Raw genomic sequence first — 111,623 nt, forward strand, 5'->3', positions numbered from 1 at the left:
CCGTATTAGAAGCGTAATTTTTCTATCGCTTGGCTTTGATCGATTATTAAGCGGATAAATATCCGATTAATATTGGGTTAGTCCGCCTTCGGGGTCGGGCGTTTGGGTAGGAAGGGCGGCAGGTAGAGGCCGAGGTAGGCATCGAACACCCGCATGCCCTCCTCGGCCAGGCGCGGGGTGATTTCGCCGTGTAGCTGCACCGAGCGGGCATAGACACGGTCGCCCAGTTCCATGGCCAGGGCGAAGACGTCGATATCGTCGGGCAGGGTCGGCAGTTCGAAATGGCGCTCGAAGAGGATGTGCATCAGCCGGCCGAGTTCGATGTCGTGTTGGCGGTCGGCCTGGGTCACCTCGGTGAGGCCGTGTTGGGCGAGGATCAGTTGGCGCGCCGCGGCATCGGCAGCATAGATAGATAGCATGCGCTCCTCCACCAGCCGTGATAGATCGCGCCAGTGGCGCAGGCCGTCATGGGCGATGGGTTGCTGCAGGCAGGCGCGGAAGGCGGCATGCACGTCTGTGGTAAGGGCCTCGAGGATGGCCGGCACGCTGGAGAAGAAATGGTAGACGGAGGAGGGAGGCATCTCCGCGCGCTCAGCGACGGTGTAGATCGACAGGTTGGCAACGCCTTGCTCGGCGAGCAGGGTGCGGGCGGCGTCGAGTATCCCGGTGATACGCAGTTGGCTGCTGGCGCGAGGCTTGCGGGTAGTGGCGTGGCGCGACATGGGAGGCTCCTCTCCTTAGAGCCGCTATTGGACGTCAGGCCGCGGGGCGGCGGCAAGTGCGGGGAAGGGGCAGGGCGCTGCGCTGGCTGTTTGTCGTAGGAGCGAATTCATTCGCCTGGTAATCAAAATGGCGGCGGTGCAGCCCTTTGCGAATGAGTTCACACGCACAGGAGCGGGGCCGCCACCTTGGGCGCTATTTCCCTGCGCGAAACGCGGCCCAGACCTGGTCGCGGGTGACGCCGAGCTTTTCCGGCAGGGCCTCCAGTGGGAACAAGCGGCGCTTGGTGTCCTTGTCCGGGTAGAGGCCTGGCTGGTTGCGCAGGGCCTCGTCCAAGTACTGACGAGCATCCGCATTGCCACTGGGGTAGAGGGTTTCGCTGGTGATCCTGGCCGCGATCTGAGGCTGAAGCAGGTAGTCGATGAATCGGTGCGCCAGGTCGGCGCGGTGGGCGCTGGCAGGAATCACCAAGTTGTCGATGAACAGCACCGAGCCTTCCTGCGGGACCATGAAGTTCACCGGCTGGCCGGCTGCTGCGGCATTCAGGGCATCGCCGACCCAGGCCATGGCGACGCAGAGTTTTCCGGCATTGAGATCGGCAATGTAGCGCTGGCTATCGATGTAGCGCAGGTTCGGACGCAGCGCTGCGAGCAGGTCGCCGCTGCGTTTCAGTCGGCTCGGGGCACTGCGTGCGAGGCTGCGCCCCTGATAGTTGAGCAGGACCGCCAGGGTTTCATCCGGGGCGTCCAGCAGGCTGACCCCGCATTGGCTCAGGCGAGCACTTTGCTCTGGATCGAAGAGCAGGCTCCAGCTCTGGGGAAGTGGGCCGCCAAAGGCCTTTTCCGCTTGTGGAGTGTTCACGGCCAGGCCAACGGCACCCCAGAGGTAGGGCACCGCGTGCCGATTATTGGGGTCGGAGGCGGCTACCTTGCTCAGCAGTTGTTTATCGAGGTGCTTGCGATTGGGTAGCAGCTTGAAGTCCAGCGGCTGCAAGCGCCCGCTGCTGATCAGTCGAGGCAGCGCGTTATGCGAGGGAACCGCGACATCGATCGGCTCGCCACCGGCCAGGGCCTGTTCCAGTTCCTCGGCGCTGCTGAAGGTGCGGTAATCGACACGAATGCCGGTGTGTTGCTCGAAGTCCTTGAGCACCTGGGGGGCGATGTAATCGTTCCAGTTGTAGACGCGAATCAGATCTTCGGCCTGAGCCAGCGTGGGGAGCAGTGCGAGCAACAGCGGGGCGAGCAAGCGGGGCATGACTTCCTCCCTGATGTGAACATGCAATCTCGGTCTTTTGGGGGTTTTGCCGGTCGGAGAAGCCGAGCGAGCAATTGCCAATGGGCAGATAAAACAACGCCGGCCCTGGGGCCGGCGTTGGGGACTCGCTTACACGGTATGCAGATACCAGTTGTATTCGAGGTCGGAGATGGAGTGTTCGAACTCCTCCAGCTCGCTTTCCTTACAGGCGACAAAGATGTCGATGTAATCCGGGCTGATGTACTTGGCCAGAACTTCGCTGTCGTCCAGTTCGCGCAGTGCATCGCGCAGGTTGTTCGGCAGGCTCTGCTCCAGTTGCTCGTACGAGTTGCCTTCGATGGGGGCGCCGGGCTCGATCTTGTTGGTCAGGCCGTGGTGGATACCCGCGAGGATCGCCGACATCATCAGGTAAGGGTTGGCATCGGCACCGGCAACGCGGTGTTCGAGGCGCACCGAGTCCGGGCTGCCGGTGGGCACGCGCAGCGCGACGGTACGGTTGTCCAGGCCCCAGCTCGGTGCGTTCGGCACGTAGAACTGTGCGCCGAAACGGCGGTAGGAGTTCACGTTCGGGCACAGGAAGGCCATCGACGCTGCCATGGTCTCGAGCACACCGCCGACCGCATGACGCAAAGCGGCGTTCTGCTCGGGATCATCGGCGGTGAAGATGTTCTTGCCAGTCTTCTTGTCGATGAGTGAAATGTGCACGTGCAGACCGTTGCCCGCCTGGCCCGGATAGGGTTTGGCCATGAAGGTGGTGTCCATCTCATGGTCGTAGGCGATGTTTTTGATCAGGCGCTTGAGCAGCACCGCGTAGTCGCAGGCCTTGATCGCATCGGTGACGTGGTGGAGGTTGACCTCGAACTGCGCCGGGGCGCTTTCCTTGACGATAGCGTCGGCCGGAATGCCCTGGACCTTCGCCGCTTCGAGGATGTCCTGGAGGCAGTCGGCATATTCATCCAGGTCGTCGATCAGGTAAACCTGGGTCGACTGCGGACGCTTGCCGGAGATCGGCGAGCGAGGCGGCTGCGGACGGCCGTTCAGGTTCTCCTGGTCGATCAGATAGAACTCTAGTTCGAAAGCCGCGCAAATAGTAAGGCCCAGCTCGTCAAACTTCTCCACGACCTGACGCAGCACTTCACGTGGGTCAGCAAAGAAGGGCTGGCCTTCCAGTTCGTGCATGGTCATCAGCAGCTGCGCGGTAGGACGCTTTTGCCAAGGCTCGTCACTGAGGGTTCCCGGGATCGGATAGCAGATGCGGTCAGCATCGCCGATGTCCAGGCCGAGGCCTGTACTTTCGACGGTGGATCCATTGATGTCGAGAGCGAAGAGTGAAGCAGGGAGGTTGATGCCCTTTTCGTAGACTTTGTGGAGGCTGGCGCGTTCGATTCGCTTGCCTCGTACCACTCCATTCATATCTGCAATTAGTAGGTCGACGAACTGGACCTCAGGATGTTCCTTAAGGAATTCGTTCGCTTCTTGAAGCTGAACGGCACTCGGGGGTACCGACATGATGCAACACCTTTTTTGTTAAAAATATCAATCACGCAGAATCTAAGGTGAGAGTCAATCCGAATCACCCCAGGTTGTCAAGCTGACCCTATTTTGCCCTAAAAGTGGGCTCGATGGCCAGTTTTGGGGCGTTTCAGGGCATTCATACTTCTCTCGGAGCCATGCCCGGCGCGGTGCTCAGTGGAGTGTGTTCAATTTTTTACGGCCCTATTGTGTAAAAAAATGAACAACGCTAAGCTCGGTCGAAACCCATAACAGCAATAAAACGGGTGTCTCATGGCTCGCCTGCCGTTGATCGGCGTAACCGCTTGTACCAGGCAGTTAGGATCTCAGTCCTACCACACTGCGGGTGACAAATACGTTCGTGCGGTGGCGGTCGGAGCCGGGGGGCTTCCCCTGGTGATTCCGGCCCTCGCGGAACTCATTGATCAGCCAACTCTCCTGGCCAGCCTGGATGGACTGCTTTTCACCGGCTCTCCTTCCAATATAGAACCTCATCATTATCAAGGCTCGGCCAGTGAGCCGGGCACGCCGCATGACCCTGAGCGCGATGGCACGACTTTGCCTCTTATTAGCGCAGCAGTAGCGGCAGGTATTCCGGTGCTGGGGATCTGTCGCGGCTTCCAGGAGATGAATGTGGCATTCGGCGGCACCCTGCATCAGAAGGTGCATGAAGTAGAAGGATTCATGGATCACCGCGAGCCGGACGATCAGCCGCTCGAGGTCCAGTACGCCCCCCGTCATCCGCTGCATGTGCAGCCGGGGGGCATTCTCGACGGCATCGGCTTGCCGTCCGAGATCCAGGTCAACTCCATTCATGGCCAGGGCGTTGAACGTCTGGCGCCGGGCCTGCGTGTAGAGGCTCTGGCGCCAGATGGGTTGGTCGAGGCCTTTTCGGTCGAAGGCGCCAGCAGCTTTGCCCTCGGAGTGCAGTGGCACCCCGAATGGCAAGTTCGATCCAACCCAAACTATCTCGCCATCTTCCAGGCCTTTGGTGAGGCTTGCAGGAAGAGGGCGGGGAAACGCTGAACGGGGAGATCGCCTGCAGTAAGCCGATGAGTTTGCCGGGTCATGGAGTTCGGACTGTACTGTCCGTGGCTGGAAGCTCCTGTGTGGACGATCGGTAGCAAACCTGCAGATGCCTTCTTGTGAAGCTCTCAATCCTGAGGTCTTTATGACTACCAAGCTCGACCAGCTCACAAGCTGGCTGAAAGAACGCAAAATCACCGAAGTTGAATGCATGATCAGTGATCTTACTGGTATTGCACGAGGTAAGATCTCGCCGACGAACAAGTTTCTGGACGAGAAGGGCATGCGCCTCCCGGAGAGCGTGCTGCTGCAGACCGTAACCGGCGACTACGTCGAAGACGACATTTACTACGAGCTGCTCGACCCGGCGGACATCGATATGTTCTGCCGTCCTGACGAGCATGCCGTCTATCTGGTGCCTTGGGCTATTGAACCCACCGCGATGGTGATTCACGACACCTTCGACAAGCAGGGCAACCCGATCGAGCTGTCCCCGCGCAACCTGCTCAAGCGCGTGCTCAAGCTCTATGCCGACAAGGGCTGGAAGCCCATCGTTGCGCCAGAGATGGAGTTCTACCTGACCAAGCGCTGCGATGACCCGGACTTCCCACTGCAGGCACCGTTGGGCCGCTCGGGCCGCCCGGAGACTGGTCGCCAGTCCTTCTCTATCGATGCGGCGAACGAATTCGACCCGCTGTTCGAGGACATGTACGACTGGTGCGAAATGCAGGACCTGGATCTGGACACCCTGATCCACGAGGAAGGTCCGGCGCAGATGGAGATCAACTTCCGTCACGGTGATGCCCTGGAACTGGCCGACCAGATCCTGGTGTTCAAGCGCACCATGCGTGAGGCCGCGCTCAAGCACAACGTGGCAGCCACTTTCATGGCCAAGCCAATCACCGACGAGCCGGGCAGTGCCATGCACCTGCACCAGAGCGTGATCGACATCAAGACCGGGAAGAACATCTTCTCAAATGAAGATGGCTCCATGAGCGAGTTGTTGCTGCACCACATCGGTGGTCTGCAGAAGTACATCCCCGAGGTGTTACCCCTGTTCGCGCCCAACGTGAACTCGTTCCGCCGTTTCCTGCCGGATACCTCGGCGCCGGTGAACGTGGAGTGGGGCGAGGAAAACCGTACCGTGGGTCTGCGCGTACCGGATGCCGGTCCGCAGAATCGGCGTGTGGAAAACCGCCTGGCCGGTGCCGACGCCAACCCTTACCTGGCCATCGCCGCCAGCCTGCTGTGCGGCTACATCGGCATGGTGTCGGGCGTGGCGCCGAGCGCGCCGGTGAAGGGCCGTGGCTACGAGCGCCGCAACCTGCGCCTGCCGCTGACCATCGAGGCGGCGCTGGAGCGGATGGAAGGCTGCCGGGATATCGAGGAATACCTGGGCAGCAAGTTCGTGAAGGCCTATGTCGCGGTCAAGCGCGCCGAACATGAAAACTTCAAACGGGTGATCAGCTCTTGGGAACGTGAGTTCCTGCTGCTCTCCGTCTGATCCGGAACGGGGTGTCGGCCACGCCGGCCGGCACTCCAGATGTGTGTATATCGAGGTATGGATATGAACAGCCAAGTGACCAACCCCCAGACCCGTGAGTGGCAAGCGCTCGGTCGCGACCACCACCTGCCACCGTTCACCGACTACAAGGCACTGAACGCCAAGGGTGCGCGGATCATCACCAAGGCCGAGGGCGTCTACATCTGGGATAGCGAGGGCAACAAGATCCTCGACGGCATGGCGGGCCTGTGGTGCGTCAACGTCGGCTACGGCCGTGAGGAGCTGGTGCAGGCTGCGGCTCGCCAGATGCGCGAGCTGCCCTTCTACAACCTGTTCTTCCAGACCGCGCATCCGCCGGCACTGGAACTGTCCAAAGCCATCGCCGACATCGCCCCGGAAGGCATGAATCATGTGTTCTTCACCGGTTCCGGCTCCGAGGCCAACGACACCGTGCTGCGCATGGTTCGCCATTACTGGGCCATCAAGGGCCAGCCGCAGAAGAAAGTCATCATCGGCCGCTGGAACGGCTATCACGGCTCCACAGTTGCCGGCGTCAGCCTGGGCGGCATGAAAGCGCTGCACGGACAGGGTGACCTGCCGATCCCCGGGATCGAGCACATCGCGCAGCCCTACTGGTTCGGCGAAGGCGGTGACATGGCGCCGGAAGAGTTCGGCGTATGGGCGGCCGAGCAGCTGGAGAAGAAGATTCTCGAAGTGGGCGAGGAGAAGATCGCGGCCTTCATCGCCGAGCCTATCCAGGGCGCAGGTGGTGTGATCGTTCCGCCGGAAACCTACTGGCCGAAGATCCGCGAGATCCTCGCCAAGTACGACATCCTCTTCGTCGCCGACGAAGTGATCTGTGGCTTCGGTCGCACCGGCGAGTGGTTCGGCAGCCAGTACTACGGCCTTGCCCCGGACCTGATGCCGATCGCCAAGGGCCTGACCTCCGGCTACATCCCCATGGGCGGCGTAATCGTGCGTGACGAGATCGTCGATACCCTGAATGAGGGTGGAGAGTTCTACCACGGCTTCACCTACTCTGGTCACCCGGTTGCGGCTGCGGTAGCGCTGGAGAACATCCGCATCCTGCGCGAAGAGAAGATCGTCGAGAAGGTCAAGGCGGAAACGGCACCGTATTTGCAAAAACGCTGGCAGGAGCTGGCTGACCACCCGTTGGTTGGCGAGGCGCGTGGGGTCGGGATGGTTGCGGCCCTGGAGCTGGTCAAGAACAAGAAGACCCGCGAGCGTTTCGCCGACGGCATCGGGATGCTGTGCCGTGAGCACTGCTTCCAGAATGGTCTGATCATGCGCGCGGTAGGCGACACGATGATCATTTCGCCGCCGCTGGTGATCAACAAAGATGAGATCGACGAACTGGTGAACAAGGCACGCAAGTGCCTGGACCTCACCGCGAGTGCAGTCAAGGGCTGAGAAAAAGGGCTGGCTTACGGCATTTCGCGATTGCGGCTGTTGTAAGCAAGCCCTCGACCTTGCCAGACTTCGCCGGTGCGTTGGCCAGGCTCACCGAGTGGTGGCGTATTCGGTACGACGCCGCTCGGACACTTCAACAAAAAATGGAGCTACCCGCATGATAAAAAACTTCGGCAAAACCCTGCTCGCCCTGACCCTGGCTGGTGCCGTGGCCGGCATGGCCCAGGCTGACGACAAGGTACTGCACGTTTACAACTGGTCGGACTACATCGCCCCGGATACCGTTGAGAAATTCACCAAGGAAACCGGCATCAAGGTCGTCTACGACGTATTCGACTCCAACGAGACCCTTGAGGCCAAGCTCTTGGCCGGCAAGTCGGGTTACGACATCGTGGTGCCGTCCAACAACTTCCTGGCCAAGCAGATCAAGGCCAAGGTTTACCAGCCGCTGGACAAGTCCAAGCTGCCGAACTGGAAGAACCTGGACACGAACCTGCTGAAGACCGTCGAAGTGTCCGATCCGGGCAACCAGTACGCCTTCCCCTACATGTGGGGTTCCATCGGCATCGGTTACAACCCGGACAAGGTCAAGGCCGTACTGGGCGACAACGCCCCGGTGGACTCCTGGGACCTGCTGTTCAAGCCGGAAAACATCGAGAAGCTGAAGGCCTGCGGCGTTTCCTTCCTCGACTCGCCCACCGAGATCCTGCCGATCGCCCTGAAGTACCTGGGCCACGATCCGCTGAGCCAGGACCCCAAGCAGCTGAAGGAAGCCGAGGCGCTGTTCCTCAAGATCCGTCCGCACATCACCTACTTCCACTCTTCCAAGTACATCTCCGACCTGGCCAACGGCAACCTCTGCGTGGCCGTGGGTTACTCGGGTGACGTGTACCAGGCCAAGTCCCGCGCCGAAGAGGCCAAGGCCGGTGTGAACGTCGCCTACAACATTCCGAAAGAAGGTGCTGGTACCTTCTTCGACATGATCGCCATGCCGGCAGACGCGGCCAACCCCGAAGCTGCCTACGCCTTCATGAACTTCCTGATGAAGCCGGAAATCATGGCGGAGATCACCAACGAGGTGCAGTTCCCCAACGGGAACGCCGCCGCCACCGATCTGGTCGACGAGGCGATCCGCAAGGACCCGGGTATCTACCCGACCCAGGAGACCATGGCCAAGCTCTACGCCTTCCCGGACCTGCCGGCCAAGGTGCAGCGCGCCATGACCCGCAGCTGGACCACCATCAAGTCGGGCAAGTAAGCATGGTTGCCGGGCCCGGCGGGGTTGCCCGCCGGTGCCTGGGCCGCGTTGCAGCGAACCGCAAGTTCACTGGCCTGGGTTGCCGGATAGACCCGGGCTCATTCCGGCCACGCCCAGACACCACACGAGGACGAACCTGTGCACTCCCCCATCCGCAAGTTGATGATCACTGCCGTCACCACCTTGAGCCTGGTTGCCCAGGCCCAGGCGGATCAGTCGGTGCATATCTATAACTGGTCGGACTACATCGGCGAGACCACCCTGGCGGATTTCCAGAAGGAAACCGGTATCAAGCCGGTGTATGACGTCTTCGACTCCAACGAGACCCTGGAAGGCAAATTGCTGGCGGGCCACACCGGCTATGACGTCGTGGTGCCGTCCAACCACTTCCTCGGCAAGCAGATCAAGGCGGGCGCGTTCCAGAAGATCGACCGCAGCCAGCTCACCAACTGGCAGAACCTCGATCCCAAGCTGCTGAAGCAGCTTGAGGTGAACGACCCCGGCAACCTATATGCGGTGCCTTACCTCTGGGGTACCAACGGCATCGGCTACAACGTCGAGAAGGTCAAGGCCGTGCTCGGTGTCGACAGCATCGTCTCCTGGGCGGTGATCTTCGAGCCGGAGAACATCAAGAGGCTCAGCCAGTGCGGTGTGGCGTTCCTCGACTCGGCCGATGAGATGATTCCGGCCATGCTCAACTACCTGGGCCTGGACCCCAACAGCAAGAACCCGGACGACTACAAGAAAGCCGAGGCCAAGCTGATGGAGATCCGTCCCTATGTGACCTACTTCCACTCCTCCAAGTACATTGGCGACCTGGCCAATGGCGACATCTGCGTCGCTGCCGGTTTCTCCGGCGACATCTTCCAGGCCGCGGAGCGTGCCGAGGAAGCGGGCAAGGGTGTGGACATCGCCTATTCGATTCCGAAAGAGGGCGGCAACCTTTGGTTCGACATGCTGGCCATTCCGGCCGGGGCGACGAACGCCAAAGAGGCCCATGCCTTCATCAATTACCTGCTCAGGCCCGAGGTGATCGCTAAGGTCAGCGACTACGTTGGCTACGCGAACCCAAACCTCAAGGCCGGTGAGCTAATGGATCAGGAAGTACGTACCGACGAGTCCGTCTACCCGCCACAAGCGGTGCTGGACAAGCTCTATGTTTCGGCGGAGCTGCCGCCGAAAGTCCAGCGGCTGATGACCCGCAGCTGGACCAAGGTCAAGTCGGGCAAATGACGCACGGCCGGGAAGCCCGCCATCCGCGGCGGGTCCACCGCGCCACCAAGGCGTAGCCATGCAGGATGCTTGGCTCTCGCCCATGCTGTAAAAACGCGCCCGGCCGCGGTGGTCGGGTAGTAAATTCTGGGAGTGTGGTAATGGCAATAGCCTCCGGTGCCTACAAGAAAGCCCTCGAGGGCAACCAGCAACCTAAAGAGGTGCTGGTGAAAATCGACCGGGTGACCAAGAAGTTCGACGAGACGGTGGCTGTGGACAGCGTGTCCCTGGACATCAAGAAGGGTGAAATCTTCGCCCTGCTCGGCGGTTCCGGTTCGGGTAAATCAACGCTGCTGCGCATGCTCGCAGGCTTCGAGCGGCCGACTGATGGGCGCATCCTCCTCGACGGCGTCGACATCACCGATATGCCGCCCTACGAGCGCCCGATCAACATGATGTTCCAGTCCTATGCGCTCTTCCCGCATATGACTGTTGCGCAGAACATCGCCTTCGGACTTAAACAGGACCGTCTGCCTGCCGCCGAGATCGACCAGCGCGTCAACGAGATGCTCAAGCTCGTACAGATGACCCAGTTCGCCAAGCGCAAGCCGCATCAGCTTTCCGGCGGTCAGCGTCAGCGCGTGGCTCTGGCTCGCTCGCTGGCCAAGCGTCCGAAGTTGTTGCTGCTCGACGAGCCGATGGGCGCCCTGGACAAGAAACTGCGTTCGCAGATGCAGCTGGAACTGGTGGAGATCATTGAGCGCGTGGGCGTGACCTGCGTGATGGTGACCCACGACCAGGAAGAGGCCATGACCATGGCCCAGCGCATCGCCATCATGCACCTGGGTTGCATCGAACAGATCGGTAGCCCGGTGGATATCTACGAGACTCCGATCAGCCGCCTGGTCTGCGAATTCATCGGCAACGTCAATCTGTTCGACGGCGAAGTGGTGGAGGACGCCGAGGCCCATGCGTTGATCGCCTGCCCACAACTGGAGCGACCGATCTTCGTCGGCCACGGCGTGACCACCTCGGTGCAGGACAAGCGCATCACCTACGCCCTGCGTCCGGAGAAGCTGCTGGTCACCACCGAACAGCCCACCTGCGAGTACAACTGGTCGCGCGGCAAGGTCCACGACATCGCCTACCTGGGCGGCCACTCAGTGTTTTACGTCAAGCTGCCAAACGGCTCCATCGTCCAGTCCTTCGTCGCCAACGCCGAGCGCCGCGGCACTCGTCCGACCTGGGATGACGAAGTGTTCGTCTGGTGGGAAGACGACAGCGGAGTGGTGCTGCGGTCATGAGAATTCCCAAACTGAAAAATGTGCTGCCGACCGGCCGGCACCTCGTCATCGGGGTACCGTTCTTCTGGCTGTTCCTGTTCTTCCTGCTGCCCTTCGTCATCGTGCTGAAGATCAGCTTCGCCGAAGCGGACGTGGCGATTCCCCCCTACACGGACATCTACACCTGGGCCGACAACCAGCTGCAGGTCATCCTCAACCTGGGTAACTACCTGATACTCAACGAGGACGAACTGTATTTGGCGGCCTATCTGGGTTCGCTGAAGATCGCCTTCTTCAGCACCCTGCTCTGCCTGCTGATCGGCTACCCGATGGCCTACGCCATCGCCCGCGCCGGCAAGGAAGCGCAGACTGTGCTGCTGCTGCTGATCATGATGCCGACCTGGACGGCGATCCTGATCCGCGTCTACGCGTGGATGGGCATCCTCAGTAACAACGGGCTACTGAACAGCTTCCTGATGGGCCTGGGCTTGATCAGCGAGCCGCTGCAGATCCTCAACACCAACACCGCGGTGTACATAGGCGTCGTCTACTCGTACCTGCCGTTCATGATCCTGCCGCTCTACGCCAACCTGGTGAAGCACGACCCAAGCCTGCTCGAAGCGGCCTCGGACCTCGGTTCGAGCACCTTCAACAGCTTCTGGAAGATCACTGTGCCGCTGTCGAAGAACGGCATCATCGCCGGCAGCATGCTGGTGTTCATCCCGGTGGTAGGCGAGTTCGTGATCCCGGAACTGCTCGGCGGCCCCGAGACCCTGATGATCGGCAAGGTGCTCTGGCAGGAGTTCTTCAACAACCGCGACTGGCCGGTGGCATCCGCGCTGGCAGTGGTGATGCTGGCGATCCTGATCGTCCCGATCATTCTCTTCAACCGTAACCAGGCGAAAGAACTGGAGGGCAAGGTATGAAGCGCTTCGGTTTCTCCACCTTGATGCTGTGGGCGGGTCTGCTGTTCATCTATCTGCCGATGCTGATCCTGGTCATCTACTCCTTCAACGGTTCCAAGCTGGTAACCGTCTGGGGCGGCTGGTCGGTGAAGTGGTACGTTGGCCTGCTGGACAACACCCAGCTGATGAGCTCGGTCGGCCGTTCCCTGGAGATCGCCCTCTACACTGCGGTGGCCGCGGTGGCACTGGGAACCCTGGCGGCCTTCGTGCTAACCCGGATCCCGCGCTTCAAGGGGCGTACGGTGTTTGGCGGCATGGTCACTGCGCCGCTGGTGATGCCGGAGGTGATCACCGGTCTGTCGCTGCTGCTGCTGTTCGTGGCCATGGCGCAATTGATTGGTTGGCCCCAGGAGCGTGGCATCGTCACCATCTGGATCGCCCACACCACGTTCTGCTCGGCCTACGTGGCGATCGTGGTATCGGCGCGCCTGCGTGAGCTGGACCTTTCCATCGAAGAGGCGGCCATGGACCTGGGCGCTCGACCCTGGAAAGTGTTCCTGCTGATCACCATCCCGATGATCGCGCCTTCGCTGGCGGCGGGCGGCATGATGTCATTCGCCTTGTCGCTGGACGACCTGGTCCTGGCCAGCTTCGTCTCCGGTCCCGGCTCCACCACCCTGCCGATGGAGGTTTTCTCCGCCGTGCGCCTGGGCGTGAAGCCGGAAATCAACGCCGTGGCCAGCCTGATCCTGCTGACCGTCTCGCTGTTCACCTTTTTCGCCTGGTTCTTCACTCGCCAAGCCGAGGAGCGTCGCAAGCGGGCCGTCCAGCAGGCGATGGATACCATGGCCGAGGAAGCCGCTGGCTCCAGTTGGAAACCGGCTCAGGCTGCCTGATCGCTTAAGCCGATACGACAATGGCCACCTTTGGGTGGCCATTGTCGTTTTCAGTGGGGGGCTTGGCAGGCCGCTGGCCTGCTTGGCGAATGATTTCACCCCTACAGAACTGCGCCGCTCGCTTCTCCCTTTGGGAGAGGGGCCGGTGGTGAGGGATGCCTCGCCCCGCGCCAGAGCTGTTGGGCTTCAGATGCACTTGCCCAACTCGCAGTTCTCAGTTCGCCGGCTTTAGCACCAGCGTTTCCCGGCTGTTGGCTTTCACGTCTTCCTCGCTGAAGTGCATCTGCAGGTATTCGCCTTTGATGTACGCCTCGGCCTGGTCGGCGTAGTGGCGGTCGAAGGGCACCCCGCTCTGGCCAACCGGGTTGATGCCCAGGCCGTGGGCGCCGTCGGCGAGGTCGATCAGGCGACGCGTCGAGGGGCCGTAGATCACCTGCCAGGGCGCCGGGCCAACCCGGTGCGAGAGATTGTTCGGCGTTTCGTGGCCACCCGGTGCGGCAAAGGCTCCGACATTGAACAACCTATCCAGCGGCTGCTGCTGACCCAGCGGGTGGTTGTGCGTCAGGGGGTGCGCCGATCCCCAGTTCCATTTGGCGCTGTCATCGCCAAAAGCCTTCTGCAGATGGGCGAGGCTCGCCTGCCAGGCCGCCTTGACGATGTCGGCGCGTTTTTCGACAGGCTCGGTGCCGCGCTTGTCCCACCAGGGCGAACCGGCATCCGCGGTCAGGCGTGGCAGGGCCACGTCGAGCGCGCGGGTCTGTAGCAGGCTGTCGAAGAATGCATCGCCCAGTTCGTCGCGCATCGCGGCGTTGGTCAGCTCGTAGGTCAATTGGTTGAACAGGGTCGCTGGCACGGAGTCCAGTTCGTGATCGCCATTCCAGCTCGCCAGCTGTTCGACCAGCTGCTGTTCGCGTTCGCCGGCAGCTGCCGTGCGCAGCTCATCGAGGATGGGGGCGAGCAGGCGCGGGGCATAGCCGGTGGCAGGATCCAGCTGCAGCGCCTGGCTGTTGTTCAGGTCCCACTTCACATCGGCCTGGGCCAGCTTCTGGTTCAGGCGCTGGCCCCGGTCCGGCAGGTTGTAATAGCCGGGGATCGCGACGCCGGTGGGCGATTGCGGCTGGTAGTTGGCGGAGACGATGTAGCCGCGCTCGGGGTTCTCCTCTTGCGGGTTGGCGCTGAAGGGTAGGAAGCCGGGTTTGTCCGCCGCTGCAGAGCTTCCATCGAGGATGAAATAGGGGTTTACGCCATCGGGACGCTGCGGAAGCTTGGCGGCAGCCCACCAGCCGATGTCCCCGTCGGCATTGGCCCAGATCACGTTCAGCCCGGGCGCGTGGATCTTTTCGGCAGCAGCGCGGGCCTTGTCCAGGGTGTTGGCGCGGTTGAGCTGATAGAAGGCGTCGAGGATAGGGTTCTCGGTTTCGAGGAAGGCCCACCACATGGCGATCGGCGTCTTTCCGGCGGCGGCGCCGAGGGCGTCGTTGATGATCGGACCGTGGGCAGAGCGGCGCAGGGTCAGCGTGATCGGCTCGCCATCCTTGACCCGGATGGTCTCCTCACGTTGTTCGAGGTCGACCCAGCGGCCCTGGTACCAGACTTGCTGCGGGTTGTCCGGGTTGCTCTTCTCGGCAATCAGGTCGAGGTCGTCGTTCTGGAACATCGTCAGGCTCCAGGCGAACCGCTCGTTATGCCCCAGCGATGCCGTGGGATTGAGTGCCTGGTGATGGCCGTAGAGGTTGAAACCGGGGTAGCTCAGTTGTGCTTCGTACCAGACGGCGGGCACCGCGAAGCGGATGTGCGGGTCGCCAGCCAGCAGCGGCTTGCCACTGGCGGTACGACGGCCGGAGACGGCCCAGGCGTTACTGCCTTCGAACTGTGGCAGGCCAGCTTCTACCAGGGCTTGCTGGCTGAGGCGAGCGAGACGGTTGAGGTCGTTCCAGTCATTGGTGGCCAGCGTTTGGCCGACCACGCCCTTGGGGTGCCATTCGAGGTCGAAAGCTTTCAGGTAGTCGGCGCCCAGCTCATCGCGCACATAGGTCAGCACCGGCTCGGTGCGGAAGGCAGCGGCAAAGCTGTAGGCCATGTAGCCGGCCACGGAAAGGGTGTCTTCGACGGTGAATGGGCGCTTCTCGATGCCCAGCAGGTCGAATTCCACTGGCGCCGGGCGGCTTTCCTGGAACTGGTTGATGCCGTCGAGATAGGCCAGCAGCGCCTTGGCTGCCGGGCTGTTCATGTCCATCTTGCGCGCGTAGTCGTCGGCATGGGCCCGAATGCCGAGGGTGCGGAACAGACGGTCGGTATCGACCAGCCTGGCACCCAAGGCTTCGGCCAACTCGCCCCGGGCCAGGCGGCGCAGCATTTCCATCTGGAACAACCGGTCCTGGGCATGGACGAAGCCAAGGGCGCGGTACAGGTCGGCCTCGTTGGCGGCCTGGATATGCGGGACGCCGCGCTCGTCGTAGCGCACCGTGACCGGCGCATCGAGATGGGCGAGGGCCAGTTCGCCGCTGCGCTGCGGCTTGCTGCTTTCGCTGTACCAAGCGGCGCCAGCGGCCGTGGCGGCGATGATGACAGCCAGGGTGGTCAACGTACGTTTCATGAACGGTTCTCCTTGTTCTGGTGTCAGCATTGTCCTTGGCTGGCAGTACCATGGCATTGACCGGAGACTCGCGGGCTGGAAGTCTTTGGTCAATCCAAGGAGTGCCCATGTCCCACGACGATGCTGATGCCTGGCCCATTTCGCCCTTGACCCATTCCGCCACCCTCAGGCGCCTGCTCTACGAGGCGCTGACCGAGCTCGGCCTGGACCCGACTCGCGTCTACCAGGGCATCAACCAGCATCGGCGCCTGCGGCCTCCGCCAACGGACGGGCGTCTGCGCCATGACGAGGCGCCGTTGTTCTGGATGGCCGCTGATGCGCTGACTGGCGATCCCGACATCGGCCTGCACCTTGGCGAAGTGATGAAGCCGCGCCTGCTGGATGTGGTCGGTTATCTGTTGCTGGCCAGTCGGGACCTGGAGGAGGCGTTGGAAAGCTTCCTGCGCTTTCAGCACATCCTTTCCGGCGGCTTCGTCGCACATCTCCAGGTGGACGGCCGGCACGCACGCCTGGTGCTCGACCTCAACTATTTCGGCTTTCCTTCGCTGCGCCAGCAGATGGAGTGTCTGGCCGTGCTGTTCACCAAGCTGCTCAAGTTCATCACGGACGATGAGTTCTGCCTCGACGGCGTGGAGTTTCGCCACCCCATGCCGCGGCGCGTCGGCGAACATTTCCGCCTGTTCGGTGTGTCGCCGAGCTTTGCCGGCGAGCACGATGCCCTGGTATTTCCTGCTGCGCTGCTCAAGCGGCCATCGCGCACCGCCAATCCGACCTTGCACCGCCTGCTCTGGCAACATGCCGAAGGACAGTTGGCTGCGCTGGCGGAGAACGACCTGCTCAATCGTCTGTGTTATCTGTTGGGAGTGCGTCTGGGGAGGGCAGATTGTTCGATGGCGGCGTGCGCAACCGAGTTGGGGCTATCCGCGGGTTCCCTGCAGCGAGCCCTGGCCGGCCAGGGTAGCAACCTGCGGCGGGTGCGCGAATCAGTGCAGCAGGCCCGGGCTCAGGCCCTGCTACGGGAAGGGCAAGCCATCCGTGAAGTGGCTCGCGCTTGTGGTTTCGCCGAGCTGTCGCCTTTCTACCGGGCGTTCCGTCGCTGGTACGGCATGCCGCCGGAAGCCTATCGGGAGTGGCTTTTGGTCAAGGCTCCGTAGTTGTCCGCCAGCTGCAGAAACAGCCTGAGGCCAGGGTCCCTGCGGCGGCGACGGGGCGGTTGGCGATCAGGGCTTCGAGGACGGGCTCGATGAAACTGTTGGCGGAATTGCATACAGCACCTTCGCTGTAGGGGCCGAAGTAAGCCAGATGACCGTCCTTGTCCCAGATGCCCACGGCCGGCACTGCGGGTAATTGGTCGGCCCCCGGCACGTCTTTCAGCGGCTGCAAGTCTTGCAGGGTGGGCGGCAGGTGGCCCGAGCTGCCGGGCTTCTGCACGGCATAGAACTCGACGCCTTGGGCCACGAAGCGCTCGATCAGTTCAGCCAGGTGTTGCTGGTTGCCGGCATTGCATGGGCAAGCCGGATCCCAGAAGTGCACCAGACGGATCGGTCCCGACCCGGCCAGGTTCACCGGAAGCTGCAGGTTCTCCCCGGAGAACACCGTCGCCTGGGGATTGAAGGGGCGGATATAGCGTGTCTCGTACCAGCGATAGGCGGCGAAGGTTGCGGCGATACAGGCGACTACGAGCAGACAGCTGAGCAGGGTCTTGGGGCTGGACGAACGCATGCGGAGTTGGCCATACAAAGGGCGTGTAGCTTGCCACGTCGCGATGCGCAGCAGAATATCGTCAGCCAATCAGGGCGCCAGGATGCCCTGTGGATATCGTTACTTAGCCGATGGAACCCCCAATGCTCGAAAGCTTCCAACCCGACCTGCTGCGTTCGATGCTGCGCCCATTGGCCGCAGGGCCTGCCAACTTGCGGCAGGCCGAGGTCTACCGGGCCTACTACGGGTTGGATTTCGCCCAGAAGCATCTGGGGCTGCGGACGAGTCTCGGCTGCCTCCAGGTCGGCGGCTACTCGGTGGTCACCCAGTTGTGGTGGCCGGCCGGGGCCCACGCCAGCTTGGTGCTGCTGCACGGCTATTACGACCACATGGGCCTCTACCGCCACCTGATCGACTGGGCCTTGGGCATGGGTTTCGCAGTGCTGTCCTGCGATCTGCCCGGGCACGGGTTGTCCAGCGGCGCGCGGGCCAGCATCGGAGACTTCGCCGAGTATCAGGCCACTTTGGCGGCCCTGCTGGGCGAAGCCGAGGCGCTGCAGCTGCCGCAGCCCTGGCACCTGGCCGGACAGAGCACGGGCGGCGCTATCCTGCTCGATTACCTGCTGACCGGCTCGCCGCGCGAGGAGCTCGGCGAGACCCTGCTATTCGCTCCCCTGGTGCGGCCACGGGCCTGGGGCTGGTCAAAGCTCAGCTATCACCTGATGCGTCCCTTCGTCGAGGGCATTCCCCGGCGTTTCAGCGTCAACTCCAGCGACCCCGAGTTCATCGACTTCGTCCATCACCGCGACCCGCTACAGCCGCAAACGCTGCCTACCGCCTGGGTCGGCGCGCTGGCCCGTTGGGTCCCGCGTATCGAGGCGGCGTCCCGTTCGAGTCGGCGCCCCTTGGTGGTCCAGGGGGAAGGTGACATGACGGTGGACTGGCAGCACAACCTTGAGGTGCTGGAAGACAAGTTCGATCGTCCTGAAGTGCTGATGCTGCCGGGGGCAGGTCACCATCTGGTGAACGAGTCTCCTGCCTATCGCCAGCGCTACTTCCAGTTCCTCCGGGAACGGCTGGGCCGATAGCGGGGCCGCTCGGGCACTGCGGCGATTACGCGACCCCGCGCTGCTCAGTAGCCTTGCTGCACCGGCGTCAGGCTGGATGCGTCCTGGCCGACCGCCAAGCCTGCGCGGACTGCGGCCAGGGCGGCCTGATAATAGGCCTTGCCATCGGGCGACTCGGCGAAGGTGACGAATTCCTCCAGCTCCGGGTCGGACAGGTCGCGGTAAACGTAGAGCAGTGTGTTATCCAGATCGTTGCCGATCTGCTCCATCAGCCGCTGGCGCTGACCATCGATCATGCCTTGGGTCTGGTCGCCACCGAGCAGGCCGGGGAGCATCTGGCTCAGACTGTCGGCGGCGACGCCGGCGAGGGCCAGGCTGACCTCGGCCCCAGCCTCGCGGGCGGGCAAGGCCTGGGCCAGGTGGCGGACCAGCAAGCGCCGGGTGGCGCTGGCCTCGATGCGCGGCAGGCCGCCGGTATGCATGGCTAGCTGGTCGCGACGCGTGGCCAGGACCTCGGCGGCAATGATCTTGCGTCCCAGAGGTGACTGGAAGAACGTCAGGGCCGGACGTGGATCGTTCAACTGGTTGCGCAGGGCTGTCTGCGCGCGCTGGTCGATGGCCTGGGGTTGGAAGCGGCGATTGCTGTTGTCCACCAGCGCCTGGTAAACGGCCGGCGGCAGCGTCTGCTGATAGCGCTGCTGGGCCGCTGCCAGGGCATCGTTGAAATGCGCGCGTTGGTCTGCCCAACCGGCGGCCTGGTAGAGGCTGGCATGATCGTCAGCCAAGGCGGGAAGGCCGAGCAGCAGCAGGGCAACAGCGAAAAGCAGGCGCATGGAGTCTCCTTGATGGCGCGATCCACAATACCTATCGGACTCGGGCAGGATAGCCTCGGTTCGGTAGAGGGCGGGTTTATCGGACGGACGATAAGCGGCTGTCAGGCCCAGGCGGAACGAGCGGCTATTTTCAGCGGACTCGAGCCTTATTGTCGATACGACAGAACGCTCCTCGAGCTATGTCGGACAAGTCCTACGCGCTGGTAGAATGACGCCACCATGACGCCCCCCTTCGACACTTCGATCTTCACCCACATCAGCGGTGATCTGGCCCGATGTGGCTGGTCGCACCACGCGGCTGTGTTGCCTGCCGAGCTGGTCGTCGCCCTGGCTGCCGAATGCCGCACTCGGGCAGCCGAAGGCGGCCTCACGCCCGCAGCGGTTGGGCGCGCCAATGGTCAGCAGGTACGCGAAGGCATCCGTGGCGACCGGATTGACTGGCTCGACGCCGGGCAGTCCACGGCGAGCGACGCCTACCTGAGTCTGATGGACGAACTGCGGCGGGCGCTCAACCGCGAGCTGTTCCTTGGCCTGGAGGATTTCGAGTGCCATTTCGCCCTCTATCCGCCAGGCGCGTATTACCAGAAGCACCTGGACCGTTTCCGCGACGACGATCGCCGCGCGGTTTCTGTGGTGGCCTACCTGAATGCGGACTGGCACGTGGAGCACGGCGGAGCCCTGCGCCTGCACCTGGACGAGGGTGAGCATGATGTGCCTCCGTTGGGTGGCAGCCTGGTGGTGTTTCTGTCCGCAGAACTGCCACATGAGGTGTTGCCGGCCACGCGCGATCGACTCTCGTTGACCGGCTGGTTCCGCCGACGCGGCGACGGGCCGTTCTGATGGCGGCCTGTGCCCTCGGTCCCGGAAGGTACCGTACAGGTCGGTGATGTGTTATCCGGCCGGCTCGTCCCTTGAGGAGTTGAGAATGCAGAAGATTCTGGTCAGCCGTTGCCTGCTCGGGCAGCGGGTGCGTTATGACGGCGGCACCCACGGCCCGTTCGGCCCGCTGGAGCGCTGGCAAGTCGAGGGGCGCATCGTGCCGCTTTGCCCCGAAGTCGCGGGCGGCTTGCCGACGCCGCGTGCGCCGGCAGAGATCCCCAGCGGCCAGGGTGCTCGTGTGCTTGAGGGCGAGCTACCGGTCATGACCGATGACGGCCAGGATGTCACCGCCGAGTTCGTCGCCGGGGCGCGGATCGCCCTTGATCTGGTGGCCACCCACGGCATTCGCATGGCGGTGCTCAAGGCGCGGAGCCCGTCGTGCGGTAATCGTGAGAATTATGACGGCAGCTTCAGCGGGACCCGAGTGGCGGGCGAAGGCGTTACCGCAGCCGCCTTGCGCCGCGCCGGAGTCGAAGTATTCAGCGAGGAAGAGCTGGACGAGGCGGTGGCCCGCCTCGCGGAGCTGGACAAGTCTTGATACCGCTGCACGGCATCGGGGCTGAACCATGCAGGGAGAGAACGGTCTGCAATGGGGCTCATACAACATGGAGAACGTTATGAGAACTTTGCCTTACCTGAGCCTTGCGACTCTGCTGGTCGGGACTTCAGCGACTGTCCTTGCGGCCATTCCGCGGACACCTGCACCCGAAGGTGCGCAGGTGTACTTCATCGAGACGGAAGATGGTGCGACCGTGGGCCAGACCTTCACCGTCAAGTTCGGCCTCAAAGGCATGGGCGTGGCGCCTGCTGGCGTCGATGCGCCCGCTACGGGCCACCATCACCTGCTGATCGATCTGAATGATGAGCCCGCGATGGATATGCCACTGCCGATGACCGACAACATCCGTCATTTCGGCAAGGGTCAGACGGAAACCCAGTTGACGCTGCCGCCCGGCAAGCACAGCCTGCAACTGCTGGTCGGCGACAAGAACCACGTCCCGCTGGATCCGCCGGTGATCTCCGAGAAGATCACCGTGATCGTGCAATAAAGACCCTCATCACTGGCAAGTCCGGAAACGGGTTGTCGCGTGAATTCATTCGCAATGAACTGCTCGGCGGTTCTGGGCCGGCCTTCGGCCAGCTTCGCGAATGAATTCGCACCAGCGAGGCGACAAAGCAAAGAAAAAGGGAGGCCCAGGCCTCCCTTCTTCAATCACGAAGGGTGCTTAGAACAGCACGCGGCTGCGGATGGTGCCGTTGACGTGTTGCAGCTTCTCCAGCGCGAGGTCGGAGTACTCGGCGTCGACGTCGATCACCACGTAGCCCACTTTCTCGTCGGTCTGCAGGTACTGGCCGGAGATGTTGATGCCGTTGTCGGCGAACACCTTGTTGATCTCGCTCATCACGCCCGGCACGTTCTGGTGGATGTGCAACAGGCGATGCTTGCCCGGGTGCGACGGCAGCGCCACTTCCGGGAAGTTGACCGAGGACACCGAGGTGCCGTTGTCGCTGTACTTGACCAGTTTCTCGGCCACTTCCAGCCCGATGTTGGCCTGGGCTTCGGCGGTGGAACCACCGATGTGCGGAGTCAGGATCACGCGGTCCAGGCCGCGCAGCGGGCTCTCGAACTCTTCATCGTTGGACTTGGGCTCGACCGGGAACACGTCGATGGCGGCGCCGATCAGGTGTTCGTCCTTGATGGCCTCGGCCAGGGCGTCCAGCTTCACCACGGTGCCGCGGGCGGCGTTGATCAGGATGCCGCCCTTCTTGATCGCGCGGATTTCCTTCTCGCCGATCATCCACTGGGTGGACGGCAGCTCAGGCACATGGAGCGAGACGATGTCGGACATGCCGAGCAGCTCGTGCAGGTTGCCCACCTGGGTGGCGTTGCCCAGCGGCAGCTTGGTTACGGTGTCGTAGAAGAACACCTGCATGCCCAGCGCTTCGGCCAGGACGGACAGCTGGGTACCGATGGAGCCGTAGCCAACGATGCCGAGCTTCTTGCCGCGGATCTCGAAGGAGTTGGCAGCAGACTTGATCCAGCCGCCGCGGTGGCAGGAGGCGTTCTTCTCCGGAATACCGCGCAGCAGCAGGATGGCCTCGGCCAGCACCAGTTCGGCAACGGAACGGGTATTGGAGTACGGGGCGTTGAACACCGCGATGCCGCGTTCGCGGGCGGCAGAAAGGTTGACCTGGTTGGTGCCGATGCAGAAGCAGCCCACCGCGATGAGCTTCTTGGCGCAGTCGAACACCTCGTCGGTGAGTTGGGTGCGCGAGCGGATGCCGATGAAGTGTGCGTCGGCGATCTTTTCCTTCAGTTCTTCACCCGAGAGGGCGCCCTTCAGGTACTCGATGTTGGTGTAGCCGGCGGCCTTCAGGGTGTCCACGGCGTTCTGGTGGACGCCTTCGAGGAGAAGGAACTTGATCTTGCTCTTTTCGAGAGAGGTCTTGCTCATCTGCGTACCTATGTATCCCGGTAAAAATGACGAAGCGGGCCGTGGGGCGGCTACCCGGAAAATCGGCTGAAGCGCACGATTCGCGGGGTGCGTATGCTAGCATGAACTCCTTTTTCCTTGCTCGGTTGCGACCTGAATCGTTCTCAGGGCGACCATGAATGATTTGAGAGTTCCGCTGATGACCAACACTGCCCTGATCGAAGAGCTGAAGACCCTGGTTGAACCCGGAAAGGTCCTGACCGACGCCCAATCCCTGGATGCCTACGGCAAGGACTGGACCAAGCATTTCGCCCCAGCGCCGCTGGCTATTGCCTTCCCCAAGACCGTCGAGCAGGTGCAGGCCATCGTGCGCTGGGCCAACCAGCACAAGGTCGCGCTGGTGCCTTCGGGTGGTCGTACCGGCCTCTCCGCGGCTGCGGTTGCGGCCAATGGCGAGGTGGTCGTGGCGTTCGACTACATGAACCAGATCCTCGGCTTCAATGAGTTCGACCGCACTGTGGTCTGCCAGCCGGGCGTGGTGACCGAGCAGTTGCAGAACTTCGCCGAAGACAAGGGCCTCTACTATCCGGTGGACTTCGCCTCCGCCGGTTCCAGTCAGATTGGTGGCAACATCGGCACCAACGCCGGCGGGATCAAGGTGATCCGTTACGGCATGACCCGTAACTGGGTGGCTGGCATGAAGGTCGTCACCGGTGCTGGCGAACTGCTGGAGCTGAATCGCGACCTGATCAAGAACGCTACCGGATATGACCTGCGCCAGCTGTTCATCGGTGCTGAGGGCACGCTGGGCTTCGTGGTTGAAGCGACCATGCGTCTGGACCGTGCGCCGAAGAATCTCACCGCCATGGTGCTGGGTTCGCCCGACCTTGACTCGATCATGCCGGTGCTGCACGCCTTCCAGAGCAAGCTGGACCTGACTGCCTTCGAGTTCTTCTCCGACAAGGCCATGGCCAAGGTGCTGGCCCGCGGTGACGTGCCGGCCCCATTCGAGACCGAATGCCCCTTCTATGCGCTGCTGGAGTTCGAGGCAGCTTCCGAGGAGATCGCCAACGACGCCCTGGCCACTTTCGAGCACTGCGTGGAGCAGGGCTGGGTGCTGGACGGCGTGATGAGCCAGAGCGAGCAGCAGCTGCAGAACCTGTGGAAGCTGCGCGAGTACATCTCCGAGACGATCTCGCACTGGACGCCATACAAGAACGACATCTCGGTGACCGTTTCCAAGGTCCCGGCCTTCCTGCATGACATCGACGCCATCGTCGAAGCCAACTACCCAGACTTCGAAGTGGTCTGGTTCGGCCACATCGGCGACGGCAACCTGCACCTGAACATCCTCAAACCGGACAATCTCACCAAAGACGAGTTCTTCGCCAAGTGCGCGACCGTCAACCAGTGGGTATTCGAGACCGTGCAGAAGTACAACGGGTCGATCTCCGCCGAGCATGGTGTGGGCATGACCAAGCGCGACTACCTCGGCTACAGCCGCTCGGAGGCCGAGATCGCGGTGATGAAGGCGATCAAGGCGGTGTTCGATCCCAACGGCATCATGAACCCCGGCAAGATTTTCAACTGAAAGCTACTGCGCTCGGCCAGGTGTTGTTGAAAACAGGCTCTGACAGCAGGCTCGCCTGCTGAAGCCCGAAAGGGCGGCCCGAACGAACGGAGTGAGCACTGCTCATACAGCTCGTAAACGCCGCTTACTCGCCAGCTTTACTCGCTGGCGCTCGTCCATCGGGCCCGCTTACGGCTGTTACTTCCGATGGTCGTTTCGCCTAGCCTGGCCTTCGCTCGTCACGCTTTCAGATTTGCGTCCAACAGGAGTCGGTCAATGAGCTACCAGCATCACTACGTCGATGGCACCCCGATCCACTACTCCCTGGGCAAGGTGGTGTGCGTCGGCCGCAATTACGCGGAGCACGCCAAGGAGCTGAACAACCCGGTACCCACCGAGCCGCTGCTGTTCATCAAGCCGGGCTCCTGCGTGGTGCCGCTGGCCGGTGGCTTCAGCATCCCTGAAGACCGCGGTGCCGTGCACTATGAGGCGGAAATCGCCGTACTGATCGGCAAGCCGCTGTCGCGCCGCCCGGATGCCGAGGAAGTGCGCGATGCCATCTCCGGTTTCGCTCCGGCACTGGACCTGACACTGCGTGACGTCCAGGCCAAGCTGAAGGAAAGGGGCCTGCCCTGGGAAATCTCCAAGTCCTTCGATGGTGCGTGTGTGCTTGCGCCCTTCATCCCGGGTGACGCCATGGAGGATCTCGGTGACATCGGCATTCGCCTCAGCATCAATGGCCAAGTGCGCCAGGACGGCAACAGCCGCGACATGCTCAACCCCATTCTGCCGCTGATCCAGCACATGGCCGGGCATTTCAGCCTGCAGCCGGGCGATGTGATCCTGACGGGCACGCCGGTCGGTGTCGGGCCACTGGAAAAAGGCGACACGCTGGTGCTGGAGCTGGTCGGCCACACTGCCTTTGAAAGCCAGGTCATCTGAAGCAGATTCGGACCGGTGGGAAGAGCCTTCACGGAACTTTCACAAGGCTCGGGTTATCTCTTGCCGACTTATTGATCGAGTAATAGCCGATGGCCCTCACTCTCCCGCAGTTCAATCGCCGTAGTCGACTGCTTCTCGCGCTGGCGGGCGCTTTCATCGGCTGCGTCGCCCTGACGCGCTACATGCATTGGGATGACCGTGCGCTGGTCTGGCTCGGCGAACAGCAGCTGACGCCGCAGCAGAGGGCCGCCAGCATCTGGCTGCCGGGCTACAAGGCGGTGTTGCAGGGCAAGCCGCTGGCAGGCCTGGAAGAGGACGAGACCTCCGACCTGGCCTACAACCCTGTCACCGGCACTCTGTTCACCGTGACGGGCAAATCGCCAACGCTGGTGGAAATCAGTCGTGAGGGCGAGGTACTGCGGCGCATTCCACTCAAGGGCTTCTCCAACCCCGAGGGGGTGGCGGTGCTGGAGGGCGGCCATGTGGCGGTGACCGACGAGCGTCGGCGCACCCTGACCATTTTTGAGCTGGACCCGCAAACCCGTGAGCTGGCTGTCGGACAGGCACCGGATTTTGACCTGGGCTTCCCTGATTCGGGCAACAAGGGTTTCGAAGGCATTGCCTGGGACCCGGCCCAAGGTCGGCTGCTGCTGGGTAAGGAGCGTGGCCCTACGGCGATGTTCAGCCTGGGCAGCGACGGTAGTCGGGCCTTGGGCGAAGAGCTGCGCCCGCTGCCCAGTTACGGGTTGGGGATGCGCAACCTCTCGGCCCTGAGCATCGATCCGCGTACCGGCCACATCCTGGTGCTCTCCGCGCAATCCAACCTGCTGCTGGAACTGGATGAACAAGGTCAGCCTGTCAGCTTCATCAGCCTGCTGGGTGGTTTCAACGGCCTCGACAAAGGCATTCCGCGTGCGGAAGGCGTGGCCATGGACGAAAGTGGCGACATCTACGTCGTCAGCGAGCCGAACCTGTTCTACGTCTTCCGCAAGCAGCTGGTGGCGAGTGTCGATTCGCATCTTGCGCCCAATTAAGGTTGGGTTAAGGCGCCTTTAAGCCTGAATTCAGTGAGGCGCCATAGCCTGATCCCGTCTTCCAAACGAAACGGGATCAATCCTATGAAAGCTCGATACCTTGCTCTGTTGACCGCTCCGCTGTTCTCCACTGCCGTCCTGGCGTCCAGCTATACCGGGCCGGGCGCCGCCGCCCAGATTTCCACTGTAGCCGCAGCCCTGGAGGCTGCCGACGATGCGCCTGTGGTGCTGCAGGGCCAGATCGTCCGCCGCGTGAAAGGCGATATCTACGAATTCAAGGATGTCAGCGGCACCATCAAGGTCGAGATCGATGACGAGGATTGGCCGCCGCAGGCCATCGACGACAAGGCTACCGTCAAGCTGACCGGTGAAGTGGACCGCGATCTGATGGGGCGCGAGGTGGATGTCGAGTTCGTCGAACGGGTGAACTGAGCCGCGCCGTCGTTACCAGGAATGGTGGAGGAGCGAGCTTCGCTCGCGAATGACCCTGGCAGAGGGCTTCGCGAGCAGAACTCGCTCCTACAATGGCTGTTCCGAAGAAGGATGCAGCGCCGCTGCCCCCTCGGGTGCCTTTCTCAAGCCACGCTCTCGAACCCCTGCAGCACATTGATCGCGTTGATGCCGATTTCCTCCACCGCATATCCCCCTTCCATCACGAAGAGCGTCTGCAGGCCCAGCTTGCCGATGATCTCGCCCATGCGCAGGTAATCCGGGCTGTCCAGCTTGAACTGCGAAATCGGGTCTTCCTTGAACGTATCCACGCCCAGCGACACCACCAGCGCGTCCGGGCCGTACTCGGCGATGCGCCGGCAGGCGTCGTGCAATGCCAGGCTCCAGACTGACCAGTCGCTGCCTTCGGCCAGCGGGTAGTTGGTGTTGAAGCCTTCGCCTGCGCCCAAGCCTTTTTCGTCGGCGAAACCGAGGAAGTAGGGGTACTCGAAGCGCGGGTCGCCGTGGATCGAAGTAAAGAGCACGTCGGCGCGGTCGTAGAAGATGTCCTGGGTGCCATTGCCGTGGTGGTAATCCACGTCCAGCACTGCGATTCGCTTGGCGCCGGCGTCCAGCATGGCCTGGACGGCGATGGCGGCGTTGTTCAGGTAGCAGTAGCCGCCCATGTAGTCGGCGGCGGCATGGTGGCCCGGAGGGCGGCACAGCGAGAAGACCCCGCGTACGCCCTTGCGCAGCTCGACCTGGCCGCTGAGGGCCACATTCGCCGAGCTGGTGATGGCCTGCCAGGTACCGGCAGTGATGGGGGCGCCGGCATCGAAGGAGTAGTAGCCCAGGCGCCCGTCGATGTCGGTGGGCTCCAGCTGGCGCAGACGCCGGGTCGGCCAGGCGATGGGCAGCATGTCGTGGCTACGGCCCTTGGCCTGCCAGTCGCGCCAGGCGTGCTGCAGGAAGTTGACGAACCCTTCGCTGTGCACCCGCAGGATCGGTGACAGACCGAAGTCTTGCGGCGCCTGGATGGCGCCCAGATTCACCGCGCGGGCCCGGTCCAGCACCATGTCGGCGCGGCTGGGCTTTTCGAAGCAGGGGGTGAACTGGCCGCCGATCAGCTCATGTTTGCCGTGGTGCAGGTGGTGGTCGTCGGAATAGATCGTCAGCATCGGCATCTCCTCGGGGTGTGTAGGGACTCAATCGATTTCGGAGAACTGCACTTCAGGGGCCTTGCGCCGAAAGCCGCGGGTCTGGATCGCCAGGTAGGCGAAGCCTAGAGCAAACCAGGCGAGGCCAATGACCAGGGTCAGGCCGGCCAGGCTGGTCCAGAGCCAGGCGATCAGGCTGAAGCCGACCAGCGGCAGCAGGCCGTAGCGCAGCAGGTCGCCGGGCTGACGCTGGCGGTCACTGAAAAGGTAGCTGCGAATCACCGCCAGGTTGACCGCCGAGAAGGCGACCAGGGCGCCGAAGCTGATCATCGAGGCGAGGGTCGTGAGGTCGGTGACGATGGCCAGCAGCGAGATGGCCGAGACGATCAGGATGGCCGTGGTCGGCGTGTGGAAGCGCTGCGACAGGCGGCCAAAGACACGCTCGGGCAGGATGCCGTCGCGACCCATACTGAACAGGATGCGTGATACCGAGGCCTGCGAGGCCAAAGCAGAGCCCGCAGCACCGGCCACGTAGATCGCGGTGAAGAAGGCCTCGAGGAACTGGCCGCCGGTCGTCAGCATTACTTCGGTGGCTGCGGCGTCGGCGTCCTTGAAGGTGCTACCCGGGAAAACCAGCTGGCTGACCATGGCCAGGATGACGAACAGCGCACCGGCGCCGACCGTGGTGATGACGATGGCCCGGGGAATGTCGCGCTTCGGGTCGCGAGCTTCCTCCGCCAGGGTGGATACCGCATCGAAGCCCAGGAACGACAGGCACAGCACCGCAGCGCCAGCCATCAGTGGCGCGAGCCCTGGCTGGCTGCCGTCGCCCAGGAAGGGCGTCATCAGGTCGATTGGCTGGCCGGCCAGGGTCTTGCCGGCCAGCGCCAGGAATACCACCACGAACACCGCCTGGGCGGCGACGATCAGGTTGCTCATGCTGGACACCGAGCTGATGCCTAGAACGTTCAATGCGGTCACCAGGCCGATGGCGCTGAGTACGAACACCCAGGCCGGTACCTCGGGGAAGGCAATGTTGAGGAACAGGCCGATCACCAGGTAATTGATCATCGGCAGGAACAGGTAATCCAGCAGCAGTGACCAGCCGGCGAGAAATCCGACGGCAGGGCCGAAGCTTTTGCTGGTATAGGAGTAGGCCGAGCCGGCAATGGGGTAGCGGCGGACCATGAAGCCATAGGACAAGGCGGTGAAGATCATCGCCAGCAGCGTCACTACGTAGGCTGCTGCAGTGCGCCCCCCAGTCATCTCGGTGACTACGCCGTAGGTGGTGAAGAGGGTCAGCGGCACCATGTAGACGAGGCCGAAGAACACCAGGGCGGACAGCCCGAGTACGCGGCGCAGGGCTGTACCCTGGGCGCTGTGGGTAAGGGGGGCGGGTTGGCTGAAATCAGTGCTGAGACGGGCAGATTGGGTCGCCATGGTTCTCTCTCCGAAGCTGAACTGCGCGCCATGGTTGGGCGCCTGGGTCGCGGTACGCGCGATCCCTGCGGGGTGCGGTGGTGCCGGTTCCGAGCGCATCCGGCAGTGCGCGGGCAGTCAGTAAGGGGGTGGCGTCTCGTGGGCGACGGAGGAGAAGGGCTGGAGCTGGGTGGGGCGGGGATGCGCTTGGGACATCGTTATCTCTTCTCTAGCGATTGTTCTTGTTTGAAAGGCATCGTTCGAGCGGTGCCTGCTAGTCGCTTGCGATTCGATTCTGTCAGCGCAGCCCTGGGTGCAGAACCCCGCAAAGGGTCAAAAAGGGATTGATGTGGCCAATCTTGATGGCCGGCTGTTTCTATTCACTCCAGGCTGCCGCCAATTGCCCCTCTCCCTTTTGGAGAGAGGCAGGTCGGGATCGCACGGAGTCATTTGCAGGTCAGGAAGGGGGAGGCTGTGTCGCTTACTTCTTCAGCTTGGTCCACACCTTGCTGCGCAGGGACAGGGCCTTGGGCGAGCAGAGCTTGAAGGTCTTCAGGCGGTCCAACTTGTCCTGCGGGGTGTTGATGGCCGGGTCGTCGAACAGTTCCTTCTCCATGAACTTGTCCGAGCCTTCGATGGCGTTGTTGTACTTGGCGAAGTTGGAGGCGGCGGCGATGTTCTCCGGCAGCATCATCCAGTTGATGAAGGTGTGGGCCTCTTCGACGTTCACTGCATCCTTGGGGATGACCAGGTTGTCGATGAAGACATGGATGCCTTCCTTCGGATAGACATAGACCAGGCTGTCGCGCTGGGTGTGGGCGCGATGGAAGGCGCCGTTCCACTGCTGGTGCATGGCCACTTCACCGGCTGCCATGCGCTCGATGGTGCCGTCGCTGTTGTACATGGCCAGCAGCGGTTTCTGCGCCAGCAGCAGGTCCTGGATCTTCTTCGCTTCCTTCGGGTCTTCGGTGCACTGGTCGATGGACAGGTAGTGCGAAGCAGCGATGTACAGGTCCTCGATAGAGTTCAGCGCGACCACCTTGCCTTTCAGCTCGGCTGGCGGTTCGAAGAAGGGTTTCCAGCTTTCATCCAGTTTGCCGCCGGGCACCTGCTTGCTGTCGTAGCTGTAGCCGGTGGTGCCCCAGAGGTAAGGCACGCTGTAGTCGTGGCCGGGGTCGAAGCCGAGGGTCTGGAAGTTGGGTTTGAGGTTCTTCAGGTTGGGCAGCTTGCTCTTGTCCAGTTTTTGCAGCAGGCCGTCGCTGGCCATGATCTGGATGAAGCTGTCCGATGGCACCACCACGTCGTAGGCACCACCGCCGGCCTTGAGTTTGGCCAGCAGGGTCTCGTTGCTATCGTAGGCATCCAGGGTGGCCTTGATGCCGGTGTCCTTCTCGAACTTCTTCAGCAACTCCGGCGGGTAATAGTCCGACCAGTTGGCGAAGTGCAGGGTCCCGGCGGCCTGGGCGGAACCGGCCAGGCCGGTGGCGAGCAGAACGGCGAGCGCGAGCGGGGTACGACGGGTCATGGTCAAGCTCCTTGCTGGTCGGAAGCGGGTCAGCGCTTGCGCTGCCCGACGTAGTAGGACAATGCAACGAACGCGATGGAAATGACGAGGATGATCGAGGAGATGGCGTTGATCTTCGGGGATATGCCCATCCTGATGGAGCTGAAGATGTACACCGGCAGCGTGGTGGCGCCGGCCCCGGCGACGAAGTAGGTGATGACGAAGTCGTCCATGGAAATGATGAACGCCAGCATGGCCCCGGAGAGGATGCCGGGCATCAGCAGAGGGAAGGTCACCTTCCAGAAGGCCTTCCAGGGCGAGGCATAGAGGTCGGCAGCGGCCTCGGCCAGGCGCGGGTCCATGCCTTCCAGGCGGGCGCGGATAGGCAGGTAGGCGAAGGGAATGCAGAACACCACGTGGGCGATGAGGATGGTGAAGAGCGACAGCTTCAGCCCGATGAAAGCGAAGAACATCAGGGTGGCGACGGCCGTGACGATCTCCGGCACGAGCAGCGGCAGGCCCAGCACTCCGCTCATCAGCGTCTGTCCACGGAAGGCGTTGCCGCGCATGCCGAGGGCCGCGAGCGTGGCCAGGGTGGTGGCGATGAGGGTGGCGAACGTGGCGACGATCAGCGAGTTCTTCGCCGCACGGACGATTTCAGGGTCGTTGGCCACCACCGAATACCACTTGAGGCTGAAGCCTTCCCAAATGGTCGCCGACTGGCCGCCGTTGAAGCTCAGCACCACCAGCACGATGATCGGCACGTAAAGGAAGGCGAAGAACAGCCAGGCGGTCGGCCGGACGCCCGTGAAGCGCCAGAGCGGATTCTGCATGGTCATGGGTGTCCTCCGGCGGTGGGCTGCTTGAAGCGCAGGTTGTACAGCAGCATTGCCAGCAGGACGAAACCGAGCAGGGCGAAGGACAGCGCTGCACCCAGCGGCCAGTTGTGCGAGGCACCGAACTGCAGCTGGATCAGGTTGCCGATCATCAACGACTTACCGCCCCCCAGCAGCTCCGGGATGATGTAGTTGCCCAGCGACGGGATGAACACCAGGATCGCGCCGGCGACGATGCCCGGCATGGCCAGCGGCACGATGACCCGTTTCAGCGCCTGGAAGCGGTTGGCGCCAAGGTCGAAGGCAGCTTCTACCAGGCGCCAGTCGAGCTTTTCCAGGCTGGTGTAGATCGGCAGTACCATAAACGGCAAGAAGGTGTAGAGCAGGCCGATGACTACGGCCACGTCGGTATAGAGCAGGCCCAGCGCGCCGTCGGATAGCCCGAATACGCCCAGGCCGCTGTCGATCAGGCCGCCGTTGCGCAACAGCAGGATCCAGGCATAGACGCGTACCAACAGGTTGGTCCAGAACGGCACCGTGACCAGGAACAGCAGCAGGTTGCGCCGGCGCTCGCTCTGCAGTGCCAGGTAAAGGGCGGTGGGGAAGCCGATCAGCAGGCAGCCGACGGTGGTCAGCACCGAGAGCCAGAACGAGCGCTGGAAGATCTGCAGGTAGTCGGTGTTGAACACCAGGCTGTCGTCCAGGTCGCGCTCGTAGAGGAAGTTGACGTAGGCCTCCAGGGAATACTGGTCCCACTTCACGCCGCCGTAATCACCGGGTGCGAGCACCGAAACCAGGAACATGATGCCTAGCGGCACTACCAGGAAAACCAGCAGGGCCAGCATCGCCGGGCTGGTCAACAACAGGCGCCGGTGCAGCTGGCGGACTGCGGCCTGTTCGCGCAGCGTGCTCATTCGGGCAATACCCGAATGGCTTCGCTGGGTACTCGCACCCGCACTTGTTCGCCAGCGGCGTAAACGTTCAGTGCACCGTTGCGGTTCTGGTGGCGCACGCGAAAGCCGCTCTGCCCGGCCACTTTGAGGTGATAGACCGTGTCGGTGCCAACGTAGACAACGTTCTCCACCTCGCCCTGCAGGTTGCCCTGCTCGTCGAGGCTGGTGCGTTCGGGACGGATGGCCAGGGTCACGGTGCCGCGCGTTGGGCTGAAGGCGCTGAGCAATTGCCCGTCAGCCAGCATCACGCCGCGCTCCAGGGCCTCGCCTTCGAGAAAATTGGTCTCGCCGATGAAGTCGGCCACCGTTCGGTTGAGTGGCGCTTCGTAGATTTCCGTCGGGGTGCCCACCTGGAGAATGCGGCCTTTGCTCATGACCGCAATGCGGTCGGACATGGTCAGGGCTTCTTCCTGGTCGTGGGTGACGAATATGAAGGTAATGCCGGTCTCGTGCTGCAAGCGCTTGAGCTCGATCTGCATCTCCTTGCGCAGCTTCTGGTCCAGCGCCGAGAGGGACTCGTCGAGCAGCAGCACCTTGGGCTGGTTCGCCAGGGCGCGGGCCAGGGCGATACGCTGCTGCTGGCCGCCGGAAAGCTGGTCGGCGCGGCGCCGGCCGACGTCCGGCAGCTTCACCAGGTCCAGCATGCGCTGCACGGTCTGGTCGATCTCACTGCGCGAAAGGCCGCGCATCTCCAAGCCGAAGGCGATGTTCTGCGCCACGGTCATGTGCGGGAACAGCGCATAGCTCTGGAACACGGTGTTGACCGGTCGGCGGAAGGGCGGCAGGCCTTGCATGGGCTCGTCGTAGAGGCGGATTTCACCTGAGCTCGGTTGCTCGAAGCCGGCGATCAATCGCAGAAGGGTGGTCTTGCCGCAGCCGGAAGGGCCGAGGAGGGTGAAGAACTCGTTGGCGCGGATATCCAGGGAAACATCGTCGAGGGCGCGCACGCCCTGGCCAGGATCACCGAACTCCATGTATACACGGTCGATGCTGATCGCGCTGGTCATGCTGATCACAAGCTCTGAGGTTTGTTCTTATTGGGCACTTTGGATGGTGATGAAACGGCCCTTGTTTCGTCCGATTCTGTCAGCAGGTTAGATGGCAAAAAACGATGGTTCAGGTCAAAAGGGGATAAATTCGGCCAAATTGCGAACTTTGATGGCGGCGCAATAGAGGCCGTTCTCCCGGGCAGGACCTGTATTGTGGGGGCGCATTCAATCGCTAAGGGCGAAGCCGCCGCTTGGGCTACCGCAGGCCAGACCTGTGGCCTGCAAAGCGATTGAAATCGCCCCACAGTCTTGTTCCCACCCTCAGAAGAGCGCTTGGCTACCGGCGATAAAGACTAGGCGACTGGCCGCTCCAGCGCTGGAAGGCATGACGGAAGCTGGCCGTCTCGCTATAGCCGAGCTGCTCGGCAATCAGGTAGATCGGCAGGTCGGTCTGAATCAGCAGCTGGCGCGCCTTGTCATAGCGCACCTCATCCAGCAGGCGCTGGAAGCTGGTGTTCAGCCGCTGCAGGTGGCGTCGCAGGGTCCGCTCGGAGCGGTGCATCTGCCGCGCCACACTATCCAGGTCGCAGGCGTCGCGGAGGTTGCCGGCCAGGTGTTGGCGAATCTGCTCAAGCACGTCCTGCCGGCTGTTCAGCTGGGCGTCCAGTTTCAAGCATTGCTGCAGGCCGTAATGGCTGGTGACCGGGTCGGCAAGGGGCAACGGCCGCGCCAACAGGGTCGCATCGAAGCAGAGCGCGGTGTGCGAGGCGCCGAACTCGACCGGACAGCCAAGCTTCTCTGCATAGCTCGCAGCATGCAGCGGTGGGCGATACGACAGGCAAACCCGCCGTGGCTGGACCACCTTGCCGAGCAGGTCCTGCAGCACGGTGAGCAGCGAAGTCAGGCACAGTTCGCTGTTGAACACAGTCAGCTCTGGGGCGTAGCGGTACCCGCTGGCGACCAGGCGTGCTTCATCGCCGTCCGCTTCCAGGCTGAGTTTGAAATAGGTGCCGAGCAATGCGGAGTGGTCAAGTGCGAGGTTCAGGGCATCGCGCAGGGTGCGGCTGGCGAGCATGGTGTAGCCCAGCATGCCGTAAGCGGAAACATGCATGCGCAGACCCAGGAACAGACCGAGCGCCGGGTCGCGGGTGCAGGCCAGGGCATTGGCGAACACCCGCAGCTCCTGGGCGTGGCTGATCAGCTTGTCCGGGGTGTCGAGGTCGCAGCTTGCCACTCCGCTGCCTTCCAGGAGGCGCGGTGGAGAGATGCCATTATTGGCGAGGGTGTCGATTGCCAGTGCGATGGTGTGCAGGGTGGTCAGTGCGCGCTCTTCCGGTAGCAATGAAACAACCATCGATCGTCCCCTTTGATAACGCATTTCTCACGCTGCACTGATGCAGGGCGTTAAGCTTTGGTTCAGGTATAGCCTCAGCGCAGTCTGTATCCTCGTCGCGCTCTGAATAGCCGAGTCTCAAGCTGATGCGCTCATTTCTGACCCCCAAGCAGCTGGCAGCTGCGTTCTCGCTTCTCATCCTCGGGCTGCTGGTCACCGCCGCCCAGCAGTTCCGCCTGTTCGAGCGGGGCTGGTTCGTACTGCAAGAATGGCGCCATGCTGCCGAGTGGCGGGACCGCTCGATCTGGCTGCCGGATTACCGCGTGGCGATCGAGGCGCGCCCGATCGAAGGACTCGACGAGGTTTCCGCTCTGACCTACGATCCCGATCGCCACAGCCTGTTCACCGTGACCAACCAGCATTCTGAGCTCATCGAACTGTCGCTCGATGGCCATATCATTCGCCGCATCGCGCTGGTCGGCTTCGGCGATCCGGAGGCCATCGAATACATCAGCCCCGGCATGTACGTGATCACCGACGAGCGTCTGCAGCGCCTGATCAAGGTGAAGCTGGACGAGAACACCCGCTCCATCGATGCCAGCCAGGCGCAGCAGCTTTCCCTGGGAATTGGTCTTTCCGGCAACAAGGGCTTCGAGGGTCTGGCCTACGACACCGCCGGGCAGCGCCTGTTCGTGGCCAAGGAGCGCGATCCGATGCGCATCTATGAGATTCACGGCTTCCCCCACACCAACCCGGAAAAGCCCATTGCCGTGCATGTGGTGGATGATCCCAAGCGCGATGCGCGGCTTTTCCTCCGCGACCTGTCCAGCCTGCAATATGACGATCGCAGTGGGCATTTGTTGGCGCTTTCTGACGAATCGCGTCTGGTGCTGGAGCTGAACGCTGAAGGCCGGCCGATCAGTAGCCTGTCGCTGTTGCGTGGCATGCAGGGCTTGCGCAAGTCCGTGCCGCAGGCGGAAGGGGTTGCCATGGACAACGACGGCAACCTCTACCTGGTCAGCGAGCCGAACCTGTTCTACGTGTTCCGTAAACAGACAGACTAACTTTCGTCGGTCAGAGTAGCGCCCGGCGCACTGCTGATCACCGATTGGATGCCTTGGTTGGCACTGGCTTCGCTGGTGTACTGCTGACTCTGGCCGATCACCTGGCCGTTGGTGGCCTTGAGCACGAAGTAGTGTTTGCCATTGCTGGCTGCCTTGGTTTCGAAGGCGCCTTCGCGGAGTGCGTTCTTGCGCACCGACTCGATGCCGTTGAGGGCGGAGTCCTTGGCCTTGTACAGCTCGCTGGTGAGGACGATTTCGCCGTTTCCGGCCTTCAGGTTGAAGTGAAACTGGCCATCGCTGGCTTTTTTCAGGTGGAATTTTCCGGCCATCGGGCACCTCCAGATTGTGTGGCAGGCAAACGGCGCGAAGAGGCGCCGTAGCCTGTAAATCTAGACGGTTTCCGGAAAGCCGGAATCAGCGGGTGAGGGTCTTCACGCCGTCCTTGGTGCCGAGCAGCAGCAGGTCGGCCGAACGCGCGGCGAACAGGCCGTTGGTGACCACGCCGACAATGTTGTTGATCTGTTCTTCCAGTTGGCTGGGGCTGTCGATGCGCAGGTTGTACACATCGAGGATGATGTTGCCGTTGTCGGTCAGCACGCCTTCGCGGTAGACCGGGTCGCCGCCCAGCTTCACCAGTTGACGGGCCACATGGCTGCGGGCCATCGGGATTACCTCGACAGGCAGCGGGAAGCTGCCGAGCAGCGGTACCAGCTTGCTCTCGTCGGCGATGCAGATGAAGGTCTTGGCCACGGCCGCGACGATCTTCTCACGGGTCAGCGCAGCGCCGCCGCCCTTGATCAGCTCCAGGCGCTCATTGCTTTCGTCGGCGCCGTCCACGTAGAACTCCAGATCGCTCACACTGTTCAGGTCATACACCGGGATGCCGTGGCCTTTCAAGCGCTGGGCGGTCGCTTCGGAGCTGGCCACCGCGCCGTCGAATTCCATCTTGTGCTTGGCCAGCAGGTCGATGAAGAAGTTCGCGGTGGAGCCGGTGCCAACGCCGATGACGCTCTTCTCATCGAGCTTGGGGCGGATATGGTCGATGGCGGCCTGGGCAACGGCTTGCTTGAGCTGGTCCTGGGTCATTCTGGGGTCCAAGTGAAAAAGGGGGAGTCGAGAGGACCGATTATACCCGCTAAACCCCGCATTCCATGTGGTCGGCCGACGAATCCCTGCGGTAGACTCGCCCATCCCCGTAGTGCCCGCCCAGTGAAGCCACGATGCTTGAAGAATACGTCAAGAAGATCCTCACCTCGCGCGTCTACGACGTTGCGGTGGAAACCCCATTGCAGAAGGCCCGTCAGCTGACCGAGCGTCTGGGTAACCAGATCCTGCTCAAGCGGGAGGACCTGCAGCCGGTCTATTCCTTCAAGATTCGCGGCGCCTACAACAAGCTCGCCCAGCTTTCCAAGGAAGAGCTGGCGCGCGGCGTGGTCACCGCTTCCGCTGGTAACCATGCCCAGGGCGTCGCCCTGGCGGCCAAGGAACTGGGCATCAAGGCGACTATCGTGATGCCGCGCACCACGCCGGAATTGAAAGTCCAGGGCGTGCGCGCCCGTGGCGGCAAGGTCGTGCTGCACGGCGACGCCTTCCCTGAGGCCCTGGCCTATTCCCTGAAACTGGTGGACGAGAAGGGTTACGTCTACATCCACCCGTACGATGATCCCGAAGTAATCGCCGGCCAGGGCACGGTCGCCATGGAAATCCTGCGCCAACACCCGGGGCGCCTGGACGCCATTTTCGTGCCGGTAGGCGGTGGCGGCCTGGTCGCCGGGATCGCCGCCTATGTGAAGTACCTGCGTCCGGAAACCAAGGTGATCGGCGTCGAGCCGGACGACTCCAACTGTCTGCAGGCCGCCATGGCCGCTGGTGAGCGCGTGGTGCTTGGCCAGGTCGGTCTGTTCGCCGACGGCGTGGCGGTGGCGCAAATCGGTCAGCACACCTTCGACGTCTGCAAGCAGCATGTCGATGAGGTGATCACCGTCAGCACCGACGAAATCTGCGCAGCCATCAAGGATATCTACGACGATACCCGCTCGATCACCGAACCTGCCGGTGCTCTCGCCGTAGCGGGCATCAAGAAGTACGTCGAGCGCGACGGTGTGCGCGGCCAGACCCTGGTGGCCATCGACTCGGGCGCCAACATCAATTTCGACCGCTTGCGCCACGTGGCCGAACGCGCCGAGTTGGGTGAGAAACGCGAAGCCATCATCGCCGTCACCATTCCGGAGCGGCCGGGCAGCTTCAAGGCGTTCTGCGAGGCTATCGGCAAGCGCCAGATCACCGAATTCAATTATCGTTATCACACCGACAAAGAAGCGCATATCTTCGTCGGCGTGCAGACCCACCCGGAAAACGACCCGCGCGCAGCATTGGTAGAAAACCTGCGCGGCCAGGGCTTCCCGGTGCTGGACCTGACCGATAACGAATTGGCCAAGCTACACATCCGCCACATGGTCGGTGGCCACACCACGCGGATCAGTGACGAGCTGGTGTTCCGTTTCGAGTTCCCCGAGCGGCCCGGTGCGTTGTTCAACTTCCTCAACAAGCTCGGCGGGCGCTGGAATATCACCCTGTTCCACTACCGCAACCACGGAGCTGCTGACGGTCGTGTGGTGGCGGGCCTGCAAGTGCCAACGGAAGAGCGCCATCTGGTGCATGCGGCGCTGGACGAGATCGGCTATCCCTATTGGGACGAAAGCGACAACCCGGCCTATAAGCTGTTCCTCGGCTGAAAGGCGGGTTCAGCAGCCGCTCTCCTGGCTGCCGGTCAATCGGTTTGCCGCCAGCTGCTAGGCTTTCGGCATGCCGACAGCGGCGCATACAAGGATGCAATCGATGGATAACTACCTGCTGCTGAAGATCATCCACGGCGCTTCTACCCTGGTCTTTTTTGCCGGTCTCGGAGGCTCTGCCTGGTATGGCTGGCGCGCCTGGCGTGGAGGAAGCGCCGAGCAGGTCAGCAGCAGCCTGCGGCGAATTCTGCTGCTGGGCGTGCCCCTGCTGATTCTCAGCGCCGTGGCCCTGCCCGTGAGCGGTTGGTGGCTGGTCGACCTGGTCGGTTGGCCCCTGGGCCAGATGTGGTTGCTGGGTAGCGCCGTGCTTTACCTGTTCGGCTGCATTGCCTGGCTATTGTTGTTCGGGCGCCTGTCGCGTCTGCGGGAGCAGGCGCTGGCCGAAGGTGGGCCGGCTTCTGCGCAGGCCCGGCGTAGCCTGAAGTTCGGTGCGGCCTATGCCACGGTGGGCCTCGTGCTGTTCGGCGCAGTGCTGGCGTTGATGATTGCCAAACCGCTATGAGGCGCCTGCTCCCTCGCCAATGAAATGACCCTTTATCTGCTCCTCAAGACTCTGCACACCCTGCTTGCCGCCGTGCTCTTCGGCGTGGCTCTGGCTGGCGCCTGCCTCGCCTGGCGGGCATCGCACAGCCGTGAACCGCAGGTGGTCGAGGTGCTGTTCAGCAATCTGATCCGTCTGGAGGTGTGGTTGATCGCCCCGGCTGCCTTGCTGCTGCCGCTGGGCGGCCTGGTCTTGGCAAAGGTCGCCGGCTGGCCTCTGGACCAGCGCTGGCTGTTATGGAGTGTTGGCCTGTACGTGCTGGCTGGGCTGTGTTGGCTGCCCTTGCTTTGGCTGCAGGTGCGCATCCGCAACCAGGCACGCCGGGCCTTCCACGACGGGGCGCTGCTGGCGCCAGAGACCGTCGGTCAGCTGGCGCTGAGGCTGAAACTCTCGGGCCTGGCGCTGGTCATCCTGCTCGCCATCTTCGCCCTGATGGTGGTGAAACCGCTCTGACTCAGCGCAGCGAAATCACTGGCCAGCCGCGTTTCTCGGCTTCGGCACGCAGCTTGGTGTCGGGGTCGACAGCGACCGGGCGAGCGACACATTCCAGCAGCGGCAGATCGTTCAGGGAGTCGCTGTAGAAACTGCTGCCATCCAGCGTCAGGCCGTTCTCGCTGAGCCAGCGATTAAGTCGGGTCACCTTGCCTTCGCGGAAGCAGGGGACGTCGGTGGAACGGCCGGTATAGCGGCCATCCTGCATTTCGCATTCGGTGGCGAGCAGGTCATCGACCCCAAGGCGCTCGGCGATCGGGCCGGTGATGAAGCGGTTGGTGGCGGTGATGATCACCAGCTTGTCGCCTGCGGCGCGGTGCTCGGCGAGCAAGTCTTCGCCCTTGGTCAGGAGAATCGGCTCGATACGGTCGCGCATGAACTCCTGGTGCCATTGCTGGAGCTGCTCCATCTCGCAGCGGCCAAGGATCTCCTGACAGAAATCCTGGTAGGCCTGGACGTCCAGCGTGCCTGCCAGGTAGTCCCGGTAGAAGGCATCGTTGCGTGCCCGATAGACGGAACTGTCGACAATGCCGCGCTCGCACAAGTAGTCGCCCCAGGCATGGTCGCTGTCGCCGGCCAGCAGGGTATTATCCAGATCGAAGAGAGCCAAACGCACGTCGCACACCTTGCATCAAAACTTCGGAAGGCCGCCAGAATAACGGCTTTTGCCGGGTCTGCCCATTGTGCGAGATGCCCGCATTGCCGCATTTATGGCCTTTATGGAACAATGCCAAAACATGCGTTTGCGAGGTTGTGTGCCGTGATCGATTCCGATGGTTTCCGCCCGAATGTCGGCATCATTCTCGCCAATGATGTCGGGCAGGTGCTTTGGGCTCGGCGTATCAACCAGGACGCCTGGCAGTTTCCGCAAGGTGGCATCAATCTGCGGGAGACGCCGGAAGAAGCGTTATTCCGAGAATTGAATGAAGAAGTCGGTCTCGAAGAGCAGGACGTGAAGATTCTTGCCTGCACCCGGGGCTGGTTGCGCTATCGTCTGCCGCAGCGTCTGGTGCGTACGAACAGCCAGCCTTTGTGCATCGGCCAGAAACAGAAGTGGTTCCTGCTGCGCTTGCAGTCGGATGAGAACAAGGTACGGATGGACCTGACCGGCAAGCCTGAATTCGACGGGTGGCGCTGGGTCAGCTATTGGTACCCGCTGGGCCAGGTGGTGACTTTCAAACGCGAAGTCTACCGTCGGGCCCTAAAGGAACTAGCCCCGCGCCTGTTGGCGCAAGACTGACCCGGAGAAAGGCTCCCTAGCCATGCTCAACACCCTGCGCAAGATCGTCCAGGAAGTGAATGCCGCCAAGGATTTGAAGGCGGCGTTGGCGATCATCGTGCAGCGGGTCAAGGAGGCCATGGGCAGCCAGGTCTGCTCGGTCTACCTGCTGGACCCTGAGTCCAATCGCTTCGTGCTGATGGCCACCGAAGGCCTGAACAAACGCTCCATCGGCAAAGTCAGCATGGCGCCTAACGAGGGCCTGGTGGGCCTCGTAGGCACCCGCGAGGAACCGCTCAACCTCGAACACGCCGCTGATCACCCCCGGTACCGCTACTTTGCCGAGACTGGCGAGGAGCGTTTCGCATCATTCCTTGGTGCGCCGATCATCCACCACCGGCGGGTGATGGGCGTTCTGGTGGTGCAGCAAAAGGAGCGTCGCCAGTTCGATGAGGGTGAGGAGGCTTTCCTCGTCACCATGAGCGCCCAACTCGCCGGCGTTATCGCCCACGCCGAGGCCACCGGCTCGATCCGGGGGCTGGGACGCCAGGGCAAGGGTACCCAGGAGGCCAAATTCGTCGGCGTACCGGGAGCGCCAGGGGCGGCCGTTGGCACCGCAGTCGTGGTGCTGCCTCCCGCGGATCTCGATGTGGTGCCCGACCGCACGGTGGATGACATCGAGGCCGAGGTCGAGCGCTTCAAGCAGGCGCTGGAATCCGTCCGCGCGGATATGCGCCGGCTGTCGAGCAAGCTCGAGACCCAACTCCGCCCAGAAGAGCGGGCCCTGTTCGACGTTTACCTGATGATGCTCGACGATGCGTCGATCGGCATGGAGGTCAAACGGGTCATCCGCACCGGCCAGTGGGCCCAGGGGGCCCTGCGCCAGATCGTGTTGGAGCACGTCACCCGCTTCGAGCTGATGGATGATGCCTACCTGCGCGAGCGCGCCTCCGACGTCAAGGACTTGGGGCGCCGCCTGCTCGCCTACCTGCAGGAAGAGCGCAAGCAGAACCTGGTCTACCAGGAAAACACCATCCTCGTGAGCGAGGAGCTGTCCCCGGCCATGCTCGGCGAGGTGCCGGAGGGCAAGCTGGTCGGCCTGGTCTCGGTATTGGGTTCCGGCAACTCGCACGTGGCCATCCTGGCTCGCGCCATGGGCATCCCCACGGTGATGGGCGTGGTCGACCTGCCGTACTCCAAGGTCGACGGCATCGAGTTGATCGTCGATGGCTACCACGGCGAAGTTTTCACCAACCCGTCGGCCGAGCTGCGCAAGCAGTACCGTGAAGTGGTCGAGGAGGAGCGCCAGCTGGTCAAGGGCCTCGACGCCCTGCGCAGCCTGCCTTGCGAGACGCTCGACGGCCACCGCATGCCGCTGTGGGTCAATACTGGCCTGCTGGCCGACGTGACCCGTGCCCAGGAACGTGGCGCCGAGGGTGTTGGCCTGTACCGCACCGAAGTGCCGTTCATGATCAACGAGCGCTTCCCCAGCGAAAAGGAGCAACTCGCCATTTACCGCGAGCAGCTCGCGGCGTTCCATCCGCTGCCCGTGACCATGCGTACCCTGGACATTGGCGGCGACAAGGAGCTGTCCTATTTCCCTATCAAGGAAAGCAACCCGTTCCTTGGTTGGCGTGGTATCCGCGTCACCCTCGACCACCCGGAAATCTTCCTGGTGCAGGTCCGCGCCATGCTCAAGGCCAGCGAAGGCCTGGATAACCTGCGCATCCTGCTGCCGATGATCTCCGGCACCCATGAACTGGAAGAAGCACTGCACCTGATCCACCGCGCCTGGGGTGAAGTGCGTGACGAGGGTGTGGATATCCCCATGCCCCCAGTTGGCGTGATGATCGAGATTCCCGCTGCCGTCTACCAGACCAAGGAGTTGGTGCGCCAGGTCGACTTCCTCTCGGTAGGCTCCAACGACCTGACCCAATACCTGCTGGCGGTCGATCGCAACAACCCGCGTGTGGCCGACCTCTACGACTACCTGCATCCCGCGGTGCTGCAGGCGCTCAGGAAAGTGGTCGATGATGCCCACGCTGAAGGCAAGCCCGTCAGCATCTGCGGCGAGATGGCCGGTGACCCGGCGGCGGCCGTGCTGCTGCTGGCAATGGGTTTCGACAGTCTGTCGATGAACGCCACCAACCTGCCCAAGGTGAAGTGGCTGTTGCGGCAGGTCACCCTCAGCAAGGCCAAGGAACTACTCGAGCAACTGATGCGCATCGACAATCCCCAGGTCATCCACAGCTCGCTGCACCTGGCCCTGCGCAACCTCGGCCTGGGCCGCGTGATCAACCCGGCGGCAACCATCCAGGCCTGAACCCAGGCCTGGCGGTAACCTTGCTTGCTAAAACTCCATTCGCACCTCGCCCAGCCTGGCGCCGTAAGGTCCGTAGCTGCGCTCGACCAGTTCCCGGCGACCATCGGCCCGGATGATCAAGGCCGAACTCGCGCGGGTGCCGTAGGTGCGCGTGGCGATGAACACGCTGGACAGCATGCGCTCGGTGTTCAGTCCGACACCCGTCTCCGGCAGGATGTGGTCCGGCGCCTGCTCCGGGTCGTGCAGCAGATTGAGCAGGCTCTCGGTGGATGCCGGGGCCAGGCACTCGGCCAGCGCTGCCTTGCCGCGCTCGACCTTGGGCCAGGGCGTATCCAGGTCGGCGTTCGACACCCCGTAGATACCCGCAGACAGCGGTCGCGGACCGCCACTGCGCGGATTGAGGAACCACAGCTCCTCGACCGTGCCGACCACCAGGTTGAAGCCCGAGTAGTCATTGGCGCGACGAGCAGCATCGGCGAGAAATTCACCGGGGCTGAGGTTGCCACGCAGGAACTGCACGCACAGTTCGCCGCGTGTGCGCCCGACTGGTGGCTGGCGCGGATCACGGATATTGGTCAGGGCTGCGAAGCGCCCGTCGGGGCCGACCCCTAGCCAGGTTCCACCCGCTTCAAGGTCTCGCCCCGCCAGGATGCCGGGCACGTCTTCCCAGCGCCCGAGTGGCAAGGCGGGGCGGGCATAGAATTCATCTCGATTGGCTGCGAGCACGAGCGGGACGTCGTGTCCGGGGCGCCATGCGAATACGACCAAGCACATGGTGTCATCTCCCTTTTCTTATGTTGCGGAGTCTAGCAGGCGCCGGGCGGACATCCATCAAGCGAATTGGAGTGGCGGACGTGCTTCCGTTACCATGCCGCTTTGTTTTTGGGGGTGTCGATGGAATTCCTGCTGTATATCGTGCTCGGCGCTTGCGCCGGCGTACTGGCCGGGCTGTTCGGCGTCGGTGGTGGCATGATCATCGTGCCGGTGCTGGTGTTCAGCTTCACGGCGCAGGGATTCGATCCCAGTGTGCTGACCCACTTGGCGGTGGGCACATCGCTGGCAACCATCATCTTCACCTCTGTCAACTCGGTGCTGGAGCACAATCGCAAAGGTGCGGTGCGCTGGCCTGTCTTCGCCTGGATGGCGCTGGGCATCCTGCTGGGGGCTGGTCTCGGCTCGCTGACCGCTGCTTCGATCCAGGGGCCGACATTGCAGAAGATCATCGGCGTCTTCGCCATCCTGGTGGCCCTGCAGATGGGCCTCGACCTGAAACCCAGGGCCAGTCGCGATGTCCCAGGCAAGCCGGGCCTGACCCTGGCGGGTGGGGTAATTGGTTGGGCGTCGGCGATCTTCGGCATCGGCGGTGGTTCGCTGACAGTGCCCTTCCTGACTTGGCGCAGCGTGCCCATCCAGCAAGCGGTAGCGACCTCCGCAGCCTGCGGATTGCCGATCGCCCTGGCCGGAGCCCTGTCGTTCATGGTGGTGGGCTGGCATGACGCGCACCTGCCGCAATGGAGCCTGGGCTTCATCTACCTTCCGGCGCTGGTGGGCATTGCCCTGACCAGCATGTTCTTCGCCCGTTTCGGTGCGCGCCTCGCGCACAAACTGTCGCCGCGTTTGTTGAAGCGACTGTTCGCTCTGCTGCTGCTGACAGTCGGGCTGAACTTTCTGATCTAAGGAGCTGTGATGCTGGCTTATCCCCAGATCGACCCGGTGGCCATTGCACTTGGCCCGTTGAAAATCCACTGGTATGGCCTGATGTACCTGATTGGCATTGGCGGCGCTTGGTGGCTGGCATCCCGGCGCCTGAAGGCGTTCGACCCGACCTGGAGCAAGGAGAAACTCTCCGACCTGGTGTTCTGGGTAGCGCTCGGCGTCATCGCCGGCGGCCGACTGGGCTATGTGCTGTTCTATGACCTGTCCGCCTATATCGCCAACCCGCTGCTGATCTTCGAGGTCTGGAAGGGCGGCATGTCCTTCCACGGCGGCTTGATCGGTGTGATGCTGGCGACCCTCTGGTTCGGCCAGCGCAACGGCAAGAGCTTCTTCCAGCTGATGGACTTCATCGCACCGCTGGTGCCGATCGGCCTGGGCGCCGGGCGTATCGGCAACTTCATCAACGCCGAGCTGTGGGGCAAGGCCACCGACCTGCCTTGGGCGATGATCTTCCCCACTGACCCTGCGCAGCTGCCCCGGCATCCGTCGCAGCTCTACCAGTTCGCCCTGGAAGGCGTGGCGCTCTTCGCGATCCTCTGGTTCTACTCGCGCAAGCCGCGCCCAACGATGGCCGTCTCCGGCATGTTCGCCCTGTGCTACGGCATCTTCCGCTTCGTCGTCGAGTTCGTCCGCGTCCCGGACGCCCAGCTCGGCTACCTCGCCTTCAACTGGCTGACCATGGGCCAGGTCCTCTGCCTGCCGATGATCGTCGGTGGCATCGCATTGATCGTCTGGGCCTATCGCCGCCAGGCCGCCCAAGGAGTTGCCTGATGAAACAGTACCTCGACCTGATGCGCCGCGTGCGCGAGACCGGCACCTTCAAGAGCGACCGCACCGGCACCGGTACCTACAGCGTGTTCGGCCACCAGATGCGCTTCGACCTGGCGGAAGGTTTTCCGCTGGTCACTACCAAGAAGTGCCACCTGAAGTCGATCATCCACGAGCTGCTGTGGTTCCTGCAGGGCGACACCAACATCAAGTACCTGAAGGACAACGGCGTCTCCATCTGGGACGAGTGGGCGGACGAAGAGGGCAATCTCGGCCCGGTCTATGGCTACCAATGGCGCTCCTGGCCGACACCGGACGGCGAGTCCATCGACCAGATCACCAAGCTGATCGAAATGATCAAGAAGAACCCGGATTCACGTCGTCTGATCGTTTCCGCCTGGAACCCCGCCCTGGTGGACCAGATGGCCCTGCCACCGTGCCACGCCCTGTTCCAGTTCTACGTGGCTGACGGCAAGCTGAGCTGCCAGCTCTACCAGCGCTCGGCGGACATTTTCCTCGGCGTGCCCTTCAACATCGCCAGCTACGCCCTGCTAACGCTGATGGTGGCCCAGGTCTGCGACCTGCAGCCGGGCGAGTTCATCTGGACTGGCGGCGACTGCCACCTCTACGCCAACCACATCGAGCAGACCGATCTGCAGCTCACCCGGGAGCCTCTGCCGCTGCCGACCATGAAGCTCAACCCCGAAGTGAAGGACCTGTTCGCCTTCAAGTTCGAGGATTTCGAGCTGGTTGGTTACCAGTCCCATCCGCACATCAAGGCGCCGGTCGCGGTCTGATCGCACACACCACCCCTCTTCACTCTGGGAGAGGATTGGGGTGAGGGAGCTTGTCGGTCCCGTGGGTGTGAAGGGCAGGCCTTCGGCCTGCTTCGCAAATGAATTGGCTTACACAGGAAAGCTGGCGACCTGTAGCCCGGACTCCAGTCCGGGTTACGTCGATTGAGCGTGCGCCACCGCAGAGGTAGTTATGGCCGAACCCCCTCGGCCAGCGCGGCCACCTGCCCCTGCCGGTCTGCCTGCTCCAACTCTGCCCCCATGTTCAAAGACGACCATTCCGGGTGGGCGCGGGCCTTGCCCAGCGCGGCGGGCAGTTTGCCTTCGCGCCACAGCTTGTCTTCCGGAGTTTTCAGCCGGATGGCCTCGAATGCCGCATGGCCACGGGCGTCCAGTGCTGCCAGCAATTGCCGCTGGCGTAGGGCGAGCAGGCGCAGGATGGCATCGTCCACGGTCAGTTCGCGCTGCCCCTTTAGCTTGCCCAGCAGGCGTTCGCCGTAATGGCCGACGGTCTGCCAGGCGCCGCCGGCCAGGGCGCCGAGGGCCGCCGCGGCGCCCAGGGTCAGACCGCCCACCAGCAGGTCGACGCCAGCTCCGGCTGCGGCACCGGCCGCCATGCCGCCACCCAGGCGAACACCCAATTGCTTGAGGGTTTCCGGATTGAACAGGTCGTCGCCCCAGCGGCCACCGAGCAGCGGTAATTCGCCGGCAGCCGCATCCTCCTTGCGAAACGCGTAGAGACGCAACAGCGCCTCGACGCAGCGCTGTTCCCGTTGCCGGACCTGCTCACGCAACAGGCTGGTGGCGCTACGCAGCGCCGCCTCTTGTGCCGACACACTGCGCCGGCAGGCCGCTACGTCCAGCAGCAGCTCTGCGATCAGTCGGCTGCCCGCCTGCAGGCGCAGGGCGCGCTGGGCTTCATGGTCATCGATCAGGCGCTGCAGTTGAGGTCGGGCGCGTTCCAGCAGCAGGGCCAGGCTGTCGTACAGGCGGCGTTCGCCGTCCAACGGCGGGGCCACGCTGTCGAAGCGCACCAGCGCGTGCAGCCCCAGGCGCGCCAGGGCCTCGCGCCAGTCCGCTTCGCGGTGCTTGTCGCTGGCGACGAAGTTGAGTACGGGCAAAAGCGGACGGCCGCACATGGCGAGCACGGCCAGCTCGTCGCGGTACTTGGCCAACACCGGTTCGCGGGCGTCGATCACGTAGAGCCCGGCGTCCGAGACGAACATTTGGCGCAGCACCTTGGCCTCTTGCTCGAAGCGTTGGCGTGCTTCGCTGCCCTCGAGGAAGCGGCCCAGGCGGGCAGGCCCGTCGAGGCGCTCGCCGGGGCGTTCTACGCGCTCCAGATGTTCGAGCAGGGCGATGGCGTCTTCCAGGCCGGGGGTATCGTAGAGCTCCAGTAGCGGCTCGCCGTCCACCGACAACTGTGCGCCCTCGACATGGCGTGTGGTGCTGGGGCGATGGGACACCTCACCGAAATCGCTGTCGCGCAGCAGGGTGCGCAGCAGCGAAGTCTTGCCGACATTGGTGTGGCCCACTACGGCGAGCTTGAGGGGCTTAGTCATGGCCGGTCTCCAGCCAGGTCATGGGGGCGCCCGGGGCATGGGGCAGCGCCAGGCGCGCCAGGGCTTGGCGCCAATCCTCCAAGCGCTCGCTGTCCAGGGCTTCGCCGGGCGGCGCAGGCAGTAGCCAGATGCGGGTCTGCCCGGCACTGCGCGCCAGTTCGCCAATCAACGCCAACGTACCCCGGTCGGGCGAGCGCCGTGGGTCGCAGGCGATCGCCAGGCGCGCGGGTGGGAAACGGCTCAGTTGGTCCAGCAGGCGCTGGCGCTGGTCGCGGCTGTCGAGGATGCCTGCATCGCCCACGCCCGTGGGCAGGGCCGGGGGCCAGGGGCGGCGGTCGTCCAGCTCGATCGCGACCAGCAGGGCACCGTCAATTTGACCATGCTGTCGCCCCGCTTCGGGCTCGGCCAGTACGGCCGGGGCTGCATCGCATACGCCCAATCGCTCGCTGGCCGGCTGCAGGCGGTCGCGAAGCAGGCTGTAGCCGGGAAAGCTGAGGTCAAGCGCCAGCCGGGCCCGGCCCTGGTGCCAGCGCCACAGGCAGAATAGGCCGAGCAGCAGGCGCGGCATCAGGCCGAAGGCCAGGGTGACGCCGAGCAACCAGCCGGACCAGGCCTGGCGCACGGCCTCTTCGGCTAGCACGCTGCTGCTGGCGCGGATGGTTTCGGTGTCGGGCACCGGGAAGCCCAGCAGGGCTGGCAAGGCGCCCAGCGCGTGCGTCAGGGCGACGAAGGTGTCGCTGCCGAGGACGGTGGTTTCCCAGACGAAGCCATAGCGGCGCGTGGCGAGCAGCAGCAGCAGGACCGCCAGCGCACTGCCCAGGGTCAGCAGCCAGAAGCCATTAACCAGGGCGCCCAGCCCCCACCGCGTCAGGCCCGCGCGTTGCAGCAGCAGGAGCAGGGCCGGGGCCAGGTGTGCGGCCTGGGCATCGCGGGCGAGCTTGCCACTCAGCCAAAGCCAGAGGCGGCCGAGCACGCTGGCGTTGCCGCCCAGGCCAAAGGACAACGCCCAGCCAAGTAACGTCACCAGGTGCAGCCCCAGGAGGCTGCCGAGTGCCCAGAACAGGTTGACCGGTCGCTGACCGTCACCGAGGGCGGCCACGGCCAGCCCTGCGCCGCCGAACAGCGCGAACAAGACCAGCAGTAACCCGGCGACTCGCGCGCCCTGGCGCCAGTGGTGCAGGGCGTCGAGTTGGCCATCGCGTTGCGCCAGCCAGCGGGCACGGGTCTGAATGCGCTCCGCAAGGTCGCCGCCAGCAGCGTTGGCGCGGCGATTGGCCTCGGCGTCCTCAAGGGGGCCGGCGTGTTCCTCGCTCAGGCGAATGGCTTCAGTCAGCCAGAGCCGGTCGAGTGGGGAGAGGGGAGTGGAGACAGGATCGGGTTCGCTCACGAAGGGCCTCTTGGCCAGGGGTGAGCCCAGAGGATAACCGCTGATGCAAAACCCATCATCATGAGAAGGCCGGCGCGGGGCGCCGGCCTTCCCGAATCAACCTTCCGTGGTGCTGGCCGCCGCCACCTTGGGGCGGGGCGCGGCTGGCGCCCCGTGATGGTCGTCGGTACCGGTGACCCGCACTTCGTTGCCCTCGGCGTCATAGAGCTTGCCGTCGCGGAAGTAGTCGCCCTCGTTCAGCGCGGCGATGTCCTGGTAGCGCAGGGTGCGTTCACTGGCGGCGACGAACACCGACTGCTGGTCGGAGTTGCCGGCTTTCAGGTGGTTGAAGATCAGGTTCAGCGCAATCGCCATGATCGCTGCCGAGCTGATGCCTGAGTGGAAGATGGTTTCGAACCAGGCTGGGAAGTGGTGGTAGAAGGTCGGCGCAGCGATGGGGATCATGCCGAACCCGATCGACGTGGCGACGATGATCAGGTTCATGTTGTTGCGGTAATCGACCTGCGCCAAGGTGCGAATGCCGGAGGCCGCCACGGTGCCGAACAGGACCACGCCGGCGCCGCCGAGGACCGAAGTGGGGACTGCGGCGATCAGTCGGCCCATCACCGGCAGCAGCCCGAGTGTGACCAGAATCAGGCCGGCAGTGGCCACCACGTAGCGGCTCTTCACGCCTGTCACCGCCACCAGGCCGACGTTCTGGGCGAAGGCGCTCTGGGTGAAGGAGCCGAAGAGCGGTGCCAGGCTGCTGGAGATCATGTCCGCACGCAGGCCGTTGCCGAGGCGCTTGGAGTCGACCTTGGTGCCGATGATCTCGCCGACCGCGAGAATGTCCGCCGAGGTCTCCACCAGGGTAACGATGATCACGATAAGCATCGACAGGATCGCCGCGACGTGGAACTCCGGCATGCCGAAGTGCAACGGCGTCGGCAGTGCCATCAACGGGCCGTCGAGCACCTTGGAGAAGTCGGCCATGCCGAAGAACACCGCGACGACGGTGCCGATCACCATCGCCAGGAGAATCGACAGGCGCGAGATGCTGGAGCTGCCCAGCTTGCTCAGCATCAGCACGGTCGCGAGGGTGAACGCGGCCAGACCGATATTGGCCGTACTGCCGAAATCAGGTGACTGGCTGTTGCCCCCCATCGCCCAGCGAGCAGCGACTGGCATCAGGGTGAGGCCGATGGTGGTGATCACCACGCCGGTGACCAGGGGCGGGAAGAATCGGGTGATTCGCGAGAACACTGGCGTGATCAACAGGCCGATCAACGAGGCAGCAATCACTGCGCCGAGCACGGCGGGAATGCCGCCGGCGCCATTGCTGCCGATGATCGCAATCATGGTGGCTACACCGGCGAACGAGACGCCCTGGACCAGTGGCAGCTGACAGCCAAAGAAGGGCAGGCCGATGGTTTGCAGGAGGGTCGCCAGGCCGCCGGCGAAAAGGGAGGCAGCGATCAGCAGGCCGATGTCCGCCGGCGACAGCCCGGCGGCCTGGCCGATGATCAGAGGGACCGCGACGATGCCGCCGTACATGGTCAGGACATGCTGCAAACCGTAAGCGAGGTTTGCGCCAATGCCGAGGTTTTCGTCTTCCGGGCGTTGCGTTGGTGATGGATGTGCGGATGGAGCGGTCATGATGGGCTCTCGCTTTTGTTTTTGTTCGGCGACTGTAGACAATTAGGTGGAGTATTGGCTAGTAGTTTGTATACATTTTTATTCGCGCGTTAATTCGCCGAATTCCATCAATTAACCGCCAGATGCGTGGATTTTCATGGAACAGGTATCTGATCTATTGGTCAGAAAGCGCTAAATAGACGAATGGCAGCGCAAAAAGCGCCGGGACCTTCCCTGGGTGTAGCCTGTGCGTCACCGACCGGCTGGCCCGGCGCCGGACGGTCAAGTCCAGCGGGCCGCGCCCCATCGTCCGTTGGCTTTCTCTCGCGTGCGGCAGCCGGTATTCTCGCCGCCATGAACAAGACCCTCCCTCTCTGCCTCATCGCCGCCCTTGCGCAGAACCGCGTGATCGGCCGCGACAACCAACTGCCCTGGCACCTGCCGGCGGACCTCAAACATTTCAAGGCGATGACCCTCGGCAAGCCGATCATCATGGGCCGCAAGACCTGGGACTCCCTGGGGCGCCCATTGCCGGGCCGGCTAAATCTGGTGGTCAGCCGTCAGCCGGGTCTTGTGCTGGAGGGGGCCGAAGTCTTCCCCAGCCTGGAAGCCGCGCTCGAGCGCGCCGAAGCCTGGGCCCGCGAGCAAGAAATCGAGGAAGTCATGCTGATCGGCGGCGCCCAGCTCTATGCCCAGGGGCTGCCTCAGGCCAACCGTCTCTACCTGACCCGTGTGGAACTGGTGCCGGAGGGGGATGCCTGGTTCCCCGAAGTGCCCGAGCAGGACTGGCGCCTCGCCTCCAGCATCGAGCATGAAGCCACGGCCGAGACGCCGGCCTATGCCTTTGAGGTGTGGGAGCGGCGCTGAGCTTCTGCGCCGTTTGCTCTTGTTGTGGGGGCGAATGAATTCGCCCCCACAGGAAAGCTTGTCCCTGCGCTGTATCAGACCTGCAACTCCATCAGCTCCGCCCGCACCTGACACCCCTCGATCACCAGCATTCCTACCGATACCGGCAACCTGAAGCGCCGCGGCCCCGCGCTGCCGGGGTTGATATGCAGCAGCTCGCCGCGCCGGGTTATCAGCGGCTTGTGAGAGTGCCCGGTGATTACCACCTCGATGCCACGCGCAGCCAGGTCGTCGGGGATGTCCGCCTGGTCGTGTACCAAGTAGATGCCCGTTTCCCCCAGCCACAGTTCTTCGACTTCGCATACTGCGTCGGCCCAGGCGTCGACGTCGTTATTGCCCCGCACGGCGGTCAGCGGTGCCAGCTGGCGCAAGGCGTCGAGGATTTCGGGCTTGCCGATGTCGCCAGCATGGAGGATGTGGTCGCAGCCTTGCAGCGCCGCGAGGGCCTGGGGGCGGAGGAGGCCGTGGGTATCGGAAATCAGCCCGATGCGAAGACAGGACATTGAATGAGCCTCATCGGAAGATGAGGCCCATTTTGCCACTTAGTCGCGCTGAGCCGTGGTTTCCGGCAGGAACCAGTTCAGCAGCAGGGCACAGAGGCCGCCGGTGGCGACGCCGGATTCGAGGATGTTGCGTAGCACGGCCGGCATGTGGGCGAGGAATTCCGGCACCTGGGACACACCCAGGCCCAGCGCCAGCGACACGGCGATGATCAGCAGCGCGCGGCGATCCAGGGTGGTACCGGCGAGAATGTTGATGCCCGAGGCGGCCACGGCACCGAACATCACCATGGCCGCGCCGCCCAGCACTGGCTCGGGAATGGCCTGGAGCACGCCGGCTACCGCCGGGAACAGGCCCAGCAGCACCAGCATCAGGGCGATCCACAGGCCGATATGGCGGCTGGCGATGCCGGTCAGCTGAATCACGCCGTTGTTTTGCGCGAACACCGAACTGGGGAAGGTGTTGAAGATGCCCGCCAGCAGCGAGTTGGCGCCATTCACCAGCACCCCACCCTTGATCCGTTGCATCCACAGCGGGCCTTCCACCGGCTGGCGCGAGACCTTACTGGTGGCGGTGACGTCGCCGATGGCTTCCAGTGAGGTGACCAGATAGATCACCAGCATCGGCACGAACAGCGACCAGGAAAAGCCCAGGCCGAAATGCAGCGGCATCGGCACCTGCACCAGCGGAGCGTCATGCAGCCCGCTGAAGTTCAGACGGCCGAGCGAGGCGGCCAGGACGTAGCCCACCAGCAGGGCGATGACGATGGCGCAACTGCGCATCCAGACCACCGGGATGCGGTTGAGCAGCAGGATCACGGCCAGCACAGTGCCGGACAGCAGCAGGTTCTCACCGTTGGCAAAGGTGCCGTTGGCCATGGCGCCGAAGCCACCGCCCATGCTGATGAGGCCCACCTTGATCAGGGTCAGGCCGATCATTAGCACCACGATGCCGGTCACCAGCGGATTGATCAGCCGCTTGATGAATGGCAGCACGCGGGAAATGCCCATTTCGACAAAGGCTCCGGCCATCACCACGCCGAAGATGGCGGCCATCACCGCTTCCACCGGCGTGCCCTGCTTGACCATCAACGCGCCGCCGGCGATCAGCGGGCCGACGAAGTTGAAGCTGGTGCCCTGGACGATCAGCAGGCCAGCGCCAAAGGGGCCGAAGCGCTTGCACTGGACGAAGGTGGCGATGCCGGAGACCACCAGGGACATGGAGACGATCAGGTTGGTGTCCCGCGCCGACACGCCCAGTGCCTGGCAGATGAGCAGGCCGGGGGTGACGATGGGGACGATGATGGCCAAGAGATGCTGCAGCGCAGCGAGCAGCGCCGCCAGCGGGCGCGGCTTGTCGTCCAGGCCGTAGAGCAGCTCGTTGCGAGCCTCGATGACGGGGGGCTTTTCCAGTGAAGTCATGGCGATCGACCGCGAAAAAGCGGCGATTCTACCTGAGCTGCATGCAAGGAGGTTGGTGTTGGGATTGTGGGGGCTCCCCAGGGCAGTCGTTCGGCCGGCCTGGCGCCGAAGCAATGGGTTGAATACCTTGCGGTCCGCTCTTCAGGCCTCTTGGTGACCTTTATCCGGCTCATCTGGAAGTGCCTGCCGATCCGGTGGAGAACCTCCGTCATCGATATCAGATTGATCCGACATCCACTCTTTTGGGGAATGGATAGCATGTTTGCCTTCCCGCTGGCTGATTGGGGCTGCCATGAACAAGGTTGCTGTTCGGTTTGGCCCTGCGTGACTGATGTCGTCGATATGCTGGAAATAGGGAAGTAAAGCAAATGGTCGGTTCGCTATTGATTCAACGGTTTCTAGGGTGAGTGGCGAGGTTTAATTATGAAGTTCAAGCTTACGCACCTGCTGGTCGGGATGATGTTGCTGGGGGTAGGAGAAGCCCATGCCTATACATGCAGCACGGAGACCAGTTCAACCACCATTACGGTGCCGGAGTTTACAGTTCAACAGGACTTGCCGGTGAATGCTGAAATTGGCCGTGTCGAGTCAAGCATTGTGTCTGCGTATAAGTGCTCTGGAAAGCCCGGGGAGTTCACGTGGCAGGATTTCGGCGCCAAAGCCTATGGCACTTACCTAAAGACTATTGATAACAAACGAGTATATGAAAGCGGCATTGATGGTATTGGATATGCCGTTGGCGTGACGATGACGAGTACTTGCCAGGGTTCCCCTTCCTGGGTCGGGGGGCACTCTGACACCAGTAATCCGAATGACCGTTTCAACTGTTCTGTGAATGGTCTTTTCGGCGCTCAGCCCATGCAGGGCAAGGCCTATATGATTTTCTACAAGACCGCTGAAGTCACAGGCTCAGGCGAGGTTGCCAGCAAGAATGTGGGCTCCTTTATCTTGAGAAATAACAAGAGTTCTTGGCATGCTCCAGAATCGAGACTCAATATCGGATCACTCAAAGTCAATACCGTGTCGTGTTCGCTTAGCGCTCCCTCGATCAATGTGGAGATGGGAAAAGTGGGCATCGGACTCTTCGAGGGAGTAGGAACCTGGCCAGGAGATGGCAACACCCGGACTTTCAGTATTCCATTGGACTGTTCCGCCGGAGCCAGCATCAATCTGAAAGTCGAAGGCAATGTACAGAACGCCAGCCAGGGCGTGTTGAAGGTGGATGCGGGCAACTCCAGCGCAAGCGGCGTGGGAATCCAGTTGCTCTATGACGACAAGCCGGTCGAACTGGGCAAGCAGTTCAAAACGGGCACGGCGAGCTCCCAAGGTAAATACAACATCCCGCTCAAGGCGCGTTACTTGCAAACGGAAGACACAATCACGTCAGGTGCTGCAAATGGCAGTGCGACCATTACGTTGACCTACCAGTAATCCGTGGGCGAAAAAAAGCCCGGCGCCAGGCCGGGCTTTTTCGTCAGGGCGGCGATCAGCCGTCGAGCAGCGCCTTGTTGCGCACTGCACCTTTGTCGGCGCTGGTAGCCAGCAGGGCGTAGGCCTTGAGGGCGGTGGACACCTTGCGCGCGCGCGGTGCGGCGGGCTTCCAGCCTTTCTTGTCCTGTGCGTGGCGGCGGTGCGATAGCTCTTCATCGCTGACCAGCAACTGGATGGTGCGGTTGTGGATGTCGATGTGGATCTTGTCGCCGTCTTCCACCAGGCCGATGGCGCCACCGGCAGCGGCTTCCGGCGAGGCATGACCGATGGACAGGCCTGACGTACCACCGGAGAAGCGGCCGTCGGTGAGCAGGGCGCACTGCTTGCCCAGGCCCTTGGACTTCAGGTAGCTGGTGGGGTAGAGCATTTCCTGCATGCCCGGACCGCCTTTCGGGCCTTCGTAGCGGATGATTACCACATCGCCGGCCTTCACTTCGTCGGCGAGAATGCCCTTCACTGCGGCGTCCTGGCTTTCGAAGATCTTCGCTGTGCCTTCGAAGACGTGGATGGACTCATCCACGCCGGCGGTTTTCACTACGCAGCCGTCGAGGGCGATGTTGCCGTAGAGCACGGCCAGGCCGCCCTCTTGGGAGTAAGCGTGCTCGACGCTGCGGATGCAGCCTTCGGCGCGGTCGGCGTCCAGGGTCGCCCAGCGGGTGCTCTGGCTGAATGCGGTCTGGGTCGGGATGCCTGCCGGGCCGGCCTTGAAGAAAGTGTGCACGGCTTCGTCATTGGTCTGGGTGATGTCCCACTGGGCGATGGCGTCGGCCATGCTCGGGCTGTGCACGGTCGGCACGTCGGTGTGCAGCAGGCCGCCACGGGCCAGCTCACCGAGGATGCTGAAGATGCCGCCGGCGCGGTGCACGTCTTCCATGTGGTACTTCTGGATGTTCGGCGCCACCTTGCACAGTTGCGGCACCTTGCGCGACAGGCGATCGATGTCGCGCAGGTCGAAGTCGATCTCCGCCTCCTGGGCGGCGGCCAGCAGGTGCAGGATGGTGTTGGTCGAGCCGCCCATGGCGATGTCCAGGGTCATGGCGTTCTCGAACGCCTTGAAGCTGGCAACGTTGCGCGGCAGCACGCTGTCATCGCCTTCGCCGTAGTAGCGCTGGCAGAGCTCCACGGCCAGGCGGCCGGCGCGCAGGAACAGTTGCTCGCGGTCGCTGTGGGTGGCCAGGGTGGAGCCGTTGCCCGGCAGTGCCAGGCCGAGGGCCTCAGTCAGGCAGTTCATCGAGTTGGCGGTGAACATGCCGGAGCAGGAACCGCAGGTGGGGCAGGCGCTGCGCTCGTATTCGGCGACCTTCTCGTCGGAACAGGAGTCGTCGGCGGCGGCGACCATGGCGTCCACCAGGTCGAGGCCGTGGTTGGCCAGCTTGGTCTTGCCGGCTTCCATCGGGCCGCCGGAGACGAACACGACCGGGATGTTCAGGCGCAGGGCGGCCATCAGCATGCCGGGGGTGATCTTGTCGCAGTTGGATATGCAGACAATGGCGTCGGCGCAGTGGGCGTTGACCATGTACTCGACGGAGTCGGCAATGATCTCCCGGCTCGGCAGCGAATAGAGCATGCCGTCATGGCCCATGGCGATGCCGTCGTCGACGGCGATGGTGTTGAATTCCTTGGCCACGCCACCGGCTTTCTCGATCTCGCGGGCGACCAGTTGGCCCAGGTCCTTCAGGTGCACGTGGCCGGGCACGAACTGGGTGAAGGAGTTGGCGATGGCGATGATCGGCTTCTTGAAGTCTTCGTCCTTCATCCCGGTGGCGCGCCACAGGGCGCGGGCGCCGGCCATGTTGCGGCCGTGGGTGGAGGTTTTCGAGCGATAGTCGGGCATGGGGATTCCTGCGGCTGAATACGGTTGCGAGTCCTGCACGACCCGCTGGTTTGAGTCATGTGCGTGTCGAGCCGGATGCACTTGCAGACACGAGGATGGTCGCGTCTGCAGCGTGGCGGGGATGGCGGGGTCTCCGCGTCCCCAGCAATGGGCTCGTTCGGCCTGCCGAAGGGTAGCTGGCGAGGGATGCCCGATTCTAACCCCGCCCGCTTTGCACTGGAAAGGCGCCAGTGCCAGCCGGTCAGAGACCGGCCAGGGCGCGTAGCTTGGCCAGTTCGCCGGCGGGCAGGGCGATGCCTTCCACTTCGGCGCGGGCGCGTTGGCGATAGCGGCGGTCACCCGGCTGGCGGTCCTGGCCGGCCTCGGCCATGCGGGCGATCAAGGTTTCGCAGCGTTCGGCGAAGGAGCGGCTGGCGCCGCGGTCGGGATCGATGAGGATAAGCAGCTGCCCCGTCCAGGGCGTTTGCGCACCAGGGTGCCCGGACCAGTCGAACTCGAAGGAGAAGTTGCCGCCGGTCAAGGCTGCGGCGAGCAGCTCCACCATCATCGACAGGGCCGAGCCCTTGTAGCCGCCGAATGGCAGCAGCGCACCGCCGTCGAGGATTGCCTTCGGGTCGCGGGTCGGCTGGCCTTGGGCGTCCACACCAAAACCTTCCGGCAGCTGCTTACCCTCACGAGCGGCGATCTGCACGTCGCCGTTGGCAATGGCGCTGGTGGCCAGGTCGAACACCAGCGGGTCGCCCTGGCCGCGCGGTGCGGCGAAGGCGATGGGGTTGGTGCCGAACAGGGCGCTATGGCCGCCGTGGGGGACCACACTGGTCATGCTGTTGACGAAACTCAGTGCCACCAGGCCTTCACGGGCGAAGGGCTCGACATCCGGCCAGAGCGCGGCGAAGTGGTGCGAGTTGCGAATGGCCAGCAGGGCGATGCCGGACTCGCGCACCTTGGCGAGCATCAATTCGCGGGCGGCTGCCAGGGCCGGCTGAGCGAAACCGCCGCCGGCGTCGACACGGACGAAGGATGGTGCGACGTCCTCCACCTTGGGTTCGGCTCGGCCATTCACCCACCCGCTGCCCAATGAGGACAGATAGCCGGGGATGCGGAACACGCCGTGGCTGTCGGAGCCGTCGCGCTGCGCGGCGGCGCAGTTGTCAGCCAGGGTGGCGGCGACCTGCGCGGATGTCCCGTGGCGTTCGAAGATGCTGGCGAGCAAGTCACGCAGCTCGTTGAAGGGCAAGTGGATCGGGTCGCTATGGCAGGCCTGCATCGTCTTGTACTCGTTAGGTGGCGGTGGTCCCGCATCATAGAGTTTGCAAGTTATCTGTCAAATGTTGACTTGGTGACAGAAAACAATCATTTTTCTCCGCAACCGGAGGTCCCCATGAATCGATCCCTCAAGCAACGCCTCGAAGACAGCCAGTCCGCCAGGACGGCCTCGTCACGGGCGATTGCCAACTACATGCTGGCCAACCTGCAGGAGTTGCCGTTCGAAACCTCCGCGGCGATCGCCGAGAAGCTTGGCCTCAGCGAGTCGACGGTCGGGCGCTTTTGCCGTGCCCTCGGTTATGCCCATTTCAAGGCCATGAAGGCGGACCTCAAGGGCGACCTGGGCGATAGCCCCTGGCTGATCGGCGACCGGCTGAAGGAGTTCCGTCAGCAGGCAGTGGCGGGGGATGAGGCACTTTCCACCAGCCTGGAGCGCGAGATGGCGGCACTGATGCGTGTCTATGAACACACCCGCACGCCACAGTGGCGTGCCGTGTGCGAGCGCCTGGCGACAGTGCCGCGCGTGTACGCCGCTGGTTTCCAGACTGAGCGCGGCATCTCCGTGTCGTTCGTCCACCTGCTGCAATACCTGCGCGATGGCGTGTACCTGGTCGATGGTTCGTCCGGTTACTACGGCGACGTGCTGCTGAGTGCGCCTGGGCAAGCGGCGCTGGTGGTCTTCGAGGCCCGGCGCTACTCCCAGCACGCCCTGATCCTCTGCCGCCGTGCGCGCGAGGCGGGCATTCCGGTGACCCTGGTCACGGACGACTACTGCGATTGGGCGGAGCAGTACGCGGATGAAGTGTTCCGTGTGCCGACCGATCTGAACCTGTTCTGGGAATCCACAGGGCCGATGCTGTCGCTGGTCAACCTGCTGCTCAACGACGTCTTCAAGTGCCTCGGCCCTGATGTCGAGCAGCGATTGGAGTCCGTCGCTGCCCTGCACAACGAGTTTGTTGGCTACACCTCCTCACCCGCTCTTGCAGATAGAACAAACCCAAAAAAGAGGGAGCACAGATGAAACGACTCACCCGTTTGGCAATGGCCACCTTGGCACTTTGTGGCGCAGTGGCGACGGCGCAGGCCGAAACCGTACGCATCGCGACAGAAGGCGCCTACCCGCCCTTCAACTACGTGGATTCGAATAACCAGCTGCACGGCTTCGACGTCGACATCGCCAACGCCCTGTGCGCGAAGATGAAGGTCGAGTGCGAGCTGGTCGCCCAGGACTGGGACGGCATCATTCCCGCTTTGCTGGCGAAGAAATACGACGCCGTGGTCGCCTCGATGGTGATAACCGAGGAGCGCCAGAAGAAGGTGGCCTTCACCGACCGTTACTACCGCACCAAGCTGGCGGTCGCCGTGGCCAAGGGTGCGACCGTGCAGGACACTCGCCCCGAAAGCTTCAAGGGCCTGGTGGTCGGCGCCCAGTCGTCCACAACCCAGGGCATGTACGCCGAGGACGTGTTCGGCGCGGCGGGCGCGGAGGTCAAGCTGTACCCCTCGCAGGACGAGGCCAATGCCGACCTGAACAACGGCCGCCTGGACGCGCTGGTGCACGACAAATTCCCGCTGCTCGACTGGCTGGCGCAGGATGGCAAGGATTGCTGCAAGCTGCTCGGTGACATCCAGGAGACCGACGACGACGTGGCCATCGCCGTACGTCAGGACGACAACGTCCTGCGCGAGCGCCTGAACAAAGCCCTGGCCGAGATCATCGCCGACGGCACCTACAAGCAGATCGCCAGCCGCTACTTCCCCTTCGACATTTATTGATCGTCCGCTGCGTGCCCGGCTCCGGCCGGGCACCTCGATGCGAGGCCTGAACCATGTTCGAGCAGTTGGCTCTTCTCTCCCTCGGCGAGGGCGGCTGGGGCATGGCCCTGCTGGCCGGCGCCCTGGTCACGATTTCACTGGCGCTCGCCTGCCTGCCCCTCGGTTTGTCGCTGGGGCTGGGTGTCGCCCTCGGGGCGCGCTCGCAGCGGCGCTTCGTCCGCAGTTTCGCTTCGGCATTCGCCACGGTGTTCCGTGGGCTACCGGAGCTGCTCACGCTCCTGATCGTCTATTACGGCTGCCAGATTGGCGCGCAGAAGCTGCTGGCGCACTTCGGCCACCAGACCGAGGTGACCATCAACGCCTTCTTCGCTGCGATGATCGCTTTCAGCCTGGTGTTCGCTGCCTTCTCCAGCCAAGTCTGGCTGGCCGCCTTCAAGGTGGTCGGCAAGGGCCAGTACGAGGCGGCCAAGGTCCTCGGGTTGTCGCGGCGCGCCACCTTCTTCAAGGTGATTCTGCCGCAGTTGCTGCGGGTTGCCCTGCCAGGCCTGTCGAATAACTGGCTGAGCCTGCTCAAGGACACTTCGCTGGTTTCCACCATCTCCCTGGTGGATGTGATGCGCCAGACCAACCTGGCGGTCAGCGCCACCAAGGAACCGATGCTCTTCTACATCTGCGCCTGCTTGATCTACCTGTTCTTCTCCTCGCTGTCCGGGAGGGTCTTCAGCTATGCCGAGAAGCGCTATAGCCTCGGTCACAGGAGCCAGCGTGCATGAGCGAATTCCTGCATTTCTTCGTCGACCCTGAACTGTTTGAGCGCTACGGCCTACGTCTCTTCGACGGCCTGTTGGTGACCGCCAAGCTGGTGGCGATCTCCTTCAGCCTGGGGATGGTCCTGGGCTTGTTGCTGGCGCTGGCGCGCACCTCCGGCAACCGTGTGCTGCGCGGATTCAGCAGCGGTTATATCTACCTGTTCCGTGGCTCGCCGTTGCTGGCGCAATTGTTCCTGCTCTATTACGGCGTGGGCTCGTTCCGCGAGTTCTGGCAGGACGTGGGCCTCTGGTGGTTCTTCCGCGACGCCTGGTACTGCGCGCTGCTGGCCTTCACCCTGAACACCGCCGCCTACCAGGCAGAGATCTTCCGCGGCAGCCTACTGGCCATCGTCCCCGGCCAGTATGAGGCAGCCTCGGCGCTTGGGCTCAGTCGCTCCACGACCTTCTTCAAGGTGGTGTTGCCGCAATCGATGCTGGTCGCCATCGGGCCGCTGGGCAACGAGCTGATCCTGATGATCAAGGCCAGCGCCATCGCCTCGCTGGTCACCATCCACGACCTGATGGGCGTGGCCAAGGCCGGTTTCTCGCGCACATTCGACTTCCAGATCTACCTCTGGGCGGCGGTGCTTTACCTGGCGGTCGTCGAGCTGCTGCGACGTGCCCTGGTGTTCGCCGAAGCGCGCCTGGGGCGGCACCTGAACTAGGCACTTTCCAATCTCAGCTCCACCAAGAGAGCTCACCGAAGGACTTTCCATGGACTGCGACATCATCGTCCTCGGCGCCGGCATCGTCGGCGTTTCCACTGCCCTCCACCTGCAGGCGCGCGGTCGCGACGTCTGCCTGGTCGACCGCGCCGAGCCCGGTTCGGGTACCAGCCACGGCAACGCCGGCCTGATCGAGCGTTCCAGTGTGATGCCCTATGCCTTTCCGCGCAGCTTCGCGGCGCTGCTGCGCTATGGCCTGAACCGCCAGCCGGACGTGCGCTACAGCCCGTCCTACCTGCCCAGGATCGCCCCCTGGCTGGCTTCCTATTGGCACCATTCCTCGGCACGCCTGTTGGAGCAGGCCGCGCAGGCCATGCTGCCGCTGGTGGAACGTTGCGTCGACGAGCATGACCACTTGGTTGAAGAGGCCGGGCTCGGTCACCTGATCCGCGCGCGCGGCTGGATGGATGTCTACCGCAGCCCCCAGGCCCTGGCCCAGGCCGGCGACGAGGCGCGGGCGCTGGATCGCTTCGGCTTGCGTTACGAAGTGCTCGGCGCCGCGGAGTTGCACAAGCGCGAGCCGCATCTGGGGAATGTCGTGGCCGGCGGCATTCACTGGCATGACCCCAAGACTGTCATCGATCCAGGTGCCCTGGTGCGTGGCTATGCCGATCTCTTCGTGCGGCGTGGCGGGCGTCTGCTCAAGGGCGATGCCGCGACCCTGCGTCAGCAGGCCGGTGGCTGGTGCGTGACGGCCGAAGGGTACGAAATCCAGGGGCGAGAGGCAGTCGTCGCGCTGGGGCCGCAGTCGGCCACGGTGTTCCGCGAGCTGGGCTATCGGATTCCGCTGGCAATCAAGCGTGGTTACCACATGCATTACGCGGCCCAGCCAGGTGCCGTGCTGGAGCATTCGGTCTGCGACAGCCTTGGCGGCTACGTGCTGGCGCCCATGGCTCGCGGCATTCGCCTGACTACCGGCATCGAATTCGCCGCCCCGGACGCACCGGTCAATGAAATCCAACTGGGCCGTGCCGAACGCCTGGCCCGCGAACTGTTCCCGCTTGGCGAGCGCTTGGATGCCGAGCCTTGGCTGGGCCGCCGCCCCTGCCTGCCGGACATGCGCCCGGTGATCGGCCCGGCGCCCGACCACCCTGGCTTGTGGTTCAACTTCGGCCACGCCCATCACGGCCTGACCCTGGGGCCGGTCAGCGGTCGCTTGCTGGCGGAGATGATCACCGGCGCCAAGACCTTCACCAATCCGGCGCCCTTTGGCGCGCAACGCTTCGCCTAGGAGCTCGATCCTGATCGGAACGCTCCGCCACCGCGCTTTGCGCGGTGGCTTCAGTGCCGGCGCCTGGCCGGCCTACAACTGCCGATACCTGACAAAGAGGACAAGAAAATGTTATCGAGCATGAAAACCGCCAGTACCCCGCAACCCCATCTGGCCAGCGTGTCGAAGCCAGCTGCCGTCGTGATCGAGGGGCTGCAGAAGAGCTATGGCGACTTCCAGGTGCTCAAGGGCATCGACCTGGTCGTGCGACAGGGGGAACGCATTGTGCTGTGCGGGCCGTCCGGCTCCGGCAAGTCCACCTTGATCCGCTGTATCAACCGCCTGGAAAGTGCCAGTGGCGGCCGCATCGTCGTCAACGGCTGCGACCTGATGGATGAGTCGTCGCGCAGTGGCGCGGTGTTGCGTGACGTCGGCATGGTGTTCCAGCACTTCAACCTGTTCCCGCACATGAGCGTGCTGGACAACTGCATTCTTGCACCCATGTCCGTTCGCGGCCTGTCCCGCGCCCAAGCCGAGGAGAGAGCCCGCGAATTCCTGCGTAAGGTCGGCATCGAAAGCCAGGCGCACAAGTACCCCAGCCAGCTTTCCGGCGGTCAGCAGCAACGCGTTGCGATTGCCCGGGCGCTGTGCATGGAGCCGAAGATCATGCTGTTCGACGAGCCCACCTCCGCGCTGGACCCGGAAATGGTCGGCGAGGTGCTGGATGTGATGGTGAAGCTGGCCGGCAGCGGCATGACCATGCTCTGCGTGACCCACGAGATGGGCTTTGCCCGGCAGGTGGCCGAGCGGGTGTTATTTCTGGAAGGCGGCAGCATCGTCGAAGACAGCCCGCCGGAATCCTTCTTCAATGCGCCCAAAAGCGAGCGGGCCAGGGCCTTCCTTGCGCAGATCCTGCATTGATCGGTGGATACGCGCGCAATCGAGTCAAACTCCGTAGGAACGAACTCAATCGCCAAGCAGGCCAAAGGCCTACCGTGGGTTGGTGCGGGTCATGCTGGTCTGAGCCTGCGAAGCCCAACGCTGGATCTAGCCGGGATCGTTGGGCTTCGCTTCGCTCAACACAACCTACGAGCGCTTGGCCGTCAGCTGTTTGGTAGCAGGCGGCAGGTCAGGCTCTTGATGTAGCGGGTCTCGGCAATGGCCGGGTGCACTGGGTGGTCGGGGCCCTGGCCGCCGCGTTCCAGCAGTTGCATGTTGCGGTCCAGGTGGCGGGCGCTGGAGAGCAGGATATTCTGCAGGTCGTCTTCCGGCAGGTGCATCGAGCAGGAGGCGCTGACCAGGATGCCATCCTTGTTCAGCAGGCGCATGGCTTGCTCGTTCAGGCGGCGGTAGGCGGCTTCCCCGTTCTTCAGGTCCTTCTTGCGCTTGATGAACGCGGGCGGGTCGGCGATGACCACGTCGAAACGTTCTTCAGCTGCTTTCAGCTCCTTGAGGGCTTCGAACACGTCGCCTTCGACGCACGCGACCTGCTCGGACAGGCCGTTCAGCGCAGCGTTGCGCTCGACGCCATCAAGGGCGAAGCCTGAGGCATCCACACACATCACCTCGGTTGCACCGAAGGCTGCGGCTTGCACGCCCCAGCCGCCGATGTAGCTGAACAGGTCGAGTACGCGCTTGCCCTTCACGTAGGGCGCCAGGCGTGCACGGTTCATGCGGTGGTCGTAGAACCAGCCGGTCTTCTGGCCTTCCAGCACCGGGGCTTCGAACTTCACGCCGTTTTCTTCCAGCGCGACCCACTCCGGCACCACGCCGAAGGCGGTATCGACGTAGCGCTCCAGACCCTCGGCATCGCGGGCGCTGGAGTCGTTCTTCCAGAGCACGCCGCGCGGCGTGAGGACCTGCACCAGGGCTTCGAGGACGGCGTCCTTGTTGCGCTCCATGGCGGCGGAAGCGAGTTGCACCACGAGGATGTCACCGAAGCGGTCCACCACCAGGCCCGGTAGCAGGTCGGAGTCGCCGTAGACCAGGCGGTAGAAGGGCTTGTCGAACAGGCGCTCGCGCAGGCTGAGGGCGACGTTGATGCGATGCACCAGCAGCGACTTGTCGAGCGTGTGCTTGACGTCGCGGGACATCAGGCGGGCGCAGATCAAGTTGTTCGGGCTGATCGCGACGATGCCCAGCGGCTTGCCGCCAGCGGCTTCAAGCACGGCCTGGTCACCTGGAGCGAAGGCGTTCAGCGGTGTGGCGACCACGTCGACTTCGTTGCTGTAGACCCACAGGTGGCCGGCGCGCAGGCGTCGATCGGCATTGGCTTTGAGGCGCAGACTGGGCAGGGACATGTGTCGCTCTCCGGAAAAAAGGCCGGGATTATACCCCAGCAGGCCCCTGCATCGGAGCCCGCCCGGCGGCCTTGGCGGTGGCGTTCGGGGCTGGAAAATTCCGTGGTTACCCGCGCCATGGCCGCAGGCAACCAGTTAGACTGTGGCCTCGGTCATCCTTTCGCACATCCCAATGGCTCAAGAACTTTCCGCAGAACAGATTCGTCAGGTCCTGCAAGGCATCAGCGTGCCGCCGCAACCGCAGATCATGGTCGACTTGCAGATGGAGCAGGTCATGCCCCATCCCGACCTGAAGACCATTGCTCGTTTGATCGGCCAGGACCCGGGCCTGTCTGGCGCGTTGCTGAAGATCGTCAACTCGCCGTTCTTCGGCCTGACCAACCGTATCGCCTCGATCCAGCAGGCGGTCAACCTGCTCGGCTGCAACACCGTGGTCAACCTGATCAACGCGCAGTCGATCAAGGGCGAGATGAGCGACGAAACCATCGTCACCCTGAACCGCTTCTGGGACACTGCACAGGACGTGGCCATGACCAGCCTGACCCTGGCCAAGCGTATCGGCTACCAGTCGCCGGACGAGGCCTACGCATTGGGCCTATTCCACAACTGTGGCATCCCGCTGATGCTCAAGCGCTTCCCCGACTACATGATGGTGCTGGAAGAGGCCTACGCATGCGCCGGCCCTGAGCGCCGCGTGGTCGACACCGAAAATCGTCTGCTGAACACCAATCACGCGGTGGTGGGCTATTTCACCGCGCGCTCCTGGCGTCTGCCCGAGCACCTTTGCGAGGCCATCGCCAACCATCACAATGCGCTGTCGATCTTCAACGACGACACGGGCCGTGAGGCACAGTTGAAGACGCTGCTGGCGATCCTGAAGATGGCGGAGCATGTCTGCGCGTCGCACCTGGTGCTGGGCAATCAGGCCGAAGATTACGAATGGAAGAGCATCAGCGCCCTGATGCTGGACTACGTCGGCCTTTCCGAGTACGACTTTGAGAACCTCAAGGAAAGTATCCGCGAATTGGGTGTGAGCTGAACTGGACCGGCCCCGCTGCAGCTGATGTAGGAGCGGGGGGACGCCGAGCCTCTTCGCGAGCAAGAACTCGGCGCGAAGTGGTTCGCGAGCCAGCTCGCTCCTACAAGGTCATCCACGTATACCTCTACTGAACCCCGAGATTCCTGATGCCTGAATTGCCCGAAGTCGAGACGACCCGCCGCGGTATCGCGCCCTTCCTGGAGGGGCAGCGCGTCAGCCGCGTGATCATCCGCGAGCGTCGCCTGCGTTGGCCGATTCCCGAGGACCTGGATGTGCGCCTCTCCGGCCAGCTCATCCTGCATGTCGAACGGCGTGCCAAGTACCTTCTGCTGGAAGCCGAGGTGGGCACCCTGATCAGCCACCTGGGCATGTCCGGGAGCCTCAGGCTGGTGGAGACCGGGCTGCCGGCGGCCAAGCACGAGCATGTGGATATCGAACTGGAGTCGGGCCTGGCGTTGCGCTACACCGATCCGCGCCGCTTCGGCGCGCTGCTCTGGAGCGACGATCCGCTCAATCACGAGCTGCTCCGCCATCTGGGGCCGGAACCTTTGACTGGCCTGTTCGACGGTGAGCGTCTGTATCAGCTGTCGCGTGGGCGCAGCATGGCGGTCAAGCCGTTCATCATGGATAACGCCGTAGTGGTCGGGGTAGGCAACATCTACGCTAGCGAGGCATTGTTCGCTGCAGGCATCGACCCGCGCCGCGAGGCTGGTTCGATTTCCCGTGCGCGTTATCTGAAGCTCGCCGACGAGATCAAGCGCATCCTCGCCCAAGCCATCGAATGTGGTGGCACCACCCTGCGCGACTTCGTCGGCGGTGACGGCAAACCTGGGTACTTCCAGCAGGAGCTGTTCGTCTACGGCCGTGGTGGCGAGTTCTGCAAGCAGTGCGGTTCGACCCTGCGCGAAGTGCGTTTGGGCCAGCGTGCCAGCGTCTATTGCCCTCGCTGCCAGCGCTGAATCCTGACCAGGCCTCCACTCTGGAGGCCTGCGATATCCAATAACAACAAGCAAGCAGATCTGAAATGAATGGGAACTACTTGCCGCGCAATCGCTTCGCCGAAGCGGTTGGCCATGGCGTGCTAAGGCTCATGGGCTGGCGGATCGAGGGACGGCTGCCGGCCCTCGACAAATTCGTGGTGATCGGCGCCCACCACACCTCCAACTGGGATTTTGTGATTTTCCTCGCCGTGAAGTTCGTCCTGCGCCTGAATGCGCGCTGGTTCGGCAAGCACACCATTTTCCGCTGGCCCTTCGCCCATCTGCTGCAGCGTTGGGGCGGCGTGCCGATCCGGCGTCACCTCAAGCTGAACATGGTGGAACAGGCCATCGATGGATTCAGGCAGCACCCGCAGTTCATGCTGGTGATTTCTCCGGAAGGCACCCGCAAGCGCGTGGAGCGCTGGAAGATGGGGTTCTACCACATCGCCCGCGGTGCCGGCGTGCCTATAGTCCCAGCAGCGCTGGACTACGCCAACCGGCGGGTGGTGATCGGCGAGCCGTTCTGGCCCAGCGGCGACGAACAGGAGGACTTGCGGCAGCTTCTGGCGTTCTATCGCCCCTACGTGCCGAAGAAACCCGGCTACGCTTTTCATGGTGATTGACGGCCTTCACGCTGTTCGTCATCCCGGCGCTGATATAGTTCTGTCCATTCCCAATTGCTGAAGGATCGCCCGCATGAACCTGTTTCGCACTTCCGCTGCTGTCCTGGCGCTGACCACTGGCCTGCTGGCGCTGCCGGCTCATGCGGAAGTGGTGCAGGAAAACGTCAGCGGCGACCCGATGTATACCGCCAACGCACCCGCGGGTTACCGCATGGTCGGCGACATCCTGATCGCCCGACCCATGCTGCTCGCTGCGACCGTCATCGGCACCGGCTTTTTCATCATCAGCCTGCCGTTCTCCGCACTGGGTGGGAATGTGGGTGAGGCTGCACAGGAACTGGTGGTGGTGCCGGCCAAGGAAACTTTCGTCCGTTGCCTGGGCTGCGCGGTCAGCGGCTACAGGGCAGACTGACTCCAGACGCGGGTCCATGACGACGGCCCCTGGCCCCATCGGGGCGGGGGCCGTCGGCGTTTCGGTGCGTCATCCTCCTTGCCGTACCGGCCTTGCGTGGAGTAATAGCAAGGGCTCGGTTTCGTGAGGGATATTTCATCGGTGAAGGACTATCCGCGCATCATCTTGCTGGTGCTGGCCTCTGTCGCCATGGCCAGCAGCTTCTGGTTCAGTTCCGGCTGGCTGCAGCTCTGCGCCGGACTGGCGCTGTTCCTGTTCGGCATGCAGTGCCTGGAGGAGGGGCTGCGGCAACTGGCAGGCAGCAAGCTCGAGCAGTTGCTTGCCCGCAGCACGGCCACGCCGTTCAAGGGCCTGATGTTTGGCATCTGCGGGACGCTGTTGCTGCAGTCCAGCACGCTGGTATCGCTGCTGACCATTGCCTTCATCAGCACTGGGCTGATCCAGCTTGCCGGGGGCATCGCCATCCTCTTCGGTGCCAACCTCGGTGCCACCAGTGGCATCTGGCTGCTGGCCCTGGCTGGGCAGAATCTCAGTCTCAGTCCCTTGGCATTGCCTCTGCTGGTGTTCGGCGTAATGGGTGGCTTCGTGGGTGAGAAAAGCAAGGCCGCCGGGCGCATCGTGCTGGGAATAGCCTTCATCTTCCTCGGTATCGACCAGATCAAGGATGGCTTCTCCAGCTTCGGCGAAGGCTTGGACATGACCGCGTACCAGGCGGATGGGCTGCTCGGTAACCTGTTGTTCGCGCTGGTCGGCCTGCTGGTGACCGTGGTGCTGCAATCCAGCCATGCAGCCCTGATGCTGACCCTTGCAGCGCTGGCCGGCGGCCAGTTGGAACTAGGCCAGGCCCTGGCCATTGCCATCGGTTCGAACATCGGCAGCAGCGTCACCACGGCCTTCGTCGGTTCGCTCGGTGGCAACCGCAGCGGCCAGCGCCTGGCCCTGGCTCATGTGTTGTTCAACGTGGTGACCTGCAGCCTGGCCTTTGCTCTCCTTTCACCGCTGGCCTGGCTGGTTGGCTACCTGGCTGCACTGACGCGACTGGCCGGCAACGAACTGATCCAACTGGCCATGTTCCACAGTCTGATCAATGCCATGGGCGTGGTGCTCTTCTGGCCCCTGCAGGAGCGCCTCGCGCTTTGGCTGGTGCGCTGGCTGCCAGAGCGCGAAGAGCCCCGGGTGCTGATCACCGAGTTGGCCGTGGGCACAGAAGAGCCCGAACGCACGCGCGCGCGTTACCTGAACGAGCGGGCGCTGGATTCGGTGGACGCCGCGGCCAGCGCAGTGGTCCGCGAGCTGCAGCACCTTAGCCGGCTGAGCGTGGAGGTGATCTGCCACGCCTTGTACCTGCCCGTGGACCAGTTGACGCATGCTCATCCAGACGAGCACCTGCTTCAGGCAAGGCCCGAGCGCCATCACCTGGATGCCGAATCCCTCTATCAACGCCACATCAAGGGCGTCTACGGCGACCTGCTGAGCTTCATGGGGCGTCTCGACCTGCCGATGGATGAGGCCCACCAGCAGTTCTGGATCGGCTGCCAGGTCGCAGCCCTGCAGTTGGTGGATGCGGTAAAGGATGCCAAGCACCTGCAGAAGAATCTTGGGCGCTATCTGGACGCGGAGCCTTCAGCTGCCCGCGATGCCTACGTGGATCTGCGTCGCAACTTGCTGGCGTTGCTCCACGAACTGCGAGAACTGGCGCGCACTGAGCTGCCTGAGGAGCTGTGGCAGTCACGTCTCAGCGCCCTGGACGAGAAGGCCGCGCACTTCGATGGCGGGTTCCGTACCCGGCTGTTCGCCGCGGTGCGTCGCCAGGAACTGGATGGCTTCCAGACCAGCTCATTGATGAACGACCTCGGCTATGCCAGTCGTATTTTCCAGAGCCTGCGCAATGTGCTGATGCTGAGCGAGGGGCAGGAACTGTTCCGCGAGCTGCGCAGGGTCGACCAGGATGAGGAGTCGTTGATCGTCTTGTAGGGGAGGGGCGCGCGACGACCCCCCTGCGGACGTGAGATTACTCCGCCGTTATGGGCGTCATGAGCACCTCGGAAAGGCCCAGGCCGCGCGGGTCGCTGGCGGCCTCAAGGGTGCGCTTGGCCTTGTTCCAGAACAACACCTGCTGGTTGCCATAGTTGCGTTCCAGCGGCTTGAGGCTGTAGCCGCGGGCTCGCAGTTCGGCGCTTTCGCTGGCGCTGAAGGCGCCGGGCTCATGCTCGATCTGGTCGGGCAGGTACTGGTGGTGATAGCGCGCCACGGCTGGCCAGCGGGCTACCGGCTGGCCACTCAGGTATTCCAGGACCGATAGCAGCACCATGCTGGGAATTCGGCTGCCGCCGGGGGTGCCGAACGCGGCGAATTCCTGCTCGCTCTCGATGAACGTGGGGCTCATGCTCGAAAGCGGGCGCTTTCCGGCGGCGATCGCATTGGCCTGGCTGCCGGCCAGCCCGTAGGCATTGGCACCGCCTGGGTCTGCGGCGAAGTCGTCCATCTCGTCATTCAGCAGCACGCCGGTTTCGGGCACCGTGAAAGCCGCGCCGAAGGGCAGGTTGATCGATAAGGTGGCGGCCACGGCGTTGCCGTCCTTGTCGATCACCGTGAAGTGGGTGGTGTGATCGCCCTCGCTCCAGGGCGGGGAGGGCGGCAGGCTGCTGCTCGGGGTGGCGCGGCGGGCGTCGATGCCCTCTGCCAGGCCTTCCAGGTATCCGGCGTCGAGCAGCTTGGTCGTGGGGATGCGGACAAAGTCCGGGTCGCCAAGCAAGCCCCGGTCGCGGTAGGCGCGGCGCAGCACTTCAACAACGTAATGGGTGCGCTGAATGCGGTCGGCTTTCTGCCAGGGCAGTTGTTGCAGCATTGCCAGGCTCTGCGCCAAGGCAATGCCGCCTGCCGAGGGTGGCGGTGCGCTGATCAGTTCGCGGCCTTCGGCAAGGCTGAAACGAATCGGCTGTCGCTCTACCGTCCGGTAGTCGGCGAGGTCGGTCAGGGTCCAGATTCCGCCGGCGGCGCGCACACTTTGCACCATCTTCTCGGCGGTGTGTCCGGCATAGAAACCGGCCTTGCCATAGCGGGCGATATGCTCAAGGGTGTCGGCCAGGTCCGGTTGGCGCAGCAGGCTGAATTCTTCCGGGATCTCGCCGCGGTGGTCGAGGAACAGGCGAGCGCTTTCCGGGTCATCGCGCAGGGCTGCGAGACGCCAACTGGCGCGTTCACGGTAGATGCGATCGACGGAGATGCCATCACGCGCCAGGCGGATGGCCGGGGTCAGGCTGTCATTGAGGGGCAGGCGCCCGTAGTGTCCGGCCAGGTCCACCAGCGCGGCGGGCAGGCCGGGGATCGCTGCTGCCAGTGGCCCGTCGAGGGAGAGGCCGGTCTGGATCCTGCCATTACGCTTGTAGAGCTTGGCATGGGCGGCGCGCGGTGCACGTTCGCGCGCATCGAGAAAGCGATAGACGGGTTTGGCACCGGCCTGGCGCAGGAGGAAGAAGCCGCCACCGCCCAGGCCTGACCCATAGGGCTCGGCTACGGCCAGCGCCGCGCTGATGGCGACCGCAGCGTCGAAGGCGTTGCCGCCCTGGTTCAGAGTTTCCATGCCGGCCACTGTGGCGGCGGGATTGGGCGTGGCGACCGCAGCGCGGCCCGGCTCGGCAGCCTGGAGCGCGCCCGCGAGGAGAAGGAGCGTAACGAGCAGCGCGCTACGCCAGTTCAAGCCGCGTTCCGGGCGGCCCATGGGCTCAGGCCTTTCCGGTGAGCTTCAGGTACTTTTCCATCAGCTCGTCCTTGCTTTCGACATGGGTTTCGTCCAGTGGGATGCAATCCACCGGGCAAACCTGCTGGCATTGCGGCTCGTCGTAATGGCCGACGCACTCCGTGCACAGGTTGGGATCGATCACGTAGATCTCCTCGCCTTGGGAGATCGCGCCGTTAGGGCACTCGGGTTCGCAGACGTCGCAGTTGATGCAGTCGTCGGTGATTTTCAGGGACATCGGGACAACTCCTGCCGTCGCAAGGCAGCGGCGGCCATGAACAGAAATTAGCGGAATTGTGCCGGATTGCCGTGATCGGCGCATCTGTTGCGCGCGCCGACCAAGGCAGACGGTCCGTCAGCGCTTGAAGCGTTCGGCCAGGGCTTGCGCCACGGCAGGGTGGACGAACTTGCTGATATCACCGCCCAGGGCCGCTATCTCACGCACCAGGGTGGAGGAGATGTAGGAATACTTTTCCGACGGCGTGAGGAACATGCTCTCCACATCCGGCGCCAGTTGGCGGTTCATGTTGGCCAGCTGGAACTCGTACTCGAAGTCGGACACCGCGCGTAGACCGCGCAGGAAGACATTCGCGTTCTGCTCCTTGACGAAATGCGCCAGCAGGCTGGAAAAGCCCACCACCTCGACGTTCGGCAAGTGCTTGGTGACCTCGCGGGCCAGTTCCACACGCTGTTCCAGGCTGAACAGCGGATTCTTCTTGGGGCTGGCGGCTACCGCGATGATCACGGTATCGAACAGGCGCGATGCGCGCTCGATCAGGTCGCCATGGCCCTTGGTGATAGGGTCGAAGGTGCCCGGGTACAACACTCGGTTCATCGCGACGTCCTGGCAGGGGTCCGTAAGGGACTCGGATGTTAGCGCAGCAGGCCCCCGCGGCCAAGATTAGGCCGCACACGGGGACATGTGGCAGGTGCTATCAGGCTTTGCCGAGCCTCTCGGCAAGGGCGCTGGCGAGCTTGGCGGTTAGTCCATAGACGGACAGCTGCGGGTTGGCGCCGATACTGGTTGGAAATAGCGAGCCATCATGGACCGACAGGTTGGCCAGCTGGTGATGGCGGCCCAGGCTGTCGGTGACGGCTAGTCTGGGGTCTTCACCCATGGCGCAACCGCCCATTACGTGGGCGCTGCCCAGGCGAGTGCGGTACAGCCTCAGGGGCAGGCTGTCGATCAAGCTGCGGGCGTCGGCAAGGGTCTTCACGTAGTCGGCGTCACTGTGCAGCGGCAGCACCGCACGGGCCCCGGCGGCGAACTGGATTTCCGCCATCACATGGAAGGCCCGGCGGATGCCGTCCCAGGTGTAGTCGGTCATCCGGTAGTCGAGCACGGGGCTGCCGTCGCCACGCAGTTCCACCGTGCCTTCGGCGCTATCCGGGTGGAAGCCATCACGCATCAGCGCCAGCATCACGTTGGTGTGGGGTAGCTGCTCCATGCGCAGGGCATTGTCGACGCCGAAGCGGCCGAGCAAGGTGGCAGTGAGGGAGGGCTGCAGCGGCGGCACCTCCAGCTTGTAGGACATGCGCCCGGTGGTGCCGTCGTCCCACTGGAAATGGTCGGAGTAGATCGATTGCGGCGCGCCGTAGAACGGGTTGATCAACCGGTCGAACTGCGCGGCGGAGAAGTTCACCACATGCAGGAAGGTGCGCTTGCCGGTGCGGCCATGCGGGTTGGGCGCATCCGAGCGTAGGAGCAAGCCGGGTGTGTTGATGCCGCCACCAGCCAGTACATAGTGGCGTGCCTTGACGGTGATCCTGCGACCGGTCGGGGCGACGCAACGGTCGTCCAGGGCCAGGCATTCGATACCGGAGACCTGATCACCGTCGATCAGCAGCCGCTCGGCGCGGGCCAGGTAGAGCAGCTCTCCGCCCTTCTCGAGAGTGGCGGGAATGGTGGTGACCAGCATCGATTGTTTGGCGTTGGTCGGGCAGCCCACCCCGCAGTAACCGAGATTCCAGCAGCCGCGCACGTTTCGCGGGATGACTTTCCAGTGGTAGCCGAGCTTCTCGCAGCCAGCACGGATCACGTCATTGTTGGCGTTCGGCGGTAGCGACCAGGGGGCGACGCCCAGTCGCTGTTCCATCTTTTCGAACCAGGGGGCCATGTGGGCCACGCCCAGCCCTTTGACTCCGTGCTCCTTGGCCCAGTGCTCCAGGGTCGGCTCCGGGGTGCGAAAGCTGGAGGTCCAGTTGACCAGGGTGGTGCCACCGACGGCACGGCCCTGCAGTACGGTGATCGCGCCGTCCTTGGTCATGCGGCCGATGCCTTCCTGGTACAGGGCCGGGTACGCCTCGGCTTCCTGCATCTTGAAGTCGGTACTGGTCTTGAGTGGGCCCTCTTCGATCAGCAGCACCTTGAAACCGGCTGCACTGAGGATTTCCGCGGTGGTGCCGCCGCCCGCACCGCTGCCGACGATGGCGACGTCGGCCTCCAGGATCAGGTCCTGCTCCAGGCGCGAGCCATTGTGGGTTTTCCAGCCGCGGGCCAGGCCTTCGGTGAACAGATCGGGTACGGGCATGTCGGGTCTCAGGTCTTATTGTTTTGGGCAGGGCTCAAACAGCCGGCGGGCCGGGATAGCCGCAATGGGCCCAGGATTCCGGGCGGCCATACCAGGCCATCATCACCAGCTGCAGCAGCGAGACGTGGCCCATTTGCAACAAACCGATGGAGCTGTTTTGCCAGCGGTCGAGAAACTGGCGGACATCCTCAGCGCTGGCCTTCTCCCAACTGCCCCAGACCCCGGTCAGCGGCCCGCGGGTCAGTGGTAGCGCCATAACATCGAAGAGTTGCACGGTGAGCTTGAGCATCTCCGGCGAGAGCCGGTGCAGCGAATAATCCAGACTCTGCAGGGTACCTTCGAGGGCCTGGGGCATCTGCGCAGGCGCCACAGTGCCTTCCAGCATCACCGGTATCAGCGCGCGCAGGAATGGCAGGTCAGAGTCTCTGAGCACTGCAAAGCCGATTGCTGGCATGCTCGCCGAGCAGCCGGTGAGGCTGGCCGTGACGCCTACCGTGGTGAGGAAGGCAGAGCCGAACAGGCCGACCTTGAGCAGGCTCCGTCGGGACAGGCCCGTTGATTCGAAGGTGGTTTCGCGCATTTTTCTTATGTGCCTGCGAGGGCCCGCCTCAGCGGACGAAGAGTTTGTAGACCAGCTTCTGGATGGCCTTGCCGTAGGGTGGGTAGATCATCTTCGCGGCATTGAAGCGCTGTTTGATGAACACGCCCTTGGCCTTGCTGAAGGTGAGGAAGCCTTCATGGCCGTGATAGTGGCCCATGCCGGAGGGGCCGACTCCGCCGAAGGGCATGTCGTCCTGGGCTACGTGCAGCAGGGTGTCGTTCAGGCACACGCCGCCAGAGTGGGTCTCGTTCAGTACGCGTTGCTGTTCGCGCTTGTCGTAGCCGAAGTAGTAAAGCGCCAGCGGCCGCGGACGGTCGTTGATGTAGGCGAAGGCATCGTCGATGTTCGAGTAGGTCACCACCGGCAGCAGCGGGCCGAAGATCTCTTCCTGCATCAGTTTCATGTCATCCGTGGCGTTAAGCACCAGGGTGTGCGGCAGCCGGCGGCCCTGCGCTTCGGGGAACAGCGGGACCAGGTGTGCGCCCTTGGCCTCCGCATCGGCTAGATAGCCCTTGAGGCGGCCCAGTTGGCGTTCGTTGATGATGGCGGTGTAGTCAGGATTGTCGGCCAGCTTCGGGAAGAAGGCCTGGACCGCCAGGCGATAGGCTTCGACGAATTCCTGGGCGCGCGCCTTGGGTACCAGCACATAGTCCGGCGCCACGCAGGTTTGCCCTGCGTTCAGGGTTTTGCCGAAGGCGATACGCTCGGCGGCATGGGCCAGTGGCACGTCGTGGGAAACGATGGCCGGCGATTTGCCGCCCAGTTCCAGGGTCACCGGCGTCAGATTTTCCGCCGCCGCGCGCATCACGTGCTTGCCGATGCTGGTGGCGCCGGTGAACAGCAGGTGGTCGAAGGGCTGCCGGGAGAAGGCCACGCCCACGTCCGCCTCGCCCAGGACAACCGCTACCAGGTCTTCGGGAAAGATCTGCGCCAGCAGGTCCTTGAGCAGCTGCGAGGTGGCCGGGGTGGATTCACTCATCTTGATCATCACCCGGTTGCCCGCTGCCAGCGCCCCCACCAGCGGGCCAATGGCAAGGTACAGAGGGTAGTTCCACGGCACGATCACGCCGACGACGCCCAGCGGCTGATACACAACCTTGGCGGAGGCAGGCTGGAACGCCATGCCGACACCGCGCCGCGACGGCTTCATCCATCGGCGGATGCGTTGGGTCGCGTATTGGATACCGTGCAGGCTCGGCATGATCTCGGCGATTCGGGTTTCATCCGCCGAACGGTTGCTGAAATCTTCGGAGATCGCCGCGATCAGCGCTTCCTGCTGGCTGAGCAGCAGTGCTCGGAGCGACTTCAGCCACTGGATGCGCTGCTCGGCACTGGGCATGGGGTTGGCGCGGAAAGCCTCGCGCTGGTGCTGGAAAAGGCTCTCCAGCGAGCTGATCTGCTGCTGGCTTTGTTGCAGGTAGGCGATGTCGGCGACCATGCTTCGGCTCCTATGCGGGCCTTGATATTTTGGTGTCGCTGGATTTTTAGAGCAATTACTCTAGCCTGTCAAATGGCAGGCCTGCCGTAGTGTCTGGCCGCAGCCCAACGAAAAGCTGGGCAGGTGCTTGTGAGGGAACACCGGGTGTTTCCTTGCAGCCACGCGGTGTACCTTTGGCGCTCGCCATGCCCCACCGATTGCAGGATGAATTGCCAGATGGCCCCACGACCCAAGACCCGCGACCGTATCGTCCAGGAGAGCCTGACGCTGTTCAACGTCCAGGGCGAGCGCAACGTGACCACCAACCATATTGCCGCGCATCTGGGCATGTCGCCGGGCAATCTCTATTACCACTTCCGCAACAAGCAGGAGATCATCGCCGAGCTGTTTGCCCTTTATGAGGCCCAGGTCGACGACTTCCTGCGCCTGCCAGAAGGCCGGGAGGTGACGGTGGAGGACAAGACCTTCTATCTGGAGGCCTTGCTCGCGGCCATGTGGCAGTACCGATTCCTGCATCGCGACCTGGAGCATTTGCTGGAGTCCGATCCCGAGCTGGCCGCGCGCTACCGGCTCTTCGCTCAACGCTGCCTGGACCATGCCCAGCTCATTTACCGGGGTTTCGTGCATGCCGGAATCCTGCTGATGAACGACGCTCAGGTCGAAGCCCTGACCCTCAATAGCTGGATCATCGTCACTTCCTGGGTACGCTTTCTCTGCACGACTCGCACTGAGTCGGCCGATCTCAGCGAGGACATGCTGCGCCGAGGTATCTACCAGGTGCTGGCGCTGGAGGGCGGTTATCTCGCGCCCGAGGTGCAGCCGGCGGTGCGGGCGCTGTACGAGAGGCTGTACGTGCCGTTGGAGCTGGTAATCCCGGATTGATCCAACCAACCTTGGCTGTGCGGGCCGTGACATCGCTGCGATGGCTATAGCGTTGTGACCAACCCCACCATCGCTGGAGCGGTACCTCCAACCCTGCCAGGAAATCGCAGGTGGTTTTTCACAGGGCGAAACCCGGCATATAGCAGCCCTTGGTTGCAATCAGCCTCGTAGCTTCGATTGGCCTCTCAGCCAGGTGGGGATCCGCCGTTCCAGGTAGTAGGCCGGAGTCTTCGGCGTTCCCTCGATGAACCCCACGTGCCCGCCATTTGGGTGCAGCTCCATCTGGGTGCTGGCGGACAGCTCATGGGCCTCCGGCAGACTGTGGCGGAAGACGAAGGGGTCGTCGGCGGCCTGGATCAACAGGGTGGGGATGCGGATGCCGCCAAGGTAGTAGCGGCTGGAGGCCCGGCGGTAGTAGTCCTGAGCATCGGCGAAGCCATGCAGGGGGGCGGTGATGCGGCCGTCGAAGTCCCAGAAAGTGCGCAGCCCGTCGAGGGGGCCGAGTTGTTCCAGGGTAGAAAGATGGTCCGATTGTCCGTGGTAGGCGAAGTGGCGCTGCTTGCTCTTCACGTAGGCCACCATCTCGCGCATGAAGTGCGCCTGGTAGACCCGCGAGAACCCCAGGCCGATGCGGTCGGCACACTGATCGAGGCGATAGGGCACCGAGACCGCCACGGCAGCTTGCAATGGGCAATCGTCAGCTGTTTCGCCGAGATACTTGAGCAGCACGTTGCCCCCCAGCGAGAAACCAACGGCATAGAGCGGCGCCAGTGGGCGACTGGCACGCAGGTGCGCGACCGTGGCTGCGAGATCCTCGCTGGCCCCGGAGTGGTAGCTGCGAGGTAGCAGGTTGGGTTCGCCCGAGCAGCCGCGCCAGTTGATTGCGATGCTGGCCCAGCCTTGGGCGGCCAACTTCTGCTGGAGACCGAGAACATACAACGAACTGGAAGAGCCGGTGAGCCCATGCAACACCAGCACCAGCGGGGTGCTGGCTTCATGGGGGCCATACCAGTCGAGGTCAAGGAAGTCGCCATCCTCCAGCCACAGTCGCTCGCGCTGCCGCTCAAGCTGCGGCGGGGTGCGGCAGAACGGCGACCAGAGTGTCTGCAGGTGCGGCCCAGGCAGCCACCAGGCGGGCAGGAATGCTGCCCGGCTGGCATCTGGGTTGAATTGGAATGAGGTCATCGGACGTACCCAACTGTCAGGTTGGTCTGCCCGCACTCAGGTCTGGCGTTGCCAGAGGGCGTAGTACACCTGGCCAGTTTTCTTCTCGCGGTGCAGGCGCCAATTGCCCGGTAGGCCGAGTGTCGAAGGCGGGGTCTCGCTTTCGGTATAGACCCAGGATTGGGGGGCCAGCCAGCCCCGACTTTCCAACAGGTCGCAGACAGGCGACAGCAGGCCTTTATGGAAAGGCGGGTCGAGGAAAACCAGGTCGTAAGTCGTGGGCGACTGGGTGTCGAGGTAGCGCAGGGCATCGCTCTGCAGCAGTTGCCCGCGCTCGCAGCGCAGCACGTCGAGGGTGCTGCGCAGAGCGGCGACCGAGTCGGGGTTGAGGTCCAGCGCCAGTGCTTCTGCGGCACCGCGCGAGAGCGCTTCCAGGTACAGGGCGCCGCTGCCGGCGAAGGGGTCCAGCACACGGGCACCCTCGATATAGGGCGCCAGCCAGTTGAACAGGGTTTCGCGCACTCGATCCGGGGTTGGGCGCAGGCCCGGACCATCGGGGAACGCGAAACGGCGCGAGCGCCATTCGCCGCCGATGATGCGCAGCTGGCCCTGGCCGCCGTGAGAGGGTTTGGCAGGTCTGGCGGTTGGCTTGCGCATCAGTGCTCCGGTACGCCGCTGGGCAGCGCGGCGGGTTTGTCGGTGGGAGGCGGGAGCTCCTTCTGGGCGACGGTCGGGCCGGCGGTGACGATGACGAAGTCATCCGCGCTGAGGTGCTTGGCCATCGCCGCCTTGACCTCGGCGACATCGAGCGCCTGGACTTGCCGCATGAAGTCTTCCAGGTAGGTCAGCGGCAGGTTGTAGAAACCGATGGCGCCGAGCTGCCCGACGATGTCGGCATTGCTCGCGGTGGATAGCGGGAAGCTGCCGGCCACCTCACGCTTGGCATCGTCCAGCTCCTTCTGGGTTGGCCCCTCGGCCAGGTACTGGCGGACAATGTCCTGCACCAGCTTGAGCGTGCCCTGGCTCAGTTCGGCGCGGGTCTGCAGGCCGATCATGAAGGGGCCGCGCACCTGCATGGCGGTGAAACCCGAGCTGACGCCGTAGGTGAGACCGCGCTTCTCGCGCACTTCCTCCATCAGGCGGGTGCCGAAGCCGCCGCCGCCGAGGATCTGGTTGCCCAGGTAGAGGGCTGCGTAGTCCGGGTCGTTCCGATCGACGCCGAGCTGGGCGAGCATCAGGTGGGTCTGCTTGGAGGGGAACTCGATATGGGTCAGGCCGGCCTTGGGCGCATCTGGTTGTGCCACTTTGGGCAGTGCCGGGCCTTTGGGCAGAGCCTGGGAGACCTGGTTGGCAATGGCCTCGGCATCTGCGCGGGAGAGATCTCCGACCAGGGCGATCACCACGTTACCGGCCGTGTAGGCCTTCTGGTGGAAAGCCTTCAGCTGAGCGGGGGTAATGCCGGGGATGGACTGCTCGTTACCATCGCTGGGGTGAGCATAAGGGTGTTGGCCGTAGAGCTTATCGAACAGTTCCAGACCAGCGAGCTTGCCGGGGTTCTGCTTCTGGTACTCAAAACCGGCCAGAACCTGATTCTTGATCCGTGCAAGCGCGTCTTCCGGGAAGGTGGGAGCACCCACAACCTGGGTGAACAGGTCGAGCGCCGGCTGGCGCTGCTCGCCAGCGGTCAGGCTGCGGAGGCTGGCGACGGCCATGTCGCGGTAGGCACCGTTGCCGAATTCGGCGCCCAGGCCTTCGAACCCCTCGGCGATAGCAGTGACGTCCTTGCCGGCGACGCCTTCGTTGAGCATGGCATTGGTCAGCATGGCCAGGCCGGGTACACCGGCATCCTGGCTGCTGCCAGCGGCGAAGGTCAGGCGCAGATCGAACATGGGCAGCTCGGGGGCGGCTACGAACAGCACCTTGGCACCCTCTGGCGTCTGCCAGCTCTGGATCTCCAGGGCGCGGCGACCGGGCGCCTTGCCGTCGAGTTCAGCGAGGGACTTCAAACCCTCGACCTGGGTCTGGGCAGCACTTTCAGTGGTGGCTGGGGCCGGGCGGCTGGCGATGAATCCCAGCACGCCGAGCAGGGCGATCAGGGCGATGCCGAGCAGGCCGTAACGCAGGCCGTTGCGCTCACTCATTGGGGGCTTCCTCGGGCAGGATGTGGGCGACGCTTAGGCGGTCGCGGGTAAAGAAGGTCTTGGCGGCGGCCTGGATGTCGGCCGGGGTTACGGCCTCCAGGGCTTTGAGGTCCTGGTCCATCAGCTTCCAGGACAAGCCGACCGTTTCCAGCTGGCCGATAGTGGTGGCCTGGCTGGTGATGGAGTCACGCTCGTAGACCAGGCCCGCAATCGCCTGGGCACGAACCCGCTTGAGCTCTTCGACGCTTGGCGGCGTTTTCTGCAAATCTTCCAGCTGGCGCCAGATGCCAGCTTCGGTCTGCGCGAGGGTTTTGCCCTTCTGCACGTTCGGCGTAGCGCTGATGACGAACAGGCTGTCGCCGCGGGGGAAGGCGTCGAACCAGGCGGAAGCGCCGCTGACCAGCTCTTCGCCCCGCTCCAGACGGCTCGGCAGGCGTGCGCTGTAGCCGCCGTCGAGCAGGGTGGCGATCAGGCGCAAGGCGTGGACCTGGCGGGGGTCCTTGGCGGTGGACAGGCCAGGCACGTTGAAGCCCATCATCAGGCTCGGCAGCTGGGTGCGCACGTGCAGGTTCAGGCGGCGCTCACCGGGTGCACCCAGTTCCAGCGGCTGCTTGGCTACCGGGACAGTGCGCTTGGGAATCGAACCGAAGTAGCGCTCGGCCAGGGTCTTGACCTCGTCCAGAGTCACGTCGCCGACCACCACCAGGGTGGCGTTATTCGGTGCATACCAGGATTCGTACCAGTGGCGCAGCTCCTCCACCTTCATGCGGTTGAGGTCGGCCATCCAGCCAATGGTGGGGATGTGGTAGCCGCTGGCCGGATAGGCCATGGCCTTGAAGCGCTCGAAAGCCTTGGCCGTCGGCTTGTCGTCGGTGCGCAGGCGACGCTCTTCCTTGATTACCTCGATCTCGCGCTTGAACTCCTCTGGCGGCAACTTGAGGCTGGCCAGGCGGTCCGCCTCCAGCTCGAAGGCCACCCCCAGGCGATCGCGGGCGAGGACCTGGTAATAGGCGGTGTAGTCGTCACTGGTGAAGGCGTTTTCCTCGGCGCCTAGTTCGCGCAGGATGCGCGAGGCTTCGCCGGGTCCGAGCTTGCGGCTGCCCTTGAACATCATGTGTTCGAGTGCGTGGGAAAGACCGGTCTGGCCCGGGGTTTCGTAGCTGGAGCCGACCTTGTACCAGAGCTGGGAGACCACCACCGGCGCGCGGTGGTCTTCGCGCACAACGACCTTCAGGCCATTGTCCAGGGTGAACTCGTGAGTGGGCTGGTTGTCTGCTGCCAGTGCCGCAAGCGGCAGGCTGAGCACGCAATACAGCAAGCCGGCGGCTTGGCGGGCGATCGCTTTCATCGATGTATTTGACCTGTCGGACGGCCCCGGCGGTCGTACCGCCTGCGGGCGAAGAGGTGCTAGGATACCCCATCCTTTTCCGGGGCGGCGAAGCGGGCCGGGCAAGAGCCGGCGTGGCCGCCCCCATGAGATGTAATCGACCCATGTTTGGTTCCAACGACGACAAGAAAGCTCCAGCGCCTGCTGGGGAAAAGAAATCCTTGTTCGGCTGGCTGCGCAAGAAGCCCCAGGACACTGCTCCCGCCGCTCCGGCTGAGCCGGTCGCGCCTGCCGCAACCGAGGTTCCTGCCACCGCTGTGCCTGAGGTTGCTCCTACTGTGGAGCAGGCCCCAGCAGCGGCCAGTCCAATTGCGCCTGAATTGCCCGCAGTGGCAGCGCCTGCACCACTGGTGGAGGCACCCGTGGCCGTCGAGCCTGCTGCACCTGCACCTGCACCTGCACCTGCACCTGCGGCGGCAGTGGTCTCGGAGCCAACTCCGGCAATTGAATCCATGCCGGCGCCAAAGCCGGTGGTTGATGTCACGCCGGTTGTTGTAGCTGAAGTCCCACAGGTTGTTTCGGCGGAATCCGAGCCTGCCAAGGTCGGATTCTTCGCCCGCCTCAAGCAAGGTCTGTCAAAGACCAGCGCCAGCATCGGCGAAGGCATGGCCAGCCTGTTCCTTGGACGCAAGGCCATCGACGATGACCTGCTGGATGAAATCGAGACCCGCCTGCTAACTGCGGACGTCGGCGTTGAGGCCACCAGCGTCATCATCCAGAGCCTGACCCAGAAGGTCGCACGCAAGCAGCTGGCCGACAGCGATGCGCTGTTCAAGGCCCTCCAGGAAGAACTGGCGGCTTTGCTGCGTCCGGTGGAGCAACCGCTGCGCATCGACGCAGGGCGCACGCCCTACGTGATCCTGGTGGTCGGCGTGAACGGGGTTGGCAAGACCACCACCATCGGCAAGTTGGCCAAGAAGCTGCAGCTTGAAGGCAAGAAGGTGATGCTGGCTGCCGGTGACACCTTCCGTGCCGCCGCTGTCGAGCAGCTGCAGATCTGGGGCGAACGCAACAACATCTCCGTCATCGCCCAACACACCGGTGCGGACTCCGCCTCGGTGATCTTCGATGCCGTGCAGGCGGCCAAGTCCCGTGGCGTTGACGTGTTGATCGCCGATACCGCCGGACGCCTGCATACCAAGGACAACCTGATGGAAGAGCTGAAGAAGGTCCGTCGGGTTATCGGCAAACTGGACGAAAGCGCGCCCCACGAAGTGCTGCTGGTGCTGGACGCCGGCACCGGACAGAACGCCATCAACCAGGCCAAGCAATTCCACCAGGCTGTCAATCTGTCGGGCCTGGCCCTGACCAAGCTGGACGGCACCGCCAAGGGCGGGGTGATCTTCGCCCTGGCCAAGCAGTTCGGCTTGCCGATCCGCTACATCGGCGTCGGCGAGGGGATCGATGATCTGCGCACCTTCGAGGCCGACGCCTTCGTCAAAGCCCTGTTCGCTGAGCGGGAGTCTGCATGATTCGATTCGAGCAGGTAGGCAAGCGTTACTCCAATGGCCACGTCGGCCTGCACGAACTGAGTTTCCGCGTGCGCCGGGGCGAATTCCTTTTCGTCACCGGCCACTCCGGCGCAGGCAAGAGCACCTTGCTGCGCCTGCTGCTGGCCATGGAGCGACCGACTACCGGCAAGCTGCTGCTGGCCGGGCAGGACCTGTCGCAGATCACCAACGCACAGATCCCGTTTCTGCGTCGGCAGATCGGTGTGGTGTTCCAGAACCACCAGCTGCTGTTCGATCGCAGCGTATTCGACAACGTGGCCCTGCCGATGCAGATCCTCGGCCTGTCCAAGCCGGAGATCGCCAAGCGCGTCAGCGTCGCCCTGGAGCGAGTCGCCCTTGCGGACAAGGCCGAGCTGTATCCGGCCGACCTCTCCACCGGTCAGCAGCAGCGTGTCGGCATCGCCCGAGCTGTGGTGCACCGCCCAGCCTTGCTCCTGGCGGATGAGCCCACCGGTAACCTCGACCCGCGCTTGGCGGCCGAGATCATGGGCGTTTTCGAAGACATCAATCGTTTGGGGACCACAGTGCTGATCGCCAGCCACGACCTGGCGCTGATCGCGCGTATGCGCCATCGCCTGCTTACCCTGCAACGTGGCCGCCTGATCGGCGATGGGGAGGCTGTCTGATGAGCGCTTCCCGCATGCCGCCACCCAAGCCTGCCGAACGCGTCGGCGCAGCTCCCCGAAACACCGAGTCTCCGGAACAGGTCGACGACGGCCCGGATTTCCGCACCCTGCTGCATGCCTGGCTGGAGTCCCATCGCGCCAGCCTGCTGGACAGCCTGCGGCGCCTGGGCCGTCAGCCCATTGGCAGCTTCTTCACCAGCCTGGTGATGGCGATCGCGCTCAGTCTGCCGATGGGGCTGTCGCTGCTGCTGAGCAACGTCGAGCGTCTCGGTGGTTCCTGGCAGCGTGCAGCGCAGATCTCGCTGTTCATGCATATGGACGCCAGCGAGGCCCAAGGCCAGAAGCTGCGTGACGAGATCGCGCTGATGCCGGACGTCGCTGAAGCCGAATGGATCAGTCGTGAACAGGCCCTGGCCGAATTGCAGCAGCAGTCGGGCCTGGGCGAGGCGCTCAAGGAGTTGCCGCAGAACCCATTGCCTGGCGTGGTCCTGGTTACTCCAAGAGAAGTCGACAAAGCCGCCTTGGAAGCATTGCGCCTGCGCCTGGCTGAGCTGCAAGGAGTCCAGCAGGCTCAGCTCGACCTGGTCTGGGTAGAACGCCTTTCGGCCATTCTCAAGTTGGGCGAGCGTTTCGTCTTCGGCCTGACCGTACTGCTGGTGCTGGCTTTATTGCTGGTCATCGGTAATACCATTCGTCTGCATATTGAGAACCGCCGCACCGAGATCGAGGTGATCAAGTTGGTGGGCGGCACCGACAGTTACGTGCGGCGTCCCTTCCTCTATATGGGGGCGCTGTACGGCGTCGGTGCAGGCTTGCTGGCCTGGCTGGTGCTGGCGTTCGGACTGGATTGGCTGAACGATGCCGTGGTGCGCCTGGCAGGGCTCTACGGCAGTGATTTCGCCCTGGCTGGCGTACCGGCAGCTGATGGTTTGTCCCTGCTGCTGGGCGCCGTCCTGCTTGGTTACATCGGTGCGTGGCTGGCCGTGGCGCGCCACCTGAGCGAGCTGGCCCCGCGCTGAAACTGATCAGTTCGACAGGATTTTTCCAGTCTGTAACGAAACTTTTACACCCCCTTGCAGTCACATAGGCCAGTGCTACACTGCGCGAGCTTTAGTGAATCGGAGGATTCGCATGACCACTTCCCTGCAACCTGTCTATGCCCTGGCCCCCGGTGCGAACCTGGAGGCATACGTGCATGCGGTCAACGGCATCCCGTTGCTGACTGTCGAGCAGGAGCGCGATCTGGCCGAACGCCTCTTCTATGAACAAGATCTGGAAGCGGCACGGCAAATGGTGCTGGCGCACCTGCGCTTCGTCGTGCACATCGCCAAGAGTTACTCCGGCTACGGTCTGGCCCAGGCCGACCTGATCCAGGAAGGCAACGTCGGCCTGATGAAGGCCGTCAAGCGCTTCAACCCGGAAATGGGTGTGCGCCTGGTGTCTTTCGCGGTGCATTGGATCAAGGCCGAGATCCACGAGTTCATCCTGCGCAACTGGCGGATCGTCAAGGTCGCGACCACCAAGGCGCAGCGCAAGCTGTTCTTCAACCTGCGTAGCCAGAAGAAGCGCTTGACCTGGCTGAACAATGACGAGGTCCATGCCGTAGCCGACACTCTCGGTGTGGAGCCCCACGAAGTTCGCGAGATGGAAAGCCGGTTGACCGGACAGGACATGGCCTTCGACCCAGCGTCGGATGCCGATGACGATGCTGCTTTCCAGGCGCCTGCGCACTATCTGGAAGACCATCGTTACGATCCGGCTCGCCAGTTGGAGGAGGCTGACTGGAGCGACAGCTCCACGGCAAGCCTGCACGAGGCGCTGGAGGGTCTGGACGATCGGAGTCGCGACATACTCTACCAACGCTGGCTGGCCGAGGAGAAAGCGACCCTGCATGACCTGGCCGCCAAGTACAACGTTTCCGCTGAGCGTATCCGCCAACTGGAGAAAAACGCCATGAACAAGCTCAAGGGCTTTATCGAGGCGTAAGCGTGAAACCAGGAGAAGCCGCACCGCAAGGTGCGGCTTTTTTCATTCCGGAGAAAAACCAGTCATGCCCATGCCGACTCTGCGTTCGAGCCATCTGCTGCTGTTCGTTGGAGTCGCGGTTTTGTTCTTTTCCCTGGCGATGTGGATGAACCAGGCGGCGCGTGAAGCCGAGCCGCTCCCTTGGCTGGTGGACTGGAAAGCGAAGGTCATCGAGCCGCTGTCTGATGAACGCCTGACCTTGGGTGAACTGGCCGGCCTGGCGCCGGGCGAGCTCTGGCTCCAGCCGATATCCGAAGGACCGCGCCTCGCCTACCGGGCAGAGATCGACCAAGGGGATGACGCTTGGCGTCTGGAAGCCCAGCTGAAACTCAGTGAGTCCGAACTTGAGAGTCTGGCGAAGGCGTTTGGGGAGGAGGCATCCACCGAGCAACCATTGAGCGCCCAGCTGCTCGAGCAGATGGGCGCACACCAGATCGCATCACTGAATCTGGTGCCGATGGGTGAGGTGCAGGTTGATCGCCTGATCGCCAGTGTCGGTCCGCCACGCTTGCGCCTGCGCACCGCCGAGGGCGAGGCGTGGGTCTATCCGCAGCAAGGGATTAGCGTGCATGTCGTAGACGGGAAGGCGCAATTGGTGCTCCTGATGCCTCGCGAAGCGCTCAAGCGCTGAAGTCGAGGCCCAGGGGGCGGGGCGGGCGTTCTCAGAGCTGCTGGAGGTATCCGCTGCCACCCAATTGCGCCATTTGCCGGCGAATCCAGCCTCCGCGTCGTGCCACATAGCCGCTGGGGCGTGAGGCGCTCCACACACGAGGGTTGGGCAAGACGGCTGCCAACTGGCTGGCCTGCTGGCGCGACAGGCGCGCCGCGCTTGTGCCGAAGTGGTGATGGGCCGCGGCCTCGGCACCGAACACGCCATTACCCCATTCCACACTGTTCAAGTACACCTCGAGGATGCGCTGTTTCGGCCAGAACAGCTCGATCAGCCCAGTGAACCAGACTTCAAGCCCCTTGCGCAGCCAGTTGCGCCCTGACCAGAGGAACAGGTTCTTCGCCACCTGCTGGCTGAGGGTGCTGGCACCGCGCAGGTTCCCGCCGCGCTCGTTATGGGCCAATGCCGCGCGGATAGCTGGAACGTCAAAGCCCCAGTGCTCTGCGAACTTCTGATCTTCGCCGGCGATCACCGCCACCTTGAGGTCATCTGATATCTCTTCCCAAGGGTGCCAGTCGCGCTTGAGGTCGATTGGCTTGCCGTCGATCCAGGATTCGATCTTGCGTTCGACCATCAGCATTGAGCCCGGCGGCGGTACCCAGCGAAACAGCAGGACGAGCACGACCGAGCCGGCGGCGAACCAGAGCAGTAGTTGGAACAGGCGACGGCGGATGGTTTGGAACATGCTCGGCTTGGCCCGGAGAAAATTGCGCGCCATTATAGCGGCCGCCCGTCCTCCAAGGAGTGAGTCATGGCTCGCCTGTTTCTGCTGTTGTCGGCTTTTGCCGGTTTCACCGGCGTGGCGCTTGGCGCGTTCGCTGCCCATGGCCTGAGGAGTCGGCTGTCGCCTGAGTACCTTGCGGTGTTCCAGACTGGCGTGCACTATCAGCTGATTCACGCCCTGGCGCTGTTCGGCGTGGCGTTGCTTGCACTGCATGCGCCCGGCCGTCTGGTCAGTCTGGCCGGCGGTTTCTTTGCTCTCGGCATCCTGCTGTTCTCCGGCAGCCTTTACCTGCTCACCCTCAGCGGCATTGGCAAGCTGGGCATCATCACACCCGTCGGTGGCCTGGCATTCCTCGCCGGCTGGCTGTGCCTGGGCCTGGCTGCCTGGCGACTGGTGGCCCGTTGATAAGCCGCTGATCTTTGCTCGCCACGTTTTCGGTCCCTTGCATAGTTGACCCTGGCGTCAAATTGCGGGACGAATGGCGTCCTTTTGCCTTGGTACGGCGAATGGATCGGGCTAGAATGCCGTCCCCTTTTCCAGTTGTGACTGCCTCGTCATGCGCATTCAGTTGAACGGCGAATCCTTCGAGTTGCCCGATGGCCAGACTGTGGCAGAGCTGATCGCTCGCCTGGATCTGACCGGTCGACGTATTGCGGTCGAGGTCAACGAGGACATCGTGCCGCGCAGCCAGCACGACACGCTGGCGCTGCGCGAAGGCGACCACGTCGAAGTCGTGCACGCCATTGGCGGCGGCTAGTCGGCCGCGTCTTGCGGCCTACCTGGCCCCTCGCGCCTTCTGCTTCAGCCTTCCCGTGCTTCGGTTTTCCCACTGCCCGCTAGGAGTTCACCATGAGCCACACGCCGATCGACAAGCCCTTTACCCTTGCGGGCCGCACCTATCAGTCGCGTCTGCTGGTGGGCACCGGGAAATACAAGGACCTCGACGAAACCCGTCGCGCAATCGAGGCCTCTGGTGCGGAGATCGTCACCGTTGCGGTCCGTCGCACCAACATAGGCCAGAATCCGGGCGAGCCGAACCTGCTCGACGTGATCTCGCCGGACCGCTTCACCATCCTGCCGAACACCGCCGGCTGCTATAACGCCGAGGAAGCCGTGCGAACCTGCCGGCTGGCCCGTGAGCTGCTGGACGGCCACAAGCTGGTCAAGCTGGAAGTCCTGGCTGACCAGAAGACCCTGTTCCCCAACGTCATCGAGACCATCAAGGCCGCCGAGGAGCTGGTCAAGGACGATTTCGACGTGATGGTGTACACCAGCGATGACCCGGTGATCGCCCGTCAGCTGGCGGAGATCGGCTGCATCGCCGTGATGCCGCTGGCCGGCCTGATCGGCTCGGGCCTGGGCATCTGCAACCCTTACAACCTGCGCATCATCCTCGAAGAGGCGACGGTGCCGGTTCTGGTGGATGCCGGTGTGGGCACTGCTTCGGACGCCACCATCGCCATGGAGCTGGGCTGCGAGGCCGTGCTGATGAACACCGCCATCGCCCATGCGCAGGCCCCGGTGATGATGGCCGAGGCGATGAAGCACGCGATCGTTGCCGGCCGCCTCGCCTACCTGGCCGGCCGTATGCCGCGCAAGCTCTACGCCAGCGCCTCGTCGCCGCTGGATGGACTGATTCGCTGAGTCTGACTGATAGGTTTTGCAAGCATGATTGAAGAGCAGGGTTCGCCGGCAGCTGCCGGCGAAGCGCGTCACCATCGCACCATCAAGAGTTTCGTGATGCGTGCCGGGCGCATGACCGAGGGCCAGCAACGCGGGCTCGACCAGGGCTGGCCGAAGTACGGCCTGGACCTGGCCGACGGCCTGCAGGACTTCGATGCCGTGTTTGGCCGCAGCGCTCCGCGGACGTTCGAGATCGGCTTCGGCATGGGGCATGCGACCCTGGAAATGGCCGCTGCAGCGCCGGAGCAGGACTTCATCGGCATCGAGGTGCATCGTCCCGGAGTCGGTGCTCTGCTCAACGGCGCCATGACCCAGCAACTGACCAATATTCGCGTCTACAGCTGCGATGCCCTGGAAGTGCTGCGTGACTGTGTGGCCGATGCCAGCCTGGACCGTGTCCTGCTGTTCTTCCCTGATCCGTGGCACAAGTCACGCCATCACAAGCGGCGCATCGTCCAGCCGGCGTTCGCCGAACTGGTGCGCCAGAAGCTCAAGGTCGGCGGCGTGCTGCACATGGCCACCGATTGGGAGCACTACGCCGAGCACATGCTGGAGGTGATGAACGTCGCCCCTGGCTTCCGCAACCTGGCTGAAGACGGCCGTTATGTTCCGCGGCCGGATGAGCGCCCGGTGACCAAGTTCGAGCGTCGTGGCGAGCGCCTTGGTCATGGCGTGTGGGACCTGAAGTTCCAACGTATCGATTGATCCCGCGCGTGGCTTTGGCCGCGCCGGGCTAGACCTACCAGACCGGGACCACCCGGCACCTCACCTGATCCGACCATAACAACGCCTGGCCAATGGGCCGGCGATATAAGAATGAGCGCGACGCGACGACAAGGGCGTCGTGAGGAGAAGGCTGTGTTGAGAACCTCTGCGTTTCTGCTGCTGGCTGCCTGCGCCTTTCAGGCTCAGGCCAAGGTCGATGCCGTCCAGGGGGCGCGCCTGGGGCAGGACCTGACGCCTCTTGGGGGCGAGCGTGCGGGTAACTCCGCCGGCACCATCCCTGCCTGGGACGGCGGCCTTGCCAGCCCGCCTGCTGGTTATACGCCCGGCATGCATCACCCCGACCCCTATGCCGGCGACAGCCTGCGCTTCGTCGTCGATCGCCAGAACCTGGGCCAGTATGCCGACCAGCTGTCACCGGGCCTGAAAGCCCTCGTCGAGCGTCACCCGGGCTATCGCCTGCGTGTGTACCCGACCCACCGCAGCGCCGCAGCACCGCAGCGCATCTATGATTCCACCCGCCTCAACGCCGAGGATGGTGAGCTGATCGCTGGTGGCAATGGAGTGCAGGGCGTGGCTGCAGGGATTCCCTTCCCGATTCCGGCCAACGGCCTGGAGGCCATCTGGAACCACATCCTTCGCTACCGCGGAGAGCAAGTGCATTTCGTCACCAATCAGGCGGCGGTGTTGGCCAACGGTAGCTACAACCTGCTCAAGCTGGAGCGCGACATCTATTTCGTCTACGGACGCGAAGGCATGACCCCCGGCGAGCTGGAGAACACTCTGTTCTTCTACAAGTACCAGGTTGCAGCCCCCGCCCGTTTGTCCGGTTCGGCCCTGGTGGTGCAGGAAACACTCGATCAGGTGCTGTCGATCCGCAAGGCGTGGCGCTTCAATCGTGGCGAGCGGCGCGTGCGGCGCCTGCCGATGCTGGCCTATGACACCTTGCAGCCAGACACCAATGGCCTGGCAACGGCCGACGTGGTGGATTCCTACAACGGCGCCCCGGATCGCTATGAGTGGGAGCTGATCGGCAAGAAGGAAATGCTCGTGCCGTACAACAGCTATGCGGTGCATCAGAAGGGGATTCCCTATGAGCAGATCCTCAAGGCCAGCTTCGTCAACCCTGATTTGTTGCGCTATGAGCTGCACCGGGTGTGGGTAGTCGAGGCAACCTTGCGCAAGGGCTTCAGCCATCCTTATGCCAAGCGCCGCTTCTACCTGGACGAGGACAGCTGGCAGATCCTGAGTGTCGACCTGTACGACAAAAGCGGCCAGTTGATCGGATTGCAGGAAAGTCACCCGATCAGCTACTACGATGTCCCCATGTTCGGCAGTACGCTGGAAACGCTGTACGACTTCGTAGGAAGTCGTTACTTTGCCGATGGTTTGGACAACAACGAACCGATGTATGATTTCTCAGCCTCGCTCAGCCCACGGGATTTCACCCCGCAGGCACTGCGGCGCGAAGGCAACTGAATTCCGGCCTGCCTGGCCATCCCAACCGCCCTTCGGGGCGGTTTTTTATTGGGCGCCGTATTGACGCAGGCCCCTGGCCGGCTTGGCGAATGAATTGGCTATGTCTGTGTTAGCTGTTACTAGCAATCAATGGCCGGGCTGAGAGCCTGGTAGGAGCGAGCTTGCTCGCGAAAGGGTCCGGTTTGCGAGCAAGAACTCGGCGTCCCCCGCTCCCAGGAGGAGGGCCGCCACCCGCAACACTCAACGCAGACAGGGCCAATGATTTCGCTCCCCGCGGAGGGCGCACGGTGCGTGCCGGGTTCAGTTGATCACCTGAGCGCCGGCCACGGTGTCCTCCGGCAGCGCAGATGGTGCCGGGCTGATCTGCAGGTACTTGATACTCTCTCTGGGAATCAGCAACAGATCGCCGTCCACTTCGAGGCGCAGGTAGGGCGATTCCAGCTGCCTGTGCAGGCTCTGGGCAAGTTGCAGCGGATCGTTGGTCTGCTGCGGGAAGCGCAGTGCCAGGCGCTGGCCGTCCTGGAAGTGCAGATAGAGATGCTTGATCGGCTTCATGGGGCGTCCTCCCTATGTCGGCGGCCTGCGGCCGCCGGGAAGCGCCGTTGGCCTCAGCTGCGATCGGCGACGATGCCGATCAGGAAGAAGACTAGTAGCAGGACAGGAGCAAGGGTGTAGTTGCTGAAGTAGGCCAATCCCTTGGCCAGCCAGGGCGTGAGGTAGATCATCGCCAGACCGTAGCCTACCGCGCAGAGCAGCACGAACAGCAAGGTGCGGAAAAGGAAGTTGAGACCGCCGATGCGTTCCTGGACCCAGGCATTGATGCCGGGCCCGAACAGCACCAGGAGGGTGGCCATGATGGCCAGGGCGATGTCGTGGAGGTGGCCGCGGCTCCAGCGCGACACGGTGGCGATCAGGTCCAGTAACACGTCCATCCGGGGTCCTTAGCAGGCGTGGTCAGAATCGATGGGGCAGACCATTCCAGAACAGGCTTGCGGCCGTCAAGGCAGGAAATGCTGCAGCAGGTCGTTGAGGAACAGCTGGCCTTCGGCCGTCGCTACCAGGCGTTGCGGATCAGCCAGCATCAGGTTGCGGGCTTCGGCTTCGCTGCGCGCCGCAGCCAGGAGCGAAAGAGGCAGGCCAGTACGCTGAGTGAACAGTGTTGCGGGCACGCCGTCCGTGAGGCGCAGCACATTCATGAGGAACTCGAAGGGCAGCTCGTCGCTGGCGAGGACGCGTTCCCCGGCTTGGAAGTGCTTGCTGCTGTCCAGGTAGTCTTTCGGCAGGCGGGTCTTCCAGGTGCGGATGATACGGCCTTCCGGGCTGCTCAGCTTGGCGTGGGCGCCGGCGCCGATGCCGAGAAAGTCGCCAAAGGTCCAGTAGTTGAGGTTGTGCCGAGCGCGCAGTCCGCCGCGTGCGTAGGCGGACACTTCGTACTGGGCAAAGCCATTCTCGGCCAGCAGGGCCTGTCCGGCCTCCTGGATGTCCCAAAGAATGTCGTCCTCCGGAAGCTCGGGCGGCTGGTTCCAGAACACCGTGTTTGGCTCCATGGTCAGTTGGTACCAGGAGAGGTGTGTGGGTCCCTGGTCCATCGCCGTGCGCAGGTCTTCGAGGGCGTCGTCGAGCGACTGGTCCGGCAGGCCGTGCATCAGGTCCAGATTGAAATTGTCGAAACCAGCCTTGCGCGCCATATCGGCCGCGCGGATGGCCTCGTCGCCGTTGTGGATGCGTCCCAGAGCCTTGAGCTTGGCCTCCTGGAAGCTCTGCACGCCGATGGACAGGCGGTTGATGCCCAGCTGGCGGTAGGCGGCGAACTTGGCCTGTTCGAATGTTCCGGGGTTGGCTTCGAGGGTGATCTCGATATCGCGGGCAAAGGCGACGCGCTGCTCCATGCCATCCAGCAGGCGGCCGATGGCGTTGGCGCTGAATAGGCTGGGGGTGCCGCCACCGAAGAAGATCGATGTCAGTTCGCGGCCGTGGATATGTTCCAGGTCGTGGTCTAGATCGGCGAGCAGGGCGTCGATATAGGCTTCTTCAGGCAGCTCGGGACCGGCTGCGTGGGAGTTGAAGTCGCAGTAGGGACACTTGCGTACGCACCACGGGATGTGAATGTAGGCCGCCAGCGGAGGCAACTGGAAGCCCGAAGCGCCACTTGTCGCTTCAGTCTTCTGGCTTGCAGTTTTCATAGCCCCAATCGCTGCTTGAGCAGGGCCATGGCGCGTGCACGATGGCTGAGTTGGTTTTTGTCGGCCGGACTCAGTTCGGCGCTCGAGCAGTCACGTTCGGGTACCCAGAACAGCGGGTCGTAACCGAATCCGTGCTCGCCGCGAGCAGCGTGAAGGATGCGTCCGCGCCAGATGCCTTCGCAGAGTATCGGCAGCGGGTCTTCGGCATGGCGCAGCAACGCGAGGGTGCAGATGAACTGTGCGCCGCGCTCGGCGTCGGGGACGCCCTGCAGCACGTCAAGCAGCTTGGCATTGTTGGCGGCATCGCCCTGGCCATCGGCGTAGCGCGCCGAGTAGATGCCAGGCGCTCCACCCAAGGCGTCCACGGCGAGGCCCGAGTCGTCCGCCAGTGCAGGCAGGCCGGACACGCGCGCTGCATTGCGCGCCTTGAGGATGGCGTTCTCGACGAAGCTGAGGCCCGTCTCTTCTGGCTCGACGTTGGTGAACTCAGCGATGGAGCGCACACGCACGCCTTCGCCGAGCATGGCCTGGAGTTCTTTGAGTTTGCCGGCGTTGTGGCTGGCCAGCACCAGTTCGTTGAAGTGCATCATTCGTCGGGGAAGAATTCCTGGTCGAAGCTGAAACTGTGCTGTGGCTCGTCGCCCCGCTGAACGTTGAGAGTGAAGTTCAGCATTTCACGCTCATCGAATGGAAACTGGGCGAGGTAATAGATGGCCTCGCCTTCGGTCACCTGTTTGAACTGCAGTTGGGTAATCTGGCCGAGCAGGTTCTTCACTTGGCCACTGACCTGGGCGGTACTGGCTTTGCCGGCCTTGAGTACGGCGACGTTGACCACGCCCTGGCTTTTGCTGCGAACCAGTCCGACTGTGGCGGCGATGTCCGGCTGCAGGAAGCTTGAGTTGAACGCGTTGTAGTGCACTTCGAGATCGCCAAAGCTTTGCTTGCGCTCGGCGGCAGCCGGCAGGGCCAGGCAAATGGCGATGAGGAACAGGGCTAGGCGACGCATGGTGAGCCTCCTTGATGCGGGCGGGTGGTTCACACCGCTATGCGGTGATCCGACAAGCCGGGTCCGCTGACGCGATAGATACCGATCTCACCCAACAGATTAGGCCAAACCCGGCTCGGCAGGTTGTGCCGGTGAGCATGGTCGACTGCCAGGCGGTCGAGGACCTTGACCTGCAATTCGCGGCAGAGCGCCTCGAAGTCCTTGAAGGTACAGAAGTGGATGTTCGGCGTGTTGTACCAGGTGTAGGGCAGGAACTCGGAAACCGGCATCTGGCCGTAACGTGCCAGGTACCAGCGGCAGCGCCAGTGGCCGAAGTTGGGGAAGGTGATGATGCATTCGCGGCCTACGCGGAGCATTTCCTTGAGGATGCGGTCCGGATAGTGGACGGCTTGCAGGGCCTGTGTCATCACCACCACGTCGAAGCTGTTGCTGGCAAAGTTTCCGAGGCCCTTGTCGAGGTCCTGTTCGATGACGTTCACGCCTTTTTCGATGCAGCGGGCGATATTTTCCGGGTCGATCTCCAGGCCATAGCCACTGACCTGCTTGTGGTCGCGCAGCCAGGCGAGCAGTTCGCCGTTGCCGCAGCCAAGGTCGAGCACCCGGCTGCCAGCGGGAATCCAGTCCTGGATGATGTCTAGGTCGGCACGCATGGGTTACACCGCAATCCTGTTCATGTAGCTGCTGAAGGCCTGCAGATAGCGCGGGATCGGCATGAGGAAGGCATCGTGGCCTTGCGGCGCGTCGATCTCCAGGTAGCAGACGTTCTTGCGCGCCGCCATCAGGGCGTCGACGATCTCCCGGGAGCGCGCTGGGGAGAAGCGCCAGTCGGTGGTGAACGACATGACGCAGAAGTCGGCCTTGGCCACCTCCAGGGTGCGCGCCAGATCGCCATCGTAGGCCGCGGCGGGATCGAAGTAGTCCAGGGCCTTGGTCATCAGCAGGTAGGTGTTGGCGTCGAAACGTCCGGAGAATTCCTCGCCTTGGTAGCGCAGATAGCTTTCCACCTGGAATTCCACGCTGTGGAAGTCGTAGTTGAGCTTCTCGCTCTTCAGGCCACGGCCGAATTTCTCGCCCATGGCGTCATCCGAGAGGTAGGTGATGTGGCCGACCATGCGCGCCAGCATCAGGCCGCGCTTGGGGATCACGCCGTGTTCCTGGAAGTGCCCGCCATGGAACTCCGGGTCGGTAAGAATGGCCTGGCGCGCGACTTCGTTGAAGGCGATGTTCTGCGCTGACAGCTTGGGTGCCGAGGCGATTGCCAGGCAGTGGCGCACGCGCTCCGGATAACTGATGGTCCACTGCATCGCCTGCATGCCGCCGAGGCTGCCGCCGACCACCGCCGCCCATTGACTGATACCGAGCGTATCGGCTAGCCGTGCCTGACTGTTCACCCAGTCTTCGACTGTCATGACTGGGAAATCCGCGCCAAAGGGAGTGCCGGTAGCCGGGTTGATGCTGGATGGGCCGGTTGAGCCGTTGCAGCCGCCAAGGTTGTTCAGGCTGACGACGAAGAACTTGCGGGTGTCGATGGCCTTGCCCGGCCCAATGCAACTGTCCCACCAGCCTGGCTTGCGGTCGTCCATGCTGTGGTAACCAGCGGCGTGGTGGTGCCCGGACAGGGCATGGCAGATCAGCACCGCATTACTGCGGGTTTTGTTGAGTTCGCCGTAGGTCTCGTAGACCAGCTCGTAGTTGGCCAGGCTGCGGCCACAGGCCAGCGACAGCGGTTCGCTGAACGACTGCGCGCGGGGACTGACCAGGCCGACGGAATCTTCGGGAATGGCGGTGGGCATCGCGACCCTGCTCTCAATCTGGGAAGGGCGCCAGTCTAAAGAGCGCCGACCCCCGCGGCAAGCGCGGGGGAGAGCGGCTAAGGCGTTGAAACTTCAGGCTCTGGTGGGCGTCAGGCGGACTCGCCCCCACCCAGTCGACGGTGCGCCAGTGGCAGGTTGATGACCTTCGCCTGGCGCTGGAACGGCGAGGGGCGACGAAGGGCGCGCAACATGTCGTTGGCTTCGGCCAACTGCTGCTCCAGTTCTTCGGCGTAGCGCGCCATGTCCAGGCCGCGCCGGCGGTTCAGCTGGGTTTCCTGGGCCAGTGCCTTGAGCCGCAGCATGTGGGTCTCCAGCAGTTGCTTCTGTTCGAGGGTGCGCTGCATCAACGGCATCAGCGCGTCATTCGCCCACTGCGCGACCTCCAGGCGCAACCGGTGGTGCATGCCCACCACTTCTTGGCCAAGCGTGTCGAAGAAGCGCTGGCTAAGCTGCCGCTGCTCGGTCATCAGCGTCATGGGATGAAGCCGGAACTGATCAGCCTTTTCACGCAGCTGCTCGAGCTCGCGCAAATAGCGTTGGACATTGAACTGCGGCGCTTCGACAGGATGCAACGGGTTCTCATCGTTGTGCCGGACATAGATGGCCGAGACCATCTTGTTGGCTATATCCGCCTCCTGCTCCAAGCCGCGCAGATCGAGCTCCACCGCGCGGAAGAAGTGCACGATGCCCTGGTTGATGCCCAGCGTGGTCCAGCAGCCATGCAGCTCCTGGCGAAGCCGTGCCAGATGCCCCTCCAGGCGATCACTGGGTACCGCGGCCCGGAGCATGTCGCCCTGGTGCTTGAGCAAACGCTGGTTGGTCTTCAGGCCAAGCAGCCGGCGATGGTGCTGGGCGTGATCCTCCTTGGTTCGGGCTGTCAGTTCGAAGAGCAGCTGGCCATTGTCCTGCTGGTGGCTGTCGAGCAGGCCTTGCTGATCGCGGACCTTCTCCAGCCTCAGGTTGAGAATGTGCTGACTGTTCTGCAGCAACGCGAGCACCTGGTTCACGACCTGGCCTTCAAGCAGACGCTCCTTCTGCGCGATGATGCGCTCGCAGAGGAGCTCTTCCAGAGCGGTGATCTGGCTGCGTGCCAGCAGTTCACGGTCGTCGCGCACCTTCGCCAGCAGAGCCTGCTTGGCCGAAAGGGGCAGGACGTCTTCGCGGCGGATGCCGAGCTGGCGGGCTGTGGCCTCCTGCACTCGGCGAATGGAATTGCGCATGAACACCTCGCCGGCCAGGTCATCCCAGAGCACATCGATTTTGTTCAGCACCGCATACAGGTGAGGTTGGGCGTCGTCGTCCAACTGGCGGATGTGCTGTTGCCAGACTTCCAGGTCGCTGGTCGTTACGCCGCTGTCGGCCGACAGGAGGAAGATGATCGCCTGGGCGTTGGGCAACATCGACAAGGTCAGCTCAGGCTCGCTACCAAGTGCATTGAGGCCAGGCGTGTCGAGGATACGCAGGCCTTTGCGTAACAGTGGGTGGTCGAAATTGACCAGGGCATGGCGCCAGGCCGGCACCAGCACTTCATCCGGATTGCCGGTGGCCTCGAGCATGTCCGGGTGGAAGCCGAGCTGGATCGCTTGTTCTACCGGCATTGGCTTGGTCCGCGCGATCTGCGTGAACGCCTGGGCCATGCTGGCTGCGTCGCTTGGGTCCAGCGGGATGTTCACCCAATGTCGCGGGGAACGCTTGAACTGGGCCATGCTTGCCGAGGTGGTGCGCGATTCGATGGGCAGCAGGCGCAGATAGGAACGTTCCGAGCGTGGGTCATAGAACAGTTCGGTGGGGCACATCGTGGTGCGCCCTGCCTGGGAGGGCAGCATGCGCTGGCCGAACCCAGAGAAGAACAGACTATTGATCAGTTCGGTCTTGCCGCGGGAAAACTCGCCGACGAACGCCAGGGTGATGTGATCGGTCTGTAGCAGGCGCAGGGCGCGCTTGAGCTTGGTGGACAAGCTATCGGAGTTGAGTCGGTTGTGCTCAAGCCAGCCCTGATAGCGCGTGATCTCGCGCAGGAGCTCACGCTTCCAGGCAACGTATGCATCGACCTGCTGGCTGAGTCGTTCCATGCTCATTCAGGCACTCCTCGCGATAGCGCATCCTGCGCGCGAAAAAGGAAAGACCTTATAACCCTTCACCGACAGCGCTGGCGGGTCGCACTTCCCCTTCCTGGGCTCTTCCCGGGCCTATATCAGGGCACAGTGCCAGCTGGTAATGCAGTCGATTATCTCCTGCGCGGACCGCCCGTCAATCACTGGGCGACGGACACCCGCCTTAAGGTCGGTCAGGACTGCCGAGCGGTCAGGCCCGGCAGGTCGGGGAGCTTCTGGGGACGCATGATGCGCACACGCTTCTGCCGGTTGAGTTCGCCGCTTTCCAGTTGGATGTGGCTCTTGGCGACGCCGAAGGCAGCGGCCAGGAACGCCATCAGGTGGGCGTTGGCCTTGCCTTCCACGGGCGGTGCGGTGAGGCGGATTTTCAGGCGGTCACCGTGCAGCCCGGCGAACTCGTCACGACTCGCCTTGGGCTGCAGGTGGCAGTTGAGGATCAGATCCTCGCCTGCCCAGCGGTACCAGCTCATGAGGATCAGAGGAAGGGGCTAAGGATCTGCGGCATGCCGGTCATGGCGGCGAGGTTGCCGATCACCAGCATGTCCAGCAGCTTCAGAGCGATAAAGGCGAAGATCGGCGAAATATCCAGGCCGCCCAGGTTGGGCAGAAAGCGCCGGAAGGGCATCAGCAACGGCTCGCAGATCTGGTTCACCAGTTGGGCGCCGGGGTTGTAGCTGCCTGGAGCGACCCACGACAGGATTACGCTGACGATCAGGGCGAAGAAGAACACCTTGAGGAACAACGAGGTGATACCAATGATCGACCAGATCAGCAGTTGCAGCAGATAACCGCCGACTCCGTAGCCCATCAGGGTGAGGGTGATGATCATCAGCAGCAGCTGTACCAGGATCGCCAGGACCAGGGAGGCCAGGTCGAGCCCGCCCAAGCCAGGAATGATCTTGCGCAGCGGGTTGAGCAGCGGCTTGGTGGCACGGACCACGAACTGGCTCAGTGGGTTGTAGAAGTCGGCGCGCACCAGTTGCAGGATGAAACGCAGCAGGACGATCAGCAGGTAGAGGCTGCCCAGGGTCTGGATCACGTAGATGGCAGCCGTATTGAGTCCGGTCATCGAAAGCTCCTTATTTGCCCAGTTGTTCGGCCAGCTCGGCCGAGCGTCGGTCGGCAGCAGTCAGCGCCTGTTGCACCAGGGCCTCGAAGCCGCCGGCCTGGAAGGTCTTGATCGCGGCTTCGGTGGTTCCGTTAGGCGAGGTCACCCGGCGGCGCAGTTCTGCGGCGTCCACATCACTGGCCACGGCCATGCGCGCGGCGCCAAGGGCGGTCTGCAGGGTCAGCTGTTCGGCAGTGGCGCGCGGCAGGCCGAGCTTTTCGCCGGCGCTGGTCATGGCCTCCATCAGCAGGAAGAAGTAAGCCGGGCCGCTGCCAGAAACCGCGGTGACAGCGTCGATCAGCTTTTCCTCATCCAGCCACAGGGCAATGCCGACGGCCGACAGCAGCTGCTCGGCCTGCTGGCGCTGTGCAGCAGTGACTTCAGCATTGGCGAACAGACCGCTGACGCCTTCGCGCAGCAGCGCCGGGGTGTTGGGCATGCAGCGCACGATGGGACGAGCGCCCAGCCAGGCGGCAAGGCTGGCGCAGGTGATGCCGGCGGCGATGGACACCACCAGCTGGCCTTCACGCAGGCTTGGCGCCAGGGCCTGGCAGACGCTCTTCATGACCTGCGGTTTGGTCGCCAGGACGACGACATCCGCGCCCAGCACGGCTTCGGCGTTGCTTTCGAACATCTGGATGCCATGTTCGGCAGCGATCTTCGCGCGTTGCTCGGCGCCCGGGTCGCTGGCGCGGATGTCGTCGGCGGCGACGCCCTGGGCGCGCAGGCCGCCGATCAGGCTGGCGGCCATGTTGCCGGCGCCGATGAATGCGATACGGGGAGTGCTCATAAATCCTTCCTTATCATTGCGGGGGCTGCCCGTAGTCACGGGCGCCGAACAGGGCCGTGCCGATGCGCACCCAGGTGGCGCCTTCGGCGATGGCCGCTTCGAGATCATGGCTCATGCCCATGGACAGGGTGTCCAGGGCCGGGTCGAGGGATTGCAGCAGCTGGCGCAACTGGGCGAAGGCGGCATGCTGCGCTTCTATATCGTCAGTCGGTTCGGGAATGGCCATCAGGCCGCGCAGCTGCAAGTTGGGCAGACTGCCGACCGCGGCGGCCAGGGCCGGGAGTTCCTCGGGGGCGCAACCGGACTTGCTGGCCTCGCCGCTGACGTTCACCTGCAGGCAGACGTTCAGTGGCGGCAGGCCGGTCGGGCGCTGGGCGGACAGCCGCTCGGCGATCTTCAGGCGGTCGACCGAATGCACCCAGTGGAAATGCTCGGCGATGAGTTTGGTCTTGTTCGACTGGATGGGGCCGATGAAGTGCCAGCTCAGTGGCAGGTCGGCGAGTTCGACCTGCTTGGTGAGAGCCTCTTGCAGGTAGTTTTCACCGAAATCGGTCACCCCGCTGGCATAGGCCTCGCGGATGGCGTCGGCGGGTTTGGTCTTGCTGACGGCCAATAGGCCGATGCTCGCGAAATCTCGCCCAGAGGCTTGCGCTGCCTCACGGATGCGCGCGCGAACCTTTGCAATATTCTCTGCTATCGTGGACATTACCTGCGCTCTGCGGCCCGGCCTGAATAGGGTCTGCGGCATTCTATCAGGCCGTTGAAAAATGGTGCGAGCCACGGCCAGGCAAGGCGAGACTAGCCGAAATAAATGCAGTTTGGGTGCCATGGACGGGCCCTGGATCGAACTCTGCGTGGGCCTGGCGTACCGCTTTTCGACGGACTGCCTATCGCTTGCTTGGAATTGGGGACTTCCATGGACATTACTGAGCTGCTTGCCTTCAGCGCCAAGCAGGGCGCTTCGGACCTGCACCTCTCCGCTGGCCTGCCGCCGATGATCCGCGTGGATGGCGACGTGCGTCGAATCAACCTGCCCGCCCTCGATCACAAGCAGGTGCACGCGCTGATCTACGACATCATGAATGACAAGCAGCGCAAGGATTACGAAGAGTTCCTCGAGACCGACTTCTCCTTCGAAGTGCCGGGCGTTGCCCGCTTCCGGGTCAATGCCTTCAACCAGAACCGTGGTTCGGGCGCGGTGTTCCGGACCATTCCGTCCAAGGTCCTGACCATGGAAGACCTGGGGATGGGCGAGATCTTCAAGAAGGTGTCCGATGTGCCGCGCGGCCTGGTGCTGGTCACCGGGCCCACGGGTTCGGGCAAGTCGACCACCCTGGCGGCCATGCTCGACTACCTCAACAGCACCAAGTATCACCACATCCTCACCGTCGAGGACCCGATCGAATTCGTTCATGAGTCGAAGAAATGCCTGATCAACCAGCGCGAGGTCCATCGCGACACCCTCGGCTTCAACGAGGCGCTGCGCTCGGCACTGCGTGAAGACCCGGACATCATCCTGGTGGGCGAGATGCGGGACCTGGAAACCATCCGTCTGGCCCTGACCGCGGCCGAAACCGGCCACCTGGTGTTCGGCACCCTGCACACAACCTCCGCGGCGAAGACCATCGACCGGGTGGTCGACGTGTTCCCGGCGGAAGAAAAGTCCATGGTTCGCTCCATGCTGTCCGAATCCCTGCAGGCGGTGATTTCCCAGACCCTGCTGAAGAAGATCGGCGGCGGCCGTGTGGCAGCCCACGAGATCATGATCGGCACGCCGGCCATCCGTAACCTGATCCGCGAGGACAAGGTCGCGCAGATGTATTCGGCGATCCAGACCGGTGGCTCTCTCGGCATGCAAACCCTCGACATGTGCCTCAAGGGTCTGGTGGCCAAGGGGCTGGTCAGCCGTGAAAGTGCCCGGGAAAAGGCCAAGAGTCCGGAAAGTCTCTAACCCGTTGACCTGCCCTGGGTCCAGCCGTGAACCAACAGCGAGAACACCATGGAATTCGAGAAACTGCTGCGCCTGATGGTTGAAAAAGGTGGATCGGACCTCTTCATCACGGCAGGTGTGCCGCCTTCTATGAAGGTCAACGGCAAGATCCTGCCTGTGACCAAGAACTCCATGTCGCCGGAGATGACGCGGGAAACCGTCCTGGCGGTGATGAACGAGCAACAGCGCCGTGAGTTCGCACAGAACCACGAGTGCAACTTCGCCATCAGCGCCCGAGGCATTGGCCGTTTCCGCGTCAGCGCCTTCTATCAGCGCAACCTGATCGGCATGGTGCTGCGCCGGATCGAGACGAACATTCCCACCATCGATGACCTGAAGCTGCCGGAGGTCCTCAAGCAACTGGCAATGACCAAACGCGGCCTGGTGCTGTTCGTCGGCGCTACCGGCACCGGCAAGTCCACGTCCCTGGCGGCGATGATCGGCCATCGCAACAAGAACAGCAGCGGTCACATCATCTCCATCGAAGACCCGATCGAATTCATCCACCAGCATCAGAGCTGCATCGTCACCCAGCGCGAAGTGGGTATCGATACCGAATCGTTCGAGGTGGCCCTGAAGAACACCCTGCGTCAGGCGCCAGACGTGATTCTCATCGGCGAAGTGCGAACCCGCGAGACGATGGATCATGCCATTGCCTTCGCCGAAACCGGCCACCTGTGCCTGGCCACCCTGCATGCCAACAATGCCAACCAGGCGCTGGACCGGATCATCAACTTCTTCCCTGCCGACCGTCAGCAGCAGGTCTGGATGGACCTGTCGCTGAACCTCAAGGCCATCGTCGCCCAGCAGCTGATTGCGACGCCGGATGGCAAGGGCCGCCGCGCGGTGATCGAAGTGCTGATCAACACCCCGCTGGTCGCGGACCTGATCCGCAAAGGCGAGGTCCACGAACTCAAACCATTGATGAAACGATCCACCGAGCAGGGCATGCAGACGTTCGACCAGGCGCTCTACAATCTCTACTCGCAGGGCGAGATCACCTACGAGGACGCGCTGGTCCACGCCGACTCGGCGAACGACCTGCGCCTGATGATCAAGCTGGGTTCGGAGACCGATGGCGAGCACCTGACGCACATGAGCGATGGCCTGTCGTTGCAGACCAGTGAAGAGGACCCCGGCCGACGGTTCCGCTGACGCGCATCGCGCCTGACCCCAGGGGTCACGAAACGCATTCACCCGCCTGCAGGAGGCAGCATGGACGTACGTCAGGACACCCACAGCAAGGTCATCGGCTATCTGTTGTGGATTTTCGGGTTCCTCGGCTCCCACCGTTTCTACTACGGCAGGCCGATTACCGGCACCATTTGGTTCTTCACCCTTGGCTTGCTCTTCATTGGCTGGATCATCGACCTGTTCCTGATCCCTTCGATGGACCGCGAGGCATCGCTGCGATTCAGCCCTGGTCGGTACGACTACAACGTCGCATGGATACTGCTGACCTTCCTCGGCGTCTTCGGCGTGCACCGCATGTACCAGGGCAAGTGGGTTACCGGCATCCTCTACCTGCTGACCGGAGGCTTCTTCCTGGTTGGCGTGCTTTACGACTTCTGGACTTTGAATAGCCAGCTCTCGGAGCTAAACGCCCGATAAGTAGTGCTGCTGGCTGCATGCCTCTTAAGGAGCAAGCATTCTCGCGAACAGTGCCTATTCGCGAGCAAGAACCAGGCGTTCCCGCTCGGTCCAACAGGATTTTCGGCTCGACGATTGCTGGCCAGCAACAGCTAGCGCAGACAGAGCCAATAGATTCGCTCCCACAGAACGGGTCATCCTGAGTTGCCTGTTCCCCCTTCGTCGGCACCCCTGGCAGGCATGGGCTGCGCGACCTATGTTCCAACCAGGGGCGAGCGCTGTTCGCCCGATGTCTGGTTGCGCATGGAGGTGACGCCATGAACAGTGCCAATGATGTCCGGCCGGCGGTACTCGATCTGATCGGCAATACCCCGCTGGTGAGGACCTCGCGCTTCGATACCGGCCCCTGCACCCTGTTCCTCAAGCTCGAATCGCAGAACCCGGGCGGCTCCATCAAAGACCGCATCGGCGTTGCCATGATCAATACCGCCGAGCGCGACGGTCGCTTGCGCCCCGGTGGCACCATAGTCGAGGCCACTGCCGGCAACACAGGCTTGGGCCTGGCGCTGGTGGGCCGGGCCAAGGGCTATCGGGTGGTGCTGGTGGTGCCGGACAAGATGTCCACCGAGAAGGTGCTGCACCTGAAGGCCATGGGCGCCGAAGTGCACATCACCCGCTCGGACGTCGGCAAGGGGCACCCCGAGTACTACCAGGACCTGGCCCGGCGTCTGGCCTCGGAGATTCCCGACGCCTTCTTTGCCGACCAATTCAACAACCCGGCCAACCCGCTGGCCCACGAATGCACCACCGGTCCGGAGATCTGGCAGCAGACCGGCCAGAACGTCGACGCCATTGTGGTCGGCGTCGGCTCGGCCGGTACCCTCACCGGACTGACCCGCTATTTCCGCCGGGTCCAACCGGACCTGGAAATGGTCCTGGCTGACCCGGTCGGCTCGATCGTTGCCGAGTACAGCCGCAGCGGCGTGCTCGGGACCCCCGGCTCCTGGGCGGTGGAGGGCATAGGCGAAGATTTCATCCCCGCTATTGCCGACCTGTCCAGCGTGCGCAGCGCCTACTCGATCAGCGACGAGGAGAGCTTCGGCCATGCGCGGGAATTGCTGCGCGCCGAGGGCATCCTTGGCGGATCCTCGACCGGGACCTTGCTGGCCGCGGCGCTGCGTTACTGCCGCGAACAGAAGACGCCGAAACGGGTGGTCAGCTTCGTGTGCGACACCGGCACCCGCTACCTGTCGAAGATCTACAACGACCAATGGATGACCGACCAGGGCTTGCTGGCGCGCAAACGCTATGGCGATCTGCGCGACATCATCGCGCGGCGTTTCGAAGAGGGACGGGTGGTCAGTGTCGGGCCGGACGACACCCTGCTTACTGCGTTCCAGCGCATGCGCCTGGCTGATGTCTCGCAGTTGCCGGTGTTGTCCGGCGAGCACCTGGTCGGCGTGATTGACGAGTCCGACCTGCTGCTCAGCGTACATGCCGATGCTTCACGCTTCCGCTCGACCGTCAGCAGCGCCATGACCGCCAAGCTGGAGACCCTGGAGCCGGGCGCCAGCCTGGCCGAGCTGGAGGCGGTCCTCGACCGCGGGCTGGTGGCGATCATCGCCGACGCTTCGGATTTCCATGGCCTGATCACCCGCTCCGACCTGCTCAACCACCTGCGGAGGACCCTTGCATGACCCAGCACGACAGCCATGCCGATCAGCCGGCCCGGGCCTTCGCCACACGTGTCATCCACGCCGGGCAGGTGCCCGACCCCTCCACCGGCGCCATCATGCCGCCGATTTACGCCAACTCCACCTATGCCCAGCAGAGTCCGGGGGTGCACAAGGGGCTCGACTACGGGCGTTCGCACAATCCCACGCGCTGGGCCCTGGAGCGTTGCGTTGCAGATCTGGAAGGCGGCTCCCAGGCCTTTGCCTTCGCCTCCGGGCTGGCCGCCATTTCCACGGTGCTGGAGCTGCTCGACAGCGGATCGCACATCGTCTCCAGCAATGACTTGTATGGCGGGACCTTCCGCCTGTTCGAACGTGTGCGTCGCCGCAGCGCGGGCCATCGCTTCAGCTTTGTCGACTTCAGCGATATCGCTGCGATCGGGGCGGCGATCCAGGACGACACCTGCATGCTCTGGGTAGAGACACCAAGCAACCCGCTGCTGCGTCTGGCTGACCTCAGCGCCATCGTGGCGCTCTGCCGGGGCCGGGGCATCATCCTGGTGGCAGACAACACCTTCGCCAGTCCCTGGATCCAGCGTCCGCTGGATCTGGGCTTCGATGTCGTCGTGCACTCCTCCACCAAATACCTCAACGGCCACTCCGACGTGATCGGCGGCATCGCCATCGTCTCCGGTGACAGCCGTTGCGAACTTCTGCGCGAACGCCTGGGCTTCCTGCAGAACGCGGTGGGCGCCATCGCCGGCCCCTTCGACGCCTTCCTCACCTTGCGCGGCGTGAAGACCCTGGCCCTGCGCATGGAGCGCCACTGCAGCAACGCCCTGGAACTTGCCCGCTGGCTGGAGCACCAGCCGCAAGTGGCGCGCGTCTACTACCCTGGCCTGGAGTCGCACCCGCAGCACGTACTGGCGCGGCGGCAGATGCAGGGTTTCGGCGGGATGATCTCGCTGGACCTGCGCAGTGACCTCGCTGGGACCAGGCGTTTCCTGGAAGCGGTGCGCATCTTCACCCTGGCGGAAAGCCTGGGCGGCGTGGAAAGCCTGATCGAGCACCCGGCGATCATGACCCACGCCAGCATCCCGGCCGAGATACGCGCCGAGATCGGCATCGGCGACTCGCTGGTGCGGTTGTCGGTAGGGGTGGAGGACGTGGAGGACTTGCGCGCGGACCTGGCGCAGGCGCTGGCGCAGGTCTGAAACCAGTGGCTGGGCGACAGGCCCCATCCATCTTTATGTCTGCCTCAAGGCTTGGGGCAGGCTGCATTTCCTGTAGGAGTGAGCTTGCTCGCGAAGGAGTCTGAAGGCCGCCTTTTGCCAGCAAGCTGGCCCCTACGGCACGTGTGCGGCATGCCCAAGCGGAAGGTCCGTTGACCCAGGGTGACGACGACTGGTCACAAGGTGCACCCTACCCGGCGTGCCATGATCCGTAGGGTGCATCCCAAACAATTCGCCCCCATCGACGACGAGCGCCGATGGGGGCGAGGCTATTGCTGGCCGTTGCTTACTGCAGCCACTCTTTGACACGCTCGGGGTTCTTCCGGATCCAGTCCCTGGCGGCCGCTTCCGGCTTGGCGCCTTCGCGGATGGCCAGCATCACCGAACCGACTTCTTCACCATTCCAGGAGAACTTCTTCAGGAAGGCAGTCGCATCGGCAGCTTTGGTTTCCAGGCTCGGGTTGACCACGGTATCGACGTGCTCGTCATCGCCATAGACCTTTTTCGGGTCTTCCAGGAAGCGCAGCTTCCACTTGGCGAACATCCAGTGCGGAATCCAGCCAGTCACCACGATAGGCTTCTGGGCTTTCTCGGCGCGGGTCAGGGCGGTGGCCATGGCCGGGCCGGAACTTGGCATCAGCTTGATGTCGAGGTTGTATTGCTTGATCGCGTCTTCGGTACGGCGCATGACGCCCGCACCGGCGTCGATACCGGTGATCTTGCCGTCGAAGTCCTTGCTGTAGGTGTTCAGGTCTTCGATGGATTTGGCCTGGACGTAGTCCGGCACGATCAGGCCGATCTTGGCGCCTTTGTAGTTGGAGCCCAGCACGACCACTTTGTCTTTCAGCTTGGCGTAGTACTCGCCGTGAGTGGCCGGCAGCCAGGCGGAGAGGGTGGCGTCCAGGTCGCCACGGGCCACGCCCTGCCACATGATCGCTGGTTCCACAGGCTTGAGTTCGACGCCGTAACCGAGTTTCTCCTTGAGGATCTCGCCCGCTACATAGGTGGCGGCGACGCTGTCGTCCCAGCCGTTGACGTAGCCGATCTTCAGGGTCGGTTTGTCCGCGGCGCTGGCCATGCCCATGCCGAGGGCAAGGGTGGCGACGCCGAGGGTTTTCAGACAAAGGGATTTCAACTTGCGCATACGTATTGCTCCATCAGGTGGGATTGGCAGCCAACTACGTGGTCGCTCGTCCGTTCTCAGGCGGAGTTCGCGACGTTGCCCGACACGGCCTGGGGGCAGGCCGTGGCAAGCGAATAGCAAGGATTCAGGGCCCCGCTGGCGAGGCCTCTAGGGGGTGTTACAGGCCGATGTGTTTCTTCACGGCGGCAGCGCCGTCCTGGCCGTCGAAGGTGGTGACGCCGGCGAGCCATTTGTCCAGCGCGGCCGGGTTGGCCTTGATCCAGCTCTTGGCGACGGTAACCGGGTCTTCCTTCTCTAGCACCTTCTCCATCAGCTGGCTCTCGATCTCGACGGTGAACTGCAGGTTGTTCAGCAGCTTGCCGACGTTGGCGCAGCGGGCCTCGTAGTCCGGCGGAACCACCGTGTAGACCTTGGCGGCGCCGTAGTCCGGACCGAACACGTCATCACCGCCGGCGAGGTAAGTGATGTCGAACTGGGTGTTCATCGGGTGTGGGGCCCAGCCGAGGAACACGACCGGCTCCTTCTTCTTCACTGCGCGCTGCACCTGAACCAGCATGCCTGCCTCGCTCGACTCGACCATCCGGAAGCCGCCCAGGTCGAACTGGTTGCCTTTGATCATCTTGTCAATCAGCAGGTTGCCGTCGTTACCCGGTTCGATGCCGTAGATCTTGCCGCCGAGCTGGTCCTTGAACTTGGCGATGTCCTGGAAGCTCTTCAGGCCCGCTTCCGCAGCGTAGGTCGGTACGGCCAGGGTGTACTTGGCACCTTCCAGGTTCGGAGTCGACAGCACCTTCACGCCGTTGTCCTTGGTGAAGGGCTCGATCACCGCGTCCATGGAGGGTGCCCAGTAGCCGAGGAACACGTCGATCTGCTTGTTCTTCACCCCGGTGAAGGCGATCGGTACCGAAGCCATGATCTTGCGTGGGGTGTAGCCGAGACCTTCGGTGAGCACCATGGCGACACCGGTCGTGGCGGCAATGTCGGCCCAGCCGATTTCCGCGAAGCGAACCTGTTTGCAGCTTTCCGGCTCCTGGGCCCAGGCGCCTTGGGCAATCGCGCAGGCGAGCAGGCCGACTGCAGCGACTTTCTTCATCATTTTCATTAGCGACTCCCTGACATTGAAAGGTGAAGCGTTCTTAGTGCGCTTGCTGCCGCTGAAAACGGGCGCTCAACCAACCGAACGGGCTGCTCCGGGTCGCGGTTTGGCGAGTACCGAAGCTTTCGGTGATGCGGTCGAGGATGATCGCCAGCAGTACTACGGCCATGCCGCTCTCGAAGCCCAGGCCGATGTCCAGGCGCTGGATACTGGCGAGCACGTCGTTCCCCAGGCCGCCGGCACCGACCATCGAAGCGATGATCACCATGGACAGCGCCATCATGATGGTCTGGTTCACGCCGGCCATGATCGATGGCATGGCATTGGGCAGCTGCACCTTGTATAGCAGCTGCCAGCTGGTGCAGCCGAAGGATTGGCCAGCTTCGACGATTTCCTTGTTCACCTGGCGGATGCCGAGGCTGGTCAGGCGCACCGCCGGGGGCATGGCGAAGATCACCGTGGCGATGATGCCGGGCACACGGCCGAGGCCGAAGAGCATGGCCGCCGGGATCAGATAGACGAAGGCGGGCATGGTCTGCATGAAGTCCAGTATCGGACGGATCACGACGGCCACGCGCTCGCTCTTGGCGGCCCAGATACCCAGCGGTATGCCGAGGAGCAGGCTGATCAAGGTTGAAGAGAAGGTCAGGCCAAGGGTGACCACGGTCTGTTCCCAGAAGCCGGTGAGTACGATCAGCACCAGAGAAGCAGCGGTGAAGAGGGCGAATTTGACGCCGATGCGCCAGAGGCCCAGGCCGACGAATACCGCGATCAGCACCCAGGCCGGCGGCCACATCAGGAAACGCTCGATCACCTCCGAGAAACCGCTGACGACTGCCCCGATGTTCTCGAAGGCGACGCTGTAGTTTTCCAGCAGGTGCTGGACGACGTCGTTTACCCAGCTACCCAGATCCAGTTTTTCGCTCATCGTCATTCTCCCCGCAGGCGGCTCAGCAGGCGGCCCTTGCTGATGGCGCCGCAGTAGCGGCCACTCTGGTCGACCACTGGGATCGGCCCTTCATTGATCACCAGGCGCTGGATCACGCTATCCAGCGGCAGGTCTTCCGGTACCGGATCGATGTGCTTGAGCAGGCTGTGCTCCAGATCCAGGGTGCGCCCGCCTTCGACCAGAAGGGCGATCTTCTCGAGGCTGATGGAGCCACGGAAGTTGTTCTTCTCGTCAACGATGAAGGCGTAGTGCTTATCCATTGCCTGCAGCTTCTGGCACACGGTCTGTGCATCGGGCGCTCTGCCGTTGTGCACGAACAGCGGCACGCTGTCGGATTTGAGTTGGCCGGCAGTGAGGTAACGGCTGGTGTCCACGGTGTTGAAGAAGTTGCGGACGTAGTCGTTGGCCGGGTTCTCGATGATTTCCTGCGGGGTGCCGACCTGGATCAGCTTGCCGCCTTCCATGATGCCGATGCGCGAACCGATGCGCATGGCTTCTTCGATGTCGTGGGACACGAAGATGATGGTGCGGCTGTGCTTTTTCTGCAGGTCGAGCAGGACATCCTGCATCTCGCGGCGCTTGAGGGGGTCGAGGGCGGAGAAGGCCTCGTCCATGATGATCATCGAGGGGTCGACCGCCAAGGCGCGGGCAAGGCCGACGCGCTGTTGCATACCGCCCGACAGCTCATGGGGATACTTGTGGGCGAAGCTGGCCAGACCGACCTGCTCCAGTACCTCCATGGCACGCCGTTCGCGCTCCTTGCGGCTCTTGCCCGCCACTTCGAGGCCAAATGCGGCATTGTCCAGGACCGTGCGCGAAGGCATCAGAGCAAAGGACTGGAAAACCATGCTCATGTCACGCCGACGCAAGTCGATCAGCTGCGACTTGGGTAGCTTGGCGACGTTCTGGCCGTCAATGAAGACGTCACCGGCGGTGGGCTCGATGAGCCGATTGATCAACCGGATCAGCGTGGATTTGCCAGAGCCCGAAAGGCCCATCAGCACAAAGATCTCGCCTTCGTTGACGCTGAACGACACGTCACTGACGCCAATCACGGCGCCCTTCTCGGCGAGGATCTTCTCCTTGCTCCAGCCCTGCTTGAGTAAATCGATTGCTTCTTGTGGTTGTTGCCCGAAAACCTTGTAGAGGTTTTGAACCACGATCTTTCCAGACTGCATGGGATAGTTCCCCTTCAGTAGACATCCAGATCAGCTACACGAAACCAGGGCAGACGCTCGAGGACGCCCAGCCTGGTGATGCCGACTGCCTTGCCTGTGTGGATAACAATGTTCGAGAACCGAAAGCCCTCTGGCAGTGTTACGAAACCCATTCCTTGGGACGTTCAACACCTCGACCGGAGGTGC

The 111,623-nt window shown here is 63.3% G+C and carries 108 protein-coding genes; 55 read left to right on the plus strand and 53 right to left on the minus strand.

Annotated features, from left to right (window positions below; all coding sequences use genetic code 11):
- Positions 1-77: 77 nt before the first annotated feature.
- The 3 genes from OXH74_RS09390 to OXH74_RS09400 all read right to left on the minus strand — a co-directional run bounded on the left by OXH74_RS09390 (position 78) and on the right by OXH74_RS09400 (position 3,483).
- Entirely contained in the window at positions 78-722 is a 645-nt protein-coding gene (locus OXH74_RS09390; RefSeq protein WP_375740981.1) for a TetR/AcrR family transcriptional regulator, read from the minus strand.
- Between the two features lie 193 nt (positions 723-915).
- Complete coding sequence (locus tag OXH74_RS09395; RefSeq protein ID WP_375740982.1) at positions 916-1,974, minus strand: polyamine ABC transporter substrate-binding protein; 1,059 nt, start codon at positions 1,972-1,974, stop codon at positions 916-918.
- A gap of 129 nt (positions 1,975-2,103) precedes the next feature.
- Positions 2,104-3,483 carry a glutamine synthetase family protein gene (locus OXH74_RS09400; protein WP_375740983.1) on the minus strand — a complete coding sequence of 460 codons (1,380 nt, stop codon included), beginning with the start codon at positions 3,481-3,483 and terminating at the stop codon, positions 2,104-2,106.
- A 276-nt stretch (positions 3,484-3,759) separates the two neighbouring features.
- Here OXH74_RS09400 and OXH74_RS09405 point away from each other — a divergent pair, with 276 nt between their 5' ends.
- From OXH74_RS09405 to OXH74_RS09440, 8 genes are all read left to right on the plus strand, one after another.
- Entirely contained in the window at positions 3,760-4,512 is a 753-nt protein-coding gene (locus OXH74_RS09405) for a gamma-glutamyl-gamma-aminobutyrate hydrolase family protein (protein WP_375740984.1), read from the plus strand.
- A 145-nt stretch (positions 4,513-4,657) separates the two neighbouring features.
- Positions 4,658-6,016, plus strand: coding sequence for a glutamine synthetase family protein (locus tag OXH74_RS09410; protein WP_375740985.1), 1,359 nt, complete (start codon positions 4,658-4,660; stop codon positions 6,014-6,016).
- Positions 6,017-6,079: 63 nt separating this feature from the next.
- A complete protein-coding gene (locus OXH74_RS09415; protein WP_375740986.1) occupies positions 6,080-7,447 on the plus strand; it encodes an aspartate aminotransferase family protein in 1,368 nt (455 codons plus the stop codon).
- Positions 7,448-7,604: 157 nt separating this feature from the next.
- Complete coding sequence (locus OXH74_RS09420) at positions 7,605-8,705, plus strand: polyamine ABC transporter substrate-binding protein (RefSeq protein ID WP_375740987.1); 1,101 nt, start codon at positions 7,605-7,607, stop codon at positions 8,703-8,705.
- A gap of 162 nt (positions 8,706-8,867) precedes the next feature.
- Entirely contained in the window at positions 8,868-9,938 is a 1,071-nt protein-coding gene (locus OXH74_RS09425; RefSeq protein ID WP_375741587.1) for a polyamine ABC transporter substrate-binding protein, read from the plus strand.
- A 140-nt stretch (positions 9,939-10,078) separates the two neighbouring features.
- On the plus strand, positions 10,079-11,221 hold the full coding sequence (gene potA, locus OXH74_RS09430) for a polyamine ABC transporter ATP-binding protein (RefSeq protein WP_375740988.1): 1,143 nt from the start codon (positions 10,079-10,081) through the stop codon (positions 11,219-11,221).
- A 23-nt stretch (positions 11,222-11,244) separates the two neighbouring features.
- On the plus strand, positions 11,245-12,126 hold the full coding sequence (locus OXH74_RS09435; RefSeq protein ID WP_375741588.1) for an ABC transporter permease subunit: 882 nt from the start codon (positions 11,245-11,247) through the stop codon (positions 12,124-12,126).
- Positions 12,123-13,001: an ABC transporter permease subunit gene (locus OXH74_RS09440; RefSeq protein WP_215377303.1), complete on the plus strand. Its 879-nt coding sequence runs from the start codon at positions 12,123-12,125 to the stop codon at positions 12,999-13,001. Before OXH74_RS09435 ends, OXH74_RS09440 begins: the two co-directional genes overlap by 4 nt.
- A gap of 214 nt (positions 13,002-13,215) precedes the next feature.
- Here the strand turns inward: OXH74_RS09440 and OXH74_RS09445 are convergent, their stop codons facing one another.
- Complete coding sequence (locus tag OXH74_RS09445) at positions 13,216-15,597, minus strand: penicillin acylase family protein (protein WP_375740989.1); 2,382 nt, start codon at positions 15,595-15,597, stop codon at positions 13,216-13,218.
- A gap of 107 nt (positions 15,598-15,704) precedes the next feature.
- On the opposite strand from OXH74_RS09445, the gene OXH74_RS09450 reads away from it, so the two are divergent.
- Positions 15,705-16,751 carry an AraC family transcriptional regulator gene (locus OXH74_RS09450; protein WP_375740990.1) on the plus strand — a complete coding sequence of 349 codons (1,047 nt, stop codon included), beginning with the start codon at positions 15,705-15,707 and terminating at the stop codon, positions 16,749-16,751.
- Here the strand turns inward: OXH74_RS09450 and OXH74_RS09455 are convergent.
- On the minus strand, positions 16,738-17,319 hold the full coding sequence (locus tag OXH74_RS09455) for a DUF6436 domain-containing protein (protein WP_375740991.1): 582 nt from the start codon (positions 17,317-17,319) through the stop codon (positions 16,738-16,740). The two genes, OXH74_RS09450 and OXH74_RS09455, sit on opposite strands and share 14 nt — an antisense overlap.
- A gap of 122 nt (positions 17,320-17,441) precedes the next feature.
- Between OXH74_RS09455 and OXH74_RS09460 the strand changes: the two genes are divergently transcribed.
- Positions 17,442-18,386, plus strand: a complete 945-nt coding sequence (locus OXH74_RS09460) for an alpha/beta hydrolase (protein ID WP_375740992.1) — start codon at positions 17,442-17,444, stop codon at positions 18,384-18,386.
- A 44-nt stretch (positions 18,387-18,430) separates the two neighbouring features.
- Here the strand turns inward: OXH74_RS09460 and OXH74_RS09465 are convergent, their stop codons facing one another.
- A complete protein-coding gene (locus tag OXH74_RS09465; protein ID WP_375740993.1) occupies positions 18,431-19,198 on the minus strand; it encodes a hypothetical protein in 768 nt (255 codons plus the stop codon).
- A 219-nt stretch (positions 19,199-19,417) separates the two neighbouring features.
- Between OXH74_RS09465 and OXH74_RS09470 the strand changes: the two genes are divergently transcribed.
- The 3 genes from OXH74_RS09470 (at position 19,418) to OXH74_RS09480 (ending at position 21,126) form a co-directional block, all read left to right on the plus strand.
- Positions 19,418-20,038, plus strand: a complete 621-nt coding sequence (locus OXH74_RS09470) for a 2OG-Fe(II) oxygenase (protein WP_375740994.1) — start codon at positions 19,418-19,420, stop codon at positions 20,036-20,038.
- 85 nt (positions 20,039-20,123) lie between these two features.
- Complete coding sequence (locus OXH74_RS09475; RefSeq protein ID WP_375740995.1) at positions 20,124-20,615, plus strand: DUF523 domain-containing protein; 492 nt, start codon at positions 20,124-20,126, stop codon at positions 20,613-20,615.
- Positions 20,616-20,694: 79 nt separating this feature from the next.
- The gene (locus tag OXH74_RS09480; protein WP_375740996.1) at positions 20,695-21,126 is read left to right on the plus strand and encodes a DUF4399 domain-containing protein; all 432 of its coding nucleotides are present in this window, start codon (positions 20,695-20,697) and stop codon (positions 21,124-21,126) included.
- Positions 21,127-21,303: 177 nt separating this feature from the next.
- On the opposite strand, the gene serA is transcribed toward OXH74_RS09480, so the two are convergent.
- Positions 21,304-22,533: a phosphoglycerate dehydrogenase gene (serA, locus tag OXH74_RS09485; RefSeq protein ID WP_215377323.1), complete on the minus strand. Its 1,230-nt coding sequence runs from the start codon at positions 22,531-22,533 to the stop codon at positions 21,304-21,306.
- A gap of 178 nt (positions 22,534-22,711) precedes the next feature.
- Between serA and OXH74_RS09490 the strand changes: the two genes are divergently transcribed.
- The 4 genes from OXH74_RS09490 to OXH74_RS09505 all read left to right on the plus strand — a co-directional run bounded on the left by OXH74_RS09490 (position 22,712) and on the right by OXH74_RS09505 (position 26,490).
- Positions 22,712-24,103 (plus strand): FAD-binding oxidoreductase, encoded by a 1,392-nt coding sequence (locus OXH74_RS09490; RefSeq protein WP_375740997.1) that lies wholly within the window; start codon positions 22,712-22,714, stop codon positions 24,101-24,103.
- Between the two features lie 255 nt (positions 24,104-24,358).
- The gene (locus OXH74_RS09495) at positions 24,359-25,024 is read left to right on the plus strand and encodes a fumarylacetoacetate hydrolase family protein (protein ID WP_375740998.1); all 666 of its coding nucleotides are present in this window, start codon (positions 24,359-24,361) and stop codon (positions 25,022-25,024) included.
- 89 nt (positions 25,025-25,113) lie between these two features.
- Entirely contained in the window at positions 25,114-26,058 is a 945-nt protein-coding gene (locus tag OXH74_RS09500) for an SdiA-regulated domain-containing protein (RefSeq protein WP_375740999.1), read from the plus strand.
- An 84-nt stretch (positions 26,059-26,142) separates the two neighbouring features.
- The gene (locus OXH74_RS09505; protein WP_375741000.1) at positions 26,143-26,490 is read left to right on the plus strand and encodes a NirD/YgiW/YdeI family stress tolerance protein; all 348 of its coding nucleotides are present in this window, start codon (positions 26,143-26,145) and stop codon (positions 26,488-26,490) included.
- 143 nt (positions 26,491-26,633) lie between these two features.
- Here OXH74_RS09505 and OXH74_RS09510 read toward each other — a convergent pair whose 3' ends face one another.
- From OXH74_RS09510 to OXH74_RS09540, 7 genes are all read right to left on the minus strand, one after another.
- A complete protein-coding gene (locus OXH74_RS09510; protein WP_375741001.1) occupies positions 26,634-27,665 on the minus strand; it encodes a histone deacetylase family protein in 1,032 nt (343 codons plus the stop codon).
- Positions 27,666-27,692: 27 nt separating this feature from the next.
- Entirely contained in the window at positions 27,693-29,084 is a 1,392-nt protein-coding gene (locus OXH74_RS09515; RefSeq protein WP_375741002.1) for an APC family permease, read from the minus strand.
- 460 nt (positions 29,085-29,544) lie between these two features.
- Entirely contained in the window at positions 29,545-30,588 is a 1,044-nt protein-coding gene (locus OXH74_RS09520) for an extracellular solute-binding protein (RefSeq protein ID WP_375741003.1), read from the minus strand.
- A gap of 29 nt (positions 30,589-30,617) precedes the next feature.
- On the minus strand, positions 30,618-31,406 hold the full coding sequence (locus tag OXH74_RS09525) for an ABC transporter permease (protein ID WP_375741004.1): 789 nt from the start codon (positions 31,404-31,406) through the stop codon (positions 30,618-30,620).
- Entirely contained in the window at positions 31,403-32,317 is a 915-nt protein-coding gene (locus tag OXH74_RS09530; protein WP_215377343.1) for an ABC transporter permease, read from the minus strand. Before OXH74_RS09530 ends, OXH74_RS09525 begins: the two co-directional genes overlap by 4 nt.
- Positions 32,314-33,363 (minus strand): ABC transporter ATP-binding protein, encoded by a 1,050-nt coding sequence (locus OXH74_RS09535; protein ID WP_375741005.1) that lies wholly within the window; start codon positions 33,361-33,363, stop codon positions 32,314-32,316. The genes OXH74_RS09530 and OXH74_RS09535 overlap by 4 nt, the downstream gene beginning before the upstream one ends.
- 319 nt (positions 33,364-33,682) lie before the next feature.
- The gene (locus OXH74_RS09540; protein ID WP_375741006.1) at positions 33,683-34,699 is read right to left on the minus strand and encodes an AraC family transcriptional regulator; all 1,017 of its coding nucleotides are present in this window, start codon (positions 34,697-34,699) and stop codon (positions 33,683-33,685) included.
- A gap of 125 nt (positions 34,700-34,824) precedes the next feature.
- On the opposite strand from OXH74_RS09540, the gene OXH74_RS09545 reads away from it, so the two are divergent.
- Complete coding sequence (locus tag OXH74_RS09545) at positions 34,825-35,742, plus strand: SdiA-regulated domain-containing protein (protein WP_375741007.1); 918 nt, start codon at positions 34,825-34,827, stop codon at positions 35,740-35,742.
- Here OXH74_RS09545 and OXH74_RS09550 read toward each other — a convergent pair.
- Together OXH74_RS09550 and rpiA are read right to left on the minus strand one after the other, a co-directional pair.
- Positions 35,739-36,071, minus strand: coding sequence for a YegP family protein (locus OXH74_RS09550; RefSeq protein ID WP_375741008.1), 333 nt, complete (start codon positions 36,069-36,071; stop codon positions 35,739-35,741). The two genes, OXH74_RS09545 and OXH74_RS09550, sit on opposite strands and share 4 nt — an antisense overlap.
- Positions 36,072-36,156: 85 nt before the next feature.
- Complete coding sequence (gene rpiA / locus OXH74_RS09555) at positions 36,157-36,828, minus strand: ribose-5-phosphate isomerase RpiA (protein WP_375741009.1); 672 nt, start codon at positions 36,826-36,828, stop codon at positions 36,157-36,159.
- A gap of 134 nt (positions 36,829-36,962) precedes the next feature.
- Here rpiA and ilvA point away from each other — a divergent pair, with 134 nt between their 5' ends.
- The 3 genes from ilvA to OXH74_RS09570 all read left to right on the plus strand — a co-directional run bounded on the left by ilvA (position 36,963) and on the right by OXH74_RS09570 (position 39,531).
- A complete protein-coding gene (gene ilvA, locus OXH74_RS09560) occupies positions 36,963-38,477 on the plus strand; it encodes a threonine ammonia-lyase, biosynthetic (RefSeq protein ID WP_375741010.1) in 1,515 nt (504 codons plus the stop codon).
- 103 nt (positions 38,478-38,580) lie between these two features.
- Complete coding sequence (locus OXH74_RS09565) at positions 38,581-39,039, plus strand: DUF2269 domain-containing protein (RefSeq protein WP_375741011.1); 459 nt, start codon at positions 38,581-38,583, stop codon at positions 39,037-39,039.
- Positions 39,040-39,063: 24 nt separating this feature from the next.
- A complete protein-coding gene (locus tag OXH74_RS09570) occupies positions 39,064-39,531 on the plus strand; it encodes a DUF2269 family protein (RefSeq protein ID WP_375741012.1) in 468 nt (155 codons plus the stop codon).
- Between the two features lies 1 nt (position 39,532).
- Here the strand turns inward: OXH74_RS09570 and OXH74_RS09575 are convergent, their stop codons facing one another.
- Positions 39,533-40,186, minus strand: coding sequence for an HAD family hydrolase (locus tag OXH74_RS09575; protein WP_375741013.1), 654 nt, complete (start codon positions 40,184-40,186; stop codon positions 39,533-39,535).
- Between the two features lie 144 nt (positions 40,187-40,330).
- On the opposite strand from OXH74_RS09575, the gene OXH74_RS09580 reads away from it, so the two are divergent.
- Both OXH74_RS09580 and ptsP read left to right on the plus strand, forming a co-directional pair.
- A complete protein-coding gene (locus OXH74_RS09580; RefSeq protein WP_215377365.1) occupies positions 40,331-40,810 on the plus strand; it encodes an RNA pyrophosphohydrolase in 480 nt (159 codons plus the stop codon).
- A 22-nt stretch (positions 40,811-40,832) separates the two neighbouring features.
- On the plus strand, positions 40,833-43,112 hold the full coding sequence (gene ptsP, locus OXH74_RS09585; protein WP_215377367.1) for a phosphoenolpyruvate--protein phosphotransferase: 2,280 nt from the start codon (positions 40,833-40,835) through the stop codon (positions 43,110-43,112).
- Between the two features lie 27 nt (positions 43,113-43,139).
- Here the strand turns inward: ptsP and OXH74_RS09590 are convergent, their stop codons facing one another.
- Positions 43,140-43,886: an NRDE family protein gene (locus OXH74_RS09590; protein ID WP_375741014.1), complete on the minus strand. Its 747-nt coding sequence runs from the start codon at positions 43,884-43,886 to the stop codon at positions 43,140-43,142.
- A 120-nt stretch (positions 43,887-44,006) separates the two neighbouring features.
- On the opposite strand from OXH74_RS09590, the gene OXH74_RS09595 reads away from it, so the two are divergent.
- The 3 genes from OXH74_RS09595 to OXH74_RS09605 are packed head-to-tail and all read left to right on the plus strand — an operon-like array spanning position 44,007 to position 46,393.
- Positions 44,007-44,789 (plus strand): sulfite exporter TauE/SafE family protein, encoded by a 783-nt coding sequence (locus tag OXH74_RS09595; protein ID WP_375741015.1) that lies wholly within the window; start codon positions 44,007-44,009, stop codon positions 44,787-44,789.
- A gap of 9 nt (positions 44,790-44,798) precedes the next feature.
- Positions 44,799-45,599: a prolipoprotein diacylglyceryl transferase gene (gene lgt, locus OXH74_RS09600; protein ID WP_375741016.1), complete on the plus strand. Its 801-nt coding sequence runs from the start codon at positions 44,799-44,801 to the stop codon at positions 45,597-45,599.
- The gene (locus OXH74_RS09605; RefSeq protein WP_215377376.1) at positions 45,599-46,393 is read left to right on the plus strand and encodes a thymidylate synthase; all 795 of its coding nucleotides are present in this window, start codon (positions 45,599-45,601) and stop codon (positions 46,391-46,393) included. The genes lgt and OXH74_RS09605 overlap by 1 nt, the downstream gene beginning before the upstream one ends.
- Positions 46,394-46,581: 188 nt before the next feature.
- Here OXH74_RS09605 and OXH74_RS09610 read toward each other — a convergent pair whose 3' ends face one another.
- The 3 genes from OXH74_RS09610 to OXH74_RS09620 all read right to left on the minus strand — a co-directional run bounded on the left by OXH74_RS09610 (position 46,582) and on the right by OXH74_RS09620 (position 50,974).
- Positions 46,582-47,952 carry a GTPase/DUF3482 domain-containing protein gene (locus OXH74_RS09610; RefSeq protein ID WP_375741017.1) on the minus strand — a complete coding sequence of 457 codons (1,371 nt, stop codon included), beginning with the start codon at positions 47,950-47,952 and terminating at the stop codon, positions 46,582-46,584.
- The gene (locus tag OXH74_RS09615; protein ID WP_375741018.1) at positions 47,945-49,339 is read right to left on the minus strand and encodes a DUF2868 domain-containing protein; all 1,395 of its coding nucleotides are present in this window, start codon (positions 49,337-49,339) and stop codon (positions 47,945-47,947) included. Before OXH74_RS09615 ends, OXH74_RS09610 begins: the two co-directional genes overlap by 8 nt.
- 96 nt (positions 49,340-49,435) lie before the next feature.
- Positions 49,436-50,974: a nucleobase:cation symporter-2 family protein gene (locus tag OXH74_RS09620; RefSeq protein ID WP_375741019.1), complete on the minus strand. Its 1,539-nt coding sequence runs from the start codon at positions 50,972-50,974 to the stop codon at positions 49,436-49,438.
- 333 nt (positions 50,975-51,307) lie between these two features.
- Between OXH74_RS09620 and OXH74_RS09625 the strand changes: the two genes are divergently transcribed.
- Complete coding sequence (locus OXH74_RS09625) at positions 51,308-51,820, plus strand: dihydrofolate reductase (protein WP_375741020.1); 513 nt, start codon at positions 51,308-51,310, stop codon at positions 51,818-51,820.
- Between the two features lie 74 nt (positions 51,821-51,894).
- Here the strand turns inward: OXH74_RS09625 and OXH74_RS09630 are convergent, their stop codons facing one another.
- Both OXH74_RS09630 and OXH74_RS09635 read right to left on the minus strand, forming a co-directional pair.
- On the minus strand, positions 51,895-52,362 hold the full coding sequence (locus tag OXH74_RS09630) for a metallophosphoesterase family protein (RefSeq protein ID WP_375741021.1): 468 nt from the start codon (positions 52,360-52,362) through the stop codon (positions 51,895-51,897).
- Between the two features lie 39 nt (positions 52,363-52,401).
- Positions 52,402-53,781, minus strand: coding sequence for a nucleobase:cation symporter-2 family protein (locus tag OXH74_RS09635; protein ID WP_375741022.1), 1,380 nt, complete (start codon positions 53,779-53,781; stop codon positions 52,402-52,404).
- A 423-nt stretch (positions 53,782-54,204) separates the two neighbouring features.
- Between OXH74_RS09635 and OXH74_RS09640 the strand changes: the two genes are divergently transcribed.
- A complete protein-coding gene (locus OXH74_RS09640; protein ID WP_375741023.1) occupies positions 54,205-55,212 on the plus strand; it encodes a fimbrial protein in 1,008 nt (335 codons plus the stop codon).
- A gap of 55 nt (positions 55,213-55,267) precedes the next feature.
- On the opposite strand, the gene ilvD is transcribed toward OXH74_RS09640, so the two are convergent.
- Positions 55,268-57,106, minus strand: coding sequence for a dihydroxy-acid dehydratase (gene ilvD / locus OXH74_RS09645; RefSeq protein WP_375741024.1), 1,839 nt, complete (start codon positions 57,104-57,106; stop codon positions 55,268-55,270).
- A gap of 241 nt (positions 57,107-57,347) precedes the next feature.
- Entirely contained in the window at positions 57,348-58,373 is a 1,026-nt protein-coding gene (locus OXH74_RS09650) for an Ldh family oxidoreductase (RefSeq protein ID WP_375741025.1), read from the minus strand.
- A 114-nt stretch (positions 58,374-58,487) separates the two neighbouring features.
- Here OXH74_RS09650 and OXH74_RS09655 point away from each other — a divergent pair, with 114 nt between their 5' ends.
- From OXH74_RS09655 to OXH74_RS09680, 6 genes are all read left to right on the plus strand, one after another.
- Complete coding sequence (locus OXH74_RS09655; RefSeq protein WP_375741026.1) at positions 58,488-59,393, plus strand: MurR/RpiR family transcriptional regulator; 906 nt, start codon at positions 58,488-58,490, stop codon at positions 59,391-59,393.
- A complete protein-coding gene (locus OXH74_RS09660) occupies positions 59,390-60,148 on the plus strand; it encodes an ABC transporter substrate-binding protein (protein ID WP_375741027.1) in 759 nt (252 codons plus the stop codon). The genes OXH74_RS09655 and OXH74_RS09660 overlap by 4 nt, the downstream gene beginning before the upstream one ends.
- A gap of 53 nt (positions 60,149-60,201) precedes the next feature.
- The gene (locus OXH74_RS09665) at positions 60,202-60,921 is read left to right on the plus strand and encodes an ABC transporter permease (RefSeq protein WP_375741028.1); all 720 of its coding nucleotides are present in this window, start codon (positions 60,202-60,204) and stop codon (positions 60,919-60,921) included.
- A complete protein-coding gene (locus tag OXH74_RS09670; RefSeq protein ID WP_375741029.1) occupies positions 60,918-61,622 on the plus strand; it encodes an ABC transporter permease in 705 nt (234 codons plus the stop codon). Before OXH74_RS09665 ends, OXH74_RS09670 begins: the two co-directional genes overlap by 4 nt.
- A gap of 49 nt (positions 61,623-61,671) precedes the next feature.
- Positions 61,672-62,913, plus strand: coding sequence for an FAD-dependent oxidoreductase (locus OXH74_RS09675; protein ID WP_375741030.1), 1,242 nt, complete (start codon positions 61,672-61,674; stop codon positions 62,911-62,913).
- A 120-nt stretch (positions 62,914-63,033) separates the two neighbouring features.
- The gene (locus OXH74_RS09680) at positions 63,034-63,813 is read left to right on the plus strand and encodes an amino acid ABC transporter ATP-binding protein (RefSeq protein ID WP_375741031.1); all 780 of its coding nucleotides are present in this window, start codon (positions 63,034-63,036) and stop codon (positions 63,811-63,813) included.
- A gap of 182 nt (positions 63,814-63,995) precedes the next feature.
- Here OXH74_RS09680 and OXH74_RS09685 read toward each other — a convergent pair whose 3' ends face one another.
- Complete coding sequence (locus OXH74_RS09685; RefSeq protein WP_215377412.1) at positions 63,996-65,192, minus strand: class I SAM-dependent rRNA methyltransferase; 1,197 nt, start codon at positions 65,190-65,192, stop codon at positions 63,996-63,998.
- A 226-nt stretch (positions 65,193-65,418) separates the two neighbouring features.
- On the opposite strand from OXH74_RS09685, the gene OXH74_RS09690 reads away from it, so the two are divergent.
- From OXH74_RS09690 to OXH74_RS09710, 5 genes are all read left to right on the plus strand, one after another.
- A complete protein-coding gene (locus tag OXH74_RS09690) occupies positions 65,419-66,231 on the plus strand; it encodes an HDOD domain-containing protein (RefSeq protein WP_375741589.1) in 813 nt (270 codons plus the stop codon).
- 146 nt (positions 66,232-66,377) lie between these two features.
- On the plus strand, positions 66,378-67,190 hold the full coding sequence (gene mutM, locus OXH74_RS09695) for a bifunctional DNA-formamidopyrimidine glycosylase/DNA-(apurinic or apyrimidinic site) lyase (RefSeq protein WP_375741032.1): 813 nt from the start codon (positions 66,378-66,380) through the stop codon (positions 67,188-67,190).
- A gap of 65 nt (positions 67,191-67,255) precedes the next feature.
- The gene (locus OXH74_RS09700) at positions 67,256-67,834 is read left to right on the plus strand and encodes a lysophospholipid acyltransferase family protein (protein WP_375741033.1); all 579 of its coding nucleotides are present in this window, start codon (positions 67,256-67,258) and stop codon (positions 67,832-67,834) included.
- 73 nt (positions 67,835-67,907) lie between these two features.
- The gene (locus OXH74_RS09705; protein ID WP_375741034.1) at positions 67,908-68,246 is read left to right on the plus strand and encodes a multidrug transporter; all 339 of its coding nucleotides are present in this window, start codon (positions 67,908-67,910) and stop codon (positions 68,244-68,246) included.
- A gap of 189 nt (positions 68,247-68,435) precedes the next feature.
- Positions 68,436-70,220, plus strand: coding sequence for a Na/Pi cotransporter family protein (locus tag OXH74_RS09710; RefSeq protein WP_375741590.1), 1,785 nt, complete (start codon positions 68,436-68,438; stop codon positions 70,218-70,220).
- Between the two features lie 37 nt (positions 70,221-70,257).
- Here the strand turns inward: OXH74_RS09710 and ggt are convergent, their stop codons facing one another.
- From ggt to OXH74_RS09740, 6 genes are all read right to left on the minus strand, one after another.
- The gene (gene ggt, locus OXH74_RS09715; protein WP_375741035.1) at positions 70,258-71,967 is read right to left on the minus strand and encodes a gamma-glutamyltransferase; all 1,710 of its coding nucleotides are present in this window, start codon (positions 71,965-71,967) and stop codon (positions 70,258-70,260) included.
- A 4-nt stretch (positions 71,968-71,971) separates the two neighbouring features.
- On the minus strand, positions 71,972-72,223 hold the full coding sequence (locus OXH74_RS09720; RefSeq protein ID WP_215377423.1) for a YfhL family 4Fe-4S dicluster ferredoxin: 252 nt from the start codon (positions 72,221-72,223) through the stop codon (positions 71,972-71,974).
- 117 nt (positions 72,224-72,340) lie between these two features.
- Positions 72,341-72,820, minus strand: a complete 480-nt coding sequence (coaD, locus tag OXH74_RS09725; protein ID WP_215377425.1) for a pantetheine-phosphate adenylyltransferase — start codon at positions 72,818-72,820, stop codon at positions 72,341-72,343.
- Positions 72,821-72,920: 100 nt separating this feature from the next.
- Positions 72,921-74,516, minus strand: a complete 1,596-nt coding sequence (locus OXH74_RS09730; RefSeq protein WP_375741036.1) for a GMC family oxidoreductase N-terminal domain-containing protein — start codon at positions 74,514-74,516, stop codon at positions 72,921-72,923.
- A 34-nt stretch (positions 74,517-74,550) separates the two neighbouring features.
- Positions 74,551-75,096 carry a twin-arginine translocation pathway signal protein gene (locus OXH74_RS09735; protein WP_375741037.1) on the minus strand — a complete coding sequence of 182 codons (546 nt, stop codon included), beginning with the start codon at positions 75,094-75,096 and terminating at the stop codon, positions 74,551-74,553.
- 28 nt (positions 75,097-75,124) lie between these two features.
- Positions 75,125-76,555 (minus strand): coniferyl aldehyde dehydrogenase, encoded by a 1,431-nt coding sequence (locus OXH74_RS09740; RefSeq protein ID WP_375741038.1) that lies wholly within the window; start codon positions 76,553-76,555, stop codon positions 75,125-75,127.
- A 216-nt stretch (positions 76,556-76,771) separates the two neighbouring features.
- On the opposite strand from OXH74_RS09740, the gene OXH74_RS09745 reads away from it, so the two are divergent.
- Positions 76,772-77,437, plus strand: a complete 666-nt coding sequence (locus tag OXH74_RS09745; protein ID WP_375741039.1) for a TetR/AcrR family transcriptional regulator — start codon at positions 76,772-76,774, stop codon at positions 77,435-77,437.
- 159 nt (positions 77,438-77,596) lie between these two features.
- Here OXH74_RS09745 and OXH74_RS09750 read toward each other — a convergent pair whose 3' ends face one another.
- From OXH74_RS09750 to OXH74_RS09765, 4 genes are read right to left on the minus strand one after another with little or no spacing between them, the layout of a single operon-like run.
- A complete protein-coding gene (locus OXH74_RS09750; protein WP_375741040.1) occupies positions 77,597-78,622 on the minus strand; it encodes a hydrolase in 1,026 nt (341 codons plus the stop codon).
- A 36-nt stretch (positions 78,623-78,658) separates the two neighbouring features.
- Complete coding sequence (gene rsmD, locus OXH74_RS09755) at positions 78,659-79,258, minus strand: 16S rRNA (guanine(966)-N(2))-methyltransferase RsmD (protein WP_375741041.1); 600 nt, start codon at positions 79,256-79,258, stop codon at positions 78,659-78,661.
- Entirely contained in the window at positions 79,258-80,742 is a 1,485-nt protein-coding gene (locus OXH74_RS09760; RefSeq protein WP_375741042.1) for a M16 family metallopeptidase, read from the minus strand. The genes rsmD and OXH74_RS09760 overlap by 1 nt, the downstream gene beginning before the upstream one ends.
- Positions 80,735-82,090, minus strand: a complete 1,356-nt coding sequence (locus tag OXH74_RS09765) for a M16 family metallopeptidase (protein WP_375741043.1) — start codon at positions 82,088-82,090, stop codon at positions 80,735-80,737. Before OXH74_RS09765 ends, OXH74_RS09760 begins: the two co-directional genes overlap by 8 nt.
- Before the next feature lie 143 nt (positions 82,091-82,233).
- Between OXH74_RS09765 and ftsY the strand changes: the two genes are divergently transcribed.
- From ftsY to OXH74_RS09790, 5 genes are all read left to right on the plus strand, one after another.
- Complete coding sequence (gene ftsY, locus OXH74_RS09770; RefSeq protein ID WP_375741044.1) at positions 82,234-83,601, plus strand: signal recognition particle-docking protein FtsY; 1,368 nt, start codon at positions 82,234-82,236, stop codon at positions 83,599-83,601.
- On the plus strand, positions 83,598-84,266 hold the full coding sequence (ftsE, locus tag OXH74_RS09775) for a cell division ATP-binding protein FtsE (RefSeq protein WP_215377446.1): 669 nt from the start codon (positions 83,598-83,600) through the stop codon (positions 84,264-84,266). The genes ftsY and ftsE overlap by 4 nt, the downstream gene beginning before the upstream one ends.
- Positions 84,266-85,285, plus strand: coding sequence for a permease-like cell division protein FtsX (gene ftsX / locus OXH74_RS09780; RefSeq protein ID WP_375741045.1), 1,020 nt, complete (start codon positions 84,266-84,268; stop codon positions 85,283-85,285). Before ftsE ends, ftsX begins: the two co-directional genes overlap by 1 nt.
- 112 nt (positions 85,286-85,397) lie before the next feature.
- Entirely contained in the window at positions 85,398-86,252 is an 855-nt protein-coding gene (gene rpoH, locus OXH74_RS09785; protein ID WP_375741046.1) for an RNA polymerase sigma factor RpoH, read from the plus strand.
- Between the two features lie 64 nt (positions 86,253-86,316).
- Positions 86,317-86,922: a hypothetical protein gene (locus OXH74_RS09790; protein WP_375741047.1), complete on the plus strand. Its 606-nt coding sequence runs from the start codon at positions 86,317-86,319 to the stop codon at positions 86,920-86,922.
- Between the two features lie 31 nt (positions 86,923-86,953).
- Here OXH74_RS09790 and mtgA read toward each other — a convergent pair whose 3' ends face one another.
- The gene (gene mtgA, locus OXH74_RS09795; RefSeq protein WP_375741048.1) at positions 86,954-87,646 is read right to left on the minus strand and encodes a monofunctional biosynthetic peptidoglycan transglycosylase; all 693 of its coding nucleotides are present in this window, start codon (positions 87,644-87,646) and stop codon (positions 86,954-86,956) included.
- A gap of 66 nt (positions 87,647-87,712) precedes the next feature.
- On the opposite strand from mtgA, the gene OXH74_RS09800 reads away from it, so the two are divergent.
- The 5 genes from OXH74_RS09800 to OXH74_RS09820 all read left to right on the plus strand — a co-directional run bounded on the left by OXH74_RS09800 (position 87,713) and on the right by OXH74_RS09820 (position 91,570).
- Entirely contained in the window at positions 87,713-88,090 is a 378-nt protein-coding gene (locus tag OXH74_RS09800) for a DUF423 domain-containing protein (RefSeq protein ID WP_375741049.1), read from the plus strand.
- A gap of 151 nt (positions 88,091-88,241) precedes the next feature.
- A complete protein-coding gene (gene thiS / locus OXH74_RS09805; protein WP_215377456.1) occupies positions 88,242-88,442 on the plus strand; it encodes a sulfur carrier protein ThiS in 201 nt (66 codons plus the stop codon).
- 92 nt (positions 88,443-88,534) lie between these two features.
- The gene (locus OXH74_RS09810) at positions 88,535-89,329 is read left to right on the plus strand and encodes a thiazole synthase (protein WP_375741050.1); all 795 of its coding nucleotides are present in this window, start codon (positions 88,535-88,537) and stop codon (positions 89,327-89,329) included.
- A gap of 24 nt (positions 89,330-89,353) precedes the next feature.
- Positions 89,354-90,073, plus strand: a complete 720-nt coding sequence (trmB, locus tag OXH74_RS09815) for a tRNA (guanosine(46)-N7)-methyltransferase TrmB (protein WP_375741051.1) — start codon at positions 89,354-89,356, stop codon at positions 90,071-90,073.
- A gap of 156 nt (positions 90,074-90,229) precedes the next feature.
- A complete protein-coding gene (locus tag OXH74_RS09820; RefSeq protein ID WP_375741591.1) occupies positions 90,230-91,570 on the plus strand; it encodes a DUF1329 domain-containing protein in 1,341 nt (446 codons plus the stop codon).
- Between the two features lie 300 nt (positions 91,571-91,870).
- Here the strand turns inward: OXH74_RS09820 and OXH74_RS09825 are convergent, their stop codons facing one another.
- The 12 genes from OXH74_RS09825 to OXH74_RS09880 form a co-directional block, all read right to left on the minus strand.
- Positions 91,871-92,125: a hypothetical protein gene (locus OXH74_RS09825; protein ID WP_375741052.1), complete on the minus strand. Its 255-nt coding sequence runs from the start codon at positions 92,123-92,125 to the stop codon at positions 91,871-91,873.
- 53 nt (positions 92,126-92,178) lie between these two features.
- Positions 92,179-92,502, minus strand: a complete 324-nt coding sequence (locus tag OXH74_RS09830; protein WP_375741053.1) for a DUF3392 domain-containing protein — start codon at positions 92,500-92,502, stop codon at positions 92,179-92,181.
- 66 nt (positions 92,503-92,568) lie between these two features.
- Positions 92,569-93,753 carry a radical SAM family heme chaperone HemW gene (hemW, locus tag OXH74_RS09835; protein WP_375741054.1) on the minus strand — a complete coding sequence of 395 codons (1,185 nt, stop codon included), beginning with the start codon at positions 93,751-93,753 and terminating at the stop codon, positions 92,569-92,571.
- On the minus strand, positions 93,750-94,343 hold the full coding sequence (rdgB, locus tag OXH74_RS09840; protein WP_375741055.1) for an RdgB/HAM1 family non-canonical purine NTP pyrophosphatase: 594 nt from the start codon (positions 94,341-94,343) through the stop codon (positions 93,750-93,752). Before rdgB ends, hemW begins: the two co-directional genes overlap by 4 nt.
- Positions 94,340-94,759, minus strand: coding sequence for a DUF4426 domain-containing protein (locus OXH74_RS09845; protein WP_215377475.1), 420 nt, complete (start codon positions 94,757-94,759; stop codon positions 94,340-94,342). Before OXH74_RS09845 ends, rdgB begins: the two co-directional genes overlap by 4 nt.
- A 29-nt stretch (positions 94,760-94,788) precedes the next feature.
- Entirely contained in the window at positions 94,789-95,409 is a 621-nt protein-coding gene (gene metW, locus OXH74_RS09850; RefSeq protein ID WP_375741056.1) for a methionine biosynthesis protein MetW, read from the minus strand.
- 3 nt (positions 95,410-95,412) lie between these two features.
- Positions 95,413-96,552 carry a homoserine O-acetyltransferase gene (locus OXH74_RS09855; RefSeq protein WP_215377480.1) on the minus strand — a complete coding sequence of 380 codons (1,140 nt, stop codon included), beginning with the start codon at positions 96,550-96,552 and terminating at the stop codon, positions 95,413-95,415.
- Positions 96,553-96,662: 110 nt separating this feature from the next.
- Positions 96,663-98,651, minus strand: a complete 1,989-nt coding sequence (locus OXH74_RS09860) for a dynamin family protein (protein ID WP_375741057.1) — start codon at positions 98,649-98,651, stop codon at positions 96,663-96,665.
- Positions 98,652-98,860: 209 nt separating this feature from the next.
- On the minus strand, positions 98,861-99,157 hold the full coding sequence (locus tag OXH74_RS09865) for a DUF167 domain-containing protein (protein ID WP_375741058.1): 297 nt from the start codon (positions 99,155-99,157) through the stop codon (positions 98,861-98,863).
- A 5-nt stretch (positions 99,158-99,162) separates the two neighbouring features.
- Entirely contained in the window at positions 99,163-99,756 is a 594-nt protein-coding gene (locus OXH74_RS09870) for a YggT family protein (RefSeq protein WP_375741059.1), read from the minus strand.
- Positions 99,757-99,766: 10 nt separating this feature from the next.
- Positions 99,767-100,585, minus strand: coding sequence for a pyrroline-5-carboxylate reductase (proC, locus tag OXH74_RS09875; RefSeq protein ID WP_375741060.1), 819 nt, complete (start codon positions 100,583-100,585; stop codon positions 99,767-99,769).
- A gap of 13 nt (positions 100,586-100,598) precedes the next feature.
- The gene (locus OXH74_RS09880; protein WP_375741061.1) at positions 100,599-101,291 is read right to left on the minus strand and encodes a YggS family pyridoxal phosphate-dependent enzyme; all 693 of its coding nucleotides are present in this window, start codon (positions 101,289-101,291) and stop codon (positions 100,599-100,601) included.
- A gap of 210 nt (positions 101,292-101,501) precedes the next feature.
- Here OXH74_RS09880 and pilT point away from each other — a divergent pair, with 210 nt between their 5' ends.
- The 5 genes from pilT (at position 101,502) to OXH74_RS09905 (ending at position 107,052) form a co-directional block, all read left to right on the plus strand.
- A complete protein-coding gene (gene pilT / locus OXH74_RS09885) occupies positions 101,502-102,536 on the plus strand; it encodes a type IV pilus twitching motility protein PilT (RefSeq protein WP_215377493.1) in 1,035 nt (344 codons plus the stop codon).
- Between the two features lie 48 nt (positions 102,537-102,584).
- A complete protein-coding gene (locus OXH74_RS09890; protein WP_375741062.1) occupies positions 102,585-103,730 on the plus strand; it encodes a PilT/PilU family type 4a pilus ATPase in 1,146 nt (381 codons plus the stop codon).
- Positions 103,731-103,790: 60 nt separating this feature from the next.
- Complete coding sequence (locus OXH74_RS09895) at positions 103,791-104,186, plus strand: NINE protein (RefSeq protein WP_375741063.1); 396 nt, start codon at positions 103,791-103,793, stop codon at positions 104,184-104,186.
- Positions 104,187-104,482: 296 nt separating this feature from the next.
- Positions 104,483-105,862, plus strand: coding sequence for a pyridoxal-phosphate dependent enzyme (locus tag OXH74_RS09900; RefSeq protein WP_375741064.1), 1,380 nt, complete (start codon positions 104,483-104,485; stop codon positions 105,860-105,862).
- Positions 105,859-107,052, plus strand: a complete 1,194-nt coding sequence (locus tag OXH74_RS09905) for a trans-sulfuration enzyme family protein (protein ID WP_375741065.1) — start codon at positions 105,859-105,861, stop codon at positions 107,050-107,052. Before OXH74_RS09900 ends, OXH74_RS09905 begins: the two co-directional genes overlap by 4 nt.
- Positions 107,053-107,356: 304 nt before the next feature.
- Here the strand turns inward: OXH74_RS09905 and OXH74_RS09910 are convergent, their stop codons facing one another.
- The 4 genes from OXH74_RS09910 to OXH74_RS09925 form a co-directional block, all read right to left on the minus strand.
- Positions 107,357-108,214, minus strand: a complete 858-nt coding sequence (locus tag OXH74_RS09910; protein ID WP_215377513.1) for a glycine betaine ABC transporter substrate-binding protein — start codon at positions 108,212-108,214, stop codon at positions 107,357-107,359.
- 157 nt (positions 108,215-108,371) lie between these two features.
- On the minus strand, positions 108,372-109,316 hold the full coding sequence (locus OXH74_RS09915) for a choline ABC transporter substrate-binding protein (RefSeq protein WP_375741066.1): 945 nt from the start codon (positions 109,314-109,316) through the stop codon (positions 108,372-108,374).
- Positions 109,317-109,350: 34 nt separating this feature from the next.
- On the minus strand, positions 109,351-110,238 hold the full coding sequence (locus OXH74_RS09920; protein ID WP_215377517.1) for a proline/glycine betaine ABC transporter permease: 888 nt from the start codon (positions 110,236-110,238) through the stop codon (positions 109,351-109,353).
- Between the two features lie 2 nt (positions 110,239-110,240).
- Complete coding sequence (locus OXH74_RS09925; RefSeq protein WP_215377520.1) at positions 110,241-111,437, minus strand: glycine betaine/L-proline ABC transporter ATP-binding protein; 1,197 nt, start codon at positions 111,435-111,437, stop codon at positions 110,241-110,243.
- Positions 111,438-111,623 lie beyond the last annotated feature (186 nt).

It is taken from the genome of Metapseudomonas boanensis (assembly GCF_042232855.1).
In the GTDB taxonomy this organism is placed as follows: Bacteria; Pseudomonadota; Gammaproteobacteria; order Pseudomonadales; family Pseudomonadaceae; genus Metapseudomonas; species Metapseudomonas boanensis.

Excerpts from the sequence above, each read along its gene's own strand:
- OXH74_RS09390 (WP_375740981.1), bottom strand. The coding sequence starts at position 722 with ATGTCGCGCCACGCCACTACCCGCAAGCCTCGCGCCAGCAGCCAACTG.
- OXH74_RS09395 (WP_375740982.1), bottom strand. The coding sequence starts at position 1,974 with ATGCCCCGCTTGCTCGCCCCGCTGTTGCTCGCACTGCTCCCCACGCTG.
- OXH74_RS09400 (WP_375740983.1), bottom strand. The coding sequence starts at position 3,483 with ATGTCGGTACCCCCGAGTGCCGTTCAGCTTCAAGAAGCGAACGAATTC.
- OXH74_RS09405 (WP_375740984.1), top strand. The coding sequence starts at position 3,760 with ATGGCTCGCCTGCCGTTGATCGGCGTAACCGCTTGTACCAGGCAGTTA.
- OXH74_RS09410 (WP_375740985.1), top strand. The coding sequence starts at position 4,658 with ATGACTACCAAGCTCGACCAGCTCACAAGCTGGCTGAAAGAACGCAAA.
- OXH74_RS09415 (WP_375740986.1), top strand. The coding sequence starts at position 6,080 with ATGAACAGCCAAGTGACCAACCCCCAGACCCGTGAGTGGCAAGCGCTC.
- OXH74_RS09420 (WP_375740987.1), top strand. The coding sequence starts at position 7,605 with ATGATAAAAAACTTCGGCAAAACCCTGCTCGCCCTGACCCTGGCTGGT.
- OXH74_RS09425 (WP_375741587.1), top strand. The coding sequence starts at position 8,868 with ATGATCACTGCCGTCACCACCTTGAGCCTGGTTGCCCAGGCCCAGGCG.
- potA (WP_375740988.1), top strand. The coding sequence starts at position 10,079 with ATGGCAATAGCCTCCGGTGCCTACAAGAAAGCCCTCGAGGGCAACCAG.
- OXH74_RS09440 (WP_215377303.1), top strand. The coding sequence starts at position 12,123 with ATGAAGCGCTTCGGTTTCTCCACCTTGATGCTGTGGGCGGGTCTGCTG.
- OXH74_RS09445 (WP_375740989.1), bottom strand. The coding sequence starts at position 15,597 with ATGAAACGTACGTTGACCACCCTGGCTGTCATCATCGCCGCCACGGCC.
- OXH74_RS09450 (WP_375740990.1), top strand. The coding sequence starts at position 15,705 with ATGTCCCACGACGATGCTGATGCCTGGCCCATTTCGCCCTTGACCCAT.
- OXH74_RS09455 (WP_375740991.1), bottom strand. The coding sequence starts at position 17,319 with ATGCGTTCGTCCAGCCCCAAGACCCTGCTCAGCTGTCTGCTCGTAGTC.
- OXH74_RS09460 (WP_375740992.1), top strand. The coding sequence starts at position 17,442 with ATGCTCGAAAGCTTCCAACCCGACCTGCTGCGTTCGATGCTGCGCCCA.
- OXH74_RS09465 (WP_375740993.1), bottom strand. The coding sequence starts at position 19,198 with ATGCGCCTGCTTTTCGCTGTTGCCCTGCTGCTGCTCGGCCTTCCCGCC.
- OXH74_RS09470 (WP_375740994.1), top strand. The coding sequence starts at position 19,418 with ATGACGCCCCCCTTCGACACTTCGATCTTCACCCACATCAGCGGTGAT.
- OXH74_RS09475 (WP_375740995.1), top strand. The coding sequence starts at position 20,124 with ATGCAGAAGATTCTGGTCAGCCGTTGCCTGCTCGGGCAGCGGGTGCGT.
- OXH74_RS09480 (WP_375740996.1), top strand. The coding sequence starts at position 20,695 with ATGAGAACTTTGCCTTACCTGAGCCTTGCGACTCTGCTGGTCGGGACT.
- serA (WP_215377323.1), bottom strand. The coding sequence starts at position 22,533 with ATGAGCAAGACCTCTCTCGAAAAGAGCAAGATCAAGTTCCTTCTCCTC.
- OXH74_RS09490 (WP_375740997.1), top strand. The coding sequence starts at position 22,712 with ATGACCAACACTGCCCTGATCGAAGAGCTGAAGACCCTGGTTGAACCC.
- OXH74_RS09495 (WP_375740998.1), top strand. The coding sequence starts at position 24,359 with ATGAGCTACCAGCATCACTACGTCGATGGCACCCCGATCCACTACTCC.
- OXH74_RS09500 (WP_375740999.1), top strand. The coding sequence starts at position 25,114 with ATGGCCCTCACTCTCCCGCAGTTCAATCGCCGTAGTCGACTGCTTCTC.
- OXH74_RS09505 (WP_375741000.1), top strand. The coding sequence starts at position 26,143 with ATGAAAGCTCGATACCTTGCTCTGTTGACCGCTCCGCTGTTCTCCACT.
- OXH74_RS09510 (WP_375741001.1), bottom strand. The coding sequence starts at position 27,665 with ATGCTGACGATCTATTCCGACGACCACCACCTGCACCACGGCAAACAT.
- OXH74_RS09515 (WP_375741002.1), bottom strand. The coding sequence starts at position 29,084 with ATGGCGACCCAATCTGCCCGTCTCAGCACTGATTTCAGCCAACCCGCC.
- OXH74_RS09520 (WP_375741003.1), bottom strand. The coding sequence starts at position 30,588 with ATGACCCGTCGTACCCCGCTCGCGCTCGCCGTTCTGCTCGCCACCGGC.
- OXH74_RS09525 (WP_375741004.1), bottom strand. The coding sequence starts at position 31,406 with ATGACCATGCAGAATCCGCTCTGGCGCTTCACGGGCGTCCGGCCGACC.
- OXH74_RS09530 (WP_215377343.1), bottom strand. The coding sequence starts at position 32,317 with ATGAGCACGCTGCGCGAACAGGCCGCAGTCCGCCAGCTGCACCGGCGC.
- OXH74_RS09535 (WP_375741005.1), bottom strand. The coding sequence starts at position 33,363 with ATGACCAGCGCGATCAGCATCGACCGTGTATACATGGAGTTCGGTGAT.
- OXH74_RS09540 (WP_375741006.1), bottom strand. The coding sequence starts at position 34,699 with ATGGTTGTTTCATTGCTACCGGAAGAGCGCGCACTGACCACCCTGCAC.
- OXH74_RS09545 (WP_375741007.1), top strand. The coding sequence starts at position 34,825 with ATGCGCTCATTTCTGACCCCCAAGCAGCTGGCAGCTGCGTTCTCGCTT.
- OXH74_RS09550 (WP_375741008.1), bottom strand. The coding sequence starts at position 36,071 with ATGGCCGGAAAATTCCACCTGAAAAAAGCCAGCGATGGCCAGTTTCAC.
- rpiA (WP_375741009.1), bottom strand. The coding sequence starts at position 36,828 with ATGACCCAGGACCAGCTCAAGCAAGCCGTTGCCCAGGCCGCCATCGAC.
- ilvA (WP_375741010.1), top strand. The coding sequence starts at position 36,963 with ATGCTTGAAGAATACGTCAAGAAGATCCTCACCTCGCGCGTCTACGAC.
- OXH74_RS09565 (WP_375741011.1), top strand. The coding sequence starts at position 38,581 with ATGGATAACTACCTGCTGCTGAAGATCATCCACGGCGCTTCTACCCTG.
- OXH74_RS09570 (WP_375741012.1), top strand. The coding sequence starts at position 39,064 with ATGACCCTTTATCTGCTCCTCAAGACTCTGCACACCCTGCTTGCCGCC.
- ptsP (WP_215377367.1), top strand. The coding sequence starts at position 40,833 with ATGCTCAACACCCTGCGCAAGATCGTCCAGGAAGTGAATGCCGCCAAG.
- OXH74_RS09590 (WP_375741014.1), bottom strand. The coding sequence starts at position 43,886 with ATGTGCTTGGTCGTATTCGCATGGCGCCCCGGACACGACGTCCCGCTC.
- OXH74_RS09595 (WP_375741015.1), top strand. The coding sequence starts at position 44,007 with ATGGAATTCCTGCTGTATATCGTGCTCGGCGCTTGCGCCGGCGTACTG.
- lgt (WP_375741016.1), top strand. The coding sequence starts at position 44,799 with ATGCTGGCTTATCCCCAGATCGACCCGGTGGCCATTGCACTTGGCCCG.
- OXH74_RS09605 (WP_215377376.1), top strand. The coding sequence starts at position 45,599 with ATGAAACAGTACCTCGACCTGATGCGCCGCGTGCGCGAGACCGGCACC.
- OXH74_RS09610 (WP_375741017.1), bottom strand. The coding sequence starts at position 47,952 with ATGACTAAGCCCCTCAAGCTCGCCGTAGTGGGCCACACCAATGTCGGC.
- OXH74_RS09620 (WP_375741019.1), bottom strand. The coding sequence starts at position 50,974 with ATGACCGCTCCATCCGCACATCCATCACCAACGCAACGCCCGGAAGAC.
- OXH74_RS09625 (WP_375741020.1), top strand. The coding sequence starts at position 51,308 with ATGAACAAGACCCTCCCTCTCTGCCTCATCGCCGCCCTTGCGCAGAAC.
- OXH74_RS09630 (WP_375741021.1), bottom strand. The coding sequence starts at position 52,362 with ATGTCCTGTCTTCGCATCGGGCTGATTTCCGATACCCACGGCCTCCTC.
- OXH74_RS09635 (WP_375741022.1), bottom strand. The coding sequence starts at position 53,781 with ATGACTTCACTGGAAAAGCCCCCCGTCATCGAGGCTCGCAACGAGCTG.
- OXH74_RS09640 (WP_375741023.1), top strand. The coding sequence starts at position 54,205 with ATGAAGTTCAAGCTTACGCACCTGCTGGTCGGGATGATGTTGCTGGGG.
- ilvD (WP_375741024.1), bottom strand. The coding sequence starts at position 57,106 with ATGCCCGACTATCGCTCGAAAACCTCCACCCACGGCCGCAACATGGCC.
- OXH74_RS09650 (WP_375741025.1), bottom strand. The coding sequence starts at position 58,373 with ATGCAGGCCTGCCATAGCGACCCGATCCACTTGCCCTTCAACGAGCTG.
- OXH74_RS09655 (WP_375741026.1), top strand. The coding sequence starts at position 58,488 with ATGAATCGATCCCTCAAGCAACGCCTCGAAGACAGCCAGTCCGCCAGG.
- OXH74_RS09660 (WP_375741027.1), top strand. The coding sequence starts at position 59,390 with ATGAAACGACTCACCCGTTTGGCAATGGCCACCTTGGCACTTTGTGGC.
- OXH74_RS09665 (WP_375741028.1), top strand. The coding sequence starts at position 60,202 with ATGTTCGAGCAGTTGGCTCTTCTCTCCCTCGGCGAGGGCGGCTGGGGC.
- OXH74_RS09670 (WP_375741029.1), top strand. The coding sequence starts at position 60,918 with ATGAGCGAATTCCTGCATTTCTTCGTCGACCCTGAACTGTTTGAGCGC.
- OXH74_RS09675 (WP_375741030.1), top strand. The coding sequence starts at position 61,672 with ATGGACTGCGACATCATCGTCCTCGGCGCCGGCATCGTCGGCGTTTCC.
- OXH74_RS09680 (WP_375741031.1), top strand. The coding sequence starts at position 63,034 with ATGAAAACCGCCAGTACCCCGCAACCCCATCTGGCCAGCGTGTCGAAG.
- OXH74_RS09685 (WP_215377412.1), bottom strand. The coding sequence starts at position 65,192 with ATGTCCCTGCCCAGTCTGCGCCTCAAAGCCAATGCCGATCGACGCCTG.
- mutM (WP_375741032.1), top strand. The coding sequence starts at position 66,378 with ATGCCTGAATTGCCCGAAGTCGAGACGACCCGCCGCGGTATCGCGCCC.
- OXH74_RS09700 (WP_375741033.1), top strand. The coding sequence starts at position 67,256 with ATGAATGGGAACTACTTGCCGCGCAATCGCTTCGCCGAAGCGGTTGGC.
- OXH74_RS09705 (WP_375741034.1), top strand. The coding sequence starts at position 67,908 with ATGAACCTGTTTCGCACTTCCGCTGCTGTCCTGGCGCTGACCACTGGC.
- OXH74_RS09710 (WP_375741590.1), top strand. The coding sequence starts at position 68,436 with ATGGCCAGCAGCTTCTGGTTCAGTTCCGGCTGGCTGCAGCTCTGCGCC.
- ggt (WP_375741035.1), bottom strand. The coding sequence starts at position 71,967 with ATGGGCCGCCCGGAACGCGGCTTGAACTGGCGTAGCGCGCTGCTCGTT.
- OXH74_RS09720 (WP_215377423.1), bottom strand. The coding sequence starts at position 72,223 with ATGTCCCTGAAAATCACCGACGACTGCATCAACTGCGACGTCTGCGAA.
- coaD (WP_215377425.1), bottom strand. The coding sequence starts at position 72,820 with ATGAACCGAGTGTTGTACCCGGGCACCTTCGACCCTATCACCAAGGGC.
- OXH74_RS09730 (WP_375741036.1), bottom strand. The coding sequence starts at position 74,516 with ATGCCCGTACCCGATCTGTTCACCGAAGGCCTGGCCCGCGGCTGGAAA.
- OXH74_RS09735 (WP_375741037.1), bottom strand. The coding sequence starts at position 75,096 with ATGCGCGAAACCACCTTCGAATCAACGGGCCTGTCCCGACGGAGCCTG.
- OXH74_RS09740 (WP_375741038.1), bottom strand. The coding sequence starts at position 76,555 with ATGGTCGCCGACATCGCCTACCTGCAACAAAGCCAGCAGCAGATCAGC.
- OXH74_RS09745 (WP_375741039.1), top strand. The coding sequence starts at position 76,772 with ATGGCCCCACGACCCAAGACCCGCGACCGTATCGTCCAGGAGAGCCTG.
- OXH74_RS09750 (WP_375741040.1), bottom strand. The coding sequence starts at position 78,622 with ATGACCTCATTCCAATTCAACCCAGATGCCAGCCGGGCAGCATTCCTG.
- rsmD (WP_375741041.1), bottom strand. The coding sequence starts at position 79,258 with ATGCGCAAGCCAACCGCCAGACCTGCCAAACCCTCTCACGGCGGCCAG.
- OXH74_RS09760 (WP_375741042.1), bottom strand. The coding sequence starts at position 80,742 with ATGAGTGAGCGCAACGGCCTGCGTTACGGCCTGCTCGGCATCGCCCTG.
- OXH74_RS09765 (WP_375741043.1), bottom strand. The coding sequence starts at position 82,090 with ATGAAAGCGATCGCCCGCCAAGCCGCCGGCTTGCTGTATTGCGTGCTC.
- ftsY (WP_375741044.1), top strand. The coding sequence starts at position 82,234 with ATGTTTGGTTCCAACGACGACAAGAAAGCTCCAGCGCCTGCTGGGGAA.
- ftsE (WP_215377446.1), top strand. The coding sequence starts at position 83,598 with ATGATTCGATTCGAGCAGGTAGGCAAGCGTTACTCCAATGGCCACGTC.
- ftsX (WP_375741045.1), top strand. The coding sequence starts at position 84,266 with ATGAGCGCTTCCCGCATGCCGCCACCCAAGCCTGCCGAACGCGTCGGC.
- rpoH (WP_375741046.1), top strand. The coding sequence starts at position 85,398 with ATGACCACTTCCCTGCAACCTGTCTATGCCCTGGCCCCCGGTGCGAAC.
- OXH74_RS09790 (WP_375741047.1), top strand. The coding sequence starts at position 86,317 with ATGCCCATGCCGACTCTGCGTTCGAGCCATCTGCTGCTGTTCGTTGGA.
- mtgA (WP_375741048.1), bottom strand. The coding sequence starts at position 87,646 with ATGTTCCAAACCATCCGCCGTCGCCTGTTCCAACTACTGCTCTGGTTC.
- OXH74_RS09800 (WP_375741049.1), top strand. The coding sequence starts at position 87,713 with ATGGCTCGCCTGTTTCTGCTGTTGTCGGCTTTTGCCGGTTTCACCGGC.
- thiS (WP_215377456.1), top strand. The coding sequence starts at position 88,242 with ATGCGCATTCAGTTGAACGGCGAATCCTTCGAGTTGCCCGATGGCCAG.
- OXH74_RS09810 (WP_375741050.1), top strand. The coding sequence starts at position 88,535 with ATGAGCCACACGCCGATCGACAAGCCCTTTACCCTTGCGGGCCGCACC.
- trmB (WP_375741051.1), top strand. The coding sequence starts at position 89,354 with ATGATTGAAGAGCAGGGTTCGCCGGCAGCTGCCGGCGAAGCGCGTCAC.
- OXH74_RS09825 (WP_375741052.1), bottom strand. The coding sequence starts at position 92,125 with ATGAAGCCGATCAAGCATCTCTATCTGCACTTCCAGGACGGCCAGCGC.
- OXH74_RS09830 (WP_375741053.1), bottom strand. The coding sequence starts at position 92,502 with ATGGACGTGTTACTGGACCTGATCGCCACCGTGTCGCGCTGGAGCCGC.
- hemW (WP_375741054.1), bottom strand. The coding sequence starts at position 93,753 with ATGAAAACTGCAAGCCAGAAGACTGAAGCGACAAGTGGCGCTTCGGGC.
- rdgB (WP_375741055.1), bottom strand. The coding sequence starts at position 94,343 with ATGATGCACTTCAACGAACTGGTGCTGGCCAGCCACAACGCCGGCAAA.
- OXH74_RS09845 (WP_215377475.1), bottom strand. The coding sequence starts at position 94,759 with ATGCGTCGCCTAGCCCTGTTCCTCATCGCCATTTGCCTGGCCCTGCCG.
- metW (WP_375741056.1), bottom strand. The coding sequence starts at position 95,409 with ATGCGTGCCGACCTAGACATCATCCAGGACTGGATTCCCGCTGGCAGC.
- OXH74_RS09855 (WP_215377480.1), bottom strand. The coding sequence starts at position 96,552 with ATGCCCACCGCCATTCCCGAAGATTCCGTCGGCCTGGTCAGTCCCCGC.
- OXH74_RS09860 (WP_375741057.1), bottom strand. The coding sequence starts at position 98,651 with ATGAGCATGGAACGACTCAGCCAGCAGGTCGATGCATACGTTGCCTGG.
- OXH74_RS09865 (WP_375741058.1), bottom strand. The coding sequence starts at position 99,157 with ATGAGCTGGTACCGCTGGGCAGGCGAGGATCTGATCCTCAACTGCCAC.
- OXH74_RS09870 (WP_375741059.1), bottom strand. The coding sequence starts at position 99,756 with ATGACCGGACTCAATACGGCTGCCATCTACGTGATCCAGACCCTGGGC.
- proC (WP_375741060.1), bottom strand. The coding sequence starts at position 100,585 with ATGAGCACTCCCCGTATCGCATTCATCGGCGCCGGCAACATGGCCGCC.
- OXH74_RS09880 (WP_375741061.1), bottom strand. The coding sequence starts at position 101,291 with ATGTCCACGATAGCAGAGAATATTGCAAAGGTTCGCGCGCGCATCCGT.
- pilT (WP_215377493.1), top strand. The coding sequence starts at position 101,502 with ATGGACATTACTGAGCTGCTTGCCTTCAGCGCCAAGCAGGGCGCTTCG.
- OXH74_RS09890 (WP_375741062.1), top strand. The coding sequence starts at position 102,585 with ATGGAATTCGAGAAACTGCTGCGCCTGATGGTTGAAAAAGGTGGATCG.
- OXH74_RS09895 (WP_375741063.1), top strand. The coding sequence starts at position 103,791 with ATGGACGTACGTCAGGACACCCACAGCAAGGTCATCGGCTATCTGTTG.
- OXH74_RS09900 (WP_375741064.1), top strand. The coding sequence starts at position 104,483 with ATGAACAGTGCCAATGATGTCCGGCCGGCGGTACTCGATCTGATCGGC.
- OXH74_RS09905 (WP_375741065.1), top strand. The coding sequence starts at position 105,859 with ATGACCCAGCACGACAGCCATGCCGATCAGCCGGCCCGGGCCTTCGCC.
- OXH74_RS09910 (WP_215377513.1), bottom strand. The coding sequence starts at position 108,214 with ATGCGCAAGTTGAAATCCCTTTGTCTGAAAACCCTCGGCGTCGCCACC.
- OXH74_RS09915 (WP_375741066.1), bottom strand. The coding sequence starts at position 109,316 with ATGAAAATGATGAAGAAAGTCGCTGCAGTCGGCCTGCTCGCCTGCGCG.
- OXH74_RS09920 (WP_215377517.1), bottom strand. The coding sequence starts at position 110,238 with ATGAGCGAAAAACTGGATCTGGGTAGCTGGGTAAACGACGTCGTCCAG.
- OXH74_RS09925 (WP_215377520.1), bottom strand. The coding sequence starts at position 111,437 with ATGCAGTCTGGAAAGATCGTGGTTCAAAACCTCTACAAGGTTTTCGGG.